General features: G+C 56.2%; 109 protein-coding genes, 3 tRNA genes, 2 rRNA genes and 1 pseudogene (1 of these 115 cut by a window edge). 69 read left to right on the forward strand and 46 right to left on the reverse strand.

The window, feature by feature from the left end; translation table 11 throughout:
- Nucleotides 1-46: 46 nt before the first annotated feature.
- The 3 genes from rrf (KHQ24_RS14755) to rrf (KHQ24_RS14765) all read left to right on the forward strand — a co-directional run bounded on the left by rrf (KHQ24_RS14755) (nt 47) and on the right by rrf (KHQ24_RS14765) (nt 406).
- Nucleotides 47-162 (forward strand): 5S ribosomal RNA (gene rrf, locus KHQ24_RS14755).
- Nucleotides 163-176: 14 nt separating this feature from the next.
- A tRNA-Thr gene (locus tag KHQ24_RS14760) sits at nt 177-252 on the forward strand.
- A 38-nt stretch (nt 253-290) separates the two neighbouring features.
- Nucleotides 291-406 (forward strand): 5S ribosomal RNA (rrf, locus tag KHQ24_RS14765).
- Between the two features lie 227 nt (nt 407-633).
- On the opposite strand, the gene KHQ24_RS14770 is transcribed toward rrf (KHQ24_RS14765), so the two are convergent.
- The 3 genes from KHQ24_RS14770 to KHQ24_RS14780 all read right to left on the reverse strand — a co-directional run bounded on the left by KHQ24_RS14770 (nt 634) and on the right by KHQ24_RS14780 (nt 5,412).
- Nucleotides 634-855: a membrane protein gene (locus KHQ24_RS14770; RefSeq protein ID WP_004206262.1), complete on the reverse strand. Its 222-nt coding sequence runs from the start codon at nt 853-855 to the stop codon at nt 634-636.
- Nucleotides 856-1,149: 294 nt separating this feature from the next.
- Nucleotides 1,150-4,260 carry an efflux RND transporter permease subunit gene (locus tag KHQ24_RS14775; protein ID WP_004206260.1) on the reverse strand — a complete coding sequence of 1,037 codons (3,111 nt, stop codon included), beginning with the start codon at nt 4,258-4,260 and terminating at the stop codon, nt 1,150-1,152.
- A gap of 12 nt (nt 4,261-4,272) precedes the next feature.
- Nucleotides 4,273-5,412 carry an efflux RND transporter periplasmic adaptor subunit gene (locus KHQ24_RS14780; protein ID WP_004206259.1) on the reverse strand — a complete coding sequence of 380 codons (1,140 nt, stop codon included), beginning with the start codon at nt 5,410-5,412 and terminating at the stop codon, nt 4,273-4,275.
- Between the two features lie 375 nt (nt 5,413-5,787).
- On the opposite strand from KHQ24_RS14780, the gene envR reads away from it, so the two are divergent.
- Nucleotides 5,788-6,441, forward strand: a complete 654-nt coding sequence (gene envR / locus KHQ24_RS14785; protein ID WP_211777338.1) for an acrEF/envCD operon transcriptional regulator — start codon at nt 5,788-5,790, stop codon at nt 6,439-6,441.
- Between the two features lie 84 nt (nt 6,442-6,525).
- On the opposite strand, the gene fis is transcribed toward envR, so the two are convergent.
- The 10 genes from fis to msrP form a co-directional block, all read right to left on the reverse strand.
- A complete protein-coding gene (gene fis, locus KHQ24_RS14790) occupies nt 6,526-6,822 on the reverse strand; it encodes a DNA-binding transcriptional regulator Fis (RefSeq protein WP_000462905.1) in 297 nt (98 codons plus the stop codon).
- Between the two features lie 24 nt (nt 6,823-6,846).
- Entirely contained in the window at nt 6,847-7,812 is a 966-nt protein-coding gene (gene dusB, locus KHQ24_RS14795) for a tRNA dihydrouridine synthase DusB (RefSeq protein ID WP_004144972.1), read from the reverse strand.
- A 357-nt stretch (nt 7,813-8,169) separates the two neighbouring features.
- Complete coding sequence (gene prmA, locus KHQ24_RS14800; protein ID WP_004144971.1) at nt 8,170-9,051, reverse strand: 50S ribosomal protein L11 methyltransferase; 882 nt, start codon at nt 9,049-9,051, stop codon at nt 8,170-8,172.
- A gap of 11 nt (nt 9,052-9,062) precedes the next feature.
- The gene (gene panF / locus KHQ24_RS14805; RefSeq protein ID WP_017899938.1) at nt 9,063-10,514 is read right to left on the reverse strand and encodes a sodium/pantothenate symporter; all 1,452 of its coding nucleotides are present in this window, start codon (nt 10,512-10,514) and stop codon (nt 9,063-9,065) included.
- A complete protein-coding gene (locus KHQ24_RS14810; protein WP_211777339.1) occupies nt 10,504-10,746 on the reverse strand; it encodes a DUF997 family protein in 243 nt (80 codons plus the stop codon). The genes panF and KHQ24_RS14810 overlap by 11 nt, the downstream gene beginning before the upstream one ends.
- A gap of 110 nt (nt 10,747-10,856) precedes the next feature.
- Nucleotides 10,857-12,206: an acetyl-CoA carboxylase biotin carboxylase subunit gene (gene accC / locus KHQ24_RS14815; RefSeq protein ID WP_004174096.1), complete on the reverse strand. Its 1,350-nt coding sequence runs from the start codon at nt 12,204-12,206 to the stop codon at nt 10,857-10,859.
- Between the two features lie 10 nt (nt 12,207-12,216).
- Nucleotides 12,217-12,684, reverse strand: a complete 468-nt coding sequence (gene accB, locus KHQ24_RS14820) for an acetyl-CoA carboxylase biotin carboxyl carrier protein (protein ID WP_004206250.1) — start codon at nt 12,682-12,684, stop codon at nt 12,217-12,219.
- 22 nt (nt 12,685-12,706) lie between these two features.
- Nucleotides 12,707-13,159, reverse strand: a complete 453-nt coding sequence (gene aroQ / locus KHQ24_RS14825; RefSeq protein ID WP_004206246.1) for a type II 3-dehydroquinate dehydratase — start codon at nt 13,157-13,159, stop codon at nt 12,707-12,709.
- A 232-nt stretch (nt 13,160-13,391) separates the two neighbouring features.
- Nucleotides 13,392-13,991, reverse strand: coding sequence for a protein-methionine-sulfoxide reductase heme-binding subunit MsrQ (gene msrQ, locus KHQ24_RS14830; protein ID WP_004206245.1), 600 nt, complete (start codon nt 13,989-13,991; stop codon nt 13,392-13,394).
- A complete protein-coding gene (gene msrP / locus KHQ24_RS14835; RefSeq protein WP_017899937.1) occupies nt 13,991-14,992 on the reverse strand; it encodes a protein-methionine-sulfoxide reductase catalytic subunit MsrP in 1,002 nt (333 codons plus the stop codon). The genes msrQ and msrP overlap by 1 nt, the downstream gene beginning before the upstream one ends.
- A gap of 231 nt (nt 14,993-15,223) precedes the next feature.
- Between msrP and KHQ24_RS14840 the strand changes: the two genes are divergently transcribed.
- From KHQ24_RS14840 to tldD, 9 genes are all read left to right on the forward strand, one after another.
- Nucleotides 15,224-15,415, forward strand: coding sequence for a hypothetical protein (locus KHQ24_RS14840; protein ID WP_017899936.1), 192 nt, complete (start codon nt 15,224-15,226; stop codon nt 15,413-15,415).
- Between the two features lie 79 nt (nt 15,416-15,494).
- On the forward strand, nt 15,495-17,435 hold the full coding sequence (gene csrD, locus KHQ24_RS14845) for an RNase E specificity factor CsrD (RefSeq protein WP_004206243.1): 1,941 nt from the start codon (nt 15,495-15,497) through the stop codon (nt 17,433-17,435).
- A gap of 305 nt (nt 17,436-17,740) precedes the next feature.
- Entirely contained in the window at nt 17,741-18,784 is a 1,044-nt protein-coding gene (gene mreB / locus KHQ24_RS14850; protein ID WP_002918653.1) for a rod shape-determining protein MreB, read from the forward strand.
- A gap of 70 nt (nt 18,785-18,854) precedes the next feature.
- Complete coding sequence (mreC, locus tag KHQ24_RS14855; protein WP_004206242.1) at nt 18,855-19,847, forward strand: rod shape-determining protein MreC; 993 nt, start codon at nt 18,855-18,857, stop codon at nt 19,845-19,847.
- Nucleotides 19,847-20,335: a rod shape-determining protein MreD gene (gene mreD, locus KHQ24_RS14860; RefSeq protein ID WP_002918648.1), complete on the forward strand. Its 489-nt coding sequence runs from the start codon at nt 19,847-19,849 to the stop codon at nt 20,333-20,335. Before mreC ends, mreD begins: the two co-directional genes overlap by 1 nt.
- Before the next feature lie 7 nt (nt 20,336-20,342).
- Nucleotides 20,343-20,924, forward strand: coding sequence for a Maf family protein (locus KHQ24_RS14865; RefSeq protein WP_004206240.1), 582 nt, complete (start codon nt 20,343-20,345; stop codon nt 20,922-20,924).
- 2 nt (nt 20,925-20,926) lie between these two features.
- Nucleotides 20,927-22,396 (forward strand): ribonuclease G, encoded by a 1,470-nt coding sequence (gene rng / locus KHQ24_RS14870; RefSeq protein ID WP_004206239.1) that lies wholly within the window; start codon nt 20,927-20,929, stop codon nt 22,394-22,396.
- 37 nt (nt 22,397-22,433) lie between these two features.
- Nucleotides 22,434-26,231 (forward strand): AsmA2 domain-containing protein YhdP, encoded by a 3,798-nt coding sequence (yhdP, locus tag KHQ24_RS14875; RefSeq protein ID WP_211777340.1) that lies wholly within the window; start codon nt 22,434-22,436, stop codon nt 26,229-26,231.
- Between the two features lie 88 nt (nt 26,232-26,319).
- The gene (gene tldD / locus KHQ24_RS14880) at nt 26,320-27,765 is read left to right on the forward strand and encodes a metalloprotease TldD (protein WP_004206236.1); all 1,446 of its coding nucleotides are present in this window, start codon (nt 26,320-26,322) and stop codon (nt 27,763-27,765) included.
- Nucleotides 27,766-27,800: 35 nt separating this feature from the next.
- On the opposite strand, the gene aaeR is transcribed toward tldD, so the two are convergent.
- Nucleotides 27,801-28,730 carry an HTH-type transcriptional activator AaeR gene (gene aaeR / locus KHQ24_RS14885; protein WP_004206235.1) on the reverse strand — a complete coding sequence of 310 codons (930 nt, stop codon included), beginning with the start codon at nt 28,728-28,730 and terminating at the stop codon, nt 27,801-27,803.
- A gap of 131 nt (nt 28,731-28,861) precedes the next feature.
- Here aaeR and aaeX point away from each other — a divergent pair, with 131 nt between their 5' ends.
- The 4 genes from aaeX (at nt 28,862) to KHQ24_RS14905 (ending at nt 32,333) form a co-directional block, all read left to right on the forward strand.
- The gene (aaeX, locus tag KHQ24_RS14890) at nt 28,862-29,065 is read left to right on the forward strand and encodes a p-hydroxybenzoic acid efflux pump operon protein AaeX (protein WP_002918640.1); all 204 of its coding nucleotides are present in this window, start codon (nt 28,862-28,864) and stop codon (nt 29,063-29,065) included.
- A 7-nt stretch (nt 29,066-29,072) separates the two neighbouring features.
- Nucleotides 29,073-30,005 carry a p-hydroxybenzoic acid efflux pump subunit AaeA gene (gene aaeA / locus KHQ24_RS14895; RefSeq protein WP_004206234.1) on the forward strand — a complete coding sequence of 311 codons (933 nt, stop codon included), beginning with the start codon at nt 29,073-29,075 and terminating at the stop codon, nt 30,003-30,005.
- A 5-nt stretch (nt 30,006-30,010) separates the two neighbouring features.
- Nucleotides 30,011-31,978, forward strand: coding sequence for a p-hydroxybenzoic acid efflux pump subunit AaeB (aaeB, locus tag KHQ24_RS14900; RefSeq protein ID WP_032456666.1), 1,968 nt, complete (start codon nt 30,011-30,013; stop codon nt 31,976-31,978).
- A 79-nt stretch (nt 31,979-32,057) separates the two neighbouring features.
- Nucleotides 32,058-32,333: a barstar family protein gene (locus tag KHQ24_RS14905; RefSeq protein WP_002918629.1), complete on the forward strand. Its 276-nt coding sequence runs from the start codon at nt 32,058-32,060 to the stop codon at nt 32,331-32,333.
- Nucleotides 32,334-32,383: 50 nt separating this feature from the next.
- Here the strand turns inward: KHQ24_RS14905 and yhcN-B are convergent, their stop codons facing one another.
- The 3 genes from yhcN-B to argR all read right to left on the reverse strand — a co-directional run bounded on the left by yhcN-B (nt 32,384) and on the right by argR (nt 33,854).
- Complete coding sequence (gene yhcN-B / locus KHQ24_RS14910; RefSeq protein ID WP_002918627.1) at nt 32,384-32,650, reverse strand: DUF1471 family stress response protein YhcN-B; 267 nt, start codon at nt 32,648-32,650, stop codon at nt 32,384-32,386.
- Nucleotides 32,651-32,747: 97 nt separating this feature from the next.
- Nucleotides 32,748-33,011 carry a peroxide/acid stress response protein YhcN gene (gene yhcN / locus KHQ24_RS14915; RefSeq protein ID WP_017899932.1) on the reverse strand — a complete coding sequence of 88 codons (264 nt, stop codon included), beginning with the start codon at nt 33,009-33,011 and terminating at the stop codon, nt 32,748-32,750.
- Between the two features lie 372 nt (nt 33,012-33,383).
- Nucleotides 33,384-33,854, reverse strand: coding sequence for a transcriptional regulator ArgR (gene argR, locus KHQ24_RS14920; RefSeq protein ID WP_002918625.1), 471 nt, complete (start codon nt 33,852-33,854; stop codon nt 33,384-33,386).
- A gap of 414 nt (nt 33,855-34,268) precedes the next feature.
- On the opposite strand from argR, the gene mdh reads away from it, so the two are divergent.
- Nucleotides 34,269-35,207 carry a malate dehydrogenase gene (gene mdh, locus KHQ24_RS14925; RefSeq protein WP_049003425.1) on the forward strand — a complete coding sequence of 313 codons (939 nt, stop codon included), beginning with the start codon at nt 34,269-34,271 and terminating at the stop codon, nt 35,205-35,207.
- Between the two features lie 135 nt (nt 35,208-35,342).
- On the opposite strand, the gene degS is transcribed toward mdh, so the two are convergent.
- The 3 genes from degS to zapG all read right to left on the reverse strand — a co-directional run bounded on the left by degS (nt 35,343) and on the right by zapG (nt 38,429).
- Nucleotides 35,343-36,401: an outer membrane-stress sensor serine endopeptidase DegS gene (gene degS, locus KHQ24_RS14930; protein ID WP_117263762.1), complete on the reverse strand. Its 1,059-nt coding sequence runs from the start codon at nt 36,399-36,401 to the stop codon at nt 35,343-35,345.
- Between the two features lie 87 nt (nt 36,402-36,488).
- On the reverse strand, nt 36,489-37,856 hold the full coding sequence (gene degQ / locus KHQ24_RS14935) for a serine endoprotease DegQ (RefSeq protein WP_135711786.1): 1,368 nt from the start codon (nt 37,854-37,856) through the stop codon (nt 36,489-36,491).
- A gap of 174 nt (nt 37,857-38,030) precedes the next feature.
- Complete coding sequence (zapG, locus tag KHQ24_RS14940; protein WP_004206227.1) at nt 38,031-38,429, reverse strand: Z-ring associated protein ZapG; 399 nt, start codon at nt 38,427-38,429, stop codon at nt 38,031-38,033.
- Nucleotides 38,430-38,619: 190 nt separating this feature from the next.
- Here zapG and zapE point away from each other — a divergent pair, with 190 nt between their 5' ends.
- The 12 genes from zapE to nanQ all read left to right on the forward strand — a co-directional run bounded on the left by zapE (nt 38,620) and on the right by nanQ (nt 47,878).
- Nucleotides 38,620-39,747: a cell division protein ZapE gene (gene zapE, locus KHQ24_RS14945; protein WP_211777341.1), complete on the forward strand. Its 1,128-nt coding sequence runs from the start codon at nt 38,620-38,622 to the stop codon at nt 39,745-39,747.
- Between the two features lie 265 nt (nt 39,748-40,012).
- Nucleotides 40,013-40,441, forward strand: coding sequence for a 50S ribosomal protein L13 (rplM, locus tag KHQ24_RS14950; RefSeq protein ID WP_002918559.1), 429 nt, complete (start codon nt 40,013-40,015; stop codon nt 40,439-40,441).
- Between the two features lie 15 nt (nt 40,442-40,456).
- Nucleotides 40,457-40,849 carry a 30S ribosomal protein S9 gene (gene rpsI, locus KHQ24_RS14955; RefSeq protein ID WP_000829818.1) on the forward strand — a complete coding sequence of 131 codons (393 nt, stop codon included), beginning with the start codon at nt 40,457-40,459 and terminating at the stop codon, nt 40,847-40,849.
- A 57-nt stretch (nt 40,850-40,906) separates the two neighbouring features.
- A complete protein-coding gene (locus KHQ24_RS14960) occupies nt 40,907-41,191 on the forward strand; it encodes a hypothetical protein (RefSeq protein WP_136023330.1) in 285 nt (94 codons plus the stop codon).
- Complete coding sequence (sspA, locus tag KHQ24_RS14965) at nt 41,161-41,799, forward strand: stringent starvation protein SspA (RefSeq protein WP_002918467.1); 639 nt, start codon at nt 41,161-41,163, stop codon at nt 41,797-41,799. The genes KHQ24_RS14960 and sspA overlap by 31 nt, the downstream gene beginning before the upstream one ends.
- 3 nt (nt 41,800-41,802) lie before the next feature.
- Nucleotides 41,803-42,297, forward strand: coding sequence for a ClpXP protease specificity-enhancing factor (sspB, locus tag KHQ24_RS14970; RefSeq protein ID WP_002918465.1), 495 nt, complete (start codon nt 41,803-41,805; stop codon nt 42,295-42,297).
- Nucleotides 42,298-42,390: 93 nt separating this feature from the next.
- Nucleotides 42,391-43,170: a transcriptional regulator NanR gene (gene nanR / locus KHQ24_RS14975; protein WP_057212839.1), complete on the forward strand. Its 780-nt coding sequence runs from the start codon at nt 42,391-42,393 to the stop codon at nt 43,168-43,170.
- A gap of 148 nt (nt 43,171-43,318) precedes the next feature.
- Nucleotides 43,319-44,212 (forward strand): N-acetylneuraminate lyase, encoded by an 894-nt coding sequence (nanA, locus tag KHQ24_RS14980; protein WP_004206223.1) that lies wholly within the window; start codon nt 43,319-43,321, stop codon nt 44,210-44,212.
- Between the two features lie 104 nt (nt 44,213-44,316).
- Nucleotides 44,317-45,804: an MFS transporter gene (locus KHQ24_RS14985; RefSeq protein ID WP_004206222.1), complete on the forward strand. Its 1,488-nt coding sequence runs from the start codon at nt 44,317-44,319 to the stop codon at nt 45,802-45,804.
- A gap of 49 nt (nt 45,805-45,853) precedes the next feature.
- A complete protein-coding gene (locus tag KHQ24_RS14990) occupies nt 45,854-46,543 on the forward strand; it encodes an N-acetylmannosamine-6-phosphate 2-epimerase (protein ID WP_211777342.1) in 690 nt (229 codons plus the stop codon).
- Nucleotides 46,540-47,424: an N-acetylmannosamine kinase gene (nanK, locus tag KHQ24_RS14995; protein ID WP_023319220.1), complete on the forward strand. Its 885-nt coding sequence runs from the start codon at nt 46,540-46,542 to the stop codon at nt 47,422-47,424. The genes KHQ24_RS14990 and nanK overlap by 4 nt, the downstream gene beginning before the upstream one ends.
- On the forward strand, nt 47,411-47,878 hold the full coding sequence (nanQ, locus tag KHQ24_RS15000; protein WP_032431149.1) for an N-acetylneuraminate anomerase: 468 nt from the start codon (nt 47,411-47,413) through the stop codon (nt 47,876-47,878). The genes nanK and nanQ overlap by 14 nt, the downstream gene beginning before the upstream one ends.
- Before the next feature lie 71 nt (nt 47,879-47,949).
- Here the strand turns inward: nanQ and gltD are convergent, their stop codons facing one another.
- Nucleotides 47,950-49,368 (reverse strand): glutamate synthase subunit GltD, encoded by a 1,419-nt coding sequence (gene gltD, locus KHQ24_RS15005; RefSeq protein ID WP_004206218.1) that lies wholly within the window; start codon nt 49,366-49,368, stop codon nt 47,950-47,952.
- A gap of 9 nt (nt 49,369-49,377) precedes the next feature.
- The gene (gene gltB, locus KHQ24_RS15010) at nt 49,378-53,838 is read right to left on the reverse strand and encodes a glutamate synthase large subunit (RefSeq protein WP_017899925.1); all 4,461 of its coding nucleotides are present in this window, start codon (nt 53,836-53,838) and stop codon (nt 49,378-49,380) included.
- A gap of 673 nt (nt 53,839-54,511) precedes the next feature.
- Here gltB and KHQ24_RS15015 point away from each other — a divergent pair.
- Nucleotides 54,512-55,447 (forward strand): TIGR01212 family radical SAM protein, encoded by a 936-nt coding sequence (locus KHQ24_RS15015; protein ID WP_004206216.1) that lies wholly within the window; start codon nt 54,512-54,514, stop codon nt 55,445-55,447.
- A 52-nt stretch (nt 55,448-55,499) separates the two neighbouring features.
- Here KHQ24_RS15015 and KHQ24_RS15020 read toward each other — a convergent pair whose 3' ends face one another.
- Nucleotides 55,500-56,783, reverse strand: a complete 1,284-nt coding sequence (locus KHQ24_RS15020) for an MFS transporter (protein WP_004206215.1) — start codon at nt 56,781-56,783, stop codon at nt 55,500-55,502.
- A 76-nt stretch (nt 56,784-56,859) separates the two neighbouring features.
- Nucleotides 56,860-57,876, reverse strand: coding sequence for a Zn-dependent oxidoreductase (locus KHQ24_RS15025; protein WP_004206214.1), 1,017 nt, complete (start codon nt 57,874-57,876; stop codon nt 56,860-56,862).
- A gap of 297 nt (nt 57,877-58,173) precedes the next feature.
- Between KHQ24_RS15025 and uxuA the strand changes: the two genes are divergently transcribed.
- The 4 genes from uxuA (at nt 58,174) to mtgA (ending at nt 63,335) form a co-directional block, all read left to right on the forward strand.
- Complete coding sequence (gene uxuA, locus KHQ24_RS15030; RefSeq protein ID WP_025999212.1) at nt 58,174-59,238, forward strand: mannonate dehydratase; 1,065 nt, start codon at nt 58,174-58,176, stop codon at nt 59,236-59,238.
- A gap of 148 nt (nt 59,239-59,386) precedes the next feature.
- Nucleotides 59,387-61,726, forward strand: a complete 2,340-nt coding sequence (gene arcB, locus KHQ24_RS15035) for an aerobic respiration two-component sensor histidine kinase ArcB (protein ID WP_017899921.1) — start codon at nt 59,387-59,389, stop codon at nt 61,724-61,726.
- A gap of 233 nt (nt 61,727-61,959) precedes the next feature.
- Entirely contained in the window at nt 61,960-62,613 is a 654-nt protein-coding gene (gene elbB, locus KHQ24_RS15040) for an isoprenoid biosynthesis glyoxalase ElbB (protein WP_004206211.1), read from the forward strand.
- The gene (mtgA, locus tag KHQ24_RS15045) at nt 62,610-63,335 is read left to right on the forward strand and encodes a monofunctional biosynthetic peptidoglycan transglycosylase (RefSeq protein WP_048295634.1); all 726 of its coding nucleotides are present in this window, start codon (nt 62,610-62,612) and stop codon (nt 63,333-63,335) included. Before elbB ends, mtgA begins: the two co-directional genes overlap by 4 nt.
- Nucleotides 63,336-63,397: 62 nt before the next feature.
- On the opposite strand, the gene npr is transcribed toward mtgA, so the two are convergent.
- The 11 genes from npr to KHQ24_RS15100 form a co-directional block, all read right to left on the reverse strand.
- Nucleotides 63,398-63,670 carry a PTS phosphocarrier protein NPr gene (gene npr / locus KHQ24_RS15050; RefSeq protein WP_002918431.1) on the reverse strand — a complete coding sequence of 91 codons (273 nt, stop codon included), beginning with the start codon at nt 63,668-63,670 and terminating at the stop codon, nt 63,398-63,400.
- Nucleotides 63,667-64,521, reverse strand: coding sequence for an RNase adapter RapZ (rapZ, locus tag KHQ24_RS15055; protein ID WP_004206208.1), 855 nt, complete (start codon nt 64,519-64,521; stop codon nt 63,667-63,669). Before rapZ ends, npr begins: the two co-directional genes overlap by 4 nt.
- Nucleotides 64,522-64,566: 45 nt before the next feature.
- Nucleotides 64,567-65,055 (reverse strand): PTS IIA-like nitrogen regulatory protein PtsN, encoded by a 489-nt coding sequence (gene ptsN, locus KHQ24_RS15060; RefSeq protein WP_004144926.1) that lies wholly within the window; start codon nt 65,053-65,055, stop codon nt 64,567-64,569.
- A 70-nt stretch (nt 65,056-65,125) separates the two neighbouring features.
- Nucleotides 65,126-65,413, reverse strand: coding sequence for a ribosome hibernation promoting factor (gene hpf / locus KHQ24_RS15065; RefSeq protein ID WP_004206206.1), 288 nt, complete (start codon nt 65,411-65,413; stop codon nt 65,126-65,128).
- Between the two features lie 22 nt (nt 65,414-65,435).
- Nucleotides 65,436-66,869, reverse strand: coding sequence for an RNA polymerase factor sigma-54 (rpoN, locus tag KHQ24_RS15070; protein WP_032456660.1), 1,434 nt, complete (start codon nt 66,867-66,869; stop codon nt 65,436-65,438).
- 47 nt (nt 66,870-66,916) lie between these two features.
- Complete coding sequence (lptB, locus tag KHQ24_RS15075; protein WP_004206203.1) at nt 66,917-67,642, reverse strand: LPS export ABC transporter ATP-binding protein; 726 nt, start codon at nt 67,640-67,642, stop codon at nt 66,917-66,919.
- A gap of 6 nt (nt 67,643-67,648) precedes the next feature.
- Nucleotides 67,649-68,194 (reverse strand): lipopolysaccharide ABC transporter substrate-binding protein LptA, encoded by a 546-nt coding sequence (gene lptA / locus KHQ24_RS15080; protein WP_002918415.1) that lies wholly within the window; start codon nt 68,192-68,194, stop codon nt 67,649-67,651.
- Nucleotides 68,163-68,738, reverse strand: coding sequence for an LPS export ABC transporter periplasmic protein LptC (lptC, locus tag KHQ24_RS15085; protein ID WP_004206202.1), 576 nt, complete (start codon nt 68,736-68,738; stop codon nt 68,163-68,165). Before lptC ends, lptA begins: the two co-directional genes overlap by 32 nt.
- Nucleotides 68,735-69,301, reverse strand: coding sequence for a 3-deoxy-manno-octulosonate-8-phosphatase KdsC (gene kdsC / locus KHQ24_RS15090; protein ID WP_017899917.1), 567 nt, complete (start codon nt 69,299-69,301; stop codon nt 68,735-68,737). The genes lptC and kdsC overlap by 4 nt, the downstream gene beginning before the upstream one ends.
- Nucleotides 69,302-69,315: 14 nt before the next feature.
- Nucleotides 69,316-70,320 (reverse strand): arabinose-5-phosphate isomerase KdsD, encoded by a 1,005-nt coding sequence (gene kdsD / locus KHQ24_RS15095; RefSeq protein WP_075201808.1) that lies wholly within the window; start codon nt 70,318-70,320, stop codon nt 69,316-69,318.
- Entirely contained in the window at nt 70,317-71,294 is a 978-nt protein-coding gene (locus KHQ24_RS15100) for a calcium/sodium antiporter (RefSeq protein WP_004206198.1), read from the reverse strand. Before KHQ24_RS15100 ends, kdsD begins: the two co-directional genes overlap by 4 nt.
- A gap of 209 nt (nt 71,295-71,503) precedes the next feature.
- Here KHQ24_RS15100 and mlaF point away from each other — a divergent pair, with 209 nt between their 5' ends.
- The 7 genes from mlaF to murA all read left to right on the forward strand — a co-directional run bounded on the left by mlaF (nt 71,504) and on the right by murA (nt 76,310).
- A complete protein-coding gene (gene mlaF / locus KHQ24_RS15105) occupies nt 71,504-72,316 on the forward strand; it encodes a phospholipid ABC transporter ATP-binding protein MlaF (protein ID WP_004206196.1) in 813 nt (270 codons plus the stop codon).
- A 7-nt stretch (nt 72,317-72,323) separates the two neighbouring features.
- Nucleotides 72,324-73,106 carry a lipid asymmetry maintenance ABC transporter permease subunit MlaE gene (mlaE, locus tag KHQ24_RS15110; protein ID WP_004150949.1) on the forward strand — a complete coding sequence of 261 codons (783 nt, stop codon included), beginning with the start codon at nt 72,324-72,326 and terminating at the stop codon, nt 73,104-73,106.
- Nucleotides 73,107-73,110: 4 nt separating this feature from the next.
- A complete protein-coding gene (gene mlaD / locus KHQ24_RS15115) occupies nt 73,111-73,662 on the forward strand; it encodes an outer membrane lipid asymmetry maintenance protein MlaD (RefSeq protein ID WP_004206195.1) in 552 nt (183 codons plus the stop codon).
- Between the two features lie 18 nt (nt 73,663-73,680).
- Nucleotides 73,681-74,316, forward strand: a complete 636-nt coding sequence (mlaC, locus tag KHQ24_RS15120) for a phospholipid-binding protein MlaC (RefSeq protein ID WP_004206194.1) — start codon at nt 73,681-73,683, stop codon at nt 74,314-74,316.
- Nucleotides 74,316-74,606 carry a lipid asymmetry maintenance protein MlaB gene (mlaB, locus tag KHQ24_RS15125; protein WP_048325846.1) on the forward strand — a complete coding sequence of 97 codons (291 nt, stop codon included), beginning with the start codon at nt 74,316-74,318 and terminating at the stop codon, nt 74,604-74,606. The genes mlaC and mlaB overlap by 1 nt, the downstream gene beginning before the upstream one ends.
- 136 nt (nt 74,607-74,742) lie before the next feature.
- Nucleotides 74,743-74,997, forward strand: coding sequence for a BolA family iron metabolism protein IbaG (ibaG, locus tag KHQ24_RS15130; RefSeq protein ID WP_004144910.1), 255 nt, complete (start codon nt 74,743-74,745; stop codon nt 74,995-74,997).
- A gap of 53 nt (nt 74,998-75,050) precedes the next feature.
- Nucleotides 75,051-76,310, forward strand: coding sequence for a UDP-N-acetylglucosamine 1-carboxyvinyltransferase (gene murA, locus KHQ24_RS15135; protein ID WP_004206190.1), 1,260 nt, complete (start codon nt 75,051-75,053; stop codon nt 76,308-76,310).
- Between the two features lie 54 nt (nt 76,311-76,364).
- Here the strand turns inward: murA and sfsB are convergent, their stop codons facing one another.
- A complete protein-coding gene (gene sfsB / locus KHQ24_RS15140) occupies nt 76,365-76,637 on the reverse strand; it encodes a DNA-binding transcriptional regulator SfsB (RefSeq protein WP_004206189.1) in 273 nt (90 codons plus the stop codon).
- 197 nt (nt 76,638-76,834) lie between these two features.
- On the reverse strand, nt 76,835-77,806 hold the full coding sequence (ispB, locus tag KHQ24_RS15145; protein ID WP_004206188.1) for an octaprenyl diphosphate synthase: 972 nt from the start codon (nt 77,804-77,806) through the stop codon (nt 76,835-76,837).
- Nucleotides 77,807-78,066: 260 nt separating this feature from the next.
- On the opposite strand from ispB, the gene rplU reads away from it, so the two are divergent.
- The 4 genes from rplU (at nt 78,067) to cgtA (ending at nt 80,909) form a co-directional block, all read left to right on the forward strand.
- On the forward strand, nt 78,067-78,378 hold the full coding sequence (gene rplU / locus KHQ24_RS15150) for a 50S ribosomal protein L21 (protein ID WP_002918379.1): 312 nt from the start codon (nt 78,067-78,069) through the stop codon (nt 78,376-78,378).
- A 20-nt stretch (nt 78,379-78,398) separates the two neighbouring features.
- Nucleotides 78,399-78,656 (forward strand): 50S ribosomal protein L27, encoded by a 258-nt coding sequence (gene rpmA, locus KHQ24_RS15155; RefSeq protein WP_002434222.1) that lies wholly within the window; start codon nt 78,399-78,401, stop codon nt 78,654-78,656.
- Nucleotides 78,657-78,749: 93 nt separating this feature from the next.
- Nucleotides 78,750-79,715: a DMT family transporter gene (locus KHQ24_RS15160; RefSeq protein ID WP_060656521.1), complete on the forward strand. Its 966-nt coding sequence runs from the start codon at nt 78,750-78,752 to the stop codon at nt 79,713-79,715.
- Nucleotides 79,716-79,730: 15 nt separating this feature from the next.
- Entirely contained in the window at nt 79,731-80,909 is a 1,179-nt protein-coding gene (gene cgtA, locus KHQ24_RS15165; protein ID WP_004206186.1) for an Obg family GTPase CgtA, read from the forward strand.
- Nucleotides 80,910-80,961: 52 nt separating this feature from the next.
- Here cgtA and dacB read toward each other — a convergent pair whose 3' ends face one another.
- Nucleotides 80,962-82,395: a serine-type D-Ala-D-Ala carboxypeptidase gene (gene dacB, locus KHQ24_RS15170; RefSeq protein WP_004206185.1), complete on the reverse strand. Its 1,434-nt coding sequence runs from the start codon at nt 82,393-82,395 to the stop codon at nt 80,962-80,964.
- Between the two features lie 235 nt (nt 82,396-82,630).
- Here dacB and greA point away from each other — a divergent pair, with 235 nt between their 5' ends.
- Nucleotides 82,631-83,107, forward strand: a complete 477-nt coding sequence (gene greA, locus KHQ24_RS15175; RefSeq protein WP_002918375.1) for a transcription elongation factor GreA — start codon at nt 82,631-82,633, stop codon at nt 83,105-83,107.
- A 152-nt stretch (nt 83,108-83,259) separates the two neighbouring features.
- Here greA and yhbY read toward each other — a convergent pair whose 3' ends face one another.
- On the reverse strand, nt 83,260-83,553 hold the full coding sequence (gene yhbY, locus KHQ24_RS15180; protein ID WP_002918374.1) for a ribosome assembly RNA-binding protein YhbY: 294 nt from the start codon (nt 83,551-83,553) through the stop codon (nt 83,260-83,262).
- A gap of 123 nt (nt 83,554-83,676) precedes the next feature.
- Here yhbY and rlmE point away from each other — a divergent pair, with 123 nt between their 5' ends.
- The 7 genes from rlmE (at nt 83,677) to KHQ24_RS15215 (ending at nt 89,816) form a co-directional block, all read left to right on the forward strand.
- On the forward strand, nt 83,677-84,306 hold the full coding sequence (rlmE, locus tag KHQ24_RS15185) for a 23S rRNA (uridine(2552)-2'-O)-methyltransferase RlmE (protein WP_002918373.1): 630 nt from the start codon (nt 83,677-83,679) through the stop codon (nt 84,304-84,306).
- Nucleotides 84,307-84,405: 99 nt separating this feature from the next.
- Nucleotides 84,406-86,340 (forward strand): ATP-dependent zinc metalloprotease FtsH, encoded by a 1,935-nt coding sequence (gene ftsH, locus KHQ24_RS15190; RefSeq protein WP_004206183.1) that lies wholly within the window; start codon nt 84,406-84,408, stop codon nt 86,338-86,340.
- 96 nt (nt 86,341-86,436) lie between these two features.
- Nucleotides 86,437-87,285 (forward strand): dihydropteroate synthase, encoded by an 849-nt coding sequence (gene folP, locus KHQ24_RS15195; protein ID WP_004206182.1) that lies wholly within the window; start codon nt 86,437-86,439, stop codon nt 87,283-87,285.
- Nucleotides 87,278-88,615, forward strand: a complete 1,338-nt coding sequence (gene glmM, locus KHQ24_RS15200) for a phosphoglucosamine mutase (protein ID WP_004206179.1) — start codon at nt 87,278-87,280, stop codon at nt 88,613-88,615. The genes folP and glmM overlap by 8 nt, the downstream gene beginning before the upstream one ends.
- 229 nt (nt 88,616-88,844) lie before the next feature.
- A complete protein-coding gene (gene secG, locus KHQ24_RS15205) occupies nt 88,845-89,174 on the forward strand; it encodes a preprotein translocase subunit SecG (RefSeq protein WP_002918369.1) in 330 nt (109 codons plus the stop codon).
- A gap of 9 nt (nt 89,175-89,183) precedes the next feature.
- Nucleotides 89,184-89,270, forward strand: a tRNA-Leu gene (locus tag KHQ24_RS15210).
- A 297-nt stretch (nt 89,271-89,567) separates the two neighbouring features.
- Complete coding sequence (locus KHQ24_RS15215) at nt 89,568-89,816, forward strand: hypothetical protein (protein ID WP_072206933.1); 249 nt, start codon at nt 89,568-89,570, stop codon at nt 89,814-89,816.
- 41 nt (nt 89,817-89,857) lie between these two features.
- On the opposite strand, the gene KHQ24_RS15220 is transcribed toward KHQ24_RS15215, so the two are convergent.
- The 3 genes from KHQ24_RS15220 to argG all read right to left on the reverse strand — a co-directional run bounded on the left by KHQ24_RS15220 (nt 89,858) and on the right by argG (nt 92,909).
- Nucleotides 89,858-90,409 carry a YfaZ family outer membrane protein gene (locus KHQ24_RS15220; protein ID WP_004206177.1) on the reverse strand — a complete coding sequence of 184 codons (552 nt, stop codon included), beginning with the start codon at nt 90,407-90,409 and terminating at the stop codon, nt 89,858-89,860.
- A 353-nt stretch (nt 90,410-90,762) separates the two neighbouring features.
- Nucleotides 90,763-91,392 (reverse strand): winged helix-turn-helix transcriptional regulator, encoded by a 630-nt coding sequence (locus KHQ24_RS15225; RefSeq protein WP_004206175.1) that lies wholly within the window; start codon nt 91,390-91,392, stop codon nt 90,763-90,765.
- A gap of 173 nt (nt 91,393-91,565) precedes the next feature.
- Complete coding sequence (gene argG, locus KHQ24_RS15230) at nt 91,566-92,909, reverse strand: argininosuccinate synthase (protein ID WP_004144895.1); 1,344 nt, start codon at nt 92,907-92,909, stop codon at nt 91,566-91,568.
- Between the two features lie 307 nt (nt 92,910-93,216).
- Here argG and KHQ24_RS15235 point away from each other — a divergent pair.
- The 12 genes and pseudogenes from KHQ24_RS15235 to mtr all read left to right on the forward strand — a co-directional run bounded on the left by KHQ24_RS15235 (nt 93,217) and on the right by mtr (nt 106,913).
- A tRNA-Met gene (locus KHQ24_RS15235) sits at nt 93,217-93,293 on the forward strand.
- A 208-nt stretch (nt 93,294-93,501) separates the two neighbouring features.
- Entirely contained in the window at nt 93,502-93,954 is a 453-nt protein-coding gene (rimP, locus tag KHQ24_RS15240; RefSeq protein ID WP_002918364.1) for a ribosome maturation factor RimP, read from the forward strand.
- Nucleotides 93,955-93,981: 27 nt separating this feature from the next.
- Entirely contained in the window at nt 93,982-95,469 is a 1,488-nt protein-coding gene (gene nusA / locus KHQ24_RS15245; RefSeq protein WP_002918252.1) for a transcription termination factor NusA, read from the forward strand.
- Between the two features lie 24 nt (nt 95,470-95,493).
- The gene (gene infB, locus KHQ24_RS15250) at nt 95,494-98,184 is read left to right on the forward strand and encodes a translation initiation factor IF-2 (RefSeq protein ID WP_004206173.1); all 2,691 of its coding nucleotides are present in this window, start codon (nt 95,494-95,496) and stop codon (nt 98,182-98,184) included.
- 102 nt (nt 98,185-98,286) lie between these two features.
- Nucleotides 98,287-98,688 (forward strand): 30S ribosome-binding factor RbfA, encoded by a 402-nt coding sequence (rbfA, locus tag KHQ24_RS15255; RefSeq protein WP_002918248.1) that lies wholly within the window; start codon nt 98,287-98,289, stop codon nt 98,686-98,688.
- Nucleotides 98,688-99,632, forward strand: a complete 945-nt coding sequence (gene truB / locus KHQ24_RS15260; RefSeq protein ID WP_004206172.1) for a tRNA pseudouridine(55) synthase TruB — start codon at nt 98,688-98,690, stop codon at nt 99,630-99,632. The genes rbfA and truB overlap by 1 nt, the downstream gene beginning before the upstream one ends.
- Nucleotides 99,633-99,780: 148 nt before the next feature.
- The gene (gene rpsO, locus KHQ24_RS15265; RefSeq protein WP_002918244.1) at nt 99,781-100,050 is read left to right on the forward strand and encodes a 30S ribosomal protein S15; all 270 of its coding nucleotides are present in this window, start codon (nt 99,781-99,783) and stop codon (nt 100,048-100,050) included.
- 242 nt (nt 100,051-100,292) lie between these two features.
- Entirely contained in the window at nt 100,293-102,428 is a 2,136-nt protein-coding gene (gene pnp, locus KHQ24_RS15270) for a polyribonucleotide nucleotidyltransferase (protein ID WP_004206170.1), read from the forward strand.
- A 108-nt stretch (nt 102,429-102,536) separates the two neighbouring features.
- Nucleotides 102,537-103,421: a lipoprotein NlpI gene (nlpI, locus tag KHQ24_RS15275; protein ID WP_004206169.1), complete on the forward strand. Its 885-nt coding sequence runs from the start codon at nt 102,537-102,539 to the stop codon at nt 103,419-103,421.
- Nucleotides 103,422-103,525: 104 nt separating this feature from the next.
- Nucleotides 103,526-103,606 (forward strand): protein YrbN, encoded by an 81-nt coding sequence (gene yrbN, locus KHQ24_RS15280; RefSeq protein WP_085903200.1) that lies wholly within the window; start codon nt 103,526-103,528, stop codon nt 103,604-103,606.
- Nucleotides 103,599-105,525, forward strand: a pseudogene (gene deaD / locus KHQ24_RS15285) (ATP-dependent RNA helicase DeaD). The gene yrbN and the pseudogene deaD overlap by 8 nt, the downstream one beginning before the upstream one ends.
- 143 nt (nt 105,526-105,668) lie before the next feature.
- The gene (gene mtr, locus KHQ24_RS15290) at nt 105,669-106,913 is read left to right on the forward strand and encodes a tryptophan permease (RefSeq protein WP_065802878.1); all 1,245 of its coding nucleotides are present in this window, start codon (nt 105,669-105,671) and stop codon (nt 106,911-106,913) included.
- Nucleotides 106,914-106,957: 44 nt separating this feature from the next.
- On the opposite strand, the gene KHQ24_RS15295 is transcribed toward mtr, so the two are convergent.
- From KHQ24_RS15295 to ubiU, 3 genes are all read right to left on the reverse strand, one after another.
- Nucleotides 106,958-107,965 (reverse strand): luciferase-like monooxygenase, encoded by a 1,008-nt coding sequence (locus KHQ24_RS15295; RefSeq protein WP_004206166.1) that lies wholly within the window; start codon nt 107,963-107,965, stop codon nt 106,958-106,960.
- 143 nt (nt 107,966-108,108) lie between these two features.
- On the reverse strand, nt 108,109-108,987 hold the full coding sequence (locus KHQ24_RS15300; protein WP_211777343.1) for a U32 family peptidase: 879 nt from the start codon (nt 108,985-108,987) through the stop codon (nt 108,109-108,111).
- A 5-nt stretch (nt 108,988-108,992) separates the two neighbouring features.
- Complete coding sequence (gene ubiU / locus KHQ24_RS15305; protein ID WP_211777344.1) at nt 108,993-109,988, reverse strand: ubiquinone anaerobic biosynthesis protein UbiU; 996 nt, start codon at nt 109,986-109,988, stop codon at nt 108,993-108,995.
- Between the two features lie 221 nt (nt 109,989-110,209).
- Between ubiU and ubiT the strand changes: the two genes are divergently transcribed.
- Both ubiT and KHQ24_RS15315 read left to right on the forward strand, forming a co-directional pair.
- Nucleotides 110,210-110,734 (forward strand): ubiquinone anaerobic biosynthesis accessory factor UbiT, encoded by a 525-nt coding sequence (gene ubiT, locus KHQ24_RS15310; RefSeq protein ID WP_002918231.1) that lies wholly within the window; start codon nt 110,210-110,212, stop codon nt 110,732-110,734.
- Nucleotides 110,728-111,231 carry a GNAT family N-acetyltransferase gene (locus KHQ24_RS15315; protein WP_004206163.1) on the forward strand — a complete coding sequence of 168 codons (504 nt, stop codon included), beginning with the start codon at nt 110,728-110,730 and terminating at the stop codon, nt 111,229-111,231. Before ubiT ends, KHQ24_RS15315 begins: the two co-directional genes overlap by 7 nt.
- Here the strand turns inward: KHQ24_RS15315 and KHQ24_RS15320 are convergent.
- Nucleotides 111,218-111,508 (reverse strand): GIY-YIG nuclease family protein, encoded by a 291-nt coding sequence (locus KHQ24_RS15320; RefSeq protein ID WP_043521001.1) that lies wholly within the window; start codon nt 111,506-111,508, stop codon nt 111,218-111,220. The genes KHQ24_RS15315 and KHQ24_RS15320 overlap by 14 nt on opposite strands.
- A gap of 49 nt (nt 111,509-111,557) precedes the next feature.
- Between KHQ24_RS15320 and KHQ24_RS15325 the strand changes: the two genes are divergently transcribed.
- Nucleotides 111,558-111,631, forward strand: the beginning of a protein-coding gene (locus KHQ24_RS15325) for a YhbP family protein (RefSeq protein WP_004206161.1). The gene runs 370 nt beyond the window's last position; 74 of the gene's 444 nt are visible here — the first part of the coding sequence; it begins with the start codon at nt 111,558-111,560; its stop codon lies off the right edge, out of view.

The raw sequence follows: 111,631 nt of genomic DNA on the forward strand, positions 1-111,631 counted from the left end.
AGATTAGTCGATGCGTCCGCAGGACGTGCTGACAAAACAGAATTTGCCTGGCGGCACTAGCGCGGTGGTCCCACCTGACCCCATGCCGAACTCAGAAGTGAAACGCCGTAGCGCCGATGGTAGTGTGGGGTCTCCCCATGTGAGAGTAGGGAACTGCCAGGCATCAAATTTAGCGTGCTGATATGGCTCAGTTGGTAGAGCGCACCCTTGGTAAGGGTGAGGTCCCCAGTTCGACTCTGGGTATCAGCACCACTTTTTAGGTTAAAGTTCGGCACGTTGTAAAGAATTTGCCTGGCGACAATAGCGCGGCGGTCCCACCTGAACCCATGCCGAACTCAGAAGTGAAACGTCGTAGCGCCGATGGTAGTGTGGGGTCTCCCCATGTGAGAGTAGGGAATCGCCAGGCATCAAATAAAGCAGAAGGCCCAGTCGAAAGACTGGGCCTTCTGCTTTTGTGTTATCTGTTATCTGTTGATAAACAGTCCTGCCACCAGGGGGAAACCCGTCAAAGTCGATTTGCTCGTAATGCAGCAAGGGACAGAGAGTTTATTTGCCCGGTTGTCATGTGGATGATGCGCAGAAGAGCAGATACAGGTTCGACGCTAGCCCCAGTATCTGCTGGTCGGGGGTGAATTAACGGGTCAGCGCGACGATCCCTAACGTGAGGCCGGCTACCGCGGCGGCTCCCCCGGCGATCGCGCCTGCCGTGTCCCAGTTGTCTTCTGTTGTGCCCTTCATACAGGTATTGGTGTGGACTAAGCGGCCTTGCGAGTCATAAACCGGCACGCAGGGAGAGTCATGGGCACAGCCTGCCAGCAGAGAGGCCAGCAGCGCCACGATTAAATACTTTTTCATGATATTACCTCTGGATAATCCGCAGGGTTGTACTGAGAGCCAGTGCAGAACGGAATGGCTTATTTTATCACCGCGGATTGTCCGGCCCGGATGCCGAAATCATCTCAATATATGAGCCACGTAAATATCGTGAAGATAAGCAGGGGAATATGCAGAAAAGATGGAGAGAAAGATCGTCTCCCCGCGCTGCCGCATGTGATAGAGGTTGTCAGATAGCGGGAAGCTGAGCGGGTTGCTAATATGCCAGGCGAAAAAAAAAGCGCCCGCAGGGGGCGCCTTTAAAACCAGGCCGGGTTATTCAGCGTGCCGGGTAAAACGTCGTCTGACGACCACAAAGAAGACCGGAACAAAAAAGATCGCCAGCAGTGTCGCGGTTAGCATCCCGCCCATGACGCCGGTACCTACCGCATTCTGCGCCCCGCTGCCGGCACCATGGCTAATCACCAGCGGCATGACTCCGAGAATAAAAGCCAGAGAGGTCATCAGAATGGGTCGCAGGCGCATCCGCGATGCCTCCAGGGTTGCTTCAATGATCCCTTTCCCCTCTTTCTCCATCAGATCCTTGGCGAATTCGACGATCAGGATCGCGTTCTTCGCCGACAAACCGATCGTGGTCAGAAGGCCTACCTGGAAGTACACGTCATTATTCAGCCCACGCAGCGTGGCGGCTAACAGCGCGCCGATCACCCCCAGCGGAACCACTAACATGACTGAGAATGGAATCGACCAGCTCTCATACAGCGCCGCCAGGCACAGGAAGACGACAATCAGCGAGATGGCATAAAGCGCGGGAGCCTGGTTGCCGGAAAGGCGTTCCTGGTAAGACATCCCGGTCCAGTCGTAACCAATGCCGCTCGGCAGCTTACTGGCCAGCGCTTCCATCAGCGCCATGGCTTCCCCGGTACTTTTACCCGGCGAGGCTTCACCGAGGATTTCCATGGAGGGTAAACCGTTGTAGCGTTCCAGACGCGGCGAGCCATAAATCCAGCGCGAAGTGACGAAGGCGGAGAACGGGACCATTTCGCCATTGGCGCTACGAACATACATATTGTTAATGTCGCTCGGCAGCATACGGAAATGGGCATCAGCCTGGACGTACACTTTCTTGACGCGACCACGGTCAATAAAGTCATTGACGTAGTACCCGCCCAGCGCGGCTGATATCGTTTCATTGATATCGGAGAGCGATACGCCCAGCGCCTGCGCTTTTTCCTGGTCGACATCCAGTTTGAACTGCGGCGTATCTTCCAGCCCATTAGGCCGTACCCGCACCAGCTGATCCGGATGCTGTTTCACCATGCCCAGCAGTTGATTGCGCGCCTGCGTCAGGGCGGTATGACCTAGCCCGCCCTGGTCGATCAGCTCAAAGTCGAAGCCGGTGGCGGTACCCAGCTCAATAATGGCAGGCATGTTGAACGGGAAAACCATGGCGTCTTTGATCTGGCTGAAAGCCACGGTGGCTCGCTTGATGATGGACTCCACGCTGTTTTCATCACCGCTGCGCGCCTCCCAGGGTTTCAGGCTGACAAACGCCATGCCGGAGTTTTGCCCCTGGCCGCTGAAGCTGAAGCCGTTCACGGTAAAGACGCTGTCGACGTTAGCCTTCTCGTTATGCAGATAGTAGTCGGTCACGGTATCCAGCACTTTCTGTGTCCGCTCCTGGGTGGCGCCGGAGGGCAACTGGATCATGGTCAGGAAGACCCCCTGGTCTTCATCGGGTAGAAAGGATGTCGGGAGACGCATAAACAGCACGGCCATTCCCACGACGATCAGCAGATAGATCACCAGGTAACGGCCGGTTCCACGCAAAATACCGCTGACGCTGTTGGTGTAGTGGTTAACGCTCTGGTCAAAGCGGGCGTTAAACCAGCCGAAGAAGCCTTTTTTCTCATGGTGTTCGACCGAGGACGGCTTTAACAACGTGGCGCAGAGCGCTGGCGTCAGGACCAGGGCAACCAGCACGGAGAGCGCCATGGCGGAAACGATGGTGATCGAAAACTGGCGATAAATCGCGCCGGTGGAACCGCCGAAGAAGGCCATCGGCACGAATACCGCAGAGAGCACCATGGCGATACCCACCAGCGCCCCCTGGATCTGCGACATCGACTTTTCCGTCGCTTCTTTTGGCGAGAGTTTTTCCTCAACCATCACGCGCTCAACGTTTTCCACTACGACGATAGCGTCATCGACCAGCAGACCTATCGCCAGCACCATGCCAAACATCGTCAGGGTGTTGATGGAGTAGCCAAACATCGACAGTACGGCGAAGGTGCCCAACAGCACGACGGGCACGGCAATGGTCGGAATGAGCGTTGCGCGCATGTTCTGCAGGAACAGATACATGACAAGGAAGACGAGAATAATCGCTTCAAATAGCGTTTTGACCACTTCGTGAATAGAGATTTTAACGAAAGGGGTCGTATCGTACGGATAGACCACCTTCATTCCCTGGGGGAAGTAAGGCTGCAGTTCGGCCAGCTTCGCTTTAATCGCCGTGGCGGTATCCAGCGCGTTGGCGCCGGTCGCAAGCTTAATACCCAGACCAGAGGCGGGCTTACCGTTAATTCTGGCGACGACGTTGTAGTTCTCTCCGCCCAGCTCAATGCGGGCGACATCTTTCAAATGGACGACAGAGCCATCGGCATTGACCCGCAGCGTGACCTTGCCAAACTCCTGCGGATCTTTAAGCCGCGTCTGGGCAATGATCGACGCATTGAGCTGCTGGCCTTTTAGCGCTGGCGTACCGCCCAGCTGGCCGGCGGCGATCTGATCGTTCTGAACCTGCAGCGCATTAATGACATCCACTGGCGTCAGGTTGTATTTGTTCAGCAGGTTGCCATCCAGCCAGATGCGCATGGCGTACTGTGCGCCAAACAGCTGGACATCGCCCACACCGTTGAGGCGGCTGATGGGATCTTTAACATTAGAGGCGACATAGTCGGAAATATCGTCCTGGGTAGTGACCGGGTTATCAGAGATAAAGCCGGCCACCAGCAGGAAGCTGCTGCTGGACTTTTCTACGCTAATTCCCTGCTGCTGGACTTCCTGAGGCAGCAGCGGGGTGGCCAGCTGCAGTTTGTTTTGCACCTGCACCTGGGCGATATCCGGATCGGTGCCGGACTTAAAGGTAAGCGTGATGGTTACTGAGCCGGCGGAATCGCTGGTCGACGACATATACATCAGGTTGTCGATACCGTTCATGTTCTGCTCAATAACCTGAGTGACCGTGTCCTGCACGGTCTGGGCATCCGCACCAGGATAGGTAGCGGAGATCGCCACCGCAGGGGGCGCTATCGTCGGATACTGCGCTATCGGCAACTGCAGAATGGCCAGACCTCCGGCAATCATCATGATGATCGCCAGCACCCAGGCAAAGACTGGTCGATGGATAAAAAACTTAGACATGGCTGGGTATCCTTATTGTGCGACCGGTGCCGCACGCTCCGCTTCTGCTTTAACGGTGACGCCTGGACGGACTTTCTGTAAGCCGCTGATAATCACCTTATCGCCCGGCTTCAGCCCGCTGGTGATAAGCCACTTATCGCCCACGGCCTGGGAAGCTACCACCTGACGGGTTTCAACCTGGTTTTTGTCATTCACCAGCATGACGGAGGCATCGCCCCGCGGCGTACGGGTCACCCCCTGCTGCGGCACCAGGATGGCCTGCGGATCGGTGCCTTCATCGATGCGGGCGCGAACGAACATTCCCGGCAGCAGGATATGCTGTGGGTTAGGGAAGATAGCGCGCAGGGTAATTGAACCTGTACTTTCATCGACAGTCACGTCGGAGAACTGCAGCGAACCCTTAAGCGGATAGGCCTGACCGTTCTCCATCACCAGCTCAACGCTTTTGGTGTCGCCGCCGCGTTGCAGGCTTTCCTGCTTAAGGCGCATGAAGTCATTGCTGGATTCCGTCACGTCGACGTAGATCGGATCGAGCTGCTGGACGGTAGCCAGGGTATCCGACTGACCGTTGGTGACCAACGCTCCCTCGGTGACGCTCGATTTACCGATGCGTCCGCTAATGGGAGAGGTCACTTTGGTGTAGGCCAGGTTGATGCGGGCGCTTTCCACGGAGGCTTTGGTGGCGATGACGTCAGCGTCGGCCTGGCGGGCGGTGGCCACCGCCTGATCGTATTCCTGCTGACTGATATACTTGGTGCCCAGCAGCGGAACGTAGCGTTTCACCGTTAAGTGGGCGATGGCGGCTGCGGCTTCGGCTTTAGCCTCATCGCCCTTGGCGCTGTTCCACGCCGCCTGGTAGGTTGCCGGATCGATCTGATAGAGCGACTGGCCTGCTTCGACATCGCTTCCTTCAACAAAGTTACGCTTCAGGATGATTCCGCTTACCTGAGGGCGGACTTCCGCCACGCGAAAAGCTGAAGTTCGGCCTGGCAGTTCGGTGGTGACCGACAGCGGCGCGCTGTTCACGACATGGACCGTCACCTGCGGCGCCTGGGCATGGGGTTGCGGGTTGTCCGAATTATCGCAGCCGGTAAGCAATAAGGCCGAGATAATTAAACCGGATAAAAGTGTCACTCTGGCGTGAGTTGTCATGGCGGTTCCTTATAGATTACGTGCCAAATTCGGCGGCGAATCTTTGAAAGAAAGAGGGAATTAAAAAGCAGTTTGCCATCCTACAAATAAACGCCGCTGGATGTAAGGGATACTTATTTTTGAGCAATCAGCAAGGCACGCAAAAACAAAAAAGCGCGCAGGATTTTTTTGCTATTTACCTCAATTGTAAAACTTAATAAATAGACATCAATTCAGTGAATGGGTTATTTATTAATATTCTTTTGGGTAATTTATTTGGCGACAGCTTCAGAATTAACTTGTCTGCATTTTTGCTAAAAAATATTCCATGACAAATGTTAGGTTAAGCGATCTTCAGAAAATCCTGAATAACCTGTCTGACGGGAAGGGGCTTGTATGGCTAGAAAAACGAAAGAAGAGGCGCTACGCACGCGGCAGCTCCTGATTGAGTCCGCGATCCAGCAGTTCGCCCTGCGGGGGGTGACCAACACAACCCTGACGGATATTGCTGATGCGGCGGGAGTGACCCGCGGCGCCGTATACTGGCATTTTGCCAGTAAGACTGAGCTGTTTAATGAAATGTGGCAGCAGCAGCCACCGCTCAGGGATTTGATTCAGCATAGCCTCGTAACAGAGAATGAACAGGAGCCGTTAAATGCATTGCGCGAGCGGTTTATTACCGGGCTCCGCTATATTGCTGCGAATCCTCGCCAGCGCGCGCTGATGCAAATTCTTTATCAGCGCTGCGAGTTTGCCAATGATATGCTTTCGGAAAACGAAATTCGCCAGCGGATTGGCTTTAATTATTCGCTGATTGGCGGCATGCTTCAGTGCTGTGTGCGTAACAATATATTGCCAGCCGAAACAAATATTGAAGTGATATTAATTGTTTTACACAGCGCCTTTTCCGGGCTGATTAAAAACTGGCTGCTCGATCCGCAACGCTTCGATCTTTATCAGCAGGCGCCTGCGCTGGTGGATAATGTTATGGCGGTAGTCTGTGCTGCTCATGTATCGGAGGCGCCGGTACTGCGGGCGGTGAATCAGTGATGTGTCCCGCTGTCGCAGGTAATAAAAAAGGCGCTTCCCCATGCCGAAGAGCGCCTTTTATATCAAGCAAGCAACTGACTAGTATCAGTTCATGCCGTATTTTTTCAGTTTTTTACGCAGCGTACCGCGGTTGATGCCCATCATCAGGGCAGCGCGGGTCTGGTTACCACGGGTGTATTGCATCACCATGTCCAACAGGGGCTGTTCAACTTCAGCCAGTACCAGCTCATACAGGTCATTCACATCCTGACCGTTCAGTTGAGCAAAATAGTTCTTCAGTGCCTGTTTAACCGAGTCACGCAGGGGCTTTTGAGTTACCTGATCCTGAGAGTTAACGGTAGAAACGGTCAGTACGTCAGAATTTACGCGTTGTTCGAACATAGTTCTGTCAGCTCTTTATTTCTATTACGCAAAATTTTCGAAGTATGCCTCCAACGCCTCCAGCTGTTCGCTGGCATCCTCAATGGCGTTGAATGTGCGCCGAAACTGGTCATCTGGAGCATGTTCCTGAAGATACCAGGAGACGTGTTTACGCGCGATTCGGTACCCTTTTGCCTGACCATAAAAGTCATGCAATTCCCGAACGTGCGCACAAAGCAAGCGCTTGACCTCTGCCAGCGGCAGCGGGGGCAGCAGCTCTCCAGTGTCCAGATAATGCTGGATTTCCCGAAAGATCCAGGGTCTTCCCTGAGCTGCACGGCCTATCATCAGGGCATCAGCCCCTGTATAGTCGAGCACAGCTCTGGCTTTAAGCGGGTCAGTAATGTCGCCATTCGCGATAATCGGAATGGAAACTTTCTGCTTAACTGCCCGAATACTGTCGTACTCAGCGTCTCCGTTAAACAAGCAGGCGCGGGTGCGTCCGTGAATAGTCAGAGCCTGAATGCCACACTCTTCGGCCAGTTGGGCAATCTCTACGCAGTTACGGTGTTCCGGTTCCCAACCGGTGCGAATCTTGAGAGTCACAGGAACGTCCACCGCATTCACGACCGCCGTCAGGATCGACTTCACCTGGTCGGGGTACTGCAAGAGGGCTGAACCTGCAAGCTTGCGATTCACCTTTTTCGCCGGGCATCCCATATTGATATCAATAATCTGGGCGCCGCTTTCCACGTTAATCCGCGCGGCGGCAGCCATCTCTTCCGGCACGCTACCGGCGATTTGCACGGTACGAATACCGGGCTCATCAATATGCACCATCCGTAAACGGGACTTGTCGCTCTCCCACACCTGTGGATTAGAGGACATCATCTCGGAAACGGTTAAACCCGCTCCCATCTCGTAGCACAGCGTCCGGAATGGTCTGTCAGTAATGCCAGCCATGGGCGCTGCGATCAGGCGATTTCTGAGCTGGTGGTGTCCGATGCGCATGAGTTAAGAAATGACCATACTGTGACTGCAAGGCGGCGTATATTACGCATTTTTTGCACGAGATGAAAGGCCAAACTTTGAGCAATCCTCTGTTGCAGATCAATGAATCCGGGACTAACGTAAAAGGGATGAATAAATACTTATATTAATCATTGATTTAATGGCTGATGGATAATTTGTGTCCATTTATAAAATCATAAAACTTCTCGATTTTTCTTAGACAAACTCGCTACCAGGCGATATAAAACGCTGTTTTTATAGTCAAAAAAGTGCTCTGTAGTGCGATCTGCCTCTCATTTCCTGGCATTATTTGGTGGCTACTGGAAACAAAAATGCGGCCCACAGGCCGCATTGCACTTAGTTTTTCCGGCCGGTGATCCGGCACCACTCCTCTTTCTCGACCACCGGGTCAAGGGTGAAGAGATCGGCGTAGGCTTCACAGACGCTCTCCGCCTGGCTGGCAAGGATGCCGGAAAGCCCCAGCAAACCGCCTGAAACGGGCAGGACGCTGATTAACGGCGCCAGCTCACGTAACGGGCCAGCCAGGATATTGGCGACCACGACGTCGGCTTTCATCGACTCGGGCTGGTCCTGAGGAAGATAGAGCTCCAGACGCTCAGAGACGCCGTTACGCTGTGCGTTATCGCGGCTGGCCTGAATAGCCTGCGGGTCGATATCAATGCCGATCGCTTTTGCGGCTCCCAGCTTCAGCGCGGCAATCGCCAGGATGCCGGAACCGCAGCCGAAATCAATGACCGTTTTTCCGTTGAGGTCGAGTCCATCGAGCCACTGCAGGCACAGGGATGTCGTCGGGTGCGTGCCGGTACCGAAGGCCAGACCCGGATCGAGCATCACGTTGACGGCATTTTCATCCGGAACGTCGCGCCAGCTCGGGCAGATCCACAGCCGCTCACCGAAGCGCATCGGATGGAAGTTATCCATCCATTCCCGCTCCCAGTCTTTATCTTCCAGCTGCTCGATCTTATGCGCGAATCCGGCGCCCAGCAGCGGGTGCTGCTCCAGTTGGGCAACGACCGCTTTCATATCGGTTTCGGCATCGAACAGGCCAATCACGTCGGTGTCGCCCCACAGCCGGGTTTCCCCGGGTAACGGCTCAAATACCGGCGTATCGTGCGTATCCTGGAAGGTGATCGAGACCGATCCGGCCTCCATCAGCGCATCGCTAAGATCTTCAGCGTTCGCGCCGGTGGTATTTAGTTTCAGTTGGATCCATGGCATAGCAAAACTCTTTATTTATCAGTAGTCAAAATAGGTGGCTGTGGTGCGGGACGGCCGAAACGATTCCCTGCCACAAACGCCAGTAAACTCAGCAGCAGCGCGGGAACGATCGGATGGAAGCCGAGAAACTGCACTTTCAGCGTGGCCAGTACGGCATACAGTACACCACCCACGATCATCGCGCTCAGCGCGCCAGCCGCGTTGGCACGTTCCCAATACAGGCCCAGCACCAGCGGCCACAGAAAGACGGCTTCCAGGCCGCCGAAGGCCAGCAGGTTCAGCCAGATAATCATCTCTGGCGGTCGCCAGGCCGCGAGCAGCAGCAGGACACCCAACAGGAGCGTAATGCCGGCGGACATGCGTTTTAGCCGCTTTTCGTTAGTCGCCTGATCCGGACGCCAGTTCAGATACAGATCCTTGATGATCGTAGCGGAACTTTGCAGAAGTTGGGCATTGATCGTCGACATAATCGCCGCCATCGGCGCGGCCAGAAAGATCCCTGCCGCAAAGGGCGGGAGCACTTTGACCATCAGCGTCGGGATCACCAGATCCGGTACGGTGAGGTCAGGGATCACCGCCCGACCTAACGCGCCGGCCAGGTGCATGCCAAACATCAGGATCGCCACCACGATGGTGCCGATAATGATGCCGCGATGCACGGCTTTGCTGTCTTTGTAGGAGATACAGCGCACGGCGGTATGCGGGAGGCCTATCACGCCGAAGCAGACCAGCACCCAAAACGAGGCCATAAAGGTTGGTGAGAGGATATCTTCCGCCCCCTGAGGGGACACCAGCTTGACATCGATCGACTGCAGGGTCTCTACCGCATGGCCAATCCCGCCGGCGGCGTGGATCACCCCCACCAGCAGCACGATCGTGCCGATCAGCATCACCATGCCCTGCATGGTGTCGTTGAGCACGCTGGCGCGAAAGCCGCCATAAGCGGTATACAGCGCGATGCTGATGCCGAAGATCAGCAGACCGGTATCGTAGGGAATACCCGCAGCCGTCTCCAGCAGGCGGGCACCGCCGATAAACTGGACGGTCATGGCGCCAACGAAGGCTACCAGCAGACTCAGGCTGGCCAGCCAGACCAGCAGACGACTCTGGTAGCGCGCAAACAGCATGTCATTGAGGGTGACGGCGTTGTAACGGCGCGCAAGAATGGCGAATTTTTTTCCCAGTACGCCCAGCGACAGCCAGATGGCGGGAAGCTGGATCATTGCCAGCAGCACCCAGCCCAGGCCGTATTTATAGGCGGCGCCGGGTCCGCCGATAAATGAGCTGGCGCTGATATAGGTGGCGGTTAGCGTCATGGCCAGCACGAAGCCGCCCATCGAGCGGCTGCCGAGAAAGTACTCATTCAGAAAGTTTCCTGAGGCTCGTTTTCGCATGGCGTAAAGGGATAAGCCGAACACCACCACCAGATAGGCGATCAGGGGAATAATGACCTCAAACTGCATCATCGTCCTCCAGAGGAATGTCGCGAAAAACCAGTTTGACCATCGCCCAGCACAGCAGAATAAACAGCAGCGGAACCAGCAGGCAGGCCATTTCAAACCAGTAGGGCAGGCCGGTAAAACCGATAGCCACCCCCGGCAGATAGGCGGCGGCCAGCCAGGCGGCAAGATAGAGAAGGGTCAGCCACAGCGCCCAGCGCGCTTCTTTGTGGGCCTGAACAAAGCGTTTGTCCATTTTTTGTCCCTTGAGGATGAAGAAAGCGGGGATTGTACCGCATGGTATAGATGAGGAGAGAGAAAAAGAAAAAAGGCCGGAAAATCCGGCCTTTTGCTGAGAATGCAGAATTATTTTTCCTGCAAGCCGAGTTTTTTCTCCAGATAGTGGATGTTGGTGCCACCATGCTGGAAGTTCTCGTCGCTCATAATGCGCATCTGCAGATCGACGTTGGTCTTGATGCCATCGATGATCAGCTCCTGCAGCGCATTCTTCATGCGGGCAATCGCCACGTCACGGCTTTCGCCGTAGCAGATCAGTTTGCCGATCATGGAGTCATAGTACGGCGGTACGGTGTAACCGGCGTAAATATGGGACTCCCAGCGCACGCCAAAGCCGCCCGGCGCGTGGAAACGGGTAATTTTACCCGGGCTCGGCAGGAAGGTGTTCGGGTCTTCGGCGTTGATACGGCATTCCACCGCATGGCCGCGAACCACCACTTCATCCTGCTTGATGGACAGCGGCTGACCGGCTGCGATACGCAGCTGCTCTTTGATCAGGTCAACGCCGGTGATCATTTCAGTTACCGGATGCTCTACCTGGATACGGGTGTTCATTTCAATGAAGTAGAACTCGCCGTTTTCGAACAGGAACTCAAAGGTACCCGCCCCGCGGTAGCCGATATCGACACAGGCTTTCGCGCAACGCTCGCCGATGTAGCGACGCAGTTCCGGGGTGATGCCCGGCGCCGGCGCTTCTTCGACCACTTTCTGGTGACGGCGCTGCATGGAGCAATCACGTTCAGCCAGATAGATAGCGTTACCCTGACCGTCCGCCAGCACCTGAATTTCGATGTGACGCGGGTTTTCCAGGTATTTCTCCATGTAGACCATGTCGTTGTTGAAAGCCGCTTTGGCTTCCGCTTTGGTCATGGAGATGGACTGGGCCAGTTCAGCATCGCTGCGCACAACGCGCATACCGCGACCGCCGCCGCCGCCGGAGGCCTTGATGATCACCGGATAGCCGATGCGTTTGGCATGGGCGCGGTTAGCGTCCATGTCGTCGGTCAGCGGGCCGTCAGAACCGGGTACGGTCGGGACGCCGGCTTTTTTCATGGCGGTGATCGCGGACACTTTGTCGCCCATCAGGCGGATGGTGTCGGCTTTCGGGCCGATGAAGATAAAGCCGGAGCGCTCAACCTGCTCAGCAAAGTTGGCGTTCTCAGAGAGGAAGCCATACCCCGGGTGAATTGCTACCGCGCCGGTGATCTCAGCGGCGCTGATGATAGCCGGGATGTTCAGATAGCTTTTTACGGACGGAGCCGGACCGATGCAGACCGTCTCATCCGCTAACAATACGTGTTTTAGATCGCGATCCGCGGTGGAATGCACAGCAACGGTCTTGATGCCCAGTTCTTTACAGGCACGCAGGATGCGCAGTGCGATCTCGCCACGGTTAGCGATGACAATTTTATCCAGCATGTTCGCCTCGTTACTCGATAACTACCAGCGGCTCGTCGAATTCTACCGGTTGGCCGCTTTCGATCAGAATGGCTTTCACCACGCCGGCTTTGTCGGCTTCGATCTGGTTCATCATTTTCATCGCTTCGACGATGCACAGGGTGTCGCCCACGTTAACTTTCTGGCCAACTTCCACAAACGCTTTCGCGTCCGGGCTTGGCGTACGATAGAAAGTACCAACCATCGGGGAACGTACGATGTGACCACTGATTTCCGCTTTTGCCGGCGCTTCTGCTGCTGCAGCTGGCGCGGCAGCCGCGGCGGCAGGTGCCTGAGGCTGCATCATCGGCGCAGCATAAGCCTGCTGCATAACCGGATAGCTTGCGGCCGGTGCAGAGCGGCTGATGCGAACAGACTCTTCGCCTTCAGAAATTTCCAGTTCGGAGATACCTGATTCTTCAACCAGCTCGATCAGTTTTTTAATCTTACGAATATCCATGAGTGGGTTCCGTACTCTTTGTTTAGTGTGATTGTGACAGGCGTTTTACCGCCGTCTGTAAAGCGTATGAATAGCCGTCCGCCCCCAGTCCGCAGATAACGCCAGCGGCGATATCTGACAGATACGAATGCTGGCGGAAGGGTTCGCGTGCATGCACATTGCTCAGGTGAATCTCGATAAACGGGATGTTCACGGCAAGCAACGCGTCACGGATTGCTACGCTGGTATGCGTGAACGCGGCCGGATTAATCAGGATATAGTCCACGTTGTCTTTAGCCTGATGAATTCGGTCGATTAACGCATGCTCCGCGTTGGACTGCAGGTGATCCAGGCTCACATTCAGCGCCGCTGCTTCAGATGTTAAATGGTTAACAATCTCAGCCAGCGTGAGAGATCCATACTTCTCTGGCTCGCGGGTACCGAGCATGTTAATGTTTGGACCATTCAAAAGCAAAATGTGAAACTTGTCTGCCATCGTGTGGCCATCTCCTGCCATTTTCGGGTAAAAAACAACATATACCTTCAATGCGCCCTTGTCACCTTTTCAGGGTCAGAAAACCCTGTCAGGAAAGCCAAAGTCGCACATTATAACGATTTCGTAGCAATTGGCAGCTAAATACTGGTCTTATCAGGGAAGATTATCAACCGCTATCTTAAAAAGAGTCGCGGTTGATAAAGGATCTGCGGGAAACTGCACATTACCGGATTCAGCGCCACCACTGGCGAAACTTCTTGTAACGCCATGCCAGGAGCGCGACTGCCAGCAGGGCATAAATGATGGGCTGCGGTGAGAGGATCTTCACTGACCACAGGTAGTGAATCGGCGCGAGGATCGCCACCAGATAGACGAAGTTGTGTAAAAGTTGCCAACGGCGGCCCAGTTTTCGCTGCATCGCCTGCGTCGACGTCGCCGCCAGCGCCAGCAGGATCGCCCAACTGACCATGCCTAACGTCAGATAGGGGCGGTTGATAATCTCCGAGCCCAGCAGCGCCAGATTGTTAATGCCCAGCTCCAGCAGGGTATAGCTGGTCAGGTGCAGGGTCGCCCAGGCGAAACACCATAAACCTAACAGGCGGCGAACGCGAATCAATAATGGCTGTTTCGCGTAGCGCGCCAGCGGGGAGACCAGCAGCGTCGCCAGCAGAAACTTCAGCGCCATCCTGCCGGTAAAATGCTGGATATCCTTGGCCGGATCGGCGCTAAAGTAGCCCTGGTGCCCGGCCCAGAATAACCAGACCAGCGGCAAAAACCCCGCCAGATGAAGTAAAACCTTCAACCAGGCGATCTGTTTGACGGTGAAACGCACTAGAAGTTCTCCCGCAGATTCATGCCGCGATACAGCGACGCCACCTCGTCGGCATAGCCGTTAAACAGCAGCGTCGGTTGACGTTTCACATCGAGCACGCCGCCGGCACCGATAAACCGCTCGCTAGCCTGTGACCAGCGGGGGTGATCGACGTGCGGATTGACGTTGGCGAAGAAGCCGTATTCGTCCGGCGCCGCGAGGTTCCAGGTGGTCGGTGGCCGCTCGCGGGTCAGTTCAATGCTGACGATGGATTTAATGCCTTTGAAACCGTACTTCCACGGCACGGTAAGGCGGACCGGCGCGCCGTTTTGCGGCGGCAGTGCTTTGCCATACACCCCGACGGTGAGCAGCGTCAGCGGGTGCAGCGCTTCATCCAGCCGCAACCCCTCCACGTAAGGGTAAGCGAGCCCGCCGCCGATAAACCGATCTTTCTGCCCGGGCATTTGATCCGGGGCATAGAGGGTTTTGAAGGCCACATAGCGCGCGTTGCTGGTGGGCTCCACCAGCGCCAACAGCTTATGCAGCGGGAAGCCGACCCAGGGGACCACCATCGACCAGGCTTCCACGCAGCGCATACGGTAAATACGCTCTTCCAGCGGGAAGCGTTTGGTCAGATCGTCATGGTCAAGGGTCAGCGGCTTCGCCACCTCACCGCCGATGGTCAACGTCCAGGGATCGGTGCGCAGGCTACCCGCGTTCGCCGCCGGATCGGCTTTATCGAGGCCGAATTCATAAAAGTTATTGTAGCCGGAGACTTTATCTTCCGGAGTAAGCGTCAGGTTAGCCTGCCATTCAGCGGGTTTAGCAAAGTCCAGGGCCTTGCCCGCCGGGGCTGGCGGACGGTCGTGGCCTTTAAACCAGTCCAGCAGGTCGGCCTGTGCGGCGGCGGGAAGCGAAAGGGCGGTCGCGCTGATGCCCAGCATTTTCAGCACCTGGCGCCGCTGGAGCATAAAAACGGATTCGGCCGTGACGTCGGCTTCCGTCAGTTTTTTTCTTTTCATGGTGTCCTCCGTCATGCGTTTCCCTAAGCATGACGGAGGCGGCGATGAATCGCGAATATGTCACGAAAAATTGCACATTAGGCGCATTCGCCACCGCCGAAGCTGGGGCGCGGTCGTCCAGGAATCATCGGAAAGTGGCGCAAGACGTTTCCTTTAACGCGCCTGACCCGGCATCTTTAGCAGGGGAAAAAAGCGGGCGGGAGGCTGGCAGGATGGAAAATTAGCAATAATGTGCGCCGCTGGCGCGGGTTTGCCATCCAGCGTCTAAAATTAAAGCGCTTCTGGCGCAGGCCGCAGGCGGGCGGCGTTTGGCAAATTTTTTCTGCCGACTATACTCGCTATCGGCATACTTTCGCCGATAATACGCATTCCATTGCCAGACTCGCCATCTTTGATAGTATGCGTCGCGCTTTAAAAGGTTAATGCTAGCGTCAAGGCGCGCGCCGGCACGGGAGCCTGATGGTTCATCGGGCAGTCATTCACTCGCGGAGTTAACACAGGGATGCGATTAACGACGAAGTTCTCAGCCTTTATCACGCTGCTAACTAGCCTGACCATCTTTGTCACGCTGATTGGCGCTTCGCTGAGTTTTTACAACGGCATTGAGAACAAGGTCGAAAACCGGGTTCAGGCGGTGGCGACCATGCTGGATAACCGGCTCATCACCACCTCTTTTGATAAGCTTGAGCCGCAGCTGGATGAGCTGATGACGCCGATAGAGATCGTGCATATCGATTTCATGCTTAACGGTAAACCGCTCTACAGCCACTCCCGAACCGACAGCTACCGCCCGCTGGGCAGTCATGAGCAATTCCGTGAGATCACGGTCCCGTCGTTGAAACATCCCGGTATCACCCTGCATCTGGTCTACGTTGACCCGATGGTGAACTATTTCCGTTCGCTGTCAATCACCGCCCCGCTGTCGATCTCCATCGGCTTCATGGTGGTGATTATTTTCTTCGCCGTCCGCTGGATACGCCGCCAGCTGGCAGGTCAGGAGCTGCTTGAGCTTCGTTCCACGCGCATCCTGAGCGGCGAGCGCGGGCCGCAGGTGCGCGGGTCAGTCTATGAATGGCCTGCCAGCACCAGTAGCGCGCTGGATATGCTGCTGTCGGAGCTGCAATTCGCCAGCGATCAGCGCAGCCGGATGGATACGCTGATTCGCTCCTATGCGGCACAGGATTCCAAAACCGGGCTGAACAATCGCCTGTTTTTTGACAATCAGTTGGCCACGCTGCTGGAAGATCAGGAGAAGGTGGGGGCGTACGGCATCGTGATGATGATCCGTCTGCCGGAGTTTGATCTGCTGCGGGACAACTGGGGACGAGCGGCGGCCGAAGAACATTACTTCACGCTAATCAACCTGCTCTCTACCTTTATTATGCGTTACCCTGGCGCGCTGCTGGCCCGCTATCACCGTAGCGACTTCGCCGTGCTGCTGCCGCACCGCACGTTAAAAGAGGCGGATAGCATCGCCGGACTGTTGCTGAAGGCCATGGACGCGCTGCCTCCGACGCGCATTCTCGATCGTGACGATATGATGCATATCGGCATCTGTTCTTTCCGCAGTGGACAATCGGCGGCGCAAGTGATGGAACATGCTGAAGCAGCAACGCGCAACGCGGTGCTGCAGGGCAGCAACAGCTGGTCGGTCTATGACGATACCCTTCCGGAGAAAGGCCGCGGCAACGTTCGCTGGCGGACGCTGATCGAACAGATGCTGAGCCGCGGCGGGCCGCGGTTGTATCAGAAACCCGCCGTCACTCGCGATGGCCGGGTGCATCACCGTGAACTGATGTCGCGGATGTACGACGGTAAGGAAGAGGTGATCGCCGCCGAGTATATGCCGATGGTGCTGCAGTTTGGCCTGGCGGAGGAGTATGACCGCCTGCAGGTGACGCGCCTGCTGCCATTTTTAGGCTTCTGGCCCGAGGAGAATCTGGCGCTCCAGCTGTCGGTGGAGTCGCTGATCCGTCCGCGATTCCAGCGCTGGCTGCGTGATGCTCTGATGCAGTGCGAAAAATCGCAGCGTCAGCGGATTATTTTTGAACTTGCTGAGGCAGATGTTTGTCAATATATCGGCCGTCTGCAGCCGGTTATGCGGTTGGTTAACGCGCTTGGCGTTCGGGTGGCGGTGGTTCAGGCAGGGTTAACCCTGGTGGGAACTAGCTGGATCAAGCAGCTGGATGCGGAGCTGATCAAACTGCATCCGGGGCTGGCGCGCAACATCGAAAAGCGCAGCGAGAACCAGCTGCTGGTGCAAAGCCTGGTGGAAGCCTGTAAAGGCATGCCTATGCAAGTTTTTGCGACGGGCGTACGCAGCCGCAGCGAGTGGCTGGTACTGTCCCAATGCGGTGTCACGGGCGGGCAGGGGGAATTTTTTGCCGCCTCACAGCCACTTGACACAAATGTGAAAAAATATTCGCAAAGATACTCGGTTTGATCTGCCGTTTAGCGTGATTTCACGTAGAATAACGCGCGCCATCGTGAAGGGGGTGTGCTTGTCTACCTGCCGGATCATCGCAATGTAAATGCCAGTGACCCTCCTTTGACAGGTTACAAATTCAGGCGTGGAGCGCTGCTGAAGATTTCAGCAATGAACGGAGTCGGAAAAATTTGTAACAAAGGAAATGAACTGCACTAATTTTCACCGCAGCAGGTGATTTTTGCGCCTTGTCGCTGCTGCGTGTGGTTGGTAAAGTAAGCGGATTTTGTTTTCCGCCCCAGCTTTCAGGATTATCCCTTAGTATGTTAAAAAAATTTCGTGGCATGTTTTCCAATGACCTGTCCATTGACCTGGGTACCGCGAATACCCTTATTTACGTAAAAGGACAAGGCATCGTATTGAATGAGCCTTCCGTGGTGGCCATTCGTCAGGATCGTGCCGGATCGCCGAAAAGCGTCGCCGCCGTGGGTCATGAAGCGAAGCAGATGCTCGGCCGTACCCCGGGTAATATCGCGGCGATTCGCCCGATGAAGGACGGCGTTATCGCTGACTTCTTCGTGACGGAAAAGATGCTGCAGCACTTTATCAAACAAGTGCACAGCAACAGCTTTATGCGCCCGAGCCCGCGCGTACTGGTCTGCGTGCCGGTTGGCGCCACCCAGGTTGAGCGTCGTGCTATCCGTGAATCCGCGCAGGGCGCAGGCGCTCGCGAAGTGTTCCTGATTGAAGAACCGATGGCGGCCGCGATCGGCGCTGGCCTGCCGGTTTCTGAAGCGACCGGTTCCATGGTGGTGGATATCGGCGGCGGTACCACCGAGGTGGCGGTTATCTCCCTGAACGGCGTGGTTTACTCTTCTTCCGTGCGTATCGGCGGCGACCGTTTCGACGAAGCCGTCATCAATTACGTGCGTCGTAACTACGGCTCCCTGATCGGTGAAGCGACCGCTGAGCGTATCAAACATGAAATCGGTTCGGCTTATCCGGGCGATGAAGTGCGTGAAATTGAAGTGCGCGGCCGTAACCTGGCGGAAGGCGTGCCACGCGGTTTCACCCTGAACTCAAACGAAATTCTTGAAGCGCTGCAGGAGCCGCTGACCGGCATCGTGAGCGCGGTCATGGTTGCCCTTGAGCAGTGCCCGCCGGAACTGGCGTCTGATATCTCCGAGCGCGGGATGGTTCTCACCGGCGGTGGTGCGCTGCTGCGCAACCTGGACCGTCTGTTAATGGAAGAAACCGGTATTCCAGTCGTGGTTGCTGAAGATCCGCTGACCTGCGTAGCGCGTGGCGGCGGCAAGGCGCTGGAAATGATCGACATGCACGGCGGCGACCTGTTTAGCGAAGAGTAGTCAGCCTGAAGGTCCGGGGTGGCTTACCCGCTGCCCCAGGTCTTTACTGACACGAGAATACGCATAGCCTATGAAGCCAATTTTTAGCCGTGGCCCCTCGCTACAGATTCGCCTTATTCTGGCGGTGCTGGTGGCGCTTGGCGTGATTATCGCCGACAGCCGCCTGGGTACGTTCAGTCAAATCAGAACGTACATGGATACAGCCGTCAGCCCTTTCTACTTTGTCTCTAATGGTCCCCGGGAACTGCTCGACAGCGTATCGCAGACGCTGGCTACCCGTGACCAGCTCGAACTGGAAAACCGCGCGCTGCGTCAGGAGCTGTTGTTGAAAAACAGCGATCTGCTGATGCTGGGCCAGTACAAGCAGGAGAACGCGCGCCTGCGTGAACTGCTTGGCTCGCCGCTGCGCCAGGACGAGCAAAAAATGGTGACCCAGGTCATCTCAACGGTCAACGACCCCTATAGCGATCAGGTGGTTATCGATAAGGGCAGCGTCAACGGCGTCTACGAAGGCCAGCCGGTTATCAGCGATAAAGGCGTGGTGGGGCAGGTCGTAGCGGTAGCGAAAATGACCAGCCGGGTACTGCTGATCTGTGATGCCACCCATGCGTTGCCGATCCAGGTCCTGCGTAACGACATTCGCGTCATTGCCGCCGGTAACGGCTGCACCGACGACCTCCAGCTTGAGCATCTGCCGGCCAATACCGATATTCGCGTCGGCGATGTGCTGGTGACTTCCGGTCTTGGCGGCCGTTTCCCGGAAGGGTATCCGGTTGGGGTTGTCTCTTCAGTGAAACTTGACACCCAGCGCGCCTACACGGTTATCCAGGCACGTCCGACGGCCGGTCTGCAGCGTTTGCGCTATCTGCTGCTGCTGTGGGGCGCCGATCGCAATGGCGCTAACCCGATGACTCCGGAAGAGGTTCATCGCGTGGCTAACGAACGCCTGATGCAGATGATGCCGCAGGTGTTGCCTGCGCCGGATGCGATGGGGCCGCAGATGCCGGCGCCCGCCACCGGGCTGACGCCGTCTCAGCCGTCGCAGCCTGCAGGGGGGCAATAGTGGCAAGTTACCGTAGCCAGGGACGCTGGGTTATCTGGCTCTCGTTTCTTATCGCGCTATTGCTGCAAATTATGCCCTGGCCGGCGGACATCAGCGTTTTCCGGCCCAACTGGGTATTATTGATCCTGCTGTACTGGATCCTCGCGCTGCCGCACCGGGTGAACGTGGGGACGGGCTTCGTGATGGGGGCTATTCTTGATCTCATCAGCGGCTCGACGCTGGGCGTTCGCGCGCTGTCCTTAAGCATCGTCGCCTATCTGGTGGCGCTGAAGTATCAGCTGTTCCGTAACCTGGCGCTGTGGCAACAGGCGCTGGTGGTCATGCTGTTATCCCTCGCCGTGGATATCATTGTTTTCTGGGCAGAGTTTTTAGTGATCAACGTCTCTTTCCGTCCGGAAGTATTCTGGAGTAGTGTAGTAAACGGTATCCTCTGGCCATGGCTCTTCCTGCTGATGCGTAAAGTGCGTCAGCAATTTGCAGTGCAATAAGGTTGATATGACAACTCTGTATCTTGCTTCTGGTTCCCCGCGTCGGCAGGAACTGCTGACTCAGCTTGGTCTCGCGTTCGAGCGTCTGGTTCCTGGTATCGAGGAGCAGCGCCAGCCGCAGGAGAGCGCACAGCACTATGTCGTCCGTCTGGCGCGTGAAAAGGCGCAGGCCGGAGTGGCGCTGGCATCGCGGGATTTGCCGGTGTTGGGAGCGGATACGATTGTTATTTTGAACGGCGAAGTGCTGGAAAAACCGCGCGACGCCGAACACGCTGCAGCGATGCTGCGCCTGCTTTCCGGCCAAACCCATCAGGTCATGACCGCGGTGGCGCTGGCGGATAAGCAGCAGACGTTGGATTGTCTGGTGGTCACGGAAGTGACCTTCCGAACGCTCAGCGAGCAGGATATCGCCGATTATGTGGCCAGCGGCGAGCCTTTAGATAAAGCAGGTGCATACGGTATTCAAGGGTTGGGTGGCTGCTTCGTCAGGAAGATTAATGGCAGCTATCACGCCGTAGTCGGCTTACCGCTGGTGGAAACGTATGAGTTGCTCAGTAACTTTAACTCACTGCGTAAAGAAAAGGGATAAAGATGACGGCTGAATTATTAGTGAACGTAACGCCATCCGAAACGCGCGTTGCGTATATTGATGGCGGTATTCTGCAGGAAATCCATATTGAGCGTGAAGCGCGACGCGGAATAGTAGGCAATATCTACAAAGGTCGTGTTAGCCGAGTGCTGCCGGGAATGCAGGCGGCTTTTGTAGATATTGGTCTGGATAAGGCGGCGTTCCTCCACGCCTCCGATATCATGCCGCATACCGAATGCGTTGCCGGTGAGGAGCAAAAGCAGTTTACCGTGCGCGATATTTCGGAGCTGGTGCGTCAGGGCCAGGACCTGATGGTTCAGGTGGTTAAAGATCCGCTCGGTACCAAAGGCGCGCGTCTGACCACCGATATTACCCTGCCTTCCCGCTATCTGGTTTTTATGCCAGGCGCCTCCCATGTGGGGGTCTCTCAGCGGATTGAAAGCGAAGCCGAGCGCGAGCGGCTGAAAAAGGTCGTGGCAGAGTACTGCGACGAGCAGGGCGGGTTTATCATTCGCACCGCCGCGGAAGGGGTCCACGAGCAGGAGATGGCCGCCGATGCCGCCTATCTTAAGCGCGTATGGACCAAAGTGATGGAGCGCAAAAAGCGCAACCAGACCCGTTATCAGCTGTACGGCGAGCTGGCCCTGGCTCAGCGCGTGCTGCGGGATTTTGCCGATGCGCATCTCGATCGTATTCGCGTCGACTCGCGGCTGACCTATGAGGCGCTGCTGGAATTTACCGCCGAATATATCCCGGAAATGACCAGCAAGCTGGAACACTACAGCGGCCGTCAGCCGATATTCGATCTCTTTGACGTTGAGAACGAAATTCAGCGCGCGCTGGAGCGTAAAGTCGAGCTCAAGTCCGGGGGCTATCTGATCATCGACCAGACCGAGGCGATGACCACCATCGATATCAACACCGGGGCGTTTGTTGGGCACCGCAATCTTGACGATACTATCTTCAATACCAATATCGAAGCCACCCAGGCGATAGCCCGCCAGCTGCGTTTGCGTAACCTCGGCGGCATTATCATCATTGATTTCATCGACATGAACAATGAAGACCATCGCCGGCGGGTGTTGCACTCCCTGGAGCAGGCCCTCAGCAAAGACCGGGTGAAGACCAGCATCAACGGTTTCTCCCAGCTGGGTCTGGTGGAGATGACGCGGAAACGCACCCGCGAAAGCGTGGAGCATGTGCTGTGCAACGAATGCCCGACCTGCCACGGACGCGGAACGGTAAAGTCCGTGGAAACGGTATGCTATGAGATTATGCGTGAGATCGTTCGCGTGCATCATGCTTATGATTCCGATCGCTTCCTGGTCTATGCTTCCCCTGCGGTGGCGGAAACCCTGAAAGGGGAAGAGTCGCATGCGCTGGCGGAAGTGGAGATCTTTGTCGGCAAGCAGGTGAAGGTACAAATTGAGCCGCTCTATAATCAAGAGCAGTTCGATGTGGTTATGATGTAATACACCGCGTCATTGTGCGGCTGACAAGGAGAGAGGCGTGAGGCGACTGCCCGGGATTTTATTGCTCACCGTGGCAACATTGATTGTTATCGTCGCGCTGCTGGTGAGTGGCTTGCGTCTCGTGTTGCCGCAGCTCGACGCCTGGCGTCCGCAGCTGCTGGAGAAAATCTCCGTCCTCACCGGCACGCCGGTGGATGCCTCGCAGATCGCCGCCAGTTGGCAAACTTTTGGCCCAACATTAGATGTCCGCGATATTCATGTTGGGCTGAAGGATGGCGGGACAATGGCGGTCAAGCGCGTGACCCTGGCGCTGGACGTCTGGCAAAGTCTGCTGCATATGCGCTGGCAGTTTCGCGATCTCACCTTCTGGCAGCTGCAGGTCCATACCAATACCCCGATTCAGACCAATGACGGCGGCGAAAGTCTGAAAACCGACCGCATCAGCGATCTCTTTTTACGTCAGTTCGACCACTTTACTCTGCGCGACAGCCATCTGAGCTTCCTGACCATTTCTGGTCAGCGGGCGGAGCTGGCGGTCCCGCAGCTGACCTGGCTTAACGGCAGGAACCGTCACCGCGCCGAGGGGCAGCTCAGCCTTTCCAGTCTCACCGGCCAGCATGGCGTCATGCAGGTGCGGATGGATCTCCGCGATGAGGATGGCCTGCTGAATAAAGGCCGGGTCTGGCTGCAGGCTGACGATATTGACGTCAAACCCTGGCTAGGCCGCTGGATGCAGGACAATATCGCGCTGAAAAGCGCCCGCTTCAGCCTCGAAGGCTGGATGACTATTGAAAAAGGCGATGTAGCCAGCGGCGACGTATGGCTGAAAAAAGGGGGCGCCAGCTGGCAAGGGGATAGCGAGGTTCATCATCTGTCAGTGGATAACCTGACGGCGCATCTCTCTCACGACAAGCAGAGCTGGGGCTTCTATATTCCCGATACGCGGATCGCGATCGACGATAAACCGTGGCCAAGCGGCGCGCTGGCGATGGCGTGGATCCCGGGGCAGGATGTCGGTGGCGACGGTCATCAGCGTAGCGATGAATTACGTATTCGCGCCAGCAATTTAGCGCTCAGTGGCCTGAGCGGATTGCAGCCGTTTGCCGATAAGCTGGCGCCTTCTTTGGGCGAACTCTGGCGCACCACGCAGCCCAGCGGCAAAATCAATCTGCTGGCTCTCGATATTCCCCTGCAGGCGACGGAGAAAACGCGCTTTCAGGCGCAGTGGAGCGATCTGGCGTGGAAGCAGTGGAAACTCCTGCCGGGAGCGGAACACTTTTCCGGCAGCCTGAATGGCAGCGTGGAGCACGGGGAACTGCGCGCCCGCATGACGAAGGCGCAGATGCCGTATGCCGGAGTTTTCCGGGCCCCGCTGGAGATCGCCGCTGGCGAAGCCACCCTCAGCTGGGTGAAAAATGACAAAGGCTTTATGCTTGATGGCCGCGATATTGACGTGCAGGCGACGGGGGTACGCGCCCGCGGCGGCTTCCGCTATCTGCAACCGCAGGGGGACGATCCGTGGCTGGGCATTCTGGCGGGGATCAGCACCAACGATGGCGGCCAGGCGTGGCGTTACTTCCCGGAAAACCTGATGGGCAAAGCGCTGGTGGACTATCTCAGCGGCGCGATTAAAGCCGGGCAGGCCCGCGATGCGACGCTGGTGTATGGCGGTAACCCACATCTGTTCCCGTATCCGCACAATGAAGGCCAGTTCCAGGTTTACGTCCCGCTGAAGAATGCCACTTTCGCTTTTCAACCGGACTGGCCGGCGCTGACCGGGCTGAATATCGACCTCAATTTTATCAACAGCGGCCTGTGGATGCGGGCGGATAAAGCGATGCTCGGCAATGTGACCGCCAGCAATCTCGATGCCGTGATCCCGGATTATGCGCAGGAAAAACTGCTGATTGATGCTGACATCAAAGGCCCGGGCAAAGAGGTGGGCCCTTATTTCAACACCACGCCATTGAAAGCCTCGCTCGGGGCAGCGCTGGATTCCCTGCAGCTGAATGGGGATGTGAGCGCTCGCTTACATCTGAATATCCCCCTCGATGGCGAGATGACCACCGCGAAAGGCGATGTACGGCTGCAGAATAATAGCTTGTTTATCAAGCCATTAGATACTACGTTGCAGAACCTGAGCGGTAATTTCAGCTTTGTGAATGGCGATCTCAATAGTCAAACGTTGAGCGCGACCTGGTTTAATCAGCCGCTGAACCTCAATTTTTCCACCCGCGAAGGCGAAAAAGCGTTTCTGGTGGATGTCGGGATGAACGCCAGCTGGCAGCCGTCGCGCACCGGGCTGCTGCCGAAAGCGGTTAATGAGACGCTGAGCGGTAGCGTTTCGTGGGATGGCAAGGTCGCTATCGAACTGCCGTACCATGGCAATGCCAGCTATAAGGTTGATATCAATGGCGATCTGAAGAATGTGAGCAGTCACTTACCTTCACCGGTCAACAAGTCCGCTGGCGAACCCCTGCCGGTCAAAATTAACGTCGCCGGCGGTCTGAGCAGCTTCGACCTGACCGGATCCGTTGGCGCGAAGAATCATATCAACAGCCGCTGGTTGCTGAACCGTAAGCTGACGCTGGACAGAGCGATCCTCACGACGGATAGCAAAGGCCTCTCTCCGCTGCCCGACCAGCCCGGCGTTGAACTCAATCTGCCGCCGATGGATGGCGCGCAGTGGCTGGCGCTGTTCCAGAAGGGCGCGGCGAATGAAGTCAGCAGCAGCGTCCTCTTTCCACCGCGCATTGTGCTGCGTACGCCGTCGCTGGCGCTGGCCGGCCAGCAATGGAACAACGTCAGTCTGATGTCGCAGCCGGTCGCCGGCGGCTCGCAGGTTGAGGCGCAGGGGCGTGAGATCAACGCCACCCTGACGATGCGCGACAATGCCCCGTGGCTGGCAAATGTGCGTTATCTCTATTTCAACCCGGCCAGCGCCAGCGGCAAGGGCGGAACGGAGAACGTGACTTCTCAGGCGGAGACGCGGCTGGATTTCCACGGCTGGCCCGATCTGCAACTGCGCTGCGCGGAATGCTGGCTGTGGGGGCAAAAATATGGCCGCATCGACGGCGATGTGACGATCAAGGGCGATACCTTAACGCTCTCCAACTGCCTGGTGGATACCGGGTTTGGCCGGCTGACGACCGACGGCGTGTGGGTTAACGCCCCTTCCGGGGTGCGCACCTCGCTGAAAGGCAGACTGCATGGCAATAAAACGGATGAATTTGCGGATTTCTTTGGCGTTTCCACACCGGTGAAGGATTCGCCGTTTGATATCGACTACGATCTCCACTGGCGCGCGCCGCCCTGGTCACCCGATGTCGCCTCGCTCAATGGGATCATTAAAAGCCACCTCGGCAAGGGGCAGTTTACCGACCTGAGTACCGGACATGCAGGCCAGCTGCTGCGTTTGCTGAGCGTCGATGCCCTACTGCGCAAACTGCGCTTCGACTTCAGCGATACCTTCAGCGAAGGTTTTTACTTTGACTCGATTAACAGTACGGCATGGATTAAGGATGGCGTACTGCATACCGATGATACGCTGGTGGATGGTCTGGAGGCGGACATTGCCATGAAAGGGTCGGTCGATCTGGTGCGTCGCCAGCTGGATCTGCAGGCGGTGGTAGCGCCGGAGATCTCCGCGACCGTCGGCGTGGCGGCGGCTTTTGCTGTCAACCCGATTGTCGGCGCGGCGGTGTTTGCCGCCAGCAAGGTGCTGGGGCCGCTGTGGAACAAAGTCTCGATACTGCGCTATCGCATCACCGGCCCGATTGACCAGCCGCAGATCAATGAAGTGCTGCGCCAGGCGCGCAGCAACAAAAAGCAATGATTTGACGATTGCCGGGAATTGCCGCAATCTCAATAGATAGCCTTCTGTATTTCCGCCTGTCAGGCGGCAACAAACGAGTAGCATAACGATGAGTCTGAACCTGGTAAGTGAACAATTACTGTCGGCAAATGGCCTGAATCATCAGGACCTGTTTGCCATTCTTGGTCAACTGACCGAGCGCCGCCTCGATTACGGCGATCTTTATTTTCAGTCGAGCTATCACGAATCCTGGGTTCTGGAAGACAGCATCATTAAAGATGGGTCGTACAATATCGACCAGGGCGTAGGCGTGCGCGCCGTCAGCGGCGAAAAAACGGGCTTTGCCTACGCTGACCAGATCAGCAAGCTGGCGCTGGAGCAGAGCGCCCAGGCGGCGCGGACCATTGTGCGCGAGACCGGCAATGGCAAAGTACAGACCCTCGGCGCCGTAGAGCACAGCGCCCTCTATACCAGCATCGACCCGCTGCAGAGTATGAGCCGGGAAGAGAAGCTGGATATTCTCCGCCGGGTCGACAAAGTCGCTCGCGCGGCGGATCAGCGTGTGCAGGAGGTTTCGGCCAGCCTGAGCGGCGTCTATGAACTGATTCTGGTGGCCGCCACCGACGGCACTCTGGCCGCGGACGTTCGTCCGCTGGTGCGCCTCTCGGTCAGCGTACTGGTGGAAGAGGACGGTAAACGCGAGCGCGGCAGCAGCGGCGGCGGCGGGCGTTTTGGCTATGACTATTTCCTCGCCTCTCAGGAGGGCGAAGTGCGGGCCGACGCCTGGGCGAAAGAAGCGGTGCGCATGGCGCTGGTTAACCTCTCGGCGGTCGCCGCCCCGGCGGGAATGCTGCCGGTGGTGCTCGGCGCCGGCTGGCCTGGCGTCCTGCTGCACGAAGCGGTCGGTCATGGCCTGGAAGGCGATTTCAACCGTCGCGGCACCTCGGTCTTTAGCGGCCATATGGGGGAATTAGTCGCCTCTGAGCTGTGCACCGTTGTGGACGACGGCACCATCGTCGACCGTCGTGGCTCGGTGGCTATCGATGATGAAGGCACGCCGGGTCAATACAATGTGCTGATCGAAAACGGCATCCTGAAAGGCTACATGCAGGATAAACTCAATGCGCGTCTGATGGGCGTCGCGCCGACCGGCAACGGCCGCCGTGAATCCTATGCCCATCTGCCGATGCCGCGTATGACCAACACCTATATGCTGGCGGGCCAGTCCACGCCGCAGGAGATTATCGAGTCGGTGGACTATGGTATCTTCGCGCCTAACTTCGGCGGCGGGCAGGTGGATATCACCTCCGGTAAGTTTGTCTTCTCCACCTCCGAGGCCTATCTGATCGAAAAAGGCAAGGTCACGAAGGCGGTGAAAGGGGCGACCCTGATCGGCTCCGGGATTGAGACCATGCAGCAGATTTCGATGGTGGGTAACGATCTGCGTCTGGATAACGGCGTCGGCGTCTGTGGCAAAGAGGGCCAGAGCGTGCCGGTGGGCGTTGGCCAGCCGACCCTGAAGGTCGATAACCTTACCGTCGGCGGCACCGCCTGATCCTGACCGGGTTCCCGGCGTCGCCGGGAACCGCTTCAGCGGGCGATCCCTCTCCCGTGCATCCCCTGATAGATCTTCGCCACGTCGACAAAATACTCTGTCAAATAGTTGATACAGACCTGCACTTTCAGCGGCAGTTTATCCTTTTCGGTGTACAGGGCGTAAACCGGCCGCGGATCGGACTGGTAGCTCGGCAGCAGGATCTCAAGCTCACCACGATTGATCTCTTCGATCGCCCACATCAACGGCACATAGGCGATACCCACCCCGGCGGTCAGCCAGCGCACCAGCGTCATAGGGTCGTTGGTCACAAAGCGCCCCTGTGGGGTCAGGCGGGTTGAGATCCCTTCCGGCGCGATAATGACAAACTCATTGTCCGGCCGCACGCTATATTCCAGCCAGGCATGCCCGGTAAGATCGGCCGGTTTCTCCGGATTGCCAGCCTGCGCCAGATAGCTTTTCGCGGCGCATAATACCATCGGCATTGATCCCAGGCGGCGGGAAAAAAGGCTGGAATCCTGCAGGGCACCCACGCGGATCACCACGTCAAGACCGTCGGCGATCAGGTCCGGCGCAGGTATGCCGGTGACCAGATTGACGGAGAGCCCGGGGTATTCTTTCAGCATTTTCGCCGTTATGCGCGCCAGAACATTCTGTGCCATAGTTGAAGAGCAGCCGATACGCAGCGTCCCGATGGGGGTGTTGTTAAATGCGTATAATTGCTCATGGACATCCTGCGCTTCAAACAGCATCCTACGGCAGCCCTGATAGTAAATTTTACCCGCTTCCGTTAAGCCAAGGCTGCGGGTGCTGCGGTTGAGCAGCTTCACCTGCAGTTCATCTTCCAGTTTGGCGACGGTCTGACTGATTGAGGAAACGCTCATCTGAAGCTGGCGGGCCGCTGCGGTGAAGGAACCTAATTCGACCACTTTGGCGAAAACGGACATGCGCTTTAATCGTTCCATTATTCACTCTGGCTTAAAAGTGATTTAGATCACACATTGTAGATAATGCGGCAATCGTTACGTTAATATATTGTTAGCTACATAATAAACGCATCTGCTCACTACCTGTACGCTTCTTATTCAAGGTCATCATGAGTCTGTTTCCTGTCATCGTGATTTTCGGCTTATCGTTTCCGCCGATCTTCTTCGAGTTGCTGTTGTCGCTGGCCATCTTCTGGCTGGTGCACCGATTGCTGGTTCCGACCGGCATTTACGATTTTGTCTGGCACCCTGCACTGTTTAATACGGCGCTATATTGCTGCCTTTTTTATTTGATATCGCGCTTGTTCGTTTGAGGTTGATGTGAAAACACTAACAAGAAATATCCTCCGTACTGCTATTACCGTGATACTGGTCATTTTGGCCTTCGTAGCGATTTTCCGCGCCTGGGTTTACTACACCGCCTCGCCGTGGACGCGGGATGCGCGCTTTAGCGCCGACATTGTGGCCATTGCCCCCGACGTCTCCGGGCTGATCTCCCAGGTAAACGTCAAGGATAACCAACTGGTTAAGAAAGACCAGGTATTGTTCGTTATTGACCAGCCTCGTTACCAAAAAGCGCTGGCGCAGGCGGAAGCCGATGTCGCCTACTACCAGACGTTAGCCCAGGAAAAACGTGTCGAAGCCGGTCGGCGTAATAAGCTTGGCGTCCAGGCGATGTCGCGGGAAGAGATTGACCAGGCGAACAATGTGCTGCAGACGGTTGAGCATCAGCTGGCGAAAGCGGTGGCCAGCCGCGACCTGGCCAGACTGGACCTGGAGCGCACGGAGATTCGTGCCCCTGCGGATGGTTGGGTAACCAACCTTAACGTCTATACCGGGGAATTTATCACCCGCGGCTCCACGGCGGTGGCGCTGGTGAAAGAGAATACATTTTACGTCATGGCCTATCTGGAAGAGACCAAACTGGAAGGCGTCCGTCCTGGCTACCGGGCGGAAATTACCCCGCTTGGCAGCAGCAAAACCATTAAAGGCACGGTGGACAGTATCGCTGCGGGGGTAACCAACGCCAGCAGCAGCAGCGACTCGAAAGGGATGGCCTCGGTGGATTCCAACCTTGAATGGGTGCGTCTGGCGCAGCGTGTGCCGGTACGTATTCGTCTTGACCACCAGCAGGGGAATCTGTGGCCATCGGGCACCACGGCGACGGTGGTGATCACCGGTAAAGAAGACCGTGATACCAGCCAGGCCAACTTCTTCCAGAAACTGGCTATGCGCCTGCGCGAATTCGGTTAATCGCTATGGGGACATACACTATTGCTCCCCAGCATCTCCGCTTTGCTATTAAGCTGGCATGCGCGGTGGTGCTGGCGCTGTTCGTCGGCTTCCATTTTCAGCTCGAAACGCCGCGCTGGGCGGTGCTGACCGCGGCAATCGTCGCCGCTGGCCCGGCCTTTGCCGCCGGGGGAGAGCCATACTCCGGCGCGATCCGCTATCGCGGCATGTTGCGTATTGCCGGGACCTTTATCGGCTGTATTGCGGCGCTGGTTATCATCATCCTGATGATCCGCGCCCCTCTGCTGATGATGCTGGTCTGCTGCCTGTGGGCCGGGTTTTGTACCTGGGTTTCGTCGCTGGTCAAGGTCGAAAACTCCTATGCCTGGGGGCTGGCCGGCTACACCGCGCTGATTATCATTATTACCATCCACACCAATCCGATGCTGGCGCCGCAGTTTGCCGTTGAGCGCTGCAGCGAAATTGTCATCGGGATTGTCAGCGCCATCGTCGCCGATCTGCTGTTCTCCCCACGTTCGATTAAAAAAGAGATCGACCTTGAGCTGGATAACCTGCTGATTGCCCAGTATAAGCTGATGCAGTTATGCGTTGCGCACGGCGAAAAAGAGGAAGTGGATCAGGCCTGGGGAGCGCTGGTGCGTCGCACCACCGCGCTGGAAGGCATGCGCAGTAACCTGATTATGGAATCCTCTCGCTGGGCTAAGGCGAATCAACGCCTGAAGGCGATCAATACCCTCTCGCTAACGCTTATCACCCAGGCTTGCGAAACCTACCTGATTCAGAACTCGCGACCGGAAATGGTGACGGACGACTACCGCGAGCTGTTTGCTGAGCCGGTTGAGACAGTGCAGGATGTTCACCAGCAGCTGAAGCGTATGCGTCGCTTCCTGACCTGGAAAGGCGAGCATAATACGCCGGTCACCATCTACAGCTGGGTAGGCGCAGCCACCCGTTACCTGCTGCTTAAGCGTGGCGTGGTGGGCAATACCAAAATCAGCCGCATCGAAGACGGTGTATTGCGCGGTGAAACGGTGGTTAAAGTGGAGTCCGCCGAGCGTCACCACGCGATGGTGAACTTCTGGCGCACCTCCGTCTCCTGTATCCTCGGGACGCTGTTCTGGCTGTGGACGGGCTGGACCTCAGGCAGCGGGGCGATGGTAATGATTGCCGTGGTTACCGCGCTGGCGATGCGTCTACCTAACCCGAGAATGGTGGCGATAGACTTCCTCTACGGTACTCTGGCGGCGTTACCGCTGGGTACCCTGTACTTTCTGGTGATCATGCCGGCGACGCAGCAGAGTATGCTGCTGCTCTGTATCAGCCTGGCGGCGATGGCGTTTTTTATCGGTATCGAAGTGCAGAAAAGGCGCCTCGGATCGCTGGGGGCGCTGGCGAGCACCATCAACATTCTGGTGCTGGATAACCCGATGCAATTCCAGTTCAGTCAGTTCCTCGACAGCGCGCTGGGGCAGATCGTCGGCTGTTTCCTCGCCTTGATGGTGATTCTGATTGTCAGGGATAACTCCCGGGCAAGAACCGGTCGGGTGCTGCTGAACCAGTTTGTCTCAGCGGCGGTCTCTTCGCTGACCACCAATTCGGCGCGTCGCAAAGAGAATCATCTGCCCGCGCTCTATCAGCAGCTGTTTTTGTTGCTCAACAAATTTCCCGGCGATGTCGCCCGTTTCCGTCTGGCGTTGACGTTAATCATTGCCCACCAGCGCCTGCGCGATGCGCCCGTGCCGGTGAACGAGGATTTGTCGGCGTTCCATCGCCAGCTGCGACGTACTGCGGATCATGTCATCTCCGCCGGGAGCGATGATAAGCGTCGGCGCTACTTTACCCGGCTGCTGGCGGAGCTTGATGTTTATCAGGAGAAGCTGCGGGTCTGGGAGGCTTCGCCGCAGGTGACCGAGCCGGTACGGCGACTGGTTGAGATGTTGCACAAGTACCAGCATGTGCTGACCAGCAGTTAACCCATAAACCGACGCCCAGGCGTCGGTTTTTTTATCGCTATACTTAACGGCGACAGGAAGAGAAGCGGGAGGGGCTGTCATGACCACCTATACGTTTGATTTTGACGAAATCGCCGAGCAACAGGATTTCTACCGGGAGTTCTCCCGGACCTTCGAGCTGGCTCAGGATAAGGTCAACAACCTTGATTCGCTATGGGACGCGGTGACCGGTGGGCTGCTGCCGCTGCCGCTGGACATTGAGTTCATCCATTTAAATGACAAGCAGCGTCGGCGCTTTGGGGCATTAATTTTATTATTTGATGAAGCAGAGGAAGAGCTGGAGGGGGAGTTACGTTTTAACGCCCGGCAGGCATAAAAAAGCCCCCGGCAGGCGGGGGCAAGTCGTCGAAATAAGACGACGAGGGTTTATTTGTACAGCTCAGCGGTGGCGTGCCAGCTATCGCCGGTACGTGCTTCAATAATACGGTAGCTGCTGGCGCCTTCTTTCTCGGCTTTAGCGGCCAGTTCCTGACGCATGTCCATTGGCGCACTACCTACCTGGGAAACCGAGATGGTGCCCATGGACTGCAGGTTTTGTGCTTGTTCCGCGTTCACTTGTTGAACGGCCGCACTTGCGCCGAAAGAGAGCAGGGAAGCCAGGCCAAGGGATGCGATGATCATTGCGCGTTTCATAATCTTTACTCCAGTCTTTGTTTCGCCGCGGCGGGCGATGAATGGGGCCGGGCCGCGGTAGAGAATTTTTGTCGGTTAATCGTTGACGATCTAAAACTTATTTATACAGCTCAGCAGTGGCATGCCAGTGGTCGCCAGTGCGGGCTTCGATAATGCGGTAAGAAGAAGCTCCTTCTTCCTGCGCTTTTTTGTTCAGCATTTCATGCATATCCATCGGGGATGATGCTACCGCGCCGACGGATACTGTGCCGATGGCCTCGCGGCCCTGGGCCTGCTCGCTGTTGATAACGTCAGCGGCGAAAGCGCCAAACGACATGACGGACAGGATGCTGAGAGCTGCTACAGTGGTTTTGATTTTCATGATGTTCACCTCGTCGAATCTTTTTGTTGAGGGTCTTTGTTTCGTGACCCTCATCACAAAAACAAGTATACACTAATCACCAAAAATATTAATACCATGCTAATTGTTTTGTGCGTTAATAGTTACAATGGATTGCGCTTTTTATAACCGATAAGAATTAAAAATGACAAGTCGTAGACGGAGATAAGTTTTATTTCTAATAAAATCATAAAGGTATACGATTTTGATCTTTTGTGCGTTTTAGGCGTTTGCCTTACGTAAAAGAACGTATAGACAGGCTAAATCACACAAAATGTTAAATTTTTGTTGAGTTGAAAGGGGGAGAGAGAAGAGGGAGTAATCCACCCTCTGACGGTTGCCAGAGGGGAATGCTCAGAGTTCCTGTTCGAACAGCACCAGGATAGCGTCGTGCAGATCTTTCACTGTGAAACCGCGCGCTGGCGTGGTGAAGATGGTGTCATCCCCGGCGATGCTGCCAAGAATACCTTCCGCCTTGCCCAGCGAGTCGAGAAGACGGGCGATCAGCTGCGCTGCCCCGGGGCTGGTATGGATCACCACGACGGCATCGTTATAGTCGATATCCAGCACCAGATTTTTCAGCGGGCTGGAGGTGGTCGGCACGCCAAGCTCGGCAGGCAGGCAATAGACCATTTCCATTTTGGCGTTACGGGTACGAACCGCGCCAAATTTGGTGAGCATGCGGGAAACCTTCGATTGGTTGATATTCTCGAAGCCCTCTTCCTGCAGCGCCTGAACGATCTCTCCCTGCGAGCTGAATTTCTCTTCTTTAAGCAGCGCTTTAAACGCTTTAACCAGTTCTTCTTGTTTTGCCGAACTTCGCATAAGTCACCCAGATTATGGTGGTAAAATCAACATCATTATGCATAACCGTGAATTTTTATGCAAATAATCCGCGAAGGGATAGGTCAATAATGTTATGAAGGGGGCATATTTTAGCAAAAAAACCGTATAAGGAACATGTTCTCATCACAACGCTTAAAGCCATGTAAAAGTAAATGAAATGTTATTGAGTTGGTGTTGTTTTGCGCAACTGGCTGGGTGTATTGTAACCAATAGTCGATCCGGTACTTCGCTTTGCTGGATGGTCAGTCAGGAAGCATAACGTGCGCCGCTGTTCTATTGCTACGCACAATCATGCATTCTTCAGCCATAATCATTGTAATTGTTCATCTTGTGAATTAAGGTCCAGGCGACGGAATAACGAAAGACTAAATTAACCATAATAAGGAGTTTAGGATGAAAGTTGCAGTCCTTGGCGCTGCCGGTGGTATCGGCCAGGCGCTTGCCCTACTACTTAAGACCCAACTGCCTTCAGGTTCAGAGCTCTCGTTGTACGACATCGCTCCGGTTACGCCGGGCGTGGCGGTAGATCTAAGTCATATCCCCACAGATGTAAAAATTAAAGGATTTTCCGGTGAAGATGCTACCCCAGCGCTGGAAGGCGCTGATGTGGTGCTGATCTCCGCGGGCGTAGCGCGTAAGCCCGGCATGGATCGTTCAGACCTGTTTAATGTGAATGCGGGTATCGTTAAGAACCTCGTGCAGCAGATTGCCAAAACCTGCCCGCAGGCCTGCATCGGCATTATCACCAACCCGGTGAATACCACCGTGGCTATCGCCGCCGAAGTGCTGAAAAAAGCTGGCGTGTACGATAAAAACAAACTGTTCGGCGTGACTACGCTGGACATCATCCGCTCCAATACCTTTGTGGCGGAGCTGAAAGGTAAATCGGCAACCGAGGTGGAAGTCCCGGTTATTGGCGGTCACTCCGGGGTCACCATTCTGCCTTTACTGTCGCAGATCCCGGGCGTCAACTTTAGCGATCAGGAAGTGGCCGATCTGACTAAACGCATTCAAAACGCCGGTACCGAAGTCGTGGAAGCGAAAGCGGGCGGCGGGTCGGCGACTTTGTCGATGGGTCAGGCGGCTGCGCGCTTTGGTCTCTCTTTGGTTCGCGCCATGCAGGGAGAAAAAGGTGTAGTGGAGTGTGCCTACGTGGAAGGCGACGGCGAGTATGCGCGTTTCTTCTCCCAGCCGCTGCTGCTGGGGAAAAACGGCGTGGAAGAGCGTCAGTCTATCGGCAAACTCAGCGCCTTTGAGCAACAGGCGCTGGAAGGCATGCTGGACACCCTGAAGAAAGATATCGCGCTCGGCGAAGACTTCGTTAACAAGTAACCTCGCACGTGCAAAAAAGCCGGAACCGTTGTTCCGGCTTTTTATTGCCTTGCATTCATGGTGACCGGGTTTCTGGTCAGATTCCCGGCCGATCCGGCATCTAGCAAATAACGTAGCCCCCAGCCGGAGAGCCGCTTAGTTGGTGGCCGGGTATTCCTGGACGGCGATATGGAGCGTGATTTTCTTATCATCACGCATGATGACCACCGGAATTTCCGATCCCGGACGGATCTCGGCCACCTGATCCATCGTTTCCAGTGCAGAGACCGCAGGTTTGTCATTCACGGAGATGATCACGTCGTTGGCGCGGATCCCCGCCTGTGCGGCCGGTCCGTCCGGCGCGACATCGTTAACCACGATCCCCTGGATCTGATCGATCCCGCCGCCCTGCGCGTGTAGCGGGGCGATCTCCCGGCCGCTAATGCCGATATAGCCGCGGATCACCCGGCCATCGCGGATCAGCTTATCCATAATTTTGGTCGCTAACTGGAACGGGATCGCAAAGCCAATGCCTTCCGGCGTTTCGCCGTCGTTGCTCTTATCAAAGGAGAGGGTGTTAATGCCCATCAGCTCGCCGAGGGAGTTCACCAGCGCCCCGCCGGAGTTACCGTGGTTGATCGACGCGTCAGTCTGCAGGAAGTTCTGGCGCCCGGTGGGGTTGAGGCCAATGCGCCCTGTGGCGCTGATGATCCCCTGAGTGATGGTCTGCCCCAGGTTATAGGGGTTGCCAATCGCCAGCACCACATCGCCAATATGCGGCGTGCGTTTCGGGTTGATCGGGATCACCGGCAGCCCGCCGGTGGCGTTGATCTTCAGCACGGCGAGGTCGGTCAGGGAATCGGAGCCTACCAGCAGCGCTTCGAAGACCCGGCCGTCCTGCAGCGCGACGATAATCTGGTCGGCATCGTTAATCACATGCTTGTTGGTCAGGATATAGCCGCGCTGATCCATGATCACCCCGGAGCCAAGCGTCAGCTGATTATGGCTGGTGCTGTTCAGGGCGCGGTTATAGACGTTCACCACGGCGGGCGCCGCGCGGCGTACGGCGGCGTTATAGCTCACAGGGGAGTCGTCTGCCGTATCGTTTTGGGTGGTCGGCGTCAGCTGCCACTGGCGCAGCGATGGCATCAAGGCCAACAGCAGGCCCCCGACAAGCAAACCGATGAGTACTGAACGTAATAACTTTCCAGGCATGATGCAGATATCGTTAATGAATGGTCAGGCGCAGCATAGCATGAGTTGTCCGGACATCGCACATGGCGGCGATGTCCGGGGAGACAATCAGCGCAGCAGCAGATAGATGCTTTCGTTGCCGCGGATCACGTTCAGGGCGATGACCGGCGGTTTGCCTTCGAGCACTTTGCGTAGTTCGGCAATCGAATGAATACGCTCCCGGTTAAGGCCAATGATAATGTCATCCTTATGCAGGCCGACCTGGGCGGCGGCGCTGCCTTTATCGACATTTTCGATCACCACCCCTTTGGTACCATCTTTCATCTGACCGTCGCTGAACGAGGCCCCCTGCAGAGCCGGGATAATCAGCTCAGCGCTGGCGGTGGAGGAGGTGCTCTTATCCAGCGTCACTTCGACATCGACCGGTTTTCCATCGCGCAGCAGGCCCAGTTTGACTTTGGTCCCCGGCTCGGTGGTGGCGATCCGCGAGCGCAGTTCGGCAAAACTGTTCAGCGGTTTGCCGTTCAGGCTTACGATGACGTCGCCGGATTTGATCCCCGCTTTGGCGGATCCGGAGTTTGGCAGCACTTCACTGACGAAGGCGCCGCGCTGAACGTTGAGGTTCATCGCCTTGGCGATATCGGCGCTCATTTCCATGCCTTTAATGCCCAGCAGGCCGCGCTTGATTTCGCCAAACTGAATGAGCTGGTCGGCGAGGGTTTTCGCCATGTTGCTCGGGATGGCGAAGCCGATGCCGATGCTGCCGCCGCCCGGCGCCAGGATCGCGGTGTTGATCCCGATAAGCTCGCCGTTGAGGTTCAACAGCGCGCCGCCGGAGTTGCCGCGGTTGATGGAGGCATCGGTCTGGATGAAATTCTCCAGCCCTTCAAGGTTCAGGCCGCTGCGGCCAAGGGCAGAGATAATGCCGGAGGTGGCGGTCTGGCCAAGGCCGAACGGGTTGCCGACGGCGACGGCGAAGTCGCCGACGCGCAGTTTATCGGAGTCAGCAATGGCGATTTGCGTCAGGTTTGACGGCTTAATCAGCTGCAGTAGCGCAATATCGCTCTGTTCATCGCTGCCGACCAGTTTGGCATCAAATTCACGGCCATCGTTCAGCTGGACGCTGATCTTCTGCGCCTGATTGATGACGTGATTATTGGTCAGCACGTAGCCTTTCGCTGCGTCGATGATGACGCCGGACCCGAGCCCTTCGAACGGCTGCGCCTGTTCTTGCGGGGCGTTATCGCCAAAATATTTCTTCAGCTCTTCCGGCATATTGAGCGTCGGCGAGGCAGTGCCTTCCACCTGCACGCTGACTACCGCCGGCAGGACCTTTTCCAGCATCGGCGCCAGGCTTGGTAATGCGCCCTGGCCGGGCACCTGAGTCGGTAAGGATGCTGCTGCCGGAGGCAGAACCGACAACGATAACCCAATGCTTAACGCTAACGCACTCAACAGCAAAGTCTGTTTCTTCATTAGATGCTGGCTCTCGTAACCTGAGGTGTATGGAAAAATGTCCTGAATAACCTGATGTTATTGAATTTTTGCGCAGGTAACAATGTGGGGACTGGTTTAAATTGTAGCCGGGAAGTGGGGGAAGGAGCGGGCGCGATGGGCGCGCCCGGAGAATATTTTAGCAGAGGCGATCGATTAATCTCGTTTTGCGCCACCGCGCAGTAAACCGGATGCGCCTTCGGAGTAGTCGCGCGGCATCTGGACCGGCGCCTGATCGTTGCTGGCTTCAGACTCTGCCAGGCGGTTGCGGAACGGGTTGGCGTCTGCCATGGAGTCCGGCAGCAGGTTGTTAGAGCTTTTCGCCATATGCTGATACAGCTGACGGTAGTCGTGCGCCATGTTATCCAGCAGCTCGGCGCTGCGCGCAAAATGGCTGACCAGCTCTTCACGGTACTCTTCAAGCTCGGCTTTATTCTTTTCCAGTTCGAACTGCAGCGCCTGCTGCTGGCGTAGTTTGCGGTTGCCGAAACGCATGGCGACGGCACCAATGATGATACCGACGACTAACCCAATTAGCGCGTATTCCCAGGTCATGAACATCTCCCGTTGTATTGTGGTTCCGTAGGGTGGCTCTTAGGCTCTCCGCCTGCGCCCGATAGTGCCACTATAACCGCTAATTCCACAGAAGTGGAATCCTGGCGTATCATCGCGTAGTGTAGAACGGCCTTTTTTTCGTCAATCGTGAGCTTCGACATCACGGTTTTCAAGGAATAACAATTAGATCATGCAAAGCCTGTCTCCAACATCGCGTTACCTTTCAGCCCTGAAAGAGGGCAGCCATCAACCCGACGACGTCCAACAAGAAGCGGTGAGCCGCCTTGATACCATTTACCAGGAGCTGCAGACTCAGCCCGCGCCCGTCGCGTCAGGCGGCGGTTTGCGCGCGAAATTCGGCAAACTGCTGGGTAAGCGCGAACCAGCAGCCGAGGCGACGCCTGTCCGCGGCCTGTATATGTGGGGCGGCGTGGGGCGAGGGAAAACCTGGCTGATGGACCTGTTTTACCAGAGCCTGCCGGGCGAGCGTAAGCAGCGCCTGCATTTCCATCGCTTTATGCTGCGGGTGCACGAAGAGCTGACCACCCTGCAGGGCCATAGCGACCCGCTGGAGATTGTCGCCGACCGCTTTAAAGCGGAAACCGACGTGCTCTGTTTCGACGAGTTTTTTGTCTCCGATATTACTGACGCCATGCTGTTGGGTGGTCTGATGAAAGCCCTGTTCGCCCGCGGCATCACGCTGGTGGCGACCTCCAATATTCCGCCGGATGAGCTCTATCGCAATGGCCTGCAGCGCGCCCGTTTTCTGCCCGCTATCGACGCCATCAAGCAGCATTGCGATATTATGAACGTTGATGCCGGCATCGATTATCGCTTGCGTACCCTGACCCAAGCGCACCTGTGGCTGTCGCCGCTGAATAACGACACCCGCGAACAGATGGATAAACTGTGGCTGGCGCTGGCCGGCGCGCCGCGCGCTGCCGGGCCGACGCTGGAGATCAACCATCGCGAGCTGCCGACCCTCGGCGTGGAAAACCAGACGCTGGCGGCGTCGTTCGCCACGCTGTGCGTGGATGCCCGCAGCCAGCATGACTATATTGCGCTCTCCCGCCTGTTCCACACCGTGATGCTGTTCGACGTGCCGGTGATGACCGCGCAGCTGGAGAGCGAAGCCCGGCGCTTTATCGCCCTGGTGGATGAGTTCTATGAGCGCCACGTGAAGCTGGTGGTCAGCGCGGCGGTGCCGCTGTACGACATTTATCAGGGAGAGCGGCTGATGTTTGAGTTCCAGCGCTGTCTGTCGCGCCTGCAGGAGATGCAGAGCGAAGAGTACCTCAAGCGCCCGCATATGCCCTGACAGGACACTTTTCCCGGCGAATTAAGGGCCGCAGGGCCGCTCCGGGAGCTGCCTGAAAAATCTCATAAAGGGGTCGATCTTTGACCCCGACTTCTCTATAATCTTGCGACCCCACGTTACGAGAAGGTTTTTTTCCCGAAACTTTCTATGTGCCGGCATAGGCTATTCGAAGGGGTAGGTTTGCTGGACAATGTCGTGTGAACCTCAACTGACTAAACGTTTGGGTGTTCACCAACGTGTAACTTATTATTTGGGTAAGCTTTTAATGAAAACTTTTACAGCTAAACCAGAAACCGTAAAACGCGACTGGTATGTTGTTGACGCGACCGGTAAAACTCTGGGCCGTCTGGCTACTGAACTGGCTCGTCGCCTGCGCGGTAAGCACAAAGCGGAATACACTCCGCACGTTGATACCGGTGATTACATCATCGTTCTGAACGCAGAAAAAGTTGCTGTTACCGGCAACAAGCGCGAAGACAAAATGTACTACCACCACACCGGCCACATCGGTGGTATCAAAGAAGCGACCTTTGAAGAGATGATTGCCCGCCGTCCTGAGCGTGTGATTGAAATCGCGGTTAAAGGCATGCTGCCAAAAGGCCCGCTGGGTCGTGCTATGTACCGTAAACTGAAAGTTTACGCGGGTAACGAGCACAACCACGCGGCACAGCAACCGCAAGTTCTTGACATCTAATCGGGATTATAGGCAATGGCTGAAAATCAATACTACGGCACTGGTCGCCGCAAAAGTTCCGCAGCTCGCGTTTTCATCAAACCGGGCAACGGCAAAATCGTTATCAACCAGCGTTCTCTGGAACAGTACTTCGGTCGTGAAACTGCCCGCATGGTAGTTCGTCAGCCGCTGGAACTGGTCGACATGGTTGAGAAACTGGATCTGTACATCACTGTTAAAGGTGGTGGTATCTCTGGTCAGGCTGGTGCGATCCGTCACGGTATCACCCGCGCTCTGATGGAGTACGACGAGTCCCTGCGTTCTGAACTGCGTAAAGCTGGCTTCGTCACTCGTGACGCTCGTCAGGTTGAACGTAAGAAAGTCGGTCTGCGTAAAGCACGTCGTCGTCCGCAGTTCTCCAAACGTTAATTGTTTTCTGCTCACGCAGAACAATTTGCGAAAAAACCCGCTTCGGCGGGTTTTTTTATGGATAAAACGACTGTTATCCACAAGCTTACCGCCGGTTCTCGCCACTTTTTCAGCATTTCCAGAATCCCCTCACCACAACGTCTTCAAAATCTGGTAAACTATCATCCAATTTTCTGCCCAAATGCTGGTGATTGTTCATTTTTTGTTTTATTCGTGAACGAAGGTGACATCGCGCTAATGGGGTTTTTACATCTGGCTGGCCATGAGTGGCTGGCAGCAGTACAAAATTCTGAATATACCTGGAGGTTTTCATGGCTGTCGCTGCCAACAAACGTTCGGTAATGACGCTGTTTTCTGGTCCTACTGACATCTATAGCCATCAGGTCCGCATTGTGCTGGCCGAGAAGGGTGTCAGTTTTGAGATAGAGCACGTGGAGAAGGACAACCCGCCTCAGGATCTGATTGACCTCAACCCGAATCAAAGCGTACCGACGCTGGTGGATCGTGAGCTCACTCTGTGGGAATCCCGCATCATTATGGAATACCTGGATGAGCGTTTCCCGCACCCGCCGTTAATGCCGGTTTATCCGGTGGCGCGTGGCGAAAGCCGTCTGTATATGCAACGTATCGAGAAGGACTGGTATTCGCTGATGAACACCATCCAGAGCGGTACCGCAGCGCAAGCTGATGCTGCGCGTAAGCAGCTGCGTGAAGAACTGCTGGCCATCGCGCCGGTCTTCACCCAGAAACCTTACTTCCTGAGCGATGAGTTCAGCCTGGTGGATTGCTACCTGGCGCCGCTGCTGTGGCGTTTGCCGGTTCTCGGTGTGGAGCTGGTTGGCGCAGGCGCGAAAGAGCTCAAAGGCTATATGACTCGCGTATTTGAGCGTGATTCCTTCCTCGCTTCTTTAACTGAAGCCGAGCGTGAAATGCGCCTCGGTCGGGGCTAAATAATGGATGTATCACAGCTGACGCCGCGTCGCCCGTATCTGCTGCGGGCGTTTTATGACTGGCTGCTGGATAACCAGCTGACGCCGCACCTGGTGGTGGATGTCACGCTGCCGGGCGTGCTCGTGCCGATGGAGTACGCGCGCGACGGGCAAATCGTTCTCAATATTGCTCCGCGTGCGGTAGGTAATCTTGAGCTGGCGAACGACGAAGTGCGCTTCAACGCGCGCTTTGGCGGCGTGCCGCGCAACGTGTCTGTCCCGCTGGCTGCGGTACTCGCCATCTATGCCCGTGAGAACGGCGCTGGCACGATGTTTGAACCGGAAGCGGCCTATGACGAAGACGTCAGCAGCCTCAACGATGATGACGTCGCGCCTGAGAGTGAAAGCGAAACGGTGATGTCGGTGATTGATGGCGATAAGCCGGACAATCACGACGACGATCCTGACGACACGCCGCCGCCGCGCGGTGGCCGCCCGGCGCTGCGCGTCGTGAAATAATCCTTACCAGGCCCTTCGGGGCCTGTTTTATGCTCTCTGCAAAATTCTTGTGTTAAGATGGAACAGCCGTCACATGCTGTCACAAATCACGCAATGGTCCCTATGAGCGCATTTGATCCACAAGCCGAAGATACCCCGTCCTCCATTGGCAACAGCCTTGGCCGCCGTCCTCTGGCGCGCAAAAAACTGTCTGAAATGGTGGAAGAAGAGCTGGAGCAGATGATCCGGCGCCGGGAGTTTGCGGAGGGTGAACAGCTGCCGTCCGAACGTGAGCTGATGACCTTTTTTAACGTCGGACGTCCTTCGGTTCGTGAAGCGCTGGCGGCGCTGAAGCGTAAGGGACTGGTGCAGATCAGCAACGGCGAACGCGCTCGCGTTTCCCGGCCTTCAGCGGACACCATCATTGGCGAGCTTTCCGGCATGGCGAAAGACTTTTTGTCTCACCCTGGCGGTATCGCGCATTTTGAACAGCTGCGTCTGTTTTTTGAGTCCAGTCTGGTTCGCTATGCCGCAGAACACGCCAGCAATGAGCAGTTGGAAAAGCTGACGCAAGCGCTAAAGATCAACAGTCAATCGCTGGATGACAATGCGCTGTTTATCCGCTCTGACGTTGAATTTCACCGCGTGCTTGCGGAAATCCCCGGTAATCCAATCTTTATGGCTATCCATGTGGCCCTGCTGGACTGGCTAATCGCCGCCCGGCCAACGGTGCCCGAGCGCGAACTGCACGAACATAACAGCGTCAGCTATCAACAGCATATCGCTATTGTTGATGCTATTCGTCGTCGCGATCCTGACGAAGCCGATCGCGCCCTCCAGACCCACCTCAATAGCGTATCCGCCACCTGGCACTCCTTAGGTCAGAAAGCCTGATCTCGTAGTTTACCCTCACGATCCTGAGGATCGTTTAGTGAAGTAGATCGCATTATAAGCGTTCTCTATTACTCTGCTGCTTATTTGATCTGGTATAACAGGTATAAAGGTACATAGTTAATCATTAAAAATTCACAAAGAGGTAGATATGGCGGTCAATTTACGTGGGGTTATGGCGGCGTTGCTTACGCCGTTCGATGGGCAGCAAAAACTGGATAAAGAGAGCCTGCGTCGACTGGTGCGATTTAATCTGCGCCAGGGTGTTGATGGACTCTATGTTGGAGGATCTACCGGTGAAGCCTTTGTCCAGAGCGGCACAGAGCGTCAGGAAGTGCTGGAGATCGTAGCGGAAGAGGCGAAAGGCAAAATGACTCTTATCGCCCATGTCGGCTGCGTGAGTACCCTCGAAAGCCAGCAACTGGCAAGGGCTGCGGTAGGTTATGGCTACGATGCTGTCTCCGCCGTCACGCCGTTCTATTATCCGTTTAGTTTCGAAGAACACTGCGCGCATTATCAGGCCATTATTGAGTCGGCTGATGGCTTGCCGATGGTGGTGTACAACATCCCGGCGCTAAGCGGCGTGAAGCTGACCCTCGATCAAATCAATACCCTGGTGACGCTGCCTGGCGTCGGTGCGCTAAAGCAGACTTCAGGCGATCTATTCCAGATGGAACAGATCCGACGGGCTCATCCGGATCTGGTGTTGTACAACGGTTACGATGAGATATTTGCCTCAGGCCTGTTGGCAGGAGCTGATGGCGGTATTGGGAGTACTTACAACATCATGGGCTGGCGTTACCAGGGAATGGTCGCGGCGCTGAAAGTGGGTGATGTTGCCAAAGCACAGCAGCTGCAATGTGAGTGCAATAAGGTAATCGACCTGTTGATTAAAACCGGCGTATTCCGTGGTTTGAAAACCGTATTGCACTATATGGATGTGGTCTCTGTGCCGCTGTGCCGTAAGCCGTTTGCACCGGTAGACGAAAAATTCTTGCCGGAGCTGAAAGCGCTGGCGCAGCAGCTAATGCAGGAACACGGCTGATCGGTAGCCGGGTGGCGACAGTGCTTTCCGGCCTGCGGTTGCTCTTTCCTGGCCGGGCAAGCGAAGCCCCCTGGCGCGACAACAAACATCGTCGGGAGAGTAAAATGAGTACACTGCCCCAGAACATCCCGTGGTACCGCCATCTTAGCCGTCCCCAGTGGCGGGCTTTTTCCGCCGCCTGGCTCGGGTATTTGCTTGATGGTTTTGATTTTGTATTAATCGCCCTGGTGCTCACCGAAGTGCAGGGGGATTTTGGCCTGACGACCGTTCAGGCTGCAAGTCTCATCTCAGCGGCTTTCATTTCTCGCTGGTTTGGCGGTCTGATGCTTGGCGCGATGGGCGATCGCTATGGTCGACGCCTGGCGATGGTGACCAGCATTATTCTGTTCTCTCTCGGTACTCTGGCCTGCGGTTTTGCGCCGGGTTACACAACAATGTTTATCGCGCGTCTGGTTATCGGTATGGGAATGGCTGGAGAGTACGGCTCCAGCGCCACTTACGTTATCGAAAGCTGGCCAAGGCATTTACGCAATAAGGCCAGCGGTTTTCTGATTTCCGGGTTTTCCGTTGGCGCAGTTATCGCCGCGCAGGTTTATAGCCTGGTGGTACCCGTCTGGGGCTGGCGCGCGCTTTTTTTCATCGGCATTGTTCCCATCGTATTTGCCCTCTGGCTGCGGAAAAATATTCCGGAAGCCGAAGACTGGAAAGAGAATCATGAAGGCAAAGAACCGGTACAGACTATGGTCGATCTGCTTTATCGCGGCAAGCATCGGGTGATTAACATCCTGATGACCATCGTGGCGGCGACTGCCCTATGGTTCTGTTTTGCCGGTGGCTTGCAAAATGCAGGTATCGTTCTGCTGCTGGGCGTAATGTGCGCGGTGATATTTATCAGCTTTATGGTGCAGAGCAGCGGTAAACGCTGGCCTACGGGCGTGATGCTGATGGTGGTGGTACTTTTCGCCTTCCTTTATTCATGGCCAATTCAGGCGCTGCTGCCGACTTATCTGAAAACCGAGCTGGCCTATGACCCGACGACGGTGGCAAAGATTTTGTTTTTCAGCGGGTTTGGCGCGGCGGTTGGCTGCTGTGTGGGCGGATTTCTCGGGGACTGGCTGGGCACCCGCAAGGCCTATGTTTACAGCCTGCTGGCTTCACAGTTGTTGATTATTCCGGTCTTTGCAATTGGCGGCACAAACATCTGGGTTCTTGGCCTGCTTCTGTTTTTCCAGCAGATGTTAGGGCAGGGGATCTCCGGGATCTTGCCAAAACTGATTGGCGGCTATTTCGATACCGATCAGCGGGCGGCTGGACTTGGTTTTACCTACAACGTGGGGGCGCTGGGAGGCGCGATTGCGCCGGTGCTGGGTGCCTTAATTGCCCAGCGTTTGGATTTGGGTACCGCGTTGGGATCGCTCTCTTTTGGTCTGACCTTCGTTGTAATCCTGCTGATTGGGCTGGATATGCCGTCCCGCGTACAGCGCTGGATTCGGCCGGAAGCGATACGAACTCATGATGCGATCGATGGTAAACCTCTAATCGGAGCGGTGCCTTTTGGTGGTAACAAAAGCGGCTTAGTTAAGACCAGATAACAACAGCCCGGCTGCGGTGCCGGGTATTCATATTTATCAGGGAGCGAGTATGTCTTTGCTTAAAGAATTGGATTTACGCATTAGCGCTAACGGCGGTCTTATTGTTTCCTGTCAACCGGTACCCGGCAGCCCATTGGATAAGCCGGAGATCGTTGCCGCGATGGCGCTGGCGGCGGAGCAGGCCGGGGCGGTCGCGTTGCGCATTGAAGGCGTAGAGAATCTGCGCGCGGTACGCGCGCAGGTAAAGGTGCTGATTATCGGCATTATTAAACGCGATCTGGATGATTCGCCGGTAAGGATCACGCCCTATCTGGAAGATATCGATGCATTGATGCAGGCTGGCGCCGATATTATCGCCGTTGATGGCACAGAGCGAGCGCGCCCTGTTCCAGTGGCAACGCTACTGGCGCGTATCCACCAGCATAAGCTAGTGGCGATGGCCGACTGCTCCTCTCTTGAGGATGGCCTGGCCTGTCAGGCTCTTGGCGCGGAAATCATCGGCACTACGCTGTCGGGCTATACCATGGCGTATACCCCGGATGAACCAGATCTGGAGCTGGTGAAAGCGCTGGCGGAGGCCGGCTGCAGGGTGAATGCGGAAGGGCGCTACAACACACCGGCTCAGGCAGCGGAAGCCATACGCCACGGTGCGTGGGCGGTGACCGTTGGTTCTGCGATTACCCGCCTGGAACATATTTGCCAGTGGTATAACACGGCGTTAAAAGAGACGAAGTCATGACGACGCTGGCGATAGATATTGGCGGTACGAAGCTTGCTGCGGCGCTGGTAACGGATGACCTGCTGCTCTGCGATCGTCGCGAGCTACCCACTCCTGCCAGCAAAACAGCGGATGCTCTGAACACGGCGCTGGAGGCGCTTGTCAGGCCTCTGTGCATGCGGGCAAAGCGCGTCGCGATAGCCTCGACCGGGATTATTCGTGAAGGAAACCTGATTGCAATTAATCCACAGAATCTTGGCGGACTCATGCACTTCCCGCTGGTAAAAACGTTACGCGAAATAACCGGTCTGCCAACGCTGGCGATAAATGATGCTCAGGCGGCAGCCTGGGCGGAATACCAGGCGATGGCTGATAAGGTCAGCGATATGGCGTTTATTACCGTTTCTACCGGTGTTGGCGGCGGCGTGGTGAGCAACGGTACTTTACTTACCGGGGCCGGAGGCCTGGCCGGACACCTGGGGCACTCGTTAGCCGATCCTGACGGACCGCTTTGCGGCTGCGGTCGCGTCGGCTGCGTAGAGGCTATTGCTTCCGGACGGGGAATCGCCGCGGCGGCAACTGACGATCTCTGCGGACTGGATGCGAAATCTATTTTTACTTTTGCGGCGCAAGGCCACCCGCAGGCGCGTTTACTCATTCAGCACTCGGCACAAACTTTGGCGCGGATGATTGCCGATCTTAAAGCGTTGACCGATTGCCAGTGCGTGGTCGTTGGCGGCAGTATTGGCCTGGCGGATGGGTACTTACCGTTGGTGAAGGACTATCTGGCGCAAGAACCGGCTATTTACCAGGTTCCATTATGCGCAGCACACTATCGCCATGATGCTGGCCTGCTGGGAGCGGCGCTATGGGGCAAGGAGAGAAGCCATGATAATCGGTGATGTAAACAACCCATTGTTGGCTGGCGTGTCGTCGGGACTACAACAGGCGATATCCCTCGCCCTGGATCATGATTTATCGAGTCTTTCTCCCGGAAGCGTTGAACTTCAAGGGGATAATGTCTTTATGAATGTGATGCAGTTTATGACGGAGTTACCGGCAGATAAAAAGGCTGAACTACATACGAAGTTTATCGATATCCAGATATTACTGGCGGGCGAAGAGCAGATTTTTTTCGGTGTAGCCGGCTCCGCAATGCAGTGCGAGGAGATGCACGTTGAGGAGGATTATCAGCTGTGCAACGCGATTGATGGCGAACAGTCGGTCATTCTGAGGCCAGGTATGTTCGCGATCTTTATGCCGGGTGAACCGCATAAGCCAGGATGCGTAATAACCGAGCCCGCAGAGATAAAAAAAGTGGTGATTAAAGTAAGCGCAAATTTGTTAAGCGCATAAATAAGCCCGATGGGATTAACCATCGGGCCTGAGTCCCATACCCGGATAAAACCGCTATCCGGGTATTCGCATTACACTTCCAGGTAGTTCAGGATCCCGTCCGCCGCTTTACGTCCTTCGGCAATCGCGGTGACCACCAGGTCGGAACCGCGCACGATATCGCCACCGGCGAAGATTTTCGGGTTGCTGGTCTGGAAGGCGTTCTCGCTGCCTTCCGGGGCAATGATGCGGCCCTGGGAGTCCAGCTCGACGCTGTGCTTCGCCAGCCACTCCATGCTGTGGGGACGGAAGCCAAACGCCATGACGACGGCGTCTGCCGGCACCACGTGCTCAGAGCCGGGAACGATCTCCGCGCGACGGCGGCCTTTTGCATCCGGCTGGCCCATCTCGGTGCGCGCCATCTTCACGCCGCACACTTTGCCGTTGGCATTCACTTCCACACCCAGCGGCTGGACGTTGAACTGGAACTCCACGCCTTCTTCACGCGCGTTTTTCACTTCGCGTTTTGAACCCGGCATGTTCTCTTCGTCACGACGATAGGCGCAGATCACGTGAGCCGCATTCTGACGGACGGAGGTGCGTACGCAGTCCATCGCGGTGTCGCCACCGCCGAGAACCACCACGCGTTTGCCTTCCATGCTGACGTAGGGCTCATCGGCGGTTTCGCCAAAGCCCATGATCTGCTTGGTATTGGCGATCAGGAACGGCAGCGCGTCGTAGACGCCCTGGGCGTCTTCGTTGTCCAGCCCGCCGCGCATTGACTGATAGGTGCCAACGCCGAGGAACACCGCATCGTACTCTTTCAGCAGGTCGTCAAGCTGCACGTCACGGCCCACTTCGGTATTGAGTTTGAACTCAATGCCCATGCCGGTGAAGATCTCCCGGCGGCGGGTCATCACCTCTTTTTCCAGCTTGAACGCCGGGATACCGAAGGTCAGCAGGCCGCCGATTTCCGGATGGCGGTCAAACACCACCGCCTTGACGCCGTTACGGGTCAGGACGTCGGCACAGGCGAGGCCCGCCGGGCCAGCGCCGATGATAGCGACGGTTTTACCGGTCGGTTTCACGCCGGAGAGATCCGGACGCCAGCCCATCTCGAATGCTTTATCGTTGATATAGCGTTCGATGTTGCCGATGGTCACCGCGCCGAACTCATCGTTCAGCGTACAGGAGCCTTCACACAGGCGGTCCTGCGGGCAAACGCGCCCGCAGACTTCCGGCAGGGTGTTGGTCTGGTGCGACAGCTCAGCCGCCTCAAAAATACGTCCCTCGTTGGCCAGCTTCAGCCAGTTCGGGATGTAGTTATGCACCGGGCACTTCCATTCGCAGTACGGGTTGCCGCAGGACAGGCAGCGATCTGCCTGCGCCTTGGCCTGGCCTTCTGAAAACGGCTCGTAAATTTCCACAAATTCAATTTTACGGATCTTCAGCGGTTTCTTTGGCGGATCAACGCGCTGCAGGTCGATAAATTGATAAACGTTCTGACTCATCTTAACCCCTTACTGCGCCTGCACCCGCAGCTCAGCTGCGGAACGACTACGGTGACCCAACAGTGCTTTAACATCGCTGGACTTCGGTTTAACCAGCGCAAACTTCGCGGAGAAGGCCGGCCAGTTGGCGAGGATCTCTTCGCCGCGTTGCGAACCGGTAAGCTGTACGTGCTCGGTGATTAAACCGCGCAGGTGCTCTTCATGGATGGCCAGAGAGTCAACGTCCAGCACTTCCACCAGCTCCGGATTCACGCGCTTGCGGAAGTCGCCATCTTCATCCAGGACATAGGCAAAGCCGCCGGTCATCCCTGCGCCAAAGTTGACGCCGGTTTTACCGAGCACGCAGACGATGCCGCCGGTCATATATTCACAGCCGTTGTCGCCGATGCCTTCCACCACGGTAATGGCGCCGGAGTTACGCACCGCGAAACGCTCACCTGCGCGGCCTGCGGCGTACAGACGACCACCGGTCGCGCCGTACAGGCAGGTGTTGCCGATAATGCTGGCTTCGTGACTGCGGAAAGCGGAGCCCACCGGAGGACGAATGGCCAGCAGACCGCCCGCCATGCCTTTGCCGACATAGTCGTTGGCGTCGCCCGTCAGATGCAGTTCCACGCCGCCGGCGTTCCACACGCCGAAGCTCTGGCCCGCGGTGCCGCTAAAGTGAGCGACGATCGGGTCGCCCGCCAGTCCCTGGTCGCCATGGGTCTGGGCGATATACCCGGACAGCGAGGCCCCCACGGAGCGGTCGGTATTGCGGATATCGAACCAGAACGTTTTGCTCTGCTTTTCATCCACGTACGGTTTCGCCTGCTGCAGCAGCTGGGCGTTGAGCACGCCGTTATCGAACGGCGGGTTATTTTCGGTGCAGTACAGCGCTTTGCCAGGATGCGGCTCTGCGGTCTCCAGCAGTTTACCCAGATCCAGTTTCTGCTGCTTGGCGGTGAACCCATCCAGCTCTTTGAGCAGATCGGTGCGGCCAATCAGATCCACCAGTCGCTTGACGCCCAGCTGGGCCATCAGCTCGCGGGTTTCACGGGCGATAAATTCAAAGTAGTTGGTCACTTTGAACGGCAGACCGTGATAGTGGTTCTTACGCAGTTTGTCATCCTGGGTCGCCACGCCGGTCGCGCAGTTGTTCAGGTGACAAATACGCAGGTATTTACAGCCCAGCGCCACCATCGGGCCGGTGCCGAAGCCGAAGCTTTCCGCGCCAAGGATCGCCGCTTTGATGATATCGAGGCCGGTTTTCAGGCCGCCATCCACCTGCAGACGGATCTTGTGACGCAGACCGTTAGCGACCAGCGCCTGCTGGGTTTCCACCAGACCAAGCTCCCACGGACAGCCGGCATATTTCACTGAAGTGAGCGGGCTTGCCCCGGTGCCGCCGTCGTAGCCGGCGATGGTGATCAGATCGGCATAAGCCTTGGCTACGCCGGTGGCGATGGTGCCCACGCCCGGTTCCGAAACCAGCTTGACCGAGATCATCGCTTTCGGGTTAACCTGCTTGAGGTCGAAAATCAGCTGCGCCAGATCCTCGATAGAGTAGATATCGTGGTGTGGCGGCGGGGAGATCAGCGTCACGCCCGGTACCGAATAGCGTAGTTTAGCGATGTACGGGGTGACTTTATCACCCGGCAGCTGACCGCCTTCACCCGGCTTCGCGCCCTGGGCGACTTTGATCTGGATAACGTCGGCATTGACCAGATAGGCTGGGGTGACGCCGAAGCGGCCGGATGCCACCTGCTTGATGCGCGACACTTTGTTGGTGCCGTAGCGCGCCGGGTCTTCACCGCCTTCACCGGAGTTGGAGAAGCCGCCGATGCTGTTCATCGCTTCCGCCAGCGATTCGTGCGCTTCCGGACTCAGGGCGCCGATCGACATCGCTGCGGTATCGAAGCGTTTGAACAGCTCCTTCGCTGGCTCCACGTCGTCGATGCTGATGGCATCTTCGCCCGGGTTGAGCGCCAGCAGATCGCGCAGCGTGGCCGCCGGGCGTTCGTTAACCAGCTTCGCGTATTGTTGATAATCGCTGTACTCACCGCTCTGCACAGCCTGCTGCAGGGTGCGCACCACGTCCGGGTTGTAGGCGTGATATTCGCCGCCGTGAACGTACTTCAGCAGACCGCCCTGAGCCAGCGGCTTGCGCGCCAGCCAGGCGCGTTTCGACAGATTCAGCAGATCCTGCTGGAAATCGTCGAAGCCGGCGCCGCCGATGCGGCTGACCACGCCCTGGAAGCAGAGATCGGAGACATCGCGATGCAGACCGACCGCTTCGAACAGCTTCGAGCAGCGGTAGGAGGCGATGGTCGAGATCCCCATCTTGGACATGATCTTATACAGACCTTTGTTGATACCGTTGCGATAGTTCAGCATCACCGCACGGTACGGTTTATCGATGGCTTTGCTGTCGACCAGCTTCGCCAGCGTTTCATAGGCGAGGTACGGATAGATAGCTGTCGCACCGAAGCCCAGCAGCACGGCGAAGTGGTGCGGATCGCGGGCGCTGGCGGTTTCAACGATGATGTTGGCATCGCAGCGCAGACTTTTATCGACCAGACGGGTCTGGATCGCGCCAACGGCCATCGGCGCCGGCACCGGCAGGCGGTCTTTGGCGATGTTACGGTCGGAGAGGACCAGCAGCACGGTACCATCGCGTACCATCTGCTCCGCTTTGTCGCACAGGGCCTTCACCGTCTCGCTGAGGGAAGCCTCTGCCGGGTTGAAGGTGATGTCGAGGACGTCGGCACGATAGTGCTCTTCTTCCATCGTCGTCAGCTGTTTGAAATCGGAATACAGCAGGATCGGCGATTTGAAGCTCAGACGATGCGCCTGGCCTTCCGCTTCGCAGAAGACGTTCATTTCGCGACCGATACTGGTGGCCAGCGACATGACGTGCGCTTCACGCAGCGGATCGATAGGCGGGTTCGTCACCTGGGCGAACTGCTGACGGAAGTAATCGTAGATAATGCGCGGCTGGCTGGAAAGGACGGCAAACGGCGTGTCATCGCCCATAGAGCCGACCGCCTCCTGGCCATTTTCGCCGAGCACGCGCAGAACCGAGTCCAGCTCTTCCGCGCTGTAGTTAAACTGTTTCTGGTAGCTGGCCAGCAGATCGTCGTCCAGCTGGCGGCTGCCAACCTCTTCGTCCGGCAGATCTTCAAACGGCACCAGGCGACGAACGTTTTTCTCCATCCACTCTTTATACGGATGGCGGCTCTTCAGATCGTCATCGGTTTCCGCCGAGTGCAGAATGCGTCCGGCACGGGTATCGATAACCATCAGCTCGCCCGGGCCCACGCGGCCTTTTTCAACCACTTCGTCCGGCTGGTAGTCCCAGATGCCGACTTCAGAGGCGCAGGTGATGAGCTTATCTTTGGTAATGACGTAGCGCGCCGGGCGCAGGCCATTACGGTCGAGGTTACAGGCCGCGTAGCGACCGTCGGACATGACGATGCCCGCCGGGCCGTCCCATGGCTCCATATGCATGGAGTTAAAGTCGAAGAATGAACGCAGCTCCGGATCCATATCCGGGTTGTTCTGCCAGGCTGGCGGCACCAACAGACGCATGGCGCGCACAATGTCCATCCCGCCGGCCAGCAGCAGCTCCAGCATGTTGTCCATTGAACTGGAGTCGGAGCCGGTTTCGTTAACGAACGGCGCGGCGTCGTGCAGGTCCGGGATCAGCGGGGTCTGGAACTTATAGGTACGGGCGCGAGCCCACTGGCGGTTGCCGGTGATGGTGTTGATTTCACCGTTGTGCGCCAGGTAGCGGAACGGCTGTGCCAGCGGCCAGCGTGGTACGGTGTTGGTGGAGAAGCGCTGGTGGAACAGGCAGATAGCCGACTCCAGGCGCAGGTCTGCGAGGTCCAGGTAGAAGCGCGGCAAATCCGCCGGCATACACAGACCTTTATAGATGTTGACCAGGTTGGACAAGCTACAAACGTAGAAATCTTTGTCTTCCTGCAGGCGTTTTTCAATGCGACGACGCGCAATAAACAGACGGCGCTCCATATCGCGCGGGCGCCAGCCGGCCGGGGCGTTAACAAAGATTTGCTCAATACGGGGCAGCGAGGAGAGGGCGATTTCACCGAGCACGCCTTCGTTGGTCGGCACATCGCGCCAGCCGACGATCGACAGGGTCTCAAGCTGAAGTTCTTCTTCAACGATGCGGCGCGCCGCTTTCGCCAGTTCAGGATCTTTATTCAGGAACAGCATCCCAACGGCGTAGTTTTTGGCTAAACGCCAGCCGCGCTCTTCGGCAACGATGCGGAAGAAACGATCGGGTTTTTGCAGCAGCAGACCGCAACCGTCGCCGGTTTTACCATCGGCAAGGATTGCGCCACGGTGCTGCATGCGGGCCAGTGCGTGTATCGCGGTTCGCACTACCTTGTGGCTAGGTTCGCCTTCTATGTGGGCGATCAGGCCGAAACCACAGTTATCCCTCTCAAGGGATTTGTCGTACAACATATCAGTGAACCTCCCCAGGCTCTACGGACCCCCTCCGATACCGATTGCGCACAGGCACAGAAAGAGCATGGCGACGGGGTTTGCACCTCGCATTCGCCCTCTTTAAATCCTTTTCGCATCGGTACACAAGTTTGAGGACTTGCTGTTAAGAGGGAATCTCAATTACTGCATAAATATGATGAGCAGAGTGCTCATCCAGAAAGCTTCCAGCGGATTCCCAACTTATCGGGAATCCACACTTACGTCAAATGGCAATCTTATTAATACAAAAATGTGCTATGCAGGTATTAACTTGTTGTTTTTAAAATAAATAATGCCATTTTTTATGCTTTGGATACGCCTGCAGAGGGTAAGGCTAGTGTGATCTGTCTCACTGTGCGCGCGGCTTTGCATTACCGATCTACGCTGAAATACATTTCATTATTAGCACATTTGACTGCTGTAAATGTGTGTGATGGACATTAATACTGTTTTTTACCATAAAGCAGATTAGGGCCGCGCGATGATGAAATATAAGGAAAACTCATTACCCTGCGTGTGAATGAAATTGCAGTAATCATGATTGTTTATGCAATGAGATGATTCGCCGCGCTGACGATTGATCCAGGTCATCGCCGTCGGTGACGAAAAGTGGCAGGCTTGGCCCCCTTTGTTGAGGCCGGTCTATCAGATTATGCAGTTACAGAAATTAGTCAATATGTTTGGTGGGGATCTTCTGCGCCGCTATGGCGAAAAGGTCCATAAGCTAACGCTGCACGGCGGTTTTAGCTGCCCGAACCGCGACGGCACGCTGGGCCGTGGCGGTTGCACATTCTGTAACGTGGCCTCGTTTGCGGATGAAGCGCAGCAGCATCGATCCATCGCCGAACAGCTCGCCCATCAGGCGCAGCTTGTTAACCGGGCAAAGCGTTATCTGGCCTACTTTCAGGCCTATACCAGCACCTTTGCTGAAGTGCAGGTGCTCCGCTCGATGTATCGTCAGGCCGTCAGCGAGGCGAATATCGTTGGCCTCTGCGTTGGCACCCGCCCGGACTGCGTGCCGGAGGCGGTTCTCGACCTGCTCAGTGAATACCACCAGCAGGGGTATGAGGTTTGGCTGGAGCTGGGGCTGCAGACCGCCCATGATAAGACCCTGCATCGCATTAACCGCGGGCATGATTTCGCCTGTTACCAGCGCACCGCGCGTCTGGCGCGTGAGCGCGGACTGAAGGTATGCGCGCATCTGATCGTCGGCCTGCCCGGGGAGAGCCAGGAGCATGGCCTCGAGACGGTGGAGCGGGTCGTGACCACCGGCGTGGATGGCATAAAGCTGCATCCGCTGCATATTGTGAAAGGCAGCATTATGGCAAAAGCATGGCAGGCCGGTCGTCTCGATGGCATCGAACTGGAGGCGTATACCGTCACCGCCGGGGAGATGATCCGCCATACCCCGCCGGAGGTGATCTACCATCGCATATCGGCCAGCGCCCGTCGGCCGACGCTGCTCGCGCCGCTGTGGTGCGAAAATCGCTGGACCGGAATGGTTGAACTGGATCGCTATCTGAATGAGCAGGGCGCTCAGGGTTCGGCGCTGGGCCGCAGCTGGGTCGCGCCCCAGTCGGCGAAATAGTCTAAGAGGATGCCCGGCGTGATGGCTGCGCCGGGCATGGCTTTCCTGTCAACTAAGCCTGACTGGCTTTCATCGTCACACGCGGCGTTTTGATCACGAACAGCACCAGCAGGGCGCCGAGCGCGGCGATAGTGCCGGCGAGGACAAAGGCGCTGTCGAATTTACCGGTAGACTGCACGATATAGCCGGTGACAATCGGTCCCACGATGCCGGAGACGCTGCCGATAAGGTGGATAAAGCCGCTGGTGCCGCCAACGCGGGATTTATGCACCACGTCCTGGATAATCGCCCAGTAGATCGCTCCGGTGACATAGAGGAAAAAGATGGAGACCGACATCAGCAGAACGGCAGGAACGACGCTGCTGACGGTACCGGCAAGCCCCACACAGATGGCGGCCATCAGCAGACATACCACCAGCACAATTTTGCGTGACAGCAGCAGGCGTCCGGTGAGTTTAAAAATTTTATCGGAAATATAGCCCCCCAGCGCCAGACCGACAAAGCCGACTATCCATGGGATCATGGTGGTGAGGCTCATCTGTTTAATATCGAGATGGTGCTGCTGAACCAGATAGGACGGAAACCAGCTGAGAAAGAAAAACAGAATATAGTTGTAGCAAAAGAAGGCAAAGGCCGTCACCAGTATAATAGGTTGTTTGAGATAATAACCCAGCGAGTGGGCGGTTTGATTTTCAGTTGATTCCAGCGCAGACTCCTCTTGCTTCATATTATTAATGAGCATGAGCTCTTCCCGGCTGACATGTTTATGTTTTTCCGGCGAGTTAGCGGCAATAAAAAACCACACTATCATCCACACAATGCCGATGGCGAAAATAATCATAAACGCCGGGCGCCAGCCGAATGCCAGGGCCAGATAACCGACGATGGGGCCGGCAACCGCGCCGCCCAGCGGAGAGCCGGCGCTGAGCAGCCCCACGGCGGTGGCCGCTTGCTTCTTGGGAAACCAGCCGTTGATCATCTTGTTCGCCGACGCGCAAATCGGGCCCTCAGCCATCCCGAAGAGGACTCGCAGCATCAGCATGGAATAAAAGCCGGTGGCAAAGGCAGTTAAGCCGCAAAACAGCGACCACATCCCCACCGCCAGCCCCAGGACTAGCGTTGCGCCAAACTTATCTACGGCCAGACCGCCAATAAAATTAAATACCGCATAGCCGAAGAAAAAACTGCCGAAAATAATACCAAATTGTTCAGCGTTTAGCGCCAGATCCTTTTCAATCATTGGTACCGTAATGGATAACGCCACCCGGTCCAGATAATTAATCATATATACTAAAAATAATAACAGGACGATAATCCAGCGGATATTTTTTCCCATGATGACACCATGATGATTATATTATTGAGCTCTGGCGCGACGGATATCAATATTCACGTCGCCCGTTATTTAGCATTTAACCCAGCTGCAGCAATACCTTGCAGCAAGTTTTCCGATCGTTGGCGAAAATCTCCATCGCCTCTTTTACCTGCTCCAGCGGCATGCAGTGGGTGATTAACGCCTCAGGCTGGATAAGGCCTTTCTCCATCCAGTCGATAACCAGCGGAAAACGCCCGCTGTTTAGCCGGGAGGAGAAAATGGAGATCTCTTTACTGGTGATGCTTTGCTGGGTCAGGGTGGACGGCTCGCCGGAGAAGCCGAGTATGCCGATGCGTGCGGCGGGAGAGGCGAGGAGAATGGCCTCCTGAAGGATCGCCGGATGGCAGGCGGCATCGATGATCAGCGTGGGGGCTATCTGCCGCTGCGCCAGCTGTTCCGCCAGCGGCTGGTGAGTGTTATCCAGCGTCAAATCGGCGCCGTTGTCCCGCGCCATCTGCAGACGTTCGGCAATGCGGTCCACTACGATCACCTGCTTAACGCCATACACCCCCTTCAGCGCCTGGATCGCCGTCAGACCCATCGGACCTGCGCCGTAGATCAGGGCGATATCCTGCGCCGTGGGCTGCAGCTGGGCGGTAATGTTTGCCGCAATGGTAAAAGGCTCAACCATCGTCGCCTGACGATCGCTGATGGCCTCCGGAATGCGCCAGGCGTTTTTCGCCGGCACGCAGGCGTAGTCGCTGAATCCGCCGTCGCGGTGAACCCCGATGACCTGGAGCTGCGCACAGACATTCGGCCGCCCCACCGAGCAGGGATAACAATGGCCGCAGCTGACGACAGGGTCGACCGCGACGCGCTCGCCGATGCGTGCCGAAGAGACCTGCTCGCCGACGGCATCAATGATGCCGAAGAATTCATGGCCGATAACGCGGGGATATTTCGCGAAGGGGTTATGGCCTTGATAGATATGCACATCGGACCCGCAGATCCCGGCAAAGGCGATTTTCACCCGGACTTCGTGGGCGCCCGGAGCGGGAACCGGACGGGATTCGATGTTCAGTTGGCCTGGCTCTTTGACAACGACGCTTCTCATTTCTGTTCCTTCCCTTGTCTGTTTTCTGAACAAATAGCGTTATTTTTATTACCATACAAGTATGCAATTGATCATAACTAGCTCTGGATCACATTTGGCGAAGGTCGTCAGAAAAAGCCCGGGAATGATTAATCTATTGAAATAAATTGAGAAAAATTATGAATGTCGCGAAAGCGACCTTACCGACGAGCCGGTCAGCAGGAATGTGATCGTCATCACGACAGTTAAGGCTCAATCAATTATGATTACTGGTATGGTAGTAGGGTGAAATTAAACTATGTTGAGCAGGTGATGACGATGCAGATGACAATGCGCTGGTTTGGACCAGAGGAAGATAAGGTTTCATTAGAGCATATACGCCAGGTGCCCGGCGTGGAGGGAGTGGTCGGCGCGCTCTATGACGTCGCGGTCGGCGAGGTATGGCCGGAGGATAAAATTGAGCGTCTGGTCAGCCAGGCCCATGCCGCAGGCCTGAAAATGGAGGTGATAGAGAGCGTCAACATCCATGACGACATCAAAATCGGCCTCCCTTCCCGTGACCGCTATATTGCCAACTATCAGCAGACCATTCGCCACCTTGCCCGCTTCGGCGTCAAAGTCATCTGCTATAACTTCATGCCGGTGTTTGACTGGATGAAGACGGATATGAACTACGTCCTGCCGGATGGCTCGTTGACGATGGCTTTTGAGAAGAAAGATATCGATAAGCGGCTGGAAGACGTGGTTAAGGAGGTCCTGGAGAATTCAAACGGCTTCGCGTTGCCGGGCTGGGAGCCGGAACGGCTGGCGGAAGTGCAGACCCTGTTTGCCAAATATAGCGCGGTGGATGACCACAAGCTGCGGGAGAACCTGGTCTATTTTCTCCAGGCGGTGATCCCGGTTTGTGAAGAGGTGGGCGTGAAAATGGCGATCCATCCTGACGATCCGCCGTACTCGATATTTGGCCTGCCGCGGGTGGTCAAAAACCGCGACGATCTGGACTGGATCTGCCGGGCTGTCGATTCACCCGCCAACGGCATTACCCTCTGCACCGGCTCGATTGCCGAAGATCCGGATAACGACGTATACGCTATTCTGGCTGAGTTTACCCGCCGCAAGCGGATCCATTTTGCCCACGTCCGCAATATTAAACTGATGCAGGATAAAGACTTTTACGAGTGCGCCCATCCGTCAGAATACGGCTCCCTGGATATGTACAAGGTGATGCAAGCGTTGCACGACAACGGCTTCGACGGCTATATACGCCCGGATCATGGCCGCTTTATCTGGGGAGAGACCGGACGCCCGGGCTATGGTTTATACGATCGCGCACTCGGGGTGACCTACCTCAAAGGTCTCTGGGAGGCGCTAAGCAAGCGCTAGCCTCCTCCTGACCATGCCTCTTTTTAGCGGCTGGTTCGCCTTGGCGGCCAGCCGTCATATCGGCTCCTTCCCGCATTTTTTGCACAACTTACAGCGCATTGCTCAGAATTGAGTATTATTGTGCGGAGTTGTCGTGAAGGAATCCCCTATGAAGCAAATTCGTATGCTGGCGCAGTATTATGTCGACCTGATGATGAAGCTGGGTCTGGTCCGCTTTTCAATGCTGTTGGCTCTTGCGCTGGTGGTGCTGGCCATCGTGGTACAGATGGCGGTCACCATGGTGCTGCATGGCCAGGTTGAAAGCATCGACGTTATCCGCTCTATCTTCTTCGGTCTGCTGATCACCCCTTGGGCGGTCTACTTTCTCTCGGTGGTGGTGGAGCAACTCGAAGAGTCCCGCCAGCGTCTGTCGCGGCTGGTGGAGAAGCTGGAGGAGATGCGCGAGCGCGATCTGAAGCTGAATGTGCAGCTGAAAGACAATATCGCGCAGTTGAATCAGGAGATTGGCGAACGTGAAAAGGCGGAAGCCGAGCGTGAGACTACCCTTGAGCAGCTGAAGATCGAGATGAAAGAGCGTGAAGAGACGCAGATCCAGCTCGAACAGCAATCCTCCTTTCTGCGCTCTTTCCTCGACGCCTCCCCGGACCTGGTCTTTTACCGCAATGAGGATAAAGAGTTTTCCGGCTGTAACCGGGCGATGGAGCTGCTGACCGGCAAAAGCGAGAAACAGCTGATCCACCTCAAACCACAGGACGTCTATAGCGAAGAAGCAGCGGAAAAGGTGCTGGAAACCGATGAGAAGGTGTTCCGCCACAATGTATCGCTGACCTATGAGCAGTGGCTGGACTATCCCGATGGCCGTAAAGCGTGCTTCGAAATCCGCAAGGTCCCGTACTACGATCGCGTCGGTAAGCGTCGCGGCCTGATGGGCTTCGGGCGCGATATCACCGAACGAAAACGCTATCAGGACGCCCTCGAACGCGCCAGCCGGGATAAAACCACCTTCATCTCCACCATCAGCCATGAGCTGCGTACCCCGCTGAACGGGATCGTCGGGCTGAGCCGAATTTTGCTGGATACCGAACTGACCAGCGAGCAGGAAAAATACCTGAAAACCATCCATGTCTCGGCGGTGACGCTGGGGAATATCTTCAATGATATTATCGACATGGATAAAATGGAGCGCCGTAAGGTACAGCTCGATAACCAGCCGGTGGACTTCACCAGCTTCCTTGCCGACCTTGAAAACCTTTCGGGTCTGCAGGCGCAGCAGAAGGGACTGCGCTTTGTGCTGGAGCCGAGCCTGCCGCTGCCGCACAAGGTGATCACCGACGGCACCCGCCTGCGGCAGATCCTGTGGAATCTTATCAGCAACGCCGTGAAATTTACCCCACAGGGCGGTGGGGTGAACGTCCGCGTGCGCTATGACGAAGGCGATATCCTGCACTTCGAAGTGGAAGACTCCGGGATTGGTATTCCTGAAGCGGAACAGGACAAAATATTCGCCATGTATTACCAGGTCAAAGACAGCCACGGCGGCAAACCAGCCACCGGCACCGGGATTGGCCTCGCCGTATCGCGCCGCCTGGCGCGCAATATGGGCGGCGATATCAGCGTCACCAGCCAGCCGGGTAAAGGAGCGACCTTTACGCTCACCGTCCATGCGCCTGCCATTGCGGAAGAAGTGGAAGATACCCTGGCGGAAGACGACATGCCATTACCGGCGCTCAACGTGCTGCTGGTAGAAGATATTGAGCTCAACGTCATCGTGGCGCGCTCGGTGCTGGAAAAGCTGGGCAACAGCGTGGATGTCGCGATGACCGGTAAAGCCGCGCTGGAGATGTTTGAGCCTGGCGAGTACGACCTGGTGCTGCTGGATATCCAGCTGCCGGATATGACGGGTCTGGATATCTCTCGTCAGCTAAAACAGAATTTTGCCGCGGATGAGCTGCCGCCGCTGGTAGCCCTGACCGCCAACGTGCTGAAGAATAAGAAAGAGTATCTTGATGCCGGCATGGACGATGTGCTGAGCAAGCCGCTATCGGTGCCGGCGCTGACGGCCATGATCAAAAAATTCTGGGATGCGCCGGAAGAGGAGGCGCAGGAAGCGCCGGCGGCCGATCTGCATAAAGCCGACGCGGTGCTGGATACCGATATGCTGGAGCAATACATCGAACTGGTGGGACCGAAGCTTATCAACGATGGTCTCGCGGTGTTTGAGAAGATGATGCCGGGCTATATGTCCGTCCTTGAGTCTAATCTCACCGCCCGCGATCAAAAAGGGATCGTCGAAGAGGGGCATAAGATCAAAGGGGCTGCGGGTTCTATTGGCCTGCGCCACATCCAGCAGCTGGGTCAGCAGATCCAGACGCCGGACCTGCCTGCCTGGTCTGATAATGTCGCTGAATGGGTTGAAGAGATGAAATCCGAGTGGCAAAACGACGTGGCGATTCTGAAGGCATGGGTGGCGAAGACCGGGAAAAAATGACCCCGGACAGACCGGGGTGCGCGAATACTGCGCCAACACCAGGGAACTGGTGGTTGAGCCAGTGTGATTTGAGTGATGTTGTTACGTGGCGCAACCTGAGAAGTGGATTGCTCGCTCATTAAGATAGCAAAGCTTAACTAATTTGTTACATGAATCAGTAAAATATGTGAAGCATAGCGAGTAAATCGACATTTTTGACTGGTTTCAGTGAGTTGCATGGAGGAGCGAAGGCGATGAAAAAAATTGGTGTGGTACTGAGCGGCTGCGGCGTGTACGACGGCAGTGAAATTCATGAGGCAGTGATTACCCTGCTGGCGATCGCGCGCAACGGCGCGCAGGCGGTCTGCTTTGCGCCCGATAAACCGCAGCGCGACGTCATCAACCATCTGACGGGTGAACCTTTGACGGAGCAGCGCAACGTGCTGGTGGAAGCGGCGCGCATCGCCCGCGGCGACATCCTGCCGCTGGCGCAGGCGCGTGAGGAGACGCTGGACGCGCTGATCGTCCCCGGCGGCTTCGGCGCGGCGAAAAACTTAAGCAGCTTCGCTGCCGAGGGCAGCAAATGCGAGGTGGACCACGATCTGCGGGCCCTGGCGCTGGCGATGCATCAGGCCGGCAAGCCGCTGGGCTTTATGTGCATCGCTCCGGCGCTGCTGCCGAAGATCTTTGCGTTTCCGCTGCGGATGACTATCGGGACCGATCTCGACACCGCCGATGTGGTGGAGGAGATGGGGGCGGAGCATGTGCCTTGCCCGGTCGACGACATCGTGGTGGATGAAGAGAATAAAGTGGTCACCACCCCGGCGTATATGCTGGCGGAGAATATTGTGCAAGCCGCCACTGGGATCGAAAAACTGGTCGCCCGCGTGCTGGCGCTGAGCGCATGAAGCTCCGCATTGCGCCCTTCGCGCTGCTCAAACGACTGGCGCTGCGTCTGCTGCTGATCGCCGCCGTCTTCTGGGGCGGGGGGATCGCGCTGTTTAGCGTGCTGCCGGTGCCCTTTTCGGCAGTCATGCTTGAGCGGCAGATAAGCGCCTGGCTGTCCGGCGATGTCCACTATCTGGCGCACTCCGACTGGGTCGCCATGGATAAGATCTCCCCGTGGATGGGGCTGGCGGTGATTGCCGCCGAAGATCAGAAGTTCCCGGAACACTGGGGGTTTGACGTCTCGGCAATCGAAAAGGCGCTGGCGCACAATGAGCGTCACGATACCCGCATCCGCGGCGCGTCAACGCTGTCGCAGCAGACGGCGAAAAACCTGTTTTTGTGGGATGGTCGTAGCTGGCTGCGCAAGGGGCTGGAGGCCGGATTGACCGTCGGCATGGAAACCGTGTGGAGTAAAAAGCGGATCCTGACCGTCTACCTGAATATTGCCGAGTTTGGCGAGGGGATTTTTGGGGTGGAAGCGGCCGCCCAGCGCTATTTTCATAAGCCCGCCAGCCAGTTGACGCCGGGGGAAGCGGCTCTGCTGGCCGCGGTGCTGCCAAACCCGATCCGCTATCGCGCCGACGCGCCTTCGGGCTATGTGCGCAACCGCCAGGCTTGGATCTTACGCCAGATGCAACAGCTGGGTGGGGAAGGGTTCATGCGTGAGCATAAGCTCTATTAGCGGGTAAATCCGGCGCCGGGGCTGGTACCGTCGCCAGTCTCCGTCGCCGGGAAGCGTCACCTTTAGTCTTCGTCAAACCCGGCATTAAACAGGGCAATCACCGCGGCGAGGGCTTCCACTTCCTGCGGACCGCTGGCCTCCACCTCTATCTGCCGTCCTTTCGCCGAGTCCAGCATCAGCAGGGCAATGACGCTGTTGGCTTCCGCCTCCGTGCCTTCATCGTTGCGCAGCAACACCTCGGCATCGAAATTCTGCATCAGTTCGAACAGCTTCATCGCCGGGCGGGCGTGCATGCCCAGCTTATTGGTGATTTCAACGGTCTGCTTTACGGTCATGATTTACGTTTTTCCAGCGTCCGATGACGAGACTGCACGTTTTTGCCGCGCGAGCGGAAGTAGTCAGCCAGTTGTTCAGCAATATAAACCGAACGATGTTTACCGCCGGTGCAGCCAATGGCCACCGTCAGATAGCTGCGATTGTTGGTCTCCAGCATCGGTAACCATAGCTCAAGATAGCTCCGGGTCTGGTAAATAAAGTTGTGCACTTCGGTGTGCCGATCGAGGAAGGCGGCCACCGGCTTATCCAGACCGGTCATGGGACGCAGCTTCGGATCCCAGTGCGGGTTTGGCAGAAAGCGCACGTCAAAGACGTAATCGGCATCGATCGGGATACCGTGCTTAAAGCCGAAGGATTCGAAGACCATGGTCAGTTCGCGTTCTCGTTTACCCAGCAGCCGGGTGCGTAACATTTCCGCCAGCTCGTGAACCGACATCTCCGAGGTATCGACAATCAGATCGGCCCGCGAGCGCAGGGGCTCCAGCAGATCGCTCTCTTCATCGATGGCGCTTTCCAGCGACAAATTCTTGCTCGACAGCGGATGCAGGCGACGGGTGTCGCTGTATCGACGGATCAGCGTGTTGCGATCGGCATCGAGAAACAGCAGCTGCGGCGAAAAGCACTCCGGCAGGTTTTTCATCGCCTGCTCGAAGATCTCCGGTGATTCCGGCATGTTCCGCACGTCGATGCTGACGGCCGCCGAAATATTGCGGTCAGCCAGCGACCGTGCCAGATCGGGCAGCAGCACGACCGGCAGGTTATCCACGCAGTAAAAGCCCATATCTTCCAGCGCTCGCAGAGCGACGGATTTACCCGAGCCCGAGCGGCCGCTGACGATCATCAGTACCATGTACCGTTTCTCCTCAGTACGATAAAGGATAAGGTGCGACTGCCGTTATGCGTCATCGCTGCTTCCTGCTTCGGTGATGATCTCATACAACTCTTCATCGCTCTGCGCCGCGCGCAGGCGACGACAAATCGCTTTGTCGGCCAGCCGTTTGGCCACCAGGGAGAGCGTATGCAGGTGGGTTTTTGTCTGATCGGCCGGCACCAGCAGCGCGAACAGCAGGTCGACAGGCTGATTGTCGATCGCGTCGAAGGCGATGGGGGTTTCCAGCTGGACAAAAACGCCGACAGCACGCAGCGTATCCTCTTCCAGTTTTCCGTGGGGAATGGCGATACCATTGCCAATCCCGGTACTGCCCATTTTTTCGCGGGTGAGGATCGCTTCGAACACCACCTGCGGCGGCAAACTTAACTGTTTGGCGGCCAGTTCGCTAATGATTTCCAGAGCACGCTTCTTGCTCTGGCAGTGAACCTGGCTACGGGTACATTCCTGGTTCAGGACGTTGCTCAGTTGTAGAGCCGAATCGTTGTTCATCATAATTTCACCTGAGCGCCCCCGCGCCCGTCGCCGATGTTACCTGGCGGCTGACGCAGGGGGGCCCGGACAATTAGTGTTGTTTTAGTTTATCTTTATGCTTCGTTAACTGCCTTGCCAGCTTGTCGATAAGACCATCGACAGCTGCATACATATCCTGCCCTTCCGCACTGGCATGGATTTCGCCACCGTTGACATGCAGATTCGCGTCCGCAATTTGCGTCACTTTCTCTACTTTTAACACAATATAGACCTGATTGATCCGGTCGAAAAATTGTTCCAGCTTGCTGAACTTCGCCGTGACGAAGTCGCGCATCGCGGGAGTGATCTCGACGTTGTGTCCTGTAATGTTGAGCTGCATAGTGTCTTCCTTATCGGTTGTGTCAGACCAGTTGTTTACGCTGGTTTGACGGCGGGATGGATAAAGACTCTCTGTACTTCGCGACAGTGCGGCGCGCGACCATGATACCCTGCTCGGACAGCATGGAGGTGAGCTTACTGTCGCTCAACGGCTTCGCGGGATTTTCCGCGGCGATGAGTTTCTTCACCAGCGCGCGAATCGCCGTCGACGAGGCTTCGCCGCCGCCTTCGGTATTGACATGGCTGGAGAAGAAATACTTCAGTTCAAAAATACCGCGCGGACTGTGCAGATATTTTTGCGTGGTGACACGGGAAATCGTCGATTCATGCATCTCGACGGCCTGGGCGATATCGGCCAGCACCATCGGCTTCATATACTCTTCACCCTGTTCGAAAAAAGCCTGCTGTTGTTCTACGATGCAGCGGCTCACGCGCAGCAGGGTATCGTTGCGGCTTTCCAGACTTTTAATCAGCCAGCGGGCTTCCTGCAGATTGCTGCGAATGAACTGGCCGTCGGCGTCATTGCGGGCGCTGTTGCCCATTGCCGCATACTGCTGATTAATTTTCAGCCGTGGAATGCTGTCGGCGTTGAGCTCCACGGTCCAGCGGCCGCTGACCTTGCGCACCAGCACGTCTGGAATGACATATTCCGGTTCGCTGGTTTGAATGGACTGGCCGGGACGGGGATCCAGGGACTGGATCAGGTTCACCGCCTCTTTCAGCACCTCTTCTTTCAGCCGGGTCACCCGCATCAGGGTGCGGAAATCATGGTTGGCCAGAAGATCGAGATGATTGCTGATAATCAGCCGGGCCTCTTCCAGCCAAGGCGTCTCTTTGGCGAATTGCGAGAGCTGGATCAGCAGACAGTCGCGCAGATCTTTCGCCGCGACGCCAACCGGATCAAAACGCTGGATGCGCTTCAGGACGGCTTCCACTTCTTCGAGGCCGATCTCCTCATCGCCGATGCTGTCGACGATATCTTCAATCTGAACGGTGAGGTAGCCCGTATCGTCGACGGCGTCGACAATGGAGGTGGCGATGGCGCGGTCGGTATCGGTGAAGGGCGTCAGCTCGACCTGCCACATCAGGTAATCCTGCAGCGTCTGGGTGGTCTCGCCTTGATAAACGGGGAGTTCGTCGTCCTGGTAGTCCACGCCGTTGCCTGACGGCGTACCGGCGGTATAGATTTCATCCCAGCTGGCATCGAGAGGAAGCTCGTCGGGCATCTCTTTTTGCTCAAGTGCGTCGACGGTATCGAGAGACTCGCGGTCCTCCACCTCTTTCGCCTCTACCTCGTCGTGAAGATCGGTTTGCTCAAGCAACGGGTTACTTTCCAGCGCTTGCTGGAGCTCTTGCTGGAGTTCTAACGTGGACAACTGCAGCAAACGAATCGCCTGCTGCAGTTGCGGCGTCATGGCAAGCTGTTGGCTAAGCCTTAATTGCAAACCTTGCTTCATGTTCAGGGTAAATATCTCCGGCTAAAACGTCTGTAACCTCTACCCTATCAGAGTCTGAAGTCTTCCCCAAGATACACGCGCTTAACCTGCTCATCTTCGAGGATCTGCTGCGGTGTACCATGAGCGATAAGGTGTCCCTGACTGACAATATACGCGCGTTCGCAGACCGCGAGAGTCTCTCTGACGTTATGGTCGGTAATCAGTACGCCGAGGCCGCTGTCGCGCAAATGCTCAATGATGCGTTTGATGTCGATAACCGAGATCGGATCCACGCCGGCAAAGGGTTCATCCAGAAGAATAAATTTCGGGTTGGCCGCCAGCGCGCGGGCGATTTCGACGCGGCGGCGTTCACCACCGGAGAGCGCCTGACCGAGGCTGTCGCGCAGGTGCTCAATATGAAACTCTTCCATCAGCTCTTTGGCGCGATCTTCCCGCTGCTCGCTGCTCAAATCGTCACGGATCTGCAGGACCGCCATCAGGTTGTCATAAACGCTCAGGCGACGGAAAATCGAGGCTTCCTGCGGCAGATAGCCGATCCCCCGGCGCGCGCGCGCGTGCAGCGGCAGCAGGCTGATGTCTTCGTCATCAATGATAATATTGCCCGCGTCGCGCGGCACAATCCCGACCACCATGTAGAAGGTGGTGGTTTTACCGGCGCCGTTGGGGCCAAGCAAGCCGACAATCTCCCCCGAGTTAACGGTGAGACTGACATCTTCCACCACGCGGCGGCCTTTATACGCTTTAGCGAGATTCTTCGCAGTTAAGGTTGCCATAACGGATTAGTTACTCTTCTTTTGCTGGTTGCCGCTTTTGTCCTGCAGCTCGGACGGCACCAGAACGGTGGTGACGCGTCGACCTTTGTCGCTGAAGGCCTGCATTTTTTGCTCTTTCACCAGATAGGTGATCTTGTCGCCCTTGATGTTGCTGTCGAGCTGTTCAAGGTACGCGTTGCCGGTCAGCACGACGTAATCGTTCTGCAGCTCATAGCGCATTTTCGACGCCCGGCCTTTTACCGGTTTGCCGTTATCCTGCATCTGGTAGAAGGTGGCCGGGTTACCGAAACCTTCGATCACCTCTTTGCCTTTTTCATTGCCCGGACGGGTGACCACCACTTTATCAGCGTTAATTTTGATCGTCCCCTGAGTCACGACCACGTTACCGGTGAAGGTGACGACATTGCCCTGCATATCCAGCGACTGCTGATCGGATTCGATATGGATCGGCTGATCGGTATCGCCCGTCTTGGCGAGGGCCGGCAGGCTGGCGGCCAGTAACGCGCCGGCGAGCGCAATCTTAAGGCTGAGTTTGTTTGTTCTGAATTTCATAAGAGGTTCTCACCTTTTCAATCAGCTCGGCATTTTTGCTGCGAAGGTTTCCACGCATTTTCAGGCCGCTGGAATTAAATGTGGTGCCGTATAACGTCACCATGTCATCAGAGGTAACGTCCTGCGTTACCAGATTTATCTGGGCGTTATCCGTCGTAATTTTGCGCAGTTGAGAGTCAGGCGCGAGCGCATTCACCTCAACGTGCCCGTAAAGATAGAGCATCCGGTCATTTGTCAGCTTCGCTTTATCTGCTCTGACTGACCAGGTCGGCACCTTATTGGTATCAAAGGTGGTCATCACCGGTTTGGTAAACCAGGAGACCTCCTGATCGGAAAAATACTCCACATGCTCGGCAATCAGCCGATAGCTCAGGGCGCCTTCCGGACTGTACACCACGGTGTCAGTGTGTTCGCTTTTATACGTCGGGTCGTTGGGATTGACCTCCTGCTGGGCCGTGTCGTCCGTATTCGCCAGATTCAGGCCGATGAGGATCAGCGCGAGCAGCGACAGTAAAATGATAACCCAACGTCTGGTTTTACTCATATTGATTGCCCTTTGGCCTCATCCAGCTTGCCCTGCGCCAATAGTAACAAATCGCAGACTTCGCGTACCGCGCCGCGTCCGCCATTAATCCGGGTGATGTAATCGGCGCGCGGCAGCAGCAGCGGATGCGCATCCGCGACGGCGACGCTAAGCCCCACTTCGGCCATCACCGGCCAGTCAATCAGATCGTCGCCGATGTAGGCGACTTCCTCTGGCCGCACGCCCAGTTTGTCAGTGAGATCGCGGAACGCCAGCAGCTTGTCCGACTGCCCCTGATACAAATGCGTGATGCCCAACGTCTGACAGCGATCTTCTACCAGTTTAGCTTTTCGTCCGGTAATAATCGCCACTTCAATGCCAGAGGTCAGCGCGCAGCGGATACCATAGCCATCGCGGACGTTGAACGCTTTCAGCTCCTCGCCGTGATTACCCATATAGATAAGCCCGTCGGATAATACACCGTCGACATCGAGGATCAGTAAACGGATCTTAGCCGCGCGATCGAGAAACGTCTGGCTTACCGGCCCATAGCAGGTCGCTAACGGAGCATCAGCATTATTCATTATTTTTTCCTTACTTACACTACGCCCGCGCGCAGGAGATCGTGCATATGTACCACACCCAGCAGATGGTCGCCATCGGCAACCAGCACGCAGGTGATATGACGGGATTGCATCAGGTTTAGCGCATCCACCGCCAGGGTGCCGGGACGGATACGGATCCCTCCCCGGGTCATGACGTCGGCAATGCTGGCATCGCGCATATCAACGCCGGTGTCGAAGACCCGGCGCAGGTCACCGTCGGTAAAGATACCGATGATGTTCATGTCGTCATCGCAGATAGCGGTCATACCTAAATTTTTACGGGTGATTTCCAGCAGCGCATCGCGCAGGGTGGCCTGCAGGCCGACGTGCGGGATCTCATCACCGGTATGCATAATATCATTGACGCGCAGCAACAGCTTACGACCGAGTGCGCCACCCGGATGCGAGAGAGCGAAATCCTCAGCGGTAAAGCCGCGGGCTTCCAGCAGGGCGACGGCGAGGGCATCGCCCATCACCAGCGCGGCGGTGGTGCTGGAGGTGGGCGCCAGCCCTAACGGACAGGCCTCCTTCGGCACTTTCACGCACAGATGGATATCCGCCGCGCGCGCCATGCTGCTTTCAGGCCGGCTGGTGATGCAGATAAGCTTCACCTGCTGGCGTTTCAGTACCGGGATCAGCGCGAGGATTTCGTTCGATTCGCCGGAGTTCGACAACGCAATCACCACGTCCTGCGGCGTAACCATGCCCAAATCGCCGTGCGCGGCTTCGCCTGGGTGGACAAAAAATGCCGACGTGCCGGTACTGGCGAAGGTTGCCGCCATTTTGCGGCCGATATGGCCGGATTTGCCCATCCCCATCACCACGACCTTCCCGCCGCAGCGGAAAATCGTTTCGCAGGCGCGGGTGAAATCGTCATTTATATACTGATCGAGCTGGGCCAGACCTTCACGTTCAATTTCCAGCACCTGACGGCCTGCCTGTTGAAAGTCAAAATCCGTGGGCAAATCTATTTGCGACATGATGTTATCCCGAGTCATTCAACGAAGAGCGGCGCTGTCCAGAACAGCATCGCCAACCAAACCACAAAACCGCCGACCAGCAGCGCGCCAACCAGTCGTCCCGGCTGCTGCTGGCGGCGCCAGCACAGCACGGCGAAGATCAGGCTGACCAGCAACATCACGCCATAGTCGCGGGTAAAGGCTTCCGCCGCAAAGGCTCCCGGCGCGATCAGCGCCGGCAAACCCAGCACCAGCGCAATATTGAGGATATTTGCGCCGATGATATTGCCGATGGCAATGTCATCTTCCCCTTTGCGCGCCCCGGCGATGGCGGTGGCCAGCTCCGGCAGGCTGGTGCCTATCGCCACTACCGTCAGGCCGACGGTCAGTTCACTGATGGCAAAATAGTTTGCCAGCACCGTGCTGTTATCTACCACCATGCGGGTGGCCATCGGCATGACGATCATCGCCACCCCTAACCACAGCAGAGCGACCGGCAGCGACCCTTCACGCGGCAGTTCGGCCAGCTGTTCGCGGGTCAGGCTATCGCTTCCCTGGCGTTCCGCCAGACGGGCGATTTTGATGGTGAACAGCAGCCATAGCAGCGCCAGCGCCAGTAAAAACAGGCCGTCGAGACGGGACAGTTGACCATCATAGAGCACCAGCCCTGCCAGTACGCTGACCAGCAACATTAGCGGTAATTCGCGGCGCAGAATATCAGAATGCACGGTAAATGGCCTGAGTAAGGCAGCCAGACCGAGGATCAGGAGAATATTAGTAATGTTGGAGCCGAGCGCGGTGCCCACCGCCAGATCGGTCTGTCCATGCAGCGAGGCCGCGGTGGAAACCATGATCTCTGGCAGGCAAGTGCCAATACTCACCACCGTCATACCGATGATCAGCGGCGGGATCCCCAACATGCGACAGAGGATGGAGGCGGCATAGACCAGACGATCGGCACTGTAGACAACCAGCAATAAACCAATAATTAACAGAGCCGTCGCTAAGAGCATCTAAAGTCCTTTCTTCAGGTATAATCGTCGCCTCGCTGGGTTATCCCTACGCAGCGTAACGAATTCTTAATTTTGACTTTATGCGTGCCAAAAGTAAAACAAATGCCAGCTTTCGCTAACCTGTGCAGGTAAGATTCTGTAAAAATGTTGTGATTGTGGCGTAAGAAAGGGCGATGCTTGCCCATCAGGTGCTTAGTAAGGATGATTTTATGAGCCAAACTCAGGCGAATTTAGTTGAAGTGCGCGGTATCCGCTTTTCTCGCGGCGATCGCGTGATCTTCGACGACATCTCGCTGTCGGTGCCGCGCGGTAAAATTACTGCGATTATGGGACCTTCGGGGATCGGCAAGACTACCCTGTTACGCCTGATCGGCGGACAGATCCCGCCGGACAGGGGAGAGATCCTGTTCGATGGCGAGAACGTGCCGCAGATGACCCGTTCGCGTCTGTACACGGTGCGTAAGCGGATGAGCATGCTTTTCCAGTCCGGGGCGCTGTTCACCGACCTCAATGTCTTTGACAACGTCGCCTACCCGCTGCGCGAACATACGCATCTGCCGCCTGCGCTGCTGCATACGACGGTGATGATGAAGCTGGAGGCGGTAGGGCTGCGCGGTGCGGCGAAGTTAATGCCCTCTGAGCTTTCCGGCGGCATGGCGCGCCGCGCCGCCCTGGCGAGGGCCATTGCCCTGGAGCCGGATCTCATTATGTTCGACGAACCGTTCGTCGGGCAGGATCCCATCACCATGGGCGTGCTGGTGAAGCTGATTTCTGAACTCAACAGCACGCTGGGTGTCACCTGCATCGTGGTTTCGCACGATGTGCCTGAGGTGCTGAGCATTGCGGACTATGCGTATATCGTGGCGGATAAAAAGATTGTCGCCCACGGCAGCGCCCAGTCGCTACGTGAGAATGCTGACCCTCGGGTTCGTCAGTTCATTGATGGTATTGCCGACGGCCCGGTGCCGTTCCGTTATCCGGCTGGCGACTATCACCATGATTTATTAGGCATAGGGAGTTGAGCGACTGATGCTGTTTAATGCGCTGGCCGCGCTAGGCCATCGCGGTATTAAAACCACCGCGACCTTTGGACGCGCCGGATTAATGCTGTTCAACGCCGTTGTCGGCAAGCCAGAGTTTCGCAAGCACGCGCCGCTGCTGGTTCGTCAGCTCTACAACGTCGGCGTTCTGTCGATGCTGATTATCATTGTATCGGGCCTGTTTATCGGTATGGTGCTCGGGCTGCAGGGGTATCTGGTCTTAACCACCTACAGCGCAGAGACCAGTCTTGGCATGCTGGTGGCGCTGTCGCTGCTGCGCGAGCTGGGGCCGGTGGTCGCCGCGCTGCTGTTTGCCGGTCGCGCCGGGTCGGCGCTGACCGCCGAGATTGGCCTGATGCGGGCCACGGAACAGCTCTCCAGTATGGAGATGATGGCGGTGGATCCGCTGCGCCGCGTCATTTCTCCCCGTTTCTGGGCCGGCGTCATTTCGCTGCCGCTGCTGACGATTATCTTCGTTGCGGTGGGGATCTGGGGTGGAGCGCTGGTGGGCGTGAGCTGGAAAGGCATTGATGGTGGTTTTTTCTGGACCGCGATGCAAAATGCCGTCGACTGGCGAATGGATCTGGTGAACTGCCTGATTAAGAGCCTGGTATTCGCCATTACGGTAACCTGGATTGCGTTATTCAATGGTTATGACGCTATCCCCACTTCCGCCGGGATTAGCCGGGCGACTACGCGCACCGTGGTGCATGCGTCGCTGGCGGTTCTGGGGCTGGATTTTGTGCTGACTGCGCTGATGTTTGGGAATTGAGTTCATGCAAACGAAAAAAAATGAAATCTGGGTAGGGGTGTTCTTACTGGTGGCGCTGCTGGCGGCGCTGTTTGTCTGCCTGAAGGCGGCGAACGTCACCTCGCTACGTACCGAGCCGACTTACCGTCTTTACGCGACCTTCGATAATATCGGCGGCCTGAAAGCACGCTCGCCGGTGCGCATCGGCGGTGTGGTTGTTGGCCGCGTGGCGGACATCACCCTCGACCCGAAAACCTATCTGCCGCGCGTGGAGCTCGATATTGATGAGCGCTACAACCATATCCCGGATACCAGTTCGCTGGCGATCCGCACCTCTGGCCTGCTGGGCGAGCAGTATCTGGCGCTGAACGTCGGTTTTGAAGACCCGGACCTCGGGACGACTATTCTTAAAGACGGCGGTACTATCCAGGACACCAAGTCCGCTATGGTGCTGGAAGATCTGATTGGTCAGTTCCTTTATAACAGTAAGGGCGGCGACAATCAGAATTCTGGCAATGATAAGGCCGAGGCAGAAGGTCATACTGACGCGACGCCGGCAGCCGGCACGACGCATTAATTTCAGGAGAAACACGATATGTTTAAACGCTTACTCATGGTCGCCATGCTGGTGATTGCCCCGCTGACCGCCGCCCAGGCGGCAGACCAGTCCAATCCGTATAAGCTGATGAATGAAGCGGCGCAGAAAACCTTCGATCGCCTGAAGAATGAACAGCCGAAGATCAAGGCCAACCCTAACTATCTGCGCGACATCGTCGACCAGGAGCTTCTGCCTTATGTGCAGGTGAAGTATGCCGGCGCGCTGGTGCTGGGCCGCTATTACAAAGAAGCTACCCCGGCGCAGCGTGAAGCTTATTTTGCCGCCTTCCGTGAATACCTGAAGCAGGCCTATGGCCAGGCGTTGGCAATGTACCATGGTCAGACCTACCAGATTGCCCCGGAACAGCCGCTGGGCAGCGCGACCATCATTCCGATCCGCGTCACTATCATCGACCCGAACGGCCGTCCGCCGGTACGTCTCGACTTCCAGTGGCGTAAAAATACCCAGACCGGCAACTGGCAGGCCTACGATATGATTGCGGAAGGGGTCAGCATGATCACCACCAAACAAAACGAGTGGAGCGACCTGCTGCGTACCAAGGGCGTTGATGGCCTGACCGCGCAGCTCAAAGCGATCTCCGCTCAGCCGATCACCCTGGAACAGAAAAAATAATGAGCGGGCAGCTGAGCTGGACTCGTGATGGCGAGACGCTGGCGCTGCACGGAGAGCTGGACCAGGATCTGCTGGTCCCGCTCTGGGAGGCACGCGCCCAGGCGACAGCCGGGACAGCGATCATCGATCTCAGTCAGACCACGCGCGTGGACACGGCGGGCCTGGCGCTGTTAGTACATTTTGTGGCGCTGATTCGCCGCCAGGGCCGGGAAGCGCAGCTGATCGGCAAGAGCGAAAATCTGCAAACGCTGGTCGGTCTTTACAACCTGCCTGTCGATATGATCCCATAATCTTTTCAGTGTCTTAGCGCTGAAGCTATTCCGAAAGCCCCGGCAATCTTTTCGCCGGGGCTTTTTGCTTGTTTAAGACCGCGCCACTTTCCTCTAAGATGTTGGGCTGTTTTCACTATCAGATAAATTTGAGCCCATGGAAAATCATGAAATTCAGACCGTGCTGATGAACGCACTCCCCCTCCAGGAAGTCCACGTCTCTGGCGATGGCAGCCACTTTCAGGTTATTGCTGTGGGTGAGATGTTCGATGGCATGAGTCGGGTTAAAAAGCAGCAGAGCGTCTACGCGCCGCTGATGGAATATATTGCTGACAACCGCATCCATGCGCTGTCGATCAAGGCCTTTACTCCGCAGGAGTGGGCGCGAGACCGCAAACTAAATGGCTTCTAAGCTGTGGGGGATCCCCTGCAGCGTATGTGAATTTTTAATAGAGAACAGAATCAATGGATAAATTCCGTGTTCAGGGGCCGACTCGCCTTCAGGGCGAAGTCACCATCTCCGGTGCAAAAAACGCCGCCCTGCCAATCCTCTTTTCCGCGCTGCTTGCCGAAGAGCCGGTAGAGATCCAGAACGTACCTAAGCTCAAAGACATCGATACCACCATGAAGCTGCTGAGTCAGCTGGGCGCGAAGGTAGAGCGCAATGGTTCGGTGTGGATTGACGCCGGCCCGGTCGATGTATTCTGTGCTCCGTACGATCTGGTGAAAACCATGCGCGCCTCTATCTGGGCGCTGGGGCCGCTGGTGGCGCGTTTCGGTCAGGGACAAGTCTCTCTGCCTGGCGGCTGCGCCATCGGCGCGCGTCCGGTCGATCTGCATATTAGCGGCCTGGAACAGCTGGGCGCCGAGATCAAACTGGAAGAAGGTTATGTAAAAGCTTCGGTCAATGGTCGTCTGAAAGGCGCGCATATCGTGATGGATAAAGTGAGCGTCGGCGCCACCGTCACTATCATGAGCGCAGCGACCCTCGCCGAGGGGACGACGATTATCGAAAACGCCGCTCGCGAGCCGGAGATCGTCGATACCGCGAACTTCCTTAACGCGCTGGGCGCAAAAATCAGCGGCCAGGGTACCGATCGCATCACCATCGAAGGCGTGCAGCGTCTGGGCGGCGGCGTTTACCGTGTGCTGCCGGACCGTATTGAAACCGGGACCTTCCTGGTGGCCGCAGCCATTTCCGGCGGCAAGATCCTCTGCCGTAACGCGCAACCAGATACCCTCGATGCCGTACTGGCAAAGCTGCGCGACGCCGGAGCGGACATCGAAACGGGCGAAGACTGGATCAGCCTTGATATGCACGGCAACCGTCCGAAAGCGGTTAATGTGCGTACCGCGCCGCATCCGGGCTTCCCGACCGATATGCAGGCCCAGTTCACGCTGCTCAACCTGGTCGCGGAAGGGACCGGCGTGATCACCGAAACGATCTTTGAAAACCGCTTTATGCACATTCCGGAACTGATCCGTATGGGTGCTCACGCGGAGATCGAGAGCAATACCGCGATCTGTCATGGCGTGAAGCAGCTTTCGGGCGCGCAGGTGATGGCGACCGATTTGCGTGCTTCGGCGAGCCTCGTGCTGGCAGGTTGTATCGCTGAGGGAACCACCATCGTCGATCGCATCTATCATATTGATCGTGGCTATGAGCGTATCGAAGATAAACTGCAGGCGCTGGGTGCCAATATTCAGCGCGTGAAAGGCGAGTAATCGCGTCCTGACAGGGCCCGGGCGTCTCTCCCGGGTCCTTGTCGCATAATCACATCACTTGTCCATCTTCTTCTGACGCATCATCTGCGTTCTGTCGATAAACTCATGCGTTACCGGATCATGGTAGCGTGACGGCCAGATGACCCATGGCTGTGTATCCAGCGCCGTGGCGATGATTAATTCGCCTTTCGGCCAGGGGCGGGTCAGGGCGTTCGCCAGCGTTGAAGAACTCAGACCGTGCCGTCGCGATTCTGCCGCCAGCGATGTTCCCCGTTTACGTAATCCAGCAACAATATCTGCGGGATGCCAGTCGATGAACTTATCCATAAATTCTCCTGGTGATAAAGATCCTGAACGGCCCATATGGGCGACGGAGACACTATACCCGCGCACCAGGTAAGGTTCTAACAAGTTCTGTTAAAGCGTCGGAATATTCAGAATGTATCAAGATATCCGGAAATTTACGGTAGGGAATGGGTTTTTACTGGAACTTTCCCGCGCACTGCGCGGGAAGGGAGAGGGGATTAATGATCGCGCTGAACCGCGATATGCGCCAGCCCGATCAAGGCTTCACGCCAGGGGGTGTCCGGGAGAATCTGCAGCGCGGCAATCGCTTTGTCAGCTTCTTCTTCAGCACGTTTCTGCGTCCACTCCAGCGAACCGCAGGCAGCCATCGTTTCCAGGACGGCATCCAGCAGATGGCGGCCGTTGCCCTGCTCGATAGCCCCGCGGATCATCGCCGATTGATCGGCGGTACCATGGTGCATGGCGTGCAGCAGCGGTAGCGTCGGTTTGCCTTCGTTGAGGTCGTCACCGACGTTTTTACCGAGCCGCTCTCCGTCGGAGCTGTAATCGAGTAAATCGTCGATCAGCTGGAAAGCGGTGCCGAGATAGCGGCCATAATCCTGCAACGCGCGCTCTTCTTCCGCAGTGCAGTCGGCCAGCAGTCCCGCACACTGCGAGGCTGCCTCAAACAGACGCGCCGTCTTGCTGTAGATGACGCGCATGTAGTTCTCTTCCGTGATATCCGGGTCATTGACGTTCATCAGCTGCAGCACTTCGCCTTCGGCAATGACGTTCACCGCTTCCGACATGACCTCGAGGATCTTCAGCGAGCCCAGCTGGGTCATCATCTGAAAGGCGCGGGTATAGATAAAATCGCCGACCAGCACGCTGGCGGCATTGCCAAACGCCGCATTTGCCGTGGCTTTGCCGCGACGCATATCAGACTCATCGACGACGTCGTCATGCAGCAGGGTGGCGGTATGAATAAATTCAATCAGCGCAGCAATGGTGACATGCGCGCTCCCCTGATAACCCACCGCGCGCGCGGCGAGCACAGCAATCATCGGGCGAATGCGTTTGCCGCCGCCGCTGACGATGTAATAGCCTAACTGATTGATAAGCTGAACATCGGAGTTGAGTTGCTCAAGAATCGTCGCATTGACACCCGCCATATCTTGCGCGGTTAACTCATTGATTTTTTCTAAATTCATCGCAAAAGCCGGGCCAAATGTCCTGTTACCATGAATCCAGGTGGGATCACAGAAGGATTAAGACAGAATTAAAAGAAGATATGATTGTACTGAAAAATTGCCGTAGATAAACGTTGTCGTGAAAGTTGTGTTTTTTTTCTGCATTGATCGCTAATCGCTCTTGTCAAAGGCTCGCGTTTTGCGTAATATTCGCGCCCTATTGTGAATATTTATAGCGCACTCTGAATCACACGAAGAGGTGCGCGGAAGCGGAGTTTTATATGTACGCGGTTTTCCAAAGTGGTGGTAAACAACACCGAGTAAGCGAAGGTCAGACCGTTCGCCTGGAAAAGCTGGACATCGCAACTGGCGAAGCTGTTGAGTTCGCTGAAGTGCTGATGATCGCAAACGGTGAAGAAATCAAGATCGGCGTTCCTTTCGTTGAGGGCGGCGTAATCAAAGCTGAAGTTGTTGCTCACGGTCGTGGCGAGAAAGTTAAAATCGTTAAGTTTCGTCGTCGTAAACACTATCGTAAGCAGCAGGGCCATCGTCAGTGGTTCACTGATGTGAAAATCACTGGCATCAGCGCCTAAGACCTGAGGAGTAGATTTAAATGGCACATAAAAAGGCTGGCGGCTCGACTCGTAACGGTCGCGATTCAGAAGCTAAACGTCTGGGCGTAAAACGTTTCGGCGGTGAAGCAGTTCTGGCAGGTAGCATCATCGTTCGTCAACGTGGTACCAAATTCCACGCTGGCACCAACGTTGGTTGCGGCCGTGACCACACTCTGTTCGCTTTGACTGACGGTAAAGTCAAGTTCGAAGTTAAAGGCCCGAAAAACCGTAAATTCATCAGCATCGTTGCTGAATAAGTTTTTCGCGTCCCGGTAACGGATGAAAGCCCCGCAACGTGTTGCGGGGCTTTTTACATTCGTCTACCGGAAAATTTTTGCAGGGAAACAGGCATGAAGCAGCAGGCTGGGATTGGCATTATTCTGGCGCTTACCACCGCGATGTGTTGGGGAGCGTTGCCGATTGCAATGAAGCAGGTTCTTGAGGTGATGGCGCCGCCAACGGTGGTGTTTTATCGCTTCCTGATGGCCAGTATTGGCCTTGGCGCGATCCTCGCGATCAAAGGCAAACTGCCGCCGCTGCGGATTTTTCGCAAGCCGCGCTGGCTGGTCTTATTAGCGATTGCCACCGGCGGCCTGTTCGGTAACTTTATTCTGTTCAGTTCTTCCCTGCAGTATCTCAGTCCCACGGCTTCTCAGGTCATCGGCCAGCTATCGCCGGTGGGCATGATGGTGGCTAGCGTCGTGATTCTGAAAGAGCGCATGCGCGGCACCCAGGTGGTGGGCGCGTTGATGCTGCTCTGCGGGTTGGTGATGTTCTTCAACACCAGCCTGATTGAAATCTTTACCCGCCTGACGGACTACACGTGGGGGGTAATTTTCGGCGTTGCTGCCGCCACGGTGTGGGTAAGCTACGGCGTCGCGCAAAAGGTGTTATTGCGCCGTCTGGCATCGCAGCAGATACTATTTTTGCTGTACACTTTATGTACGATTGCATTACTGCCGCTCGCTGAGCCTGGGGTGATATCCCGGTTAAGCAGCTGGCAACTGGCATGCCTGATTTTTTGCGGGCTAAATACCCTGGTCGGCTACGGGGCGCTGGCGGAAGCCATGGCGCGCTGGCAGGCGGCGCAGGTCAGCGCGTTAATCACCTTGACGCCACTGTTTACGCTACTGTTTTCTGATTTATTATCAATGGCCTGGCCCGATGTTTTCGCCAGACCGATGTTAAACCTGATTGGTTATCTCGGTGCGTTTGTCGTGGTTGCGGGCGCGATGTATTCCGCCATCGGTCATCGTCTTTGGGGACGTTGGCGTAAGCGAGAGGCGGTAGTACCGCTGCCCCGCTCAGGCGAATGATTTACGGAGAGTAAAATGAAGTTTGTAGATGAAGCAACGATCCTGGTCGTAGCAGGTGACGGCGGCAATGGTTGCGTAAGCTTCCGCCGCGAAAAATATATTCCGAAAGGCGGCCCGGACGGCGGCGATGGCGGTGACGGCGGCGATGTCTGGCTGGAAGCGGACGAGAACCTGAATACCCTGATCGACTACCGTTTTGAAAAATCTTTCCGCGCCGAACGCGGGCAGAATGGCCAGAGCCGCGACTGTACCGGTAAGCGTGGTAAAGACGTGACGGTAAAAGTGCCGGTCGGGACCCGGGTTATCGACCAGGGCACCGGCGAGACCATGGGCGATATGACCAAACACGGTCAGCGTCTGATGGTGGCGAAGGGCGGCTGGCACGGTCTGGGCAACACCCGTTTTAAATCATCCGTTAACCGTACCCCGCGTCAGAAGACCATGGGTACGCCGGGTGATAAGCGCGACCTGCAGCTGGAGCTGATGCTGCTGGCGGACGTCGGAATGCTGGGGATGCCGAACGCCGGTAAATCCACCTTCATCCGTGCGGTCTCCGCCGCCAAGCCAAAAGTGGCTGACTATCCGTTTACCACCCTGGTACCAAGCCTGGGCGTGGTGCGTATGGACAACGAGAAGAGCTTTGTGGTCGCCGATATCCCGGGGCTGATTGAAGGCGCAGCGGAAGGCGCAGGCCTCGGTATCCGCTTCCTCAAGCACCTTGAGCGCTGCCGCGTATTGCTGCACTTGATCGACATCGAGCCTATCGACGGTTCCGATCCGGTTGAGAACGCGCGCATCATCATCGGCGAGCTGGAGAAATACAGCGAGAAGCTGGCCTCCAAACCGCGCTGGTTAGTCTTTAACAAGATTGACCTGATGGACAAAGCGGAAGCCGAAGCTAAAGCGAAGGCGATTGCTGAAGCGCTTGGTTGGGAAGAGAAATTCTACCTGATCTCCGCCGCCAGCCAGCAGGGCGTGAAAGATCTGTGCTGGGACGTGATGACCTTCATCATCGAAAACCCCATCGTGCAGGCGGAAGAAGAGCAGAAGCCGGAGAAAGTCGAGTTTATGTGGGACGACTATCACCGTCAGCAGCTTGAAGAGGCCGAAGCCGAAGTGGAAGATGACGAAGACTGGGATGACGACTGGGACGAAGACGACGAAGAAGGCGTCGAATTCATCTACAAACGCTAATCCTGACTTCTTTGGATCAAAAAGGGCCGCATCTGATGCGGCCCTTTTGTTTTTAGTTGTTCTGGTACAGATCCTTATAAAGCCGGCTTTCAAAGCGCACCAACGGTATGCGGCGATTACGCTGATCGGCTGGCTCCACGGCGTAGCCGGAGAGGTATTGCACGAAGGCCACCTTTTGCCCGCTGGCGGTAGTGATGAAGCCCGCAAGGTTATAAACCCCCTGCAGTGACCCAGTTTTCGCCGAGACTTTGCCATCGACGCCCGCCTGATGGAGGCCGGCGCGATACTGCAGCGAGCCGTCATGGCCCGCCAGCGGCAGCATAGAGATGAAGTTGAGCTCGGTGTCGTGCTGGGCGATATACTGCAACACCTGCATCATGGTCGCCGGGGCGATCAGGTTGTGGCGCGACAGGCCAGAGCCGTCGGCGATGATGGTGTTGCCAAGATCAACACCAGCCTGTTGACGCAGGATCTGACGTACGGCATCGGATCCTGCCCGCCAGGTCCCTGGTACGCCGAACCGGGCATGACCGATGGTACGAAAAACGGTATCCGCAATCATGTTGTCGGATTTCTTCAGCATGATCCGCAGCAGATCGTGCAGCGGCGCCGACTGGGTGGTGGCTAATACCGTACCGGGCTCATTGGCCAGTGTCTGACGCAGCAGCGTGCCGCTATAGGCGATCCCCGCCTGCTTCAGCTCCGCTTTAAGGATCGCCCCGGCATAGCTGGCACCATCCTGTATCGCAAAGGCCAGCGGCAGCGGTTCGCTACGCTGCGGCAGGCAGCCGGTGAGGGTATAGCGGTTGAGGTCGCCCGGCACCACGTCCAGTTCGCAATACTGCGCTTCCGATGAGCCGCGCGCCAGGGTGCGAACCTGACTGAACATGGTGACCGGATAATAGGAGGCGACGCGAATGAAGGCGAGATCGCCCGGCTTCTGCGCGCTATACAGCGAGACCGAGAAGCAGTTGCGGTCGACAATCGCCGCCGCAGGCGGAGCGCTGAAGCATTGCGTCATGTCGTTCCACGGCCACCCCGGCGCTTTATCATGGCTGGCGAAGACCGAGGTATCGATAAGCACATTGCCGTCGATACGCTGCACGCCAGCTTTTTTTAGCGTCGCCACCATGTTGCGAATATCCTGCCGCTTCAGCGTTGGGTCGCCGCCGAAGCGGGCGATCAGATCGCCTTTCAGCACGCCGCCGTCCAGTGAGCCTTTGGTTTCCAGCGTGGTGGTGAAGCGAAAATCGGGCCCCAGTTGCAGCAGCGCCGCCAGCGCGGTGATGACCTTTTGCGTACTGGCTGGAAGCGCCATTTGCTGGCTGTGATAGTCGATTTCCGGCGTCGACGCGCCGACCTTTTGCGCCATAAAGGCAAGGTTCGCACCGGCGGGAAGCTGGGTGATGTACTCGTCAATATTCGCCGCCTGAGCGCTAAGCGCTATACCGGCAGTCAATCCGATGATAAATCTGGGAAATCGCATAATCTCGCGCTAACAACCTGAAGCCAGGCCGTCATACTACGGTGCAACGCCCAGTAAAGTAAACGATGACCCATAATGAACTTCGGGGTAAAATACCTATCAAATGAAAAATTGCTGCTGACCTGGGGAGTGTTTCCCGGGTCGGTTTCTTTTTGCTCGTGTCCTGCCCGTGTACAGGACAGGTGGCGGAGCGGGGCTATCCGTTCCCTGAAGGAATGATAAAGAGGTATAACTAATGCAAGCGATTCCGATGACCTTACGTGGCGCTGAAAAACTGCGCGAAGAACTGGATTATCTGAAGTCTGTGCGTCGTCCTGAAATCATTGCCGCTATTGCTGAGGCCCGTGAACACGGCGATCTGAAAGAGAATGCCGAGTATCACGCCGCGCGTGAACAGCAGGGCTTCTGCGAAGGGCGTATCAAGGACATCGAAGCGAAGCTGTCCAACGCGCAGGTTATCGATATCACCAAAATGCCGAACAATGGCCGGGTGATTTTTGGTTCAACCGTCAGTGTGCTGAACCTCGATACTGACGAGGAGCAGACCTACCGTATCGTGGGCGATGACGAAGCTGATTTTAAGCAGAATCTGATCTCCGTGAACTCGCCGATTGCCCGTGGTCTGATCGGTAAAGAGCAGGATGACGTCGTGACTATCCGCACACCGGGTGGGGAAGTGGAATACGAAATTACCAAGGTTGAATACCTGTAAGGCGTATTTCCCGCTACGATGTTTATAGATTGTAAAGAAAGGAAAAAGGCCGCATAGCGGCCTTTTATCAACGTCACGAGCATGGCATTTTGCTCGCCTGGCCACAGAAATCCCTCGTTTTACACAAAGTTGTGTCGGGATTGAGGATATTCTTAGCGTGGCAGCGAGATTTTACGCTCTGGCGTTGGGCGGTACAGAACCAGCGTTTTACCGATGACCTGTACGTTACAGGCGCCGGTTTCGCGCACGATGGCTTCCACGATCAAGGCTTTAGTTTCGCGATCTTCTGAGGCGATCTTCACCTTGATGAGTTCATGGTGCCCTAACGCTTGTTCGATCTCGGCCAGTACCCCTTCGGTCAAACCATTGTTGCCAAGCATAACTACCGGCTTGAGCGGATGTGCCAGACCTTTCAGGTGCTGTTTTTGTTTAGTACTCAGATTCATCGTATTTTTTTGCTTACGTTGGGATTGAAAACGGGTCATTCTACCGCCATCTCCCATATATCGCCAAACTACCGCGTCGATTTTTACGCAGTAAAGTACGATGAACCCGAACGGGAATGTTAAATGACAGGTAAAAAGCGTTCTGCCAGCTCAAGCCGCTGGCTTCAGGAACACTTTAGCGATAAATATGTTCAACAGGCACAGAAAAAGGGGTTACGTTCCCGTGCCTGGTTTAAACTTGATGAAATACAGCAAAGTGACAAAATTTTTAAGCCGGGGATGACGGTAGTCGACCTCGGTGCTGCTCCCGGTGGCTGGTCGCAGTATGCGGTCACGCAGATCGGCAACAGCGGCCGCATCATCGCTTGCGATCTTTTACCAATGGATCCAATTGTTGGTGTGGACTTCCTTCAGGGCGATTTTCGTGATGAATTAGTCCTGAAAGCGTTACTTGAGCGAGTGGGCGACAGTAAAGTACAAGTGGTCATGTCCGATATGGCGCCGAATATGTGCGGAACACCGGCGGTGGATATTCCCCGGGCTATGTATCTGGTAGAACTGGCGCTTGAAATGTCTCGTGATGTATTAGCGCCAGGTGGTAGTTTTGTAGTGAAGGTGTTCCAGGGCGAAGGCTTCGATGAGTATCTTCGAGAAATTCGCTCCCTGTTTACGAAGGTCAAAGTTCGTAAGCCGGACTCTTCCCGCGCTCGTTCGCGTGAAGTGTATATTGTAGCGACCGGGCGTAAACCATAACCGGCAGATTTCAAACGAAAGTTTGAAAGAAACTGGATATAGAGTATCCTGACGCTGTTTTTAACACAGTTGTAATAAGAGGTTAATCCCTTGAGTGACATGGCGAAAAACCTAATACTCTGGCTGGTCATTGCCGTTGTGCTGATGTCAGTATTCCAGAGCTTTGGGCCCAGCGAGTCGAATGGCCGCAAGGTGGATTATTCTACCTTCCTGCAAGAGGTCAATCAGGACCAGGTTCGCGAAGCGCGTATCAACGGACGTGAGATCAACGTTACCAAGAAAGATAGTAACCGTTACACGACTTACATTCCGGTTAACGATCCGAAGCTGCTCGATAACCTGTTGACTAAAAACGTCAAAGTGGTTGGTGAACCACCAGAAGAGCCAAGCCTGCTGGCTTCCATCTTCATCTCCTGGTTCCCTATGCTGCTGTTGATCGGCGTCTGGATCTTTTTTATGCGGCAAATGCAGGGCGGCGGCGGGAAGGGCGCGATGTCCTTCGGCAAAAGCAAAGCCCGTATGCTGACGGAAGATCAGATCAAAACCACTTTTGCTGACGTTGCCGGGTGTGACGAAGCGAAAGAGGAAGTCGGCGAACTGGTGGAATACCTGCGTGAGCCGAGCCGCTTCCAGAAACTGGGCGGTAAGATCCCGAAAGGCGTCCTGATGGTCGGTCCTCCAGGTACCGGTAAAACGTTGCTGGCGAAAGCGATCGCTGGCGAAGCAAAAGTGCCGTTCTTTACTATTTCCGGTTCTGACTTCGTAGAAATGTTCGTCGGTGTTGGTGCATCTCGTGTGCGTGACATGTTCGAACAGGCTAAGAAAGCAGCGCCTTGCATCATCTTCATCGATGAAATCGACGCCGTCGGCCGCCAGCGTGGCGCCGGTCTTGGCGGTGGCCACGATGAACGTGAGCAGACCCTGAACCAGATGCTGGTTGAGATGGACGGCTTTGAAGGTAACGAAGGCATTATCGTTATCGCGGCGACTAACCGTCCGGACGTTCTTGACCCCGCGCTGTTGCGTCCGGGCCGTTTTGACCGCCAGGTGGTGGTTGGCCTGCCGGATGTTCGCGGTCGTGAGCAGATCCTGAAAGTGCATATGCGTCGCGTTCCGCTGGCGCCGGATATCGATGCGGCAATCATTGCTCGCGGTACCCCTGGCTTCTCCGGTGCCGACCTGGCCAACCTGGTCAACGAAGCGGCCCTGTTTGCTGCCCGCGGCAACAAACGCGTCGTCTCGATGGTTGAGTTCGAAAAAGCGAAAGACAAAATCATGATGGGTGCGGAACGCCGCTCCATGGTGATGACGGAAGCGCAGAAAGAGTCTACCGCTTACCACGAAGCGGGCCACGCGATTATCGGTCGCCTGGTGCCGGAGCACGATCCGGTACACAAAGTGACGATTATCCCGCGCGGTCGTGCGCTGGGTGTGACTTTCTTCCTGCCGGAAGGCGATGCGATCAGCGCCAGCCGTCAGAAACTGGAAAGTCAGATCTCCACCTTGTACGGCGGTCGTCTGGCGGAAGAGATTATCTACGGTCCGGAACATGTTTCTACCGGCGCGTCCAACGACATTAAAGTGGCGACGAACCTGGCGCGTAACATGGTGACCCAGTGGGGCTTCTCCGACAAACTCGGTCCGCTGCTGTATGCGGAAGAAGAGGGTGAAGTGTTCCTCGGCCGCAGCGTCGCGAAAGCGAAGCATATGTCCGATGAAACCGCGCGTATCATCGACCAGGAAGTGAAATCGCTGATTGAGCGTAACTATGGTCGTGCTCGCCAGTTGCTGAACGACAACATGGATATTCTGCACGCGATGAAAGATGCGCTCATGAAGTATGAGACCATCGATGCGCCGCAGATTGACGACCTGATGGCTCGTCGCGATGTTCGTCCGCCAGCGGGTTGGGAAGAACCAGGTTCTTCTAACAACTCTGACAACAATGGCACGCCTCGTGCGCCGCGTCCGGTTGATGAACCGCGTACGCCGAACCCGGGCAATACCATGTCAGAGCAGCTGGGCGACAAATAAGCTGCCGCTGTTGATGTCTTGTTTTAACCTTAAAACCCCGGGGCGCCCGCTCCGGGGTTTTTCTTTTTTAACCTCTTCTGTCTCAGGGATTTTGTGATGAAACTTGTAGCCCAGGGCTCAACCCTCGATCTCTCTCACCCCCACGTGATGGGTATTCTTAATGTGACGCCTGACTCCTTCTCTGATGGCGGCGCCCATAATTCGCTGATTGAGGCGGTGAAGCATGCCAATCTGATGATCAACGCCGGGGCGACCATCATTGATATCGGCGGTGAATCGACGCGGCCAGGGGCGGCTGAGGTTAGCGTGGAAGAGGAGCTTGCGCGGGTGATCCCGGTGGTGGAGGCTATCGCCCAGCGCTTTGAGGTGTGGATCTCAGTGGACACCTCCAAAGCGGAGGTTATCCGCGAATCGGCCCGAGCGGGGGCGCATATCATTAACGATATTCGTTCGCTGACCGAACCCGGCGCGCTGCAGGCTGCGGCGGAAACCGGGTTGCCGGTGTGTCTGATGCATATGCAGGGACAGCCGAAAACCATGCAGGAGGCGCCGAAGTATGAGGATGTCTTCGCCGATGTAGAGCGCTTTTTTAATGAACACATCGTGCGCTGCGAACAGGCGGGGATCGCAAAAGAAAAATTGCTGCTCGACCCGGGATTCGGTTTCGGTAAAAATCTCACCCACAATTATCAGTTGCTGGCCAGGCTGGGAGAGTTTCATCACTTTGGTCTGCCGCTGCTGGTCGGTATGTCGCGTAAGTCGATGGTAGGTCAGTTGCTGAACGTTGGGCCGTCGGAACGGCTGAACGGCAGCCTGGCGTGTGCCGTCATAGCAGCAATGCAGGGCGCGCAGATTATCCGCGTCCATGATGTCAAAGAAACGGTAGAAGCGCTGCGCGTGGTGGAAGCCACCCTCGCCGCTAAGGGAAAAAAACGTTATGAGTAACCGCAAGTATTTTGGCACCGATGGTATTCGTGGCCGCGTCGGCGATGCGCCGATCACTCCGGAATTTGTGCTTAAGCTCGGCTGGGCGGCGGGTAAAGTGTTAGCGCGCCACGGCTCGCGTAAAATTATCATCGGCAAGGATACCCGTATTTCGGGCTATATGCTGGAATCGGCGCTGGAAGCCGGGCTGGCGGCAGCGGGACTCTCTGCATCGTTCACCGGGCCAATGCCGACGCCGGCGATTGCCTACCTGACGCGCGCCTTTCGCGCCGAGGCGGGGATCGTCATCTCCGCTTCACATAACCCTTTCTACGACAACGGCATCAAGTTCTTCTCCATTGAGGGCACCAAGCTGCCTGATGATGTGGAAGAGGCGATTGAAGCCGAAATGGAGAAAGAACTCACCTGTGTGGATTCGGCTGAGCTGGGTAAAGCCAGCCGTATCGTCGATGCCGCGGGGCGCTACATTGAGTTTTGTAAAGGCACCTTTCCCAATGAACTGAGCCTCTCCACGCTGAAAGTGGTGGTGGACTGTGCGCATGGCGCAACCTACCACATCGCTCCTAATGTATTCCGCGAGCTGGGCGCCCAGGTTATCGCGATGGGCTGTGAGCCTGACGGCCTCAACATCAACGAAGAGGTCGGGGCTACCGACGTGCGGGCGCTGCAGGCGCGCGTGCTGGCGGAAAAAGCCGATCTGGGCATTGCCTACGACGGCGATGGCGATCGGGTGATCATGGTTGACCATGAAGGCAATAAAGTCGATGGTGACCAAATCCTCTACATCATCGCCCGGGAAGGGCTGCGTCAGGGACAGCTGCGCGGCGGCGCCGTCGGTACGCTGATGAGCAATATGGGCCTGGAGCTGGCGCTCAAGCAGCTAGGCATCCCGTTTGCCCGTGCGAAGGTGGGCGACCGCTATGTGCTGGAGATGCTTCAGGAAAAAGGCTGGCGCATCGGTGCGGAAAACTCCGGCCATGTGATCCTGCTGGATAAAACCACCACCGGCGATGGCATCGTCGCCAGTCTGCAGGTGGTCGCGGCGATGGTACGCAACCACATGAGCCTGCATGACCTGTGCAGCGGCATGAAGATGTTCCCTCAGCTGCTGGTGAATGTGCGCTTTACCGAGGGCAGCGGCAACCCTCTGGAGAATGAGCATGTCAAAGCGGTGACCGCAGAAGTGGAAGCGGCATTAGGTAAGCGTGGCCGCGTCCTGCTGCGTAAATCGGGTACGGAGCCGCTGATCCGCGTCATGGTGGAAGGCGAGCATGAAGATCAGGTGCACGAGTTTGCGCATCGCATCGCCGAAGCGGTAAAAAGCGTCTAAGCTTGCCGGCTAAGTGGTTAAAAAGGCGGCGCTTGCCGCCTTTTTTATGATCGAATACCGGCTTTTTGCTGTTTTTTTCTGCAGTTGATACAATGTGTCGAAATTGCCCTTGCGAAGGTCATTCGCTTTGGTTAGTATTCACACCCGCTTCAGTGGGAAACGTTAAAACGTCCCGCTTTATTGGTCGAAGCACTTGGTATGCGGCGAATCCGCAAGGAACAGGTTGATTATGTACGAAGCTCTTTTGGTTGTTTTCCTTATTGTAGCGATTGGCCTCGTAGGTCTGGTTATGCTGCAGCAAGGTAAAGGCGCTGATATGGGAGCCTCCTTCGGTGCAGGCGCTTCCGGCACATTGTTTGGGTCCAGCGGTTCTGGTAACTTCATGACCCGTATGACCGGCATCCTGGCTGCGCTGTTCTTCATCATCAGTCTGGCGCTGGGTAACATTAACAGCAACAAGACCAGTAAAGGAAGTGAGTGGGATAACCTGAGCGCGCCGAAAACGGAGCAAACTCAGCCAACTGCGCCGGCTCAGCCGACCAGCGATATCCCGCACTAAGTATTCTGTACCGAGGTGGTGGAATTGGTAGACACGCTACCTTGAGGTGGTAGTGCCCTAACGGGCTTGTGGGTTCGAGTCCCATCCTCGGTACCAATATTCCAGAAGAAAGACGCTGAAAAGCGTCTTTTTTTGTTTTTGTCCCCACCGACCATTTATTATTAAACATCTCTTCGCTGGTCCCCTCCTTTTGCTGTCGTTAAAGTCGCCTCGTCAAATTAACAGAGGTGAAGTGACACAATGAACAAGATCGGGGTGCTTATCGTCGCCGGCGTGCTCGGTTTAGCGGGATGCAGTTCAACATCCCCATCCAAAACGGTGGAGACGATTAATACGCTAACCGTACCGGTATCGCACAGTGAGCCGGGGACTGCGGCGAACAATGCCCAGGCTGTGACGCGCTATTTCCAGGACAATACGGCACTGATTGGTCGCCTTAATCATTCGTTGAAAAGCCATTATTTGCAGGATGTGGAGCGCCGCGATGTGTTCGACAGACACAGCGAGGCATATCAGGTGTATGGCGCGTTGACCCGCCTGGAGCAGATGGCGTCCATGAATGACGTTTACCGTAAAGAGAATAATGTTGCTGGTCTGCAGGAGATCAACCGTGTACTGAAAAGCGTGCCGCTGACCAGCTGAGATGAGACAGGGACTGCCGGAAGGCAATCCCTGTGCATGGATTAAAAGCGGAAGTTAACCCCGGCATAGGCCCCGTCGGCGAGGGTGTTGTCGCGGTTGCCATTTTTCCCCGCCATATCGATATAACGATAGCCAGCTTCGATATTTAGCGACGGAAGCACGTTAAGGCGTAGCCCGGCATTAGCCTCCACATAATCATCGACGCCGCTGGACATCGAGTCCGGCGAGTAATAACCCTCACCGAAGAGCGTGAAGTACTGGCCGAGTGGGAGTTCTGCTCCGCCACCTGCGGCGATAGCGTAACCTTCATCACCGTCTTTAGGGTTCAAATAGACCCCTTTACCGCCCAGCGTCATCAGAAAGGGCCCGAGGTTAAAGTTGTAACCCATTCCCAGTCCTACGCTGTCCCCGTCATTGTCGCTGTGGGCCCACTGGGTGTTGAACGTCATGCCAGGTTCCCCGGCACCAAAGCTGGCGGACAGATTGGTAAACTCGGCGCCGGCTTCACCATGCAGGTTAACGGATGCGCAGGCAGCGCTGCTGGCCCCTAAAGCGATCATCACGGCAACCATTTTTGGAGCAATAGACTTCATTGTTGAATTCCTTCAGATAAAAAAAAGCCCGATACGGGCGTTCGGGCAAAATTAACGGGTTCTTGGATCTCATCGTTATGGTCGCTGCAGACGGCAAACAAGAGGGGTCAACTCCCGCTGCCGCTGCTCACGCCTGGCCGATTTCCGGTGGCATATCCTGAGCTGATGCAGGCCCGGCGGTTAACGCCGTGAGTGGCAGTCTGCTGGTTGATCTCAGGGACATGTTGTCCACCGGTAAATTCAGGAACTCAGCATAAAATTTTTCTTTTTTTACCGTTAGCGTTTATTGATTTAAATTTAAACATTTTCAACAGTAAGGTGAATAACGACAAAAAGATGGTGACGGGCGCGGGTTAGAATTTTTCCGGAAGCGAGGCGATACTTTGCAAATAACCGCCGCGGGCAAAGGCAATATAACCGCCTTTCTTTAAGGCTGACAAGACATTGAGAATACTGCTGCGCGACAGATGGGTCCGGTCCTGAATATATTCCAGAATAGACACGCGCTGCCGAGTCTCTTCGGTTAAGAGCATCATTTCCAGCAGATGGTTACGGATCACCGAATAGGTTCGCTGCTGCAGGACCAGATCGTCACGATATACCATATACGAGGTATGATAAGCCAGCAGGCTGGTAACTTCTTCCCACAGGTTGTGCTGACGGAATAGCGCCGACGCCAGGTCATAATCGATACGCAGCAGTTCGGAAGAGACCTCCGCCCGCAGACTATGGCTGCGGCTGGGTTGCAGCATTTCCGCCACGCCGAACAGATGCGGCTCATAGACGGTCACCATCAATAGCTTGTCGGAATTACGAATAATCGACAGCTCGCCTTTTTTAAAAATAAAGAGTTGGGTCTTACCTTTATATTCCCACGTTAGTCTTTTTCTGGCGATCGCGTTAACGGGCGTCGCGTGTGGCTCAAGCACATCGATCAGTCGGTCAATGGCCTTTTGCGGCCTGATCGGCGGTTTAATATTCATGATGTTTATCACCAGATATGAATTAATCAATTGAGGCTATTATAGTCAACAATTTTGCCGGCCGGGTGATAAGGAAAAAATGCCTCTTTTCGATTTTTCTGCTGCTAACTGGTAACAAAAAATAAAAAGCCGGCGGAGAGCCGCCGGCAGAGAGAGTAAACATCGTCAGGCGATTATTTGCCTTTGTTTTCCAGATTTTCAACCTGCGGTAAACCCGTCGCTGAGGAGGCGCTCAGCAGTCCAGACTGCGCGTAGCCGAACAGCTTCTCGCGAGTATCGGTGATATCCAGATTACGCATGGTCAACTGGCCGATACGGTCTTCAGCGGTAAACATGGAATCGCCTTTTTCCATGGTCAGGCGCTCTGCTTTATAGGTCAGGTTGTCTGATACCGTATTGAGGATCGAGTAGTCATTGCCGCGACGCAGCTCAAGGGTGACTTCGCCGGTGATCTGGCTGGCGACCCAGCGCTGCAGCGAATCACGCAGCATCAGCGCCTGGGAATCGAACCAGCGGCCCTGATACAGCAGACGGCCCAGCTGGCGACCGTGAGCGTGATACTGCTCGATAGTATCTTCGTTATGAATACCGGTCAGCAGACGCTCGTAGGCGATATGCAGCAGCGCCATCCCCGGGGCTTCATAAATGCCGCGGCTTTTCGCTTCGATAATGCGGTTTTCGATCTGGTCGCTCATGCCCAGGCCGTGACGACCGCCGATGCGGTTGGCTTCCAGCATCATTTCAACGTCATCGGCGAAGGTTTTGCCATTCAGCGCCACCGGGTGGCCTTGCTCAAAGCGTACGGTGACTTCTTCCGCAGGGATCTTCACGTTTTCGTCCCAAAACTTCACGCCCATAATCGGGTTGACGATCTTGACGCTGGAATTCAGAAACTCCAGATCTTTCGCTTCGTGGGTAGCGCCGAGCATGTTGGAGTCGGTGGAATAGGCTTTCTCGACCGACATCTTGTAGTCAAAGCCGCAGGCGATCATAAATTCGGACATTTCGTGACGGCCGCCGAGTTCATTGATGAAATCGCTGTCCAGCCACGGTTTGTAGATCTGCAGTTCAGCGTTGGTCAGCAGGCCGTAGCGATAGAAACGTTCGATATCGTTGCCTTTATAAGTGCTGCCATCGCCCCAGATGTTAACGCCGTCTTCTTTCATTGCCGCTACCAGCATGGTGCCGGTGACCGCGCGGCCCAGCGGCGTGGTGTTGAAATAGGTCAACCCGCCAGTGGTGTTATGGAAAGCGCCACACTGAATCGCGGCGATCCCTTCTGCGACCAGCTGTTTGCGGCAGTCGATCAGACGGGCACCTTCGGCGCCGTACTCTTTCGCGCGGCGCGGAATAGCATCGTAGTCGTCTTCGTCCGGTTGACCCAGGTTAGCGGTATATGCATAAGGCACGGCGCCTTTTTTGCGCATCCATAACAGCGCGGCGCTGGTATCCAGTCCACCAGAGAAAGCGATACCAATACGTTGACCAACCGGGAGATGCTTGAGAATCGTCGTCATAAAATAAAACCCTGCTCGATAGACTGTGGTGAGTTCGACCCAACAACCTTAACTGCATTTTTATGCATTAATTGTGAGTATTCATTTAACCATCTTTTACTGGCGACAGGAAGGGCTTCATCATCTTTTTGCTAAAAAAGCCTGAAATACCAGCACAAACGGCAATCGGGGGCGCTAAAATGCATGTTGACAAAATATACTAGTTGCCGTTACAATTCATCCCGATTTTATGTCCCGTCTTCGGTACCAAATCCCAGCAGTATTTGCGTCTTTTGCTCAAAAAGAGTAAAATATGCCACGTTTCAGGCGCGGGGTGGAGCAGCCTGGTAGCTCGTCGGGCTCATAACCCGAAGGTCGTCGGTTCAAATCCGGCCCCCGCAACCACTTTCCCATTAAGTACTTTTTCAAATATACTGTGAGGACTAGGTGTCCTTCGTAGCCGAATTTGAAAGAATTCTTGCGGAAGGTGTTCCAGATCGCCATGGCGATCTCAGGGTTCAGTTATCTAAAGCCCCGATTTATCGGGGTTTTTTGTTATCTGACTTCAGAATAACTGGGCTATACGCCCTTTTTTTATGTCTTGGGGGTGGGTTTGTCCACATTAGAGCAAAAATTGACAGAGATGCTCACTGCGCCGGTTGAAGCGCTTGGCTTTGAGCTGGTCGGCATCGAATTTATTCGCGGTCGCACATCCACACTGCGCATCTATATTGATAGTGAAGATGGCATCAACGTTGATGATTGTGCTGATGTGAGCCACCAGGTAAGCGCCGTCATGGATGTCGAAGACCCGATCACTGTCGCTTACAACCTGGAAGTCTCTTCGCCTGGTCTCGACCGTCCGATGTTCACCGCCGAACACTATCAACGTTTCACTGGCGAAGAAGTTGCGCTGGTGCTGCGCATGGCGGTTCAGAACCGTCGCAAATGGCAGGGCATTATCAAAGCGGTAGACGGTGAAATGATCACGGTAACCGTCGAAGGCAAAGATGAAGTGTTCGCGCTGAGTAACATCCAGAAGGCGAACCTGGTTCCCCACTTTTAACAGTCTGGATTGAGGTGAAAGGCCCCGATGAACAAAGAAATTTTGGCTGTTGTTGAAGCCGTTTCCAACGAAAAAGCGCTGCCGCGTGAGAAAATTTTCGAAGCGCTGGAAAGCGCGCTGGCAACGGCCACCAAGAAAAAATACGAACAAGAGATCGACGTTCGCGTTGAAATCGACCGTAAGAGCGGCGATTTCGACACTTTCCGTCGCTGGCTGGTTGTAGAAGAAGTGACCCAGCCGACGCGCGAGATCACGCTGGAAGCCGCGCGTTTCGAAGATGAAAGCATGAACGTCGGTGACTACGTCGAAGATCAGATTGAGTCTGTCACTTTCGACCGCATCACCACCCAGACCGCTAAACAGGTTATTGTGCAGAAAGTTCGCGAAGCCGAGCGCGCAATGGTGGTCGATCAGTTCCGCGAGCACGAAGGTGAGATCATCACCGGCGTGGTGAAAAAAGTGAACCGCGACAACATCACTCTGGATCTGGGCAACAATGCTGAAGCCGTGATCCTGCGTGAAGATATGCTGCCGCGTGAGAACTTCCGCCCGGGCGACCGCATTCGCGGCGTACTGTACGCAGTCCGTCCGGAAGCGCGTGGCGCCCAGCTGTTCGTGACCCGTTCCAAACCTGAGATGCTGATCGAACTGTTCCGCATCGAAGTGCCGGAAATCGGTGAAGAAGTGCTGGAAATCAAAGCGGCGGCTCGCGATCCGGGATCTCGTGCCAAAATCGCGGTGAAAACCAACGACAAGCGTATCGACCCGGTTGGCGCTTGCGTCGGTATGCGCGGCGCGCGCGTGCAGGCGGTTTCCACTGAGCTGGGCGGCGAGCGTATCGATATCGTCCTCTGGGATGATAACCCGGCGCAGTTCGTGATTAACGCTATGGCGCCGGCAGACGTCGCGTCCATCGTGGTGGATGAAGATAAACACACCATGGATATCGCGGTAGAAGCGGGCAACCTGGCGCAGGCGATTGGCCGTAACGGTCAGAACGTTCGTCTGGCCTCGCAGCTCAGCGGCTGGGAACTCAACGTGATGACCGTTGACGATCTGCAGGCTAAGCACCAGGCGGAAGCGCATGCCGCTATCGATACCTTCACCAAATATCTCGATATTGATGAAGATTTCGCGACAGTGCTGGTTGAAGAAGGCTTCTCCTCGCTGGAAGAGCTGGCCTATGTGCCGATGAAAGAACTGCTGGAAATCGACGGTCTGGATGAAGCCACCGTTGAAGCACTTCGTGAGCGTGCGAAAAACGCACTGACTACGCTGGCGCTGGCTCAGGAAGAAAGCCTGGGAGATAACAAACCTGCCGATGATCTGTTGAATCTCGAAGGTCTGGATCGTGCCCTGGCATTCAAACTGGCTGCCCGTGGTGTTTGTACGCTGGAAGATCTCGCCGAGCAGGGCGTTGATGACCTGGCTGATATCGAAGGGATGACCGACGAGAAAGCTGGCGAGCTCATCATGGCCGCTCGCAACATTTGTTGGTTCGGCGACGAAGCGTAATAAACTGTAGCAGGAAGGAACAGCATGACAGATGTGACTATTAAAGCGCTGGCCTCAGAGATTCAGACCTCTGTGGATCGCCTGATACAGCAATTTGCTGACGCAGGCATCCGCAAAACGGCTGATGATTCTGTGACCTCGCAAGAGAAACAAACTTTGTTGACGCACCTGAACCGTGAGCATGGTTCGGCGCCAGACAAGCTGACGTTACAGCGTAAGACGCGCAGTACGTTGAATATTCCAGGTACCGGTGGAAAGAGTAAATCGGTACAAATCGAAGTCCGCAAGAAACGCACCTTTGTGAAACGCGATCCGCAAGAGGCTGAACGCCTGGCCGCGGAAGAGCAGGCGCAGCGTGAAGCGGAAGAGCAGGCCCGTCGTGAAGCTGAAGAAGCAGCGAAACGCGAGGCGCAATTAAAAGCTGAACGTGAGGCCGCAGAACAAGCTAAACGTGAAGTCGCTGATAAAGCGAAACGTGAAGCTGCGGAAAAAGACAAAGTGAGCAATCAACATACCGACGAAATGACCAAAACCGCCCAGGCTGAAAAGATCCGTCGCGAGAACGAAGCCGCGGAACTGAAGCGCAAATCGGAAGAAGAAGCACGCCGCAAACTTGAAGAAGAAGCGCGCCGTGTAGCGGAAGAAGCACGCCGTATGGCAGAAGAAAACGAAAAAAATTGGTCTGAAACTTCAGACAGCCCGGAAGACACCAGCGACTATCACGTCACCACGTCACAGCATGCTCGTCAGGCTGAAGATGATAACGATCGTGAAGTTGAAGGCGGTCGCGGCCGCAGCCGCAGCAGCAAAGCGGCGCGTCCGGCGAAGAAAGGCAACAAACACGCTGAATCGAAAGCCGATCGTGAAGAAGCCCGTGCGGCCGTTCGCGGCGGTAAAGGCGGTAAGCACCGTAAAGGTTCTGCTCTGCAGCAGGGCTTCCAGAAGCCGGCGCAGGCCGTTAACCGTGACGTGGTGATCGGCGAAACCATCACCGTTGGCGAACTGGCTAACAAGATGGCGGTGAAAGGTTCTCAGGTCATCAAAGCGATGATGAAGCTGGGCGCCATGGCGACCATCAACCAGGTCATCGACCAGGAAACCGCACAGCTGGTTGCCGAAGAGATGGGCCACAAAGTTATCCTGCGTCGTGAAAACGAGCTGGAAGAAGCGGTAATGAGCGACCGTGACACCGGCGCGGCGGCTGAACCGCGCGCACCGGTTGTGACCATCATGGGTCACGTTGACCACGGTAAAACCTCGCTGCTGGACTACATTCGTTCTACTAAGGTTGCCTCCGGCGAAGCGGGTGGTATTACCCAGCACATCGGTGCTTACCATGTAGAAACCGACAACGGCATGATCACCTTCCTGGATACCCCAGGCCACGCCGCGTTTACCTCCATGCGTGCTCGTGGTGCGCAGGCGACGGATATCGTGGTTCTGGTGGTGGCGGCAGACGACGGCGTGATGCCGCAGACTATCGAAGCTATCCAGCACGCCAAAGCGGCGCAGGTGCCGGTGGTAGTTGCGGTGAACAAGATCGATAAGCCTGAAGCCGATCCGGACCGCGTGAAGAATGAACTGTCCCAGTACGGCATCCTGCCGGAAGAGTGGGGCGGCGAGAGCCAGTTCGTCCACGTCTCCGCGAAAGCCGGTACCGGTATCGACGACCTGCTGGACGCGATCCTGCTGCAGGCTGAAGTCCTCGAGCTGAAAGCGGTCCGTAACGGGATGGCGAGCGGCGCAGTGATCGAATCCTTCCTTGATAAAGGTCGTGGTCCGGTTGCTACCGTTCTGGTTCGCGAAGGTACTCTGCACAAGGGTGATATCGTTCTGTGCGGCTTCGAATACGGCCGTGTGCGTGCGATGCGTGACGAACTGGGTCGCGAAGTGCTGGAAGCGGGTCCGTCCATTCCGGTGGAAATCCTCGGCCTGTCCGGTGTGCCGGCTGCCGGTGACGAAGTGACCGTGGTTCGTGACGAGAAAAAAGCGCGTGAAGTGGCGCTGTATCGTCAGGGCAAATTCCGTGAAGTTAAGCTGGCGCGTCAGCAGAAATCTAAACTGGAAAACATGTTCGCTAACATGACCGAAGGCGAAGTTCACGAAGTGAACATCGTGCTGAAAGCGGACGTACAGGGTTCTGTCGAAGCGATTTCCGATTCCTTACTGAAACTGTCTACCGACGAAGTGAAAGTGAAGATCATCGGTTCCGGCGTAGGTGGTATCACCGAAACCGACGCCACCCTGGCTGCAGCATCCAACGCGATTCTGGTTGGCTTCAACGTTCGTGCCGATGCCTCTGCGCGTAAAGTTATCGAAGCGGAAAGCCTGGATCTGCGCTACTACTCCGTCATCTATAACCTGATCGACGAAGTGAAAGCGGCGATGAGCGGTATGCTGTCTCCGGAACTGAAACAGCAGATCATCGGTCTGGCTGAAGTGCGCGATGTCTTTAAATCGCCGAAATTCGGCGCCATCGCGGGCTGTATGGTTACCGAAGGGACCATCAAACGTCACAACCCAATCCGCGTGCTGCGTGACAACGTGGTTATCTATGAAGGCGAGCTGGAATCCCTGCGCCGCTTCAAAGATGACGTTAACGAAGTCCGTAACGGCATGGAATGTGGTATCGGTGTGAAGAACTACAACGACGTTCGCGTTGGCGATATGATCGAAGTGTTCGAAATCATCGAAATCCAGCGTAGCATCGATTAATCATCGGATGGCTAAGCCGCCGGGGAAGCGAAGCGCCACCCGGCAATCATTTTAAAAAGGGGCTTTAGGCCCCTTTTTTGTCTTTATTCTGGAGAATTTATTATGGCGAAAGAATTTGGTCGCCCGCAGCGCGTGGCCCAGGAGATGCAAAAAGAGATTGCGATTATCCTGCAGCGTGAAATCAAAGACCCGCGTCTGGGCATGATGACCACCGTTTCCGGTGTGGAAATGTCCCGTGACCTGGCCTATGCCAAGGTGTATGTCACCTTCCTCAACGACAAAGATGAAGCCGCGGTGAAAGCGGGCATCAAAGCGTTGCAGGAAGCCTCTGGCTTTATCCGCTCTCTGCTGGGGAAAGCGATGCGCCTGCGCATCGTGCCGGAGCTGACCTTCTTCTACGACAACTCACTGGTAGAAGGGATGCGCATGTCCAACCTGGTCACCAGCGTGGTGAAACACGACGATGAGCGTCGTGTGAACCCGGACGACAGCAAGGAGGACTGATGAGTCGTCCTCGTCGTCGCGGCCGCGACGTGCACGGCGTATTGCTGCTGGATAAGCCTCAGGGCGCCTCCAGCAACGATGTGCTGCAGAAAGTAAAGCGTATATATAACGCCAACCGCGCCGGACACACCGGCGCGCTGGATCCGCTGGCGACCGGCATGCTGCCGATCTGCCTTGGCGAAGCGACTAAGTTTTCCCAATACCTGCTGGATTCCGATAAGCGCTACCGCGTGATCGCCAAACTTGGCCAGCGCACCGATACCTCCGATGCCGACGGCCAGGTGGTGGAAGAGCGCCCGCTGACCTTTAGCGACGAACAGCTGGCGGCGGCGCTGGACAGCTTCCGCGGCGAGACGCAGCAGGTGCCGTCGATGTACTCGGCGCTGAAATATCAGGGCAAGAAGCTGTACGAGTATGCCCGTCAGGGGATTGACGTCCCGCGGGAATCCCGGCCGATTACCGTCTATGAGCTGCTGTTTATCCGCCACGAAGGCGATGAGCTGGAGCTGGAGATCCACTGCTCGAAAGGCACCTACATCCGGACGATTATCGATGATTTAGGTGAGAAGCTCGGCTGCGGCGCGCACGTGATTTTCCTGCGTCGCCTGGCGGTGAGCAAATACCCGGTTGAGCGGATGGTAACCCTCGAGCAGCTGCAGGCGCTGGTCGATCAGGCGGCGGCGCAGGATATTCCTGGCGCGCAGCTGCTCGATCCGCTACTGATGCCCATGGACAGCCCGGCCTCGGACTATCCGCTGGTGACCATCCCGGAGACCTCCGCGGTCTATTTTAAAAACGGCAACCCGGTACGTCAGTCAGGCGCGCCGCTTAACGGGCTGGTACGGGTGATGGAAAGCGAATCCGGCAAGTTTCTCGGCATGGGCGAAATTGACGATGAAGGCCGCGTGGCGCCGCGTCGTCTGGTGGTGGAATACCCGGCGTAAGCGCTTTTCTTGCGATAAAAGCCTGCTACGAGTAGAATATCGCCGCTTAACGTCCGCTAAAGTGTTTTAACATTTTCGGGCGTTGCATCAGGGGTCGCTGAATTAGAGATCGGCACCCTTTCTTTCTTTTAATTTCTGGAGTTCTAAAATGTCTCTAAGCGTTGAAGCTAAAGCAAAAATCGTTTCTGAGTTTGGTCGTGGCGAAAACGACAGCGGTTCTACCGAAGTTCAGGTTGCACTGCTGACTGCACAGATCAACCACCTGCAGGGCCACTTTGCAGAGCACAAAAAAGATCACCACAGCCGTCGTGGTCTGCTGCGCATGGTTTCTCAGCGTCGTAAACTGCTCGACTACCTGAAACGTAAAGATGTTGCACGTTACTCTGCGCTGATCGAGCGTCTGGGTCTGCGTCGCTAATTCTGCGAGTTTCAGAAAAAGGGGCCTGACGGCCCCTTTTTTCGACCGGGCGGCAGCAATTCATTCAAAACTCATGTATTGTTGCTAGTAATGATCTTCATGCAGAGGTTCGCGCGGCTAATGAGAGGCTTCATCCGCAGGGGCGGGTAAAGGTTGTCATTAGTCGCGAGGATGCAGAGGATCGGGTCAATAGACGCTATGTCGTGGATATGGCGTGATTTATAGATAAAAAGGATAGAATTTTGCTTAATCCGATCGTTCGTAAATTCCAGTACGGCCAGCATACCGTGACCCTGGAAACCGGCATGATGGCGCGCCAGGCAACGGCCGCTGTGATGGTTAGCATGGATGACACTGCGGTATTCGTGACCGTTGTGGGCCAGAAAAAAGCGAAGCCAGGCCAGGACTTTTTCCCGCTGACGGTTAACTACCAGGAGCGCACCTACGCTGCCGGTAAAATCCCGGGTGGTTTCTTCCGTCGTGAAGGCCGCCCAAGCGAAGGCGAAACCCTGATCGCGCGTCTGATTGACCGCCCGGTTCGCCCGCTGTTCCCGGAAGGCTTCGTTAACGAAGTACAGGTTATCGCCACCGTTGTTTCCGTTAACCCGCAGGTTAACCCGGATATCGTCGCGATGATCGGCGCTTCTGCAGCGCTGTCCCTGTCTGGTATTCCGTTCAATGGCCCAATCGGCGCCGCGCGCGTGGGTTACATCAACGACCAGTACGTACTGAACCCGACCCAGGAAGAGCTGAAGTCCAGCAAACTGGATCTGGTGGTTGCCGGTACCGAAGCGGCCGTACTGATGGTGGAATCCGAAGCGGAACTGCTGAGCGAAGACCAGATGCTGGGCGCGGTGGTCTTTGGCCACGAGCAGCAGCAGATTGTTATCCAGAACATCAACGACCTGGTGAAAGAAGCCGGTAAACCACGTTGGGACTGGCAGCCGGAAGCCGTCAACGAAGCGCTGAACGCGCGCGTTGCTGCGCTGGCTGAATCCCGCCTGAGCGATGCTTACCGTATCACCGACAAACAAGAGCGTTACGCTCAGGTTGATGTGATCAAATCTGAAACCATCGCTACGCTGGTTGCAGAAGATGAAACCCTGGACGCTAACGAACTGGGTGAAATCCTGCACGCTATCGAGAAAAACGTGGTTCGTAGCCGCGTGCTGGCCGGTGAGCCGCGTATCGATGGTCGCGAAAAAGATATGATCCGTGGTCTGGACGTTCGTACCGGCGTTCTGCCGCGTACTCACGGTTCCGCACTGTTCACCCGTGGCGAAACGCAGGCGCTGGTTACCGCGACGCTGGGTACCGCACGCGATGCGCAGAACATCGATGAACTGATGGGCGAGCGTACCGACTCCTTCCTGTTCCACTACAACTTCCCTCCGTACTCCGTAGGTGAAACTGGCATGGTGGGGTCTCCGAAGCGTCGTGAAATCGGTCACGGTCGTCTGGCTAAGCGCGGCGTTCTGGCCGTGATGCCGACTATCGAAGAATTCCCGTACACCGTACGCGTGGTGTCTGAAATCACCGAATCTAACGGCTCTTCTTCCATGGCTTCCGTCTGCGGTGCCTCTCTGGCGCTGATGGACGCTGGTGTGCCGGTGAAAGCCGCCGTGGCGGGTATCGCCATGGGCCTGGTGAAAGAAGGCGACAACTTCGTCGTGCTGTCTGACATCCTCGGTGACGAAGACCACCTTGGCGATATGGACTTCAAAGTAGCGGGTTCCCGCGACGGTATCTCTGCGCTGCAGATGGATATCAAAATTGAAGGTATCACCAAAGAAATCATGCAGGTTGCATTGAACCAGGCTAAAGGTGCGCGTCTGCACATCCTGGGCGTGATGGAGCAGGCGATTAACGCGCCGCGCGGCGATATCTCTGAATTCGCACCGCGTATCCATACCATCAAGATCAACCCGGACAAGATCAAAGACGTTATCGGTAAAGGCGGTTCTGTTATCCGTGCCCTGACCGAAGAGACCGGTACCACCATCGAAATCGAAGATGACGGTACCGTGAAGATCGCAGCGACTGACGGCGACAAAGCACAGCATGCTATCCGTCGTATCGAAGAGATCACCGCTGAGATCGAAGTTGGCCGTATCTACAATGGTAAAGTGACCCGTATCGTTGACTTTGGCGCGTTCGTTGCCATCGGCGGCGGTAAAGAAGGTCTGGTTCACATCTCGCAGATCGCTGACAAGCGCGTTGAGAAAGTGACTGACTACCTGCAGATGGGTCAGGAAGTGCCGGTTAAGGTTCTGGAAGTTGACCGCCAGGGCCGTGTCCGTCTGAGCATCAAAGAAGCAACTGAACAGACTCCGTCTGCCGCAGCGCCGGAAGTTCCGGCTGCCGAGCAGGGCGAGTAAGGTTGCCGTTAGCCCTCCGCTTTTGCGGAGGGCGTTTTACGGGCAGGACGCCTCGTTTGCAGCCGGGGAACAGGACGTTCATCCAATCGTTGTCTTCGGGAGTGGGAAATGAAGCCTTTTTTGCGCTGGTGTTTCGTGGCGACAGCTCTCACGCTGGCAGGATGCAGTAGCACCGCCTGGCGTAAGGACGCCGTCCTCGCAGTACCATTGCAACCGACTTTACAGCAAGAAGTGATTCTGGCACGTATGGAACAAATTCTTGCCAGTCGGGCTTTATCCGATGACGAACGCGCACAGCTTTTATATGAGCGCGGAGTGTTGTATGATAGTCTCGGTCTGAGGGCATTAGCGCGAAATGATTTTTCACAAGCGCTGGCAATCCGACCCGATATGCCTGAAGTATTCAATTACTTAGGTATTTACTTAACGCAGGCAGGCAATTTTGATGCTGCCTATGAAGCGTTTGATTCTGTACTTGAGCTTGATCCAACTTACAACTACGCGCACTTGAACCGCGGTATCGCCCTGTATTACGGCGGCCGGGCTAAGTTAGCGCAAGATGATCTGCTGGCGTTTTATCAAGACGATCCCAATGATCCTTTCCGTAGCCTGTGGCTTTATATCGCCGAGCGTAAACTCGACGAGAAGCGGGCGCTTGAAGCACTCAGAGAGCGCTTAGACAAGTCGGACAAAGAGCAATGGGGATGGAACATTGTCGAGTTCTACCTTGGCGACATTAGCGAAAAAGAGCTGATGACTCGTCTGAAGGCAGACGCAACGGATAACACCTCGCTCGCTGAGCATCTCAGTGAAACCAACTTCTATTTAGGTAAGTACTACCTAAGTCTGGGGGACAAGGACAGCGCTACGGCACTGTTCAAACTGGCGGTCGCCAACAACGTACATAACTACGTTGAGCACCGATACGCATTGTTGGAATTATCGCTCTTGGGCCAGGAGCAAGATGACCTGGCAGAATCGGACCAGCAATAGCTGACGAACACATCAGCCCATAGTTTTTTGCTTGCCATCACCTTCGCGGGTGAGGGCGTTGTTGTTCGTTAATACACCTACTTTGAGCCGGTTCACACTTTTCAATGAAAATTACCGTAAATTTTCACGATGAGTTATGTAGACTGGCCGCCATTAATTTTGAGGCACACGTACTACATGGCTGAATTCGAAACCACTTTTGCAGATCTGGGCCTGAAGGCTCCTATCCTTGAAGCGCTTAACGATCTGGGTTACGAAAAACCATCTCCGATCCAGGCTGAGTGCATTCCGCATCTGCTGGACGGCCGCGACGTTCTGGGTATGGCCCAGACCGGTAGCGGTAAAACCGCAGCGTTTTCTTTACCGCTGCTGAACAACATCGATCCTGAGCTGAGAGCACCACAGATCCTGGTGCTGGCGCCGACCCGCGAGCTGGCGGTACAGGTTGCTGAAGCAATGACGGAATTCTCTAAACATATGCGCGGCGTAAACGTGGTTGCCCTGTACGGCGGCCAGCGTTATGACGTGCAGCTGCGCGCCCTGCGTCAGGGTCCGCAGATCGTTGTCGGTACCCCGGGTCGTCTGCTGGACCACCTGAAGCGCGGCACCCTGGACCTCTCTAAACTGAGCGGTCTGGTACTGGATGAAGCAGATGAAATGCTGCGCATGGGCTTTATCGAAGACGTAGAAACCATTATGGCGCAGATCCCGGAAGGGCATCAGACCGCGCTGTTCTCCGCCACCATGCCGGAAGCGATCCGTCGCATTACCCGCCGCTTTATGAAAGAGCCGCAGGAAGTGCGTATTCAGTCCAGCGTGACCACTCGTCCGGACATCAGCCAGAGCTACTGGACTGCCTACGGTATGCGTAAAAACGAAGCGCTGGTGCGTTTCCTGGAAGCGGAAGATTTTGATGCGGCGATTATCTTCGTCCGTACCAAAAACGCGACCCTGGAAGTGGCTGAAGCGCTGGAGCGTAACGGCTACAACAGCGCGGCGCTGAACGGCGACATGAACCAGGCGCTGCGTGAGCAGACCCTGGAGCGTCTGAAAGACGGTCGTCTGGATATCCTGATTGCGACTGACGTGGCAGCCCGTGGTCTGGACGTTGAACGTATCAGCCTGGTGGTGAACTACGACATCCCGATGGATTCTGAATCCTACGTTCACCGTATCGGTCGTACCGGTCGTGCGGGCCGCGCGGGCCGCGCGTTGCTGTTCGTTGAGAACCGTGAACGTCGTCTGCTGCGCAACATCGAACGTACGATGAAGCTGACCATCCCGGAAGTGGAGCTGCCGAACGCAGAGCTGCTGAGCAAACGTCGTCTGGAAAAATTCGCCGCCAAAGTCCAGCAGCAGCTGGAAAGCAGCGATCTGGACCAGTACCGTGCGCTGCTGGCGAAAATCCAGCCGACGGCGGAAGGCGAAGAGCTGGACGTGGAAACGCTGGCTGCCGCGCTGCTGAAAATGGCCCAGGGCGAACGCTCGCTGATCGTGCCGCCGGATGCGCCGATGCGTCCGCGTCGTGAGTTCCGTGACCGTGACGATCGCTTCGAGCGTCGTGGCGACCGCAACGATCGCGCTCCGCGTGGCGATCGCGAAGATCGTCCGAAGCGTGAGCGTCGTGACGTAGGCGATATGGAACTGTATCGCATTGAAGTGGGTCGCGATGACGGTGTTGAAGTGCGTCATATCGTTGGCGCGATCGCTAATGAAGGCGATATCAGCAGCCGCTACATCGGTAACATCAAGCTGTTCGCTTCTCACTCCACCATCGAACTGCCGAAAGGGATGCCGGGCGAAGTGCTGCAGCACTTTACTCGTACCCGCATCCTGAACAAGCCGATGAACATGCAGCTGCTGGGCGATGCGCAGCCGCGCACCGAACGTCGTGGCGGTGGTGAACGTCGTGAAGGTGGTCGTAGCTTCGGCGGTGAGCGTCGTGAAGGCGGTCGTGGCTTCGGTGGCGAGCGTCGTGAAGGTGGTCGTGGTGATGGTCGTCGTTTCAGCGGCGAACGTCGTGAAGGCCGTGCGCCGCGTCGTGATGATGCATCCGCGCCGCGATGACTCTGCCGGTCGCCGTCGCTTCGGTGGCGATGCATAATTAACGTAGCCCGCTAGCGTAAACTAAATAATACAGCCCCGATCGTCATGATTGGGGCTTTTTTTATTTCTTTTGTACTCGTGTACTGGTACAGTGCTTCGCACCCATCGTGGGAAAGTATTTTTGACTGGAGATTTCGGTAAATGGCGACACTAACCACTACGGCAACCCGTCCGTCCCTGTTTGGCGGCGTGGTGATCATCGGCGGCACGATTATCGGCGCGGGTATGTTCTCGCTGCCGGTGGTGATGTCCGGCGCGTGGTTTTTCTGGTCGCTGGCGGCGCTGGTTTTCACCTGGTTCTGCATGCTGCACTCCGGTCTGATGATCCTCGAGGCCAACCTTAACTACCGGATCGGCTCCAGCTTCGACACCATTACCAAAGACCTGCTCGGCAAGGGCTGGAACCTGGTCAACGGCGTGTCGATCGCCTTTGTGCTGTATATCCTGACCTACGCCTATATTTCAGCCAGCGGCTCGATACTACATCATACGTTTAGCGAGATGTCGCTGAACGTGCCGGCGCGGGCGGCGGGTTTTGGCTTTGCGCTGCTGGTGGCATTTATCGTCTGGATGAGCACCAGGGCGGTGAGCCGCATGACGGCTGTTGTGCTCGGCGCCAAGGTGATCACTTTCTTCCTGACCTTCGGCAGTCTGCTGGGGCACGTCGAGCCGACGACGCTGTTTAACGTTGCGGAAAAGAACGCCTCCTATGCGCCATATCTGCTGATGACGCTGCCGTTCTGCCTGGCCTCGTTTGGCTACCACGGCAACGTGCCGAGCCTGATGAAATACTACGGCAAAGATCCACGCACTATTATCCGCTGCTTAACCTACGGTACGCTGCTGGCGCTGGGTCTGTACGTGGTCTGGCTGCTGGTGACGATGGGCAATATCCCGCGTCCGCAGTTTATCGACATCGCGCAGAAGGGCGGCAATATTGATGTGCTGGTGCAGGCCCTGAGCGGGGTGCTGAACAGCCGGAGCCTGGATCTGCTGCTGGTGGTGTTCTCTAACTTTGCCGTCGCCAGCTCGTTCCTTGGCGTCACGCTGGGGCTGTTCGACTACCTGGCGGATCTGTTTGGCTTTGACGACAGCGCGCTGGGGCGCTTTAAAACTGCGCTGCTGACCTTTATTCCGCCGATGATGGGCGGGCTGGTGAAACCTGATGGCTTCCTCTACGCCATCGGCTATGCCGGCCTGGCGGCGACGATCTGGGCGGCGATTGTACCGGCGCTGCTGGCTCGCGCCTCGCGTAAACGCTTCGGCAGCCCACAGTTCCGCGTATGGGGCGGAACACCGATGATTGTGCTGATCCTACTGTTTGGCCTTGGCAATGCGGTTGTACACATTCTGTCGAGCGTTAATCTGCTGCCGGTTTACCAGTAAGAGGCTTACCCGGTGGCGCGACGTCCACCGGGCCTGGATTTTGATTAACCCAACAATTCCTCTTTCACCTGCATCGCTAAATCGAAAGAATGCAGCCGCGCCTGGTGGTCGAAGATCTGGCCATTGACCATGATTTCGTCCGCCTCGGTTTCCCGCATAATCGACTCTAAGCCGTGGCGGACTTTAGTTTTATCACCCACCAGCGACATGCGCAGCGCCTGCTGCACGCCATACTGCTCGGACGCTGACCACAGCTGATGCATATTTTCCACCGGCGGCGGCAGCTGTCCGGTTTCGCCGCGACGCAGCTTCACAAACGCCTGCTGCATGGAAGTGAAGAGAAACTCCGCATCGCGGTTGCTGTCGGCGGCGATGATATTGATGCACACCATGGCATACGGTTTTTCCAGCCGCGCGGAGGGCGTAAAGTTGCTGCGATACAGGTGCAGGGCCTGGAACAGCATATCCGGCGCGAAGTGCGAGGCGAACGCGAACGGCAAACCGAGCTGCGCCGCCAGCTGGGCGCTGTAGAGGCTTGAACCCAGCAGCCACACCGGAATGCGCTCCCCGTAGCCGGGAACCGGGCGCACGTGCGGGTTCGGATCGCGGGCGTCAAACCAGTCCACCAGTTCCGCCACGTCGCGCGGGAAGTTATCGACATCGCCGCTCATATGGCGACGCAGGGCGCGCATGGTGGGCTGATCGCTGCCCGGCGCGCGGCCAAGGCCGAGGTCGATACGCCCGGGATAGAGGGTGTTCAGGGTGCCGAACTGCTCGGCGATCACCAGCGGCGAATGGTTGGGCAACATCACGCCACCGGAACCCAGATGCAGGGTAGTGGTATTGGCGGCGAGATAGCCAATCAGCACCGAGGTCGCTGCGCTGGCAATGCCGACCATATTGTGGTGCTCCGCCAGCCAGTAGCGGTGATAACCGCGCGATTCGGCCAGCCGGGCGAGATCCAGAGAGTGGGTAAAGGCTTCTTTGGCAGAAGATCCTTGCGGGATCGGCGCCAGATCGAGCACCGAGAACGGAACAGATTTGTCAGTCATAAAGGCTCACTTTGCTACAGCATCGTCATCAGATTGAAGGTCTTCTTCCAGCCTGGCGCATCCAGGACGCGCCAGCCAGAAAAGCTGCATCTTTAATAATGCATTAAAATCTGAGCACTGCTGTTAACAAAGTGAGCGGTTTATCAGGCCTGCAGCGCCAGCCCGGGCAGCCGTTTCCAGTAGCCGTTGCAATCGCTGTTGCCGGTGAGCGCCAACGGCGCAGCGCCGTTTTCATTGGCGCGGAAGGCGTCGAGCATGGCGAAGGTCTCGTTGCCCATCGGCGACAGGCGTACCATATCCACCAGGCCGTGCATGGACGTCAGCTCATTGCCCAGGTTGTAGACATAGCCGCTCATGGTCTGGATACCGTTGAGCACGAACACCTGCTGGTTCTCCTGGGACAGCATGCTGCGTCCGGTTGGGTATTTGATGCAGCAGGTCTCGCACTCATCCTTTGGCCTATCTTCCGAGCGGGCGGTAAAGCAGCGGGCGGAATAAGCCAGCGGCAGATGGCCGTAGCTTAGCACTTCGACTTCAAACTGATTGCGAATGCCCAGATCTTCGCACTGGGTCAGTAAATTAGCCAGCCAGTCGCGGGAAAGCTCCACCGGCATGCACCAGCGCACCATGCCCTGTTTTAACAGCAGGCGCAGGGTAACGGCGTTGTAGCAGTTCAGCGCATGCCCGGCGACGAACGGCAGCTTGCGTTCGGTGCAGAGGTTGACCACGCCCAAATCGCTGGCCTCAATCAGGAACTCCCCGTTATCGACATAGCGCTTTAGCTCGCCCAGTTCGGAGGAGGCCTGCACCAGCGCGAGGGTAGACAGCACCACCTGTTTGCCGCTCCCGGCCAACGCTTTCGCCATCTCAATCCAGTCGCCGACTTTGGTAGCGCGGCGTTTGCTGCACACCGCTTCGCCGAGATAAATGGTGTCGGCGCTGCAGTTTGCTGCCTGCTGGTAAAAATTCTCCAGCGTCTCTTTTGGCCAGTAGTAAAGCACTGGCCCTAATGAATATTTCATGTTTCTCACTGCCATTTACGGTGGTAGGCGCCAAGGGTGGTTTGTGTACCTTCGGACATGGAGCCAAGGGTTTCCATCCATGCGGATTGCGGCACGAAATTCTGTGGATCGGCTTTGCAGCGATCGATCGCCTGGCGCCAGACTTTCGCTACCTGGGTGACGTAGGCCGGGCTGCGCTGACGGCCTTCGATTTTCACTGAGGCGATATTGGCGGCCATCAACTCCGGCAACAGTTCCAGGGTATTGAGGCTGGTGGGCTCCTCCAGCGCGTGATAGCGCTCGCCATCGACCAGGTAGCGGCCTTTACACAACGTCGGGTAACCGGCGTTTTCCCCATCCTGATAGCGGTCAATCAGCACTTCATTGAGACGCGATTCCAGCCCCTGTGGGGTTTGCTGCCAGCGCACGAAGCGGGCAGGCGAGCAGGCGCCGACGGTGTTGGGCGATTCGCCGGTCAGGTAGGAAGAGAGATAGCAGCGGCCTTCCGCCATGATGCACAGGCTGCCGAAGGCAAAGACTTCCAGCGGCACCGGCGTGGCGCGAGCCAACTGTTTCACCTGGTGAATAGATAACACCCGCGGCAGTACCACGCGCGCCACGTCGAAGTTGCGATGATAGAAGCGAATGGCCTCTTCATTGGTGGCGGAAGCCTGTACCGAGACATGGCGTTCTATATGCGGATAGCGCTCCGCGACGTACTCCAGCATGGCGATATCGGCCAGAATGAGCGCATCGGCGCCCAACTGAGCCGCCATATCCACCGCGCGCTGCCAGCGGGCGTAGCCGTCGGGGTGGGCGAAGGTGTTGATGGCGATATGCAGCTTACGACGGTGCTGATGCACAAAGCTGACGGCTTCCTGCAGTTTCTTTTCGGTGAAATTAAGGCCGGCAAAGTGGCGGGCGTTGGTGTCATCTTTCAGCCCGATATAGACGGCATCGGCGCCGTTTTCGATGGCCGCCTTAAGCGCCGGAAGGTTACCGGCTGGGCAGAGCAGCTCCATAATTTTTCCTGAAAAATGCGGCCCGTCAGGGACGCTGAATGGTTAACGAGCAGGGATTTTAGTTAACCTTCTGGTGACAATTTTTGATTTGAGGCAGTTAAAAGTGTATTGGCGGCGCCAATAACGGGCTGCCGTCATCGCGTTTTTGTTGATTTACGCCGCTATGTTGTTTATGTGATATGGCACAATAGCGGCACAATTGCATTCATGGAGTAAAGCTTGTGTTGGATAAACTGCGTTCCCGGCTGGTCCACTTTGGCCCGTCTTTAATGAGCGTGCCGGTTAAGCTGGCGCCTTTTGCCCTCAAGCGCCAGGTGCTGGAGCAGGTGCTTAGCTGGCAGTTTCGCCAGGCGCTGGCGGAGGGAGAGCTGGAGTTTCTCGAGGGGCGCTGGTTAAGTATTCATGTGCGTGACATCGGTCTGCTGTGGTATACCTCGGTAGTCGATGGTCGCCTGGTGGTCAGCCAGCAGGCGGACGCCGACGTCAGCTTCAGCGCCGACGCCAGCGATCTGTTAATGATCGCCGCGCGCAAGCAGGATCCGGATACGCTATTCTTCCAGCGTCGTCTGGTTATTGAAGGCGATACGGAGCTGGGGCTGTATGTAAAAAATTTGATGGACGCCATTGAGCTCGAGCAGATGCCCAAAGCGCTGCGCGTGATGTTGCTGCAACTGGCGGATTTTGTCGAAGCTGGACTGAAGAGCCCGCAGAAACCTGAACAGACATCGGTAGGTGAGGCATGCTGATTCGAGTGGAAATTGGGATTGATGCACCGGGAATCGACGCGCTGCTGCGTCGTACCTTCGGCCGCGATGCCGAAGCGCAGCTGGTGCACGATCTGCGTGAAGATGGACTGATCACGCTGGGGGTAGTGGCGACGGATGATGAAGGCCAGGTGATCGGCTACGTTGCCTTCAGCCCGGTTGCGGTGGAAGGTGAAGAGCTACAATGGGTCGGCCTGGCGCCGCTGGCGGTGGATGAACGCTACCGTGGACAGGGCATTGGCCGGCAGCTGGTCTATGAAGGGCTGGATTCGCTGAATGAGTTTGGCTATGCCGCGGTGGTGACGCTGGGCGACCCGGAGTTATACCGTCGCTTTGGTTTTGAACCGGCCGCGCGCTTCGATCTCCGCTGCCGCTGGCCGGACAGCGCGGAGGCGTTCCAGGTGCACCGCCTGGCGGATGACGCCCTCGAAGGTGTCCACGGCCAGGTCGAATACAGCGACCACTTTAATCGTTTTTGAGCCTTGCCAGCAGGGTTTCGACGGTATCTTCTCCGGCAACGAGGCGCTCTTTTTCGCGCTTCGTTAGCTGCTTAATGCGGTATTCCAGCCGCAAAGCAAGTGAGTGTTCACCAACTTCATGGCTAAAGGCCAGCTGCAGGTCGCCTTTGCCGCGCAACGCCTTCGCGCCTTTCCCTGCCTGATGCTGGCGAAAGCGGCGCGTCACATCGGTGGTGATGCCGGTATAGAGGCGATTATCCGCGGTTCGAATGAGATACAGAAACCAGCACACGGTTATAAAGTCACTATGGTAAGGTGTAGGCACCATAGCATAATGGAGAAGAAAGATGGATACGCTTGCCGCCATTGGCCGCTGGCTGAGTAAACAGCACGTCGTCACCTGGTGCGTCTCCCGCGACGA

This window comes from Klebsiella sp. 54 (assembly GCF_018223875.1).
GTDB classification, from domain to species: Bacteria; Pseudomonadota; Gammaproteobacteria; order Enterobacterales; family Enterobacteriaceae; genus Klebsiella; species Klebsiella quasipneumoniae.

What these genes read in the sequence shown, in the direction of transcription:
- mlaE (WP_004150949.1), top strand. Translation starts at nt 72,324, where the DNA reads ATGCTGTTTAATGCGCTGGCCGCGCTAGGCCATCGCGGTATTAAAACC.
- mlaD (WP_004206195.1), top strand. Translation starts at nt 73,111, where the DNA reads ATGCAAACGAAAAAAAATGAAATCTGGGTAGGGGTGTTCTTACTGGTG.
- zapG (WP_004206227.1), bottom strand. Translation starts at nt 38,429, where the DNA reads ATGACCTGGGAATACGCGCTAATTGGGTTAGTCGTCGGTATCATCATT.
- mreB (WP_002918653.1), top strand. Translation starts at nt 17,741, where the DNA reads ATGTTAAAAAAATTTCGTGGCATGTTTTCCAATGACCTGTCCATTGAC.
- KHQ24_RS14990 (WP_211777342.1), top strand. Translation starts at nt 45,854, where the DNA reads ATGTCTTTGCTTAAAGAATTGGATTTACGCATTAGCGCTAACGGCGGT.
- KHQ24_RS14780 (WP_004206259.1), bottom strand. Translation starts at nt 5,412, where the DNA reads ATGACAACTCACGCCAGAGTGACACTTTTATCCGGTTTAATTATCTCG.
- rapZ (WP_004206208.1), bottom strand. Translation starts at nt 64,521, where the DNA reads ATGGTACTGATGATCGTCAGCGGCCGCTCGGGCTCGGGTAAATCCGTC.
- ftsH (WP_004206183.1), top strand. Translation starts at nt 84,406, where the DNA reads ATGGCGAAAAACCTAATACTCTGGCTGGTCATTGCCGTTGTGCTGATG.
- mlaB (WP_048325846.1), top strand. Translation starts at nt 74,316, where the DNA reads ATGAGCGGGCAGCTGAGCTGGACTCGTGATGGCGAGACGCTGGCGCTG.
- rpsO (WP_002918244.1), top strand. Translation starts at nt 99,781, where the DNA reads ATGTCTCTAAGCGTTGAAGCTAAAGCAAAAATCGTTTCTGAGTTTGGT.
- kdsD (WP_075201808.1), bottom strand. Translation starts at nt 70,320, where the DNA reads ATGACTCGGGATAACATCATGTCGCAAATAGATTTGCCCACGGATTTT.
- argR (WP_002918625.1), bottom strand. Translation starts at nt 33,854, where the DNA reads ATGCGAAGTTCGGCAAAACAAGAAGAACTGGTTAAAGCGTTTAAAGCG.
- ibaG (WP_004144910.1), top strand. Translation starts at nt 74,743, where the DNA reads ATGGAAAATCATGAAATTCAGACCGTGCTGATGAACGCACTCCCCCTC.
- KHQ24_RS14865 (WP_004206240.1), top strand. Translation starts at nt 20,343, where the DNA reads ATGACAACTCTGTATCTTGCTTCTGGTTCCCCGCGTCGGCAGGAACTG.
- KHQ24_RS15025 (WP_004206214.1), bottom strand. Translation starts at nt 57,876, where the DNA reads ATGAGAAGCGTCGTTGTCAAAGAGCCAGGCCAACTGAACATCGAATCC.
- folP (WP_004206182.1), top strand. Translation starts at nt 86,437, where the DNA reads ATGAAACTTGTAGCCCAGGGCTCAACCCTCGATCTCTCTCACCCCCAC.
- aaeR (WP_004206235.1), bottom strand. Translation starts at nt 28,730, where the DNA reads ATGGAACGATTAAAGCGCATGTCCGTTTTCGCCAAAGTGGTCGAATTA.
- prmA (WP_004144971.1), bottom strand. Translation starts at nt 9,051, where the DNA reads ATGCCATGGATCCAACTGAAACTAAATACCACCGGCGCGAACGCTGAA.
- nlpI (WP_004206169.1), top strand. Translation starts at nt 102,537, where the DNA reads ATGAAGCCTTTTTTGCGCTGGTGTTTCGTGGCGACAGCTCTCACGCTG.
- KHQ24_RS14775 (WP_004206260.1), bottom strand. Translation starts at nt 4,260, where the DNA reads ATGTCTAAGTTTTTTATCCATCGACCAGTCTTTGCCTGGGTGCTGGCG.
- degQ (WP_135711786.1), bottom strand. Translation starts at nt 37,856, where the DNA reads ATGAAGAAACAGACTTTGCTGTTGAGTGCGTTAGCGTTAAGCATTGGG.
- infB (WP_004206173.1), top strand. Translation starts at nt 95,494, where the DNA reads ATGACAGATGTGACTATTAAAGCGCTGGCCTCAGAGATTCAGACCTCT.
- ispB (WP_004206188.1), bottom strand. Translation starts at nt 77,806, where the DNA reads ATGAATTTAGAAAAAATCAATGAGTTAACCGCGCAAGATATGGCGGGT.
- murA (WP_004206190.1), top strand. Translation starts at nt 75,051, where the DNA reads ATGGATAAATTCCGTGTTCAGGGGCCGACTCGCCTTCAGGGCGAAGTC.
- tldD (WP_004206236.1), top strand. Translation starts at nt 26,320, where the DNA reads ATGAGTCTGAACCTGGTAAGTGAACAATTACTGTCGGCAAATGGCCTG.
- accC (WP_004174096.1), bottom strand. Translation starts at nt 12,206, where the DNA reads ATGCTGGATAAAATTGTCATCGCTAACCGTGGCGAGATCGCACTGCGC.
- rpmA (WP_002434222.1), top strand. Translation starts at nt 78,399, where the DNA reads ATGGCACATAAAAAGGCTGGCGGCTCGACTCGTAACGGTCGCGATTCA.
- KHQ24_RS14810 (WP_211777339.1), bottom strand. Translation starts at nt 10,746, where the DNA reads ATGGACAAACGCTTTGTTCAGGCCCACAAAGAAGCGCGCTGGGCGCTG.
- dacB (WP_004206185.1), bottom strand. Translation starts at nt 82,395, where the DNA reads ATGCGATTTCCCAGATTTATCATCGGATTGACTGCCGGTATAGCGCTT.
- mtr (WP_065802878.1), top strand. Translation starts at nt 105,669, where the DNA reads ATGGCGACACTAACCACTACGGCAACCCGTCCGTCCCTGTTTGGCGGC.
- truB (WP_004206172.1), top strand. Translation starts at nt 98,688, where the DNA reads ATGAGTCGTCCTCGTCGTCGCGGCCGCGACGTGCACGGCGTATTGCTG.
- rpoN (WP_032456660.1), bottom strand. Translation starts at nt 66,869, where the DNA reads ATGAAGCAAGGTTTGCAATTAAGGCTTAGCCAACAGCTTGCCATGACG.
- panF (WP_017899938.1), bottom strand. Translation starts at nt 10,514, where the DNA reads ATGCAGTTTGAGGTCATTATTCCCCTGATCGCCTATCTGGTGGTGGTG.
- elbB (WP_004206211.1), top strand. Translation starts at nt 61,960, where the DNA reads ATGAAAAAAATTGGTGTGGTACTGAGCGGCTGCGGCGTGTACGACGGC.
- accB (WP_004206250.1), bottom strand. Translation starts at nt 12,684, where the DNA reads ATGGATATTCGTAAGATTAAAAAACTGATCGAGCTGGTTGAAGAATCA.
- mlaC (WP_004206194.1), top strand. Translation starts at nt 73,681, where the DNA reads ATGTTTAAACGCTTACTCATGGTCGCCATGCTGGTGATTGCCCCGCTG.
- KHQ24_RS15020 (WP_004206215.1), bottom strand. Translation starts at nt 56,783, where the DNA reads ATGGGAAAAAATATCCGCTGGATTATCGTCCTGTTATTATTTTTAGTA.
- nanA (WP_004206223.1), top strand. Translation starts at nt 43,319, where the DNA reads ATGGCGGTCAATTTACGTGGGGTTATGGCGGCGTTGCTTACGCCGTTC.
- nanQ (WP_032431149.1), top strand. Translation starts at nt 47,411, where the DNA reads ATGATAATCGGTGATGTAAACAACCCATTGTTGGCTGGCGTGTCGTCG.
- KHQ24_RS14770 (WP_004206262.1), bottom strand. Translation starts at nt 855, where the DNA reads ATGAAAAAGTATTTAATCGTGGCGCTGCTGGCCTCTCTGCTGGCAGGC.
- nanK (WP_023319220.1), top strand. Translation starts at nt 46,540, where the DNA reads ATGACGACGCTGGCGATAGATATTGGCGGTACGAAGCTTGCTGCGGCG.
- mlaF (WP_004206196.1), top strand. Translation starts at nt 71,504, where the DNA reads ATGAGCCAAACTCAGGCGAATTTAGTTGAAGTGCGCGGTATCCGCTTT.
- KHQ24_RS15225 (WP_004206175.1), bottom strand. Translation starts at nt 91,392, where the DNA reads ATGAATATTAAACCGCCGATCAGGCCGCAAAAGGCCATTGACCGACTG.
- aaeB (WP_032456666.1), top strand. Translation starts at nt 30,011, where the DNA reads ATGGGGACATACACTATTGCTCCCCAGCATCTCCGCTTTGCTATTAAG.
- dusB (WP_004144972.1), bottom strand. Translation starts at nt 7,812, where the DNA reads ATGCGCATCGGACACCACCAGCTCAGAAATCGCCTGATCGCAGCGCCC.
- hpf (WP_004206206.1), bottom strand. Translation starts at nt 65,413, where the DNA reads ATGCAGCTCAACATTACAGGACACAACGTCGAGATCACTCCCGCGATG.
- zapE (WP_211777341.1), top strand. Translation starts at nt 38,620, where the DNA reads ATGCAAAGCCTGTCTCCAACATCGCGTTACCTTTCAGCCCTGAAAGAG.
- glmM (WP_004206179.1), top strand. Translation starts at nt 87,278, where the DNA reads ATGAGTAACCGCAAGTATTTTGGCACCGATGGTATTCGTGGCCGCGTC.
- msrP (WP_017899937.1), bottom strand. Translation starts at nt 14,992, where the DNA reads ATGAAAAGAAAAAAACTGACGGAAGCCGACGTCACGGCCGAATCCGTT.
- mreC (WP_004206242.1), top strand. Translation starts at nt 18,855, where the DNA reads ATGAAGCCAATTTTTAGCCGTGGCCCCTCGCTACAGATTCGCCTTATT.
- arcB (WP_017899921.1), top strand. Translation starts at nt 59,387, where the DNA reads ATGAAGCAAATTCGTATGCTGGCGCAGTATTATGTCGACCTGATGATG.
- fis (WP_000462905.1), bottom strand. Translation starts at nt 6,822, where the DNA reads ATGTTCGAACAACGCGTAAATTCTGACGTACTGACCGTTTCTACCGTT.
- rlmE (WP_002918373.1), top strand. Translation starts at nt 83,677, where the DNA reads ATGACAGGTAAAAAGCGTTCTGCCAGCTCAAGCCGCTGGCTTCAGGAA.
- cgtA (WP_004206186.1), top strand. Translation starts at nt 79,731, where the DNA reads ATGAAGTTTGTAGATGAAGCAACGATCCTGGTCGTAGCAGGTGACGGC.
- uxuA (WP_025999212.1), top strand. Translation starts at nt 58,174, where the DNA reads ATGCAGATGACAATGCGCTGGTTTGGACCAGAGGAAGATAAGGTTTCA.
- npr (WP_002918431.1), bottom strand. Translation starts at nt 63,670, where the DNA reads ATGACCGTAAAGCAGACCGTTGAAATCACCAATAAGCTGGGCATGCAC.
- kdsC (WP_017899917.1), bottom strand. Translation starts at nt 69,301, where the DNA reads ATGAATAATGCTGATGCTCCGTTAGCGACCTGCTATGGGCCGGTAAGC.
- nanR (WP_057212839.1), top strand. Translation starts at nt 42,391, where the DNA reads ATGGTCCCTATGAGCGCATTTGATCCACAAGCCGAAGATACCCCGTCC.
- sspA (WP_002918467.1), top strand. Translation starts at nt 41,161, where the DNA reads ATGGCTGTCGCTGCCAACAAACGTTCGGTAATGACGCTGTTTTCTGGT.
- gltB (WP_017899925.1), bottom strand. Translation starts at nt 53,838, where the DNA reads ATGTTGTACGACAAATCCCTTGAGAGGGATAACTGTGGTTTCGGCCTG.
- greA (WP_002918375.1), top strand. Translation starts at nt 82,631, where the DNA reads ATGCAAGCGATTCCGATGACCTTACGTGGCGCTGAAAAACTGCGCGAA.
- degS (WP_117263762.1), bottom strand. Translation starts at nt 36,401, where the DNA reads ATGCCTGGAAAGTTATTACGTTCAGTACTCATCGGTTTGCTTGTCGGG.
- yhcN-B (WP_002918627.1), bottom strand. Translation starts at nt 32,650, where the DNA reads ATGAAACGCGCAATGATCATCGCATCCCTTGGCCTGGCTTCCCTGCTC.
- mtgA (WP_048295634.1), top strand. Translation starts at nt 62,610, where the DNA reads ATGAAGCTCCGCATTGCGCCCTTCGCGCTGCTCAAACGACTGGCGCTG.
- KHQ24_RS15315 (WP_004206163.1), top strand. Translation starts at nt 110,728, where the DNA reads ATGCTGATTCGAGTGGAAATTGGGATTGATGCACCGGGAATCGACGCG.
- ubiU (WP_211777344.1), bottom strand. Translation starts at nt 109,988, where the DNA reads ATGGAGCTGCTCTGCCCAGCCGGTAACCTTCCGGCGCTTAAGGCGGCC.
- csrD (WP_004206243.1), top strand. Translation starts at nt 15,495, where the DNA reads ATGCGATTAACGACGAAGTTCTCAGCCTTTATCACGCTGCTAACTAGC.
- lptC (WP_004206202.1), bottom strand. Translation starts at nt 68,738, where the DNA reads ATGAGTAAAACCAGACGTTGGGTTATCATTTTACTGTCGCTGCTCGCG.
- KHQ24_RS15100 (WP_004206198.1), bottom strand. Translation starts at nt 71,294, where the DNA reads ATGCTCTTAGCGACGGCTCTGTTAATTATTGGTTTATTGCTGGTTGTC.
- sspB (WP_002918465.1), top strand. Translation starts at nt 41,803, where the DNA reads ATGGATGTATCACAGCTGACGCCGCGTCGCCCGTATCTGCTGCGGGCG.
- sfsB (WP_004206189.1), bottom strand. Translation starts at nt 76,637, where the DNA reads ATGGATAAGTTCATCGACTGGCATCCCGCAGATATTGTTGCTGGATTA.
- KHQ24_RS15160 (WP_060656521.1), top strand. Translation starts at nt 78,750, where the DNA reads ATGAAGCAGCAGGCTGGGATTGGCATTATTCTGGCGCTTACCACCGCG.
- rng (WP_004206239.1), top strand. Translation starts at nt 20,927, where the DNA reads ATGACGGCTGAATTATTAGTGAACGTAACGCCATCCGAAACGCGCGTT.
- ptsN (WP_004144926.1), bottom strand. Translation starts at nt 65,055, where the DNA reads ATGATGAACAACGATTCGGCTCTACAACTGAGCAACGTCCTGAACCAG.
- yhbY (WP_002918374.1), bottom strand. Translation starts at nt 83,553, where the DNA reads ATGAATCTGAGTACTAAACAAAAACAGCACCTGAAAGGTCTGGCACAT.
- KHQ24_RS15220 (WP_004206177.1), bottom strand. Translation starts at nt 90,409, where the DNA reads ATGAAGTCTATTGCTCCAAAAATGGTTGCCGTGATGATCGCTTTAGGG.
- KHQ24_RS15015 (WP_004206216.1), top strand. Translation starts at nt 54,512, where the DNA reads ATGCAGTTACAGAAATTAGTCAATATGTTTGGTGGGGATCTTCTGCGC.
- rplM (WP_002918559.1), top strand. Translation starts at nt 40,013, where the DNA reads ATGAAAACTTTTACAGCTAAACCAGAAACCGTAAAACGCGACTGGTAT.
- yhcN (WP_017899932.1), bottom strand. Translation starts at nt 33,011, where the DNA reads ATGAAAATCAAAACCACTGTAGCAGCTCTCAGCATCCTGTCCGTCATG.
- rplU (WP_002918379.1), top strand. Translation starts at nt 78,067, where the DNA reads ATGTACGCGGTTTTCCAAAGTGGTGGTAAACAACACCGAGTAAGCGAA.
- rpsI (WP_000829818.1), top strand. Translation starts at nt 40,457, where the DNA reads ATGGCTGAAAATCAATACTACGGCACTGGTCGCCGCAAAAGTTCCGCA.
- aaeX (WP_002918640.1), top strand. Translation starts at nt 28,862, where the DNA reads ATGAGTCTGTTTCCTGTCATCGTGATTTTCGGCTTATCGTTTCCGCCG.
- lptB (WP_004206203.1), bottom strand. Translation starts at nt 67,642, where the DNA reads ATGGCAACCTTAACTGCGAAGAATCTCGCTAAAGCGTATAAAGGCCGC.
- yrbN (WP_085903200.1), top strand. Translation starts at nt 103,526, where the DNA reads ATGAAAATTACCGTAAATTTTCACGATGAGTTATGTAGACTGGCCGCC.
- KHQ24_RS15295 (WP_004206166.1), bottom strand. Translation starts at nt 107,965, where the DNA reads ATGACTGACAAATCTGTTCCGTTCTCGGTGCTCGATCTGGCGCCGATC.
- argG (WP_004144895.1), bottom strand. Translation starts at nt 92,909, where the DNA reads ATGACGACGATTCTCAAGCATCTCCCGGTTGGTCAACGTATTGGTATC.
- nusA (WP_002918252.1), top strand. Translation starts at nt 93,982, where the DNA reads ATGAACAAAGAAATTTTGGCTGTTGTTGAAGCCGTTTCCAACGAAAAA.
- envR (WP_211777338.1), top strand. Translation starts at nt 5,788, where the DNA reads ATGGCTAGAAAAACGAAAGAAGAGGCGCTACGCACGCGGCAGCTCCTG.
- rbfA (WP_002918248.1), top strand. Translation starts at nt 98,287, where the DNA reads ATGGCGAAAGAATTTGGTCGCCCGCAGCGCGTGGCCCAGGAGATGCAA.
- gltD (WP_004206218.1), bottom strand. Translation starts at nt 49,368, where the DNA reads ATGAGTCAGAACGTTTATCAATTTATCGACCTGCAGCGCGTTGATCCG.
- mdh (WP_049003425.1), top strand. Translation starts at nt 34,269, where the DNA reads ATGAAAGTTGCAGTCCTTGGCGCTGCCGGTGGTATCGGCCAGGCGCTT.
- KHQ24_RS14985 (WP_004206222.1), top strand. Translation starts at nt 44,317, where the DNA reads ATGAGTACACTGCCCCAGAACATCCCGTGGTACCGCCATCTTAGCCGT.
- KHQ24_RS14905 (WP_002918629.1), top strand. Translation starts at nt 32,058, where the DNA reads ATGACCACCTATACGTTTGATTTTGACGAAATCGCCGAGCAACAGGAT.
- KHQ24_RS15300 (WP_211777343.1), bottom strand. Translation starts at nt 108,987, where the DNA reads ATGAAATATTCATTAGGGCCAGTGCTTTACTACTGGCCAAAAGAGACG.
- lptA (WP_002918415.1), bottom strand. Translation starts at nt 68,194, where the DNA reads ATGAAATTCAGAACAAACAAACTCAGCCTTAAGATTGCGCTCGCCGGC.
- secG (WP_002918369.1), top strand. Translation starts at nt 88,845, where the DNA reads ATGTACGAAGCTCTTTTGGTTGTTTTCCTTATTGTAGCGATTGGCCTC.
- KHQ24_RS14960 (WP_136023330.1), top strand. Translation starts at nt 40,907, where the DNA reads ATGGATAAAACGACTGTTATCCACAAGCTTACCGCCGGTTCTCGCCAC.
- aroQ (WP_004206246.1), bottom strand. Translation starts at nt 13,159, where the DNA reads ATGGCAGACAAGTTTCACATTTTGCTTTTGAATGGTCCAAACATTAAC.